Raw genomic sequence first — 113940 nt, 5'->3', positions numbered from 1 at the left:
ATCACCGTACTCGGCGCCGGCACCGGCACGCTGATCATCGTCATCGCCGCGACCTCGTTCCCGAGCTATGCCAGGCTGATCCGGGCTCAGACGCTGGCGCTGAAGAACAGTGACTACATCCTCGCCGAGCGCCTTCTCGATGCCAGCCCAGCGCGCATCATCTTCATCCACCTTCTGCCCAATGTCGTCGGCCCGCTGATCATTCTTCTGTCGATGGACATTCCTGTCGTCATCATGGTCGAGGCCGGTCTCAGCTTCCTCGGCCTCGGTGTGCGGCTGCCGACGCCGTCCTGGGGTTCGATCCTCTATGACGGCTACACCAGCATCCGCTCGGCTCCCTTCATGGTCATCTTCGGGGGGCTGCCGCTGGTGCTCGCGACACTCGGCTTCACCTTCCTTGGCGAAGGCCTGCGCGACTATTTCGACCCGCGCCTGCAGTTGCGGAGGCCGGCATGAGTGGCTCGCTTGCTGCCAGGGATCTCAGCGTCCGCTACGAGACGCCGCATGGCAGCGTGCACGCGTTGCGCCATGTCGACATCGAGGCGCATCCGGGCGAAGTGATCGGCATCGTCGGCGAGAGCGGCTGCGGCAAGTCCACGCTGGTCACCGCCCTGGCAAACCTGCTGCCGGCCAACGCCCGTATCGACGGGTCGATCAGCTACAACGGCGTCGACCTGGCCAAGCTCGACGCGCACCGCCAGCGCCTGCTGCGTGGCGACGAGATCGCGCTGGTCAGCCAGGATCCAATGACCGCCTTCAACCCGGTGCTGACCATCGGCGACCAGCTCGTCGACTTCCAGCACCACCGTAAGGATCTCGGCCGGGCGCAGAAACGCGCGCGCATCGCCGCCATGCTCGGTCGCGTCGGCATCGCGGATGCGGAACGGCGGATGGACTGCTACCCGCACGAACTCTCCGGCGGCATGCGCCAGCGCGTGGCCATCGCGGCGGCATTGTTGACCGATCCCGGCCTGCTCATCGCCGACGAGCCGACGACGGCGCTCGATGTCACCATGGAGGCGCAGATCATCCATCTGCTGCGCGAACTGCGGCGCGAATACAACGGCATCGTCATCGTCGTCTCGCACCATCTCGGCGTCATCGCCGAGCTCTGCGACCGGGTCTATGTCATGTATGCCGGCGAGGTGGTCGAGGACGGCGAGGTCGACGTGATCTTCCACGACGCCAGGCATCCCTACACACAGGCATTGCTCGCCTGCGATCCAGCCCGCTTCCAAGAGCGGCTGGACAGGCTGCCGACCATTCCAGGCTCATTGCCCAATCTGACCCAGCCGCCATCCGGATGCGTCTACGCGCCGCGCTGCGACCGCGCCTTCGCGCCATGCGGCAGCGTCGCACCGCCACGGGTGAAACTGTCCGCCTCGCATATGGCGCGCTGCCACGCGGTGACGCCATGAGCCCGCTGCTCGCCATCGACGATCTGTCGGTGACCTTCGCCCGCAGCGGCTTGCTCAACCGCCTGATCAACCCGTTTCCGTTGCCGAGCTTCAACGTCATCGACGGCGTGACGCTGTCGCTGATGCCGGGCGAGACGCTTGGGCTGGTCGGCGAGTCCGGTTCCGGCAAGACCACGCTTGCCCGCACCATTCTTGGCCTTGTGCGCGCGGCGGCCGGCCGCATCGTCTTCGAGGGCAGGGACGTGCAGACGACGGCCGATTTCCGCGCCATGCGAAGGCGTTCGGCGATGATGTTCCAGGATCCGGTGGCGTCGCTCAGCCCGCGCCTGCGCATCGGCACGCTGCTGACCGAGCCGCAGGTCATCCAAGGGCTGCCGATGTCGGACCGCCGCGCCGCGGCAAAAACGCTGCTGGCGCTGGTCGGGCTGCCGGCCTCCTTCGTCGACCGCTTCCCGCACGAGCTGTCCGGCGGGCAGGCGCGCCGCGTCGGCGTTGCCCGGGCGCTGGCGATGAAGCCGCATCTGCTGCTTGCAGACGAGCCGACCGCCGGCCTCGATGTGTCGGTGCAGGGCGATGTGCTCAACCTGATCGGCGAATTGAAGCGCGAACTCGGTTTCGCCGCCATGATCGTCACCCACAATCTGGCAATGATCCGCCATGTCAGCGATCGGCTGGCCATCATGTATCTCGGCCGGCTGGTCGAGACCGGACCGACGCAGGACGTGTTCTCGGAGCCAATGCATCCCTATACCGCCACGCTGATCCAGTCCGAGCCGATACCCGACCCACGCCGACGTAGCCGAAACCCGGCCGTCACTGGCGAGATACCAAGTGTGTTCCGCCGGCCCTCGGGCTGTGAGTTCCACACGCGCTGCCCGATCGCCCGCGATCGTTGCAAGACCGAGGCACCGACCTATCGGCCGATGGGCGCTGACCGGATGGTGCGCTGCCATTTCCCGCTGGAGACAGGCGGGCAAGAACGGGAAGCCTTCTCACGCGCTTCCGCAAACCAAAGGGGAAACTGACATGACGCAATGGAACATGGACAGACGTGCATTCCTGAAGGCGGCCGGCGCGCTGGGCGTTGGCCTGACGATGAAGCCTGGTTTCGCCTGGTCGGCCGTCGGCGACACACTGCGCATCCGAATGGAGGGCGATCTTCAAACGCTCGATCCCGCCTTCATGATCGGCGGCATCGAGGATGTGATGATGCGCGGCATTTACGTTTCGCTGAACCGGCTTGGCGATCTCAGGGAAGGTTCGCCATGGTCGCTTTGGGGTGCGGAGAAGCTTGAGCTGCAGGATCCGAAAACCATTGCGTTCACGCTGATCGACGGGCTGAAATGGTCGAACGGTTTTGGCCCTGTCACCGCCGAAGACGTGAAATTCTCGTATGAGCGTATTGCCGATCCGAAGCTGTCGTCGCCCTGGGCCTACCAGTTCGAAAAGCTCGACCGCGTCGAGATTGTCGATGGCAGATCCGGCATCATCCATCTCAAGGACCCCTACCAGCCGATCTTCGTCACCAGCCTGCCCTACTATGGTGGCCACATCATCAGCCGCGCCGGCACCGAAAAGGCAGGCGGCAAGTTCACCACGGAGCCGCCGGCGACCTGCGGCCCCTATCTCTTCTCGGACTGGCAGCAGAAGCAGAAGGTGACGCTCACCGCCAATCCTGACTGGCCGGGACCGAAGCCGGATTTCGGCAAGGTCGAGATCTACATCGTCGCCGACGATCAGGCAGCACAACTGGCCTATGAGGCCGACGCCTTCGACTACACCAAGATCGCCATTTCGGCGACCAAGGCGGTCAAGGCCAGCCCGCCCGCCAATACCGAGGTGATCGAAGCGCAGTCGACCCGCTACGTCTGGCTCACCATCAACATGCTGAGCCCCCGGCTCAAGGATTTGAAGGTCCGCCAGGCCGTGCAGTACGGCGTCGATGTCGGGCAGATCTTGACCGGCGTCTATGACGATCTCACCAAGCGCTCCACCGGCGTCGTCCAGCCCGGGACCAAATTCGCGCGGGCCGGCAATCTGATCGCCGCACCGGACTACGCGAAATCCGCCGCGCTGCTGGCGGAGGCCGGCGTCAGCGATCTGTCGTTGACCCTGACGGTGATGAACGATTCCATCCGTGCCGCGACCGCGCAGATCATCCAGGCCAGCCTCGAACAGGCCGGCATCAAGGTCGAGATCCAGCCCTATGACGAGGCCGCGTTCTGGGGCGTCGGCGACAAGACGCAAGGCGACGGCTACAAGAACATCGATCTGGCGCTGATGGATTTCGCCGGCGGCGTCGACCCTTCCGAAAACCTGGTCTGGTTCCGCCCCGACCAGATCGGCGTCTACAACTGGTCCGGCTTCGACAGCGCGGAGTTCGAGACCAGCTACCAGCAGCTGGTGGCGGAAAGCGAGGAGGCCAAGCGCATCGCATTGTCCAACCGCATGGAGGACCTGATGGAACAGTCGGGCGGCTTCGTCTTCATTTGCCACCAGCCGCTGGTCGTCATCCACAAGGCCGGTTTCGAGCCGGTCATCTATCCCGACGGCCACCCCAATCCGGTCTTGTTCAAGAAGAAGGTATGAATCGCTCCGTGGACAGAAAAGCCACGATCGATTAGCTGGAGCCATGACGGAAACAGGACCAGCACCTGAAAAACGCAAGCGCGGCGCCAAGAAATCGCCGCCGCGCTTCAGCCGCGAACAGGCTGACGTGCGCCGCTCCATGCTGATCGAGGCGGCGACGCGCTGCCTGTCGGTCGGCGGCATCGGCGCCTTCACCATCGATCGCATCTGCAAGGAGGCCGGCGTCTCGCGCGGCCTCATCAACCATCACTTCGAAGGCCTCGATGGCTTGCTGGTCGAGGTCTACAAATCCTCGCTTTACGCCAGCGTCAACAACCAGATCGCCGAAGCCAAGCGGCGGCGCGCCGAGACGTCCGATTGGTCGCCACAGGCAGCGCTCGCTGCCCTGGTGCATTCCAATTTTTCGCCCGATTATTTCAGCCGTGACAATCTTCTGATCTGGCTGTCGCTGTGGGGGGAAATTGCCGTCAACCCGCGGCTCAAGGCGGCGCACCGCGAACTCTATGATGCCTACCGGGTGGAACTCGCCGAGGACATCGCCGCAGTCGCCGTGCCGCGCGGCAGGCAAGTCGACGCCCCGACGCTGGCGCGCAATTTCATAGCCCTCGTCGACGGACTCTGGCTCGAATGGTGCCTCGATGAAAGCGTGCTGACGCCGCAGGGGGCCGAGGCTGCGGGTTTTGAGATGCTCGAGGCGCAGGTCGGGCCGCTGCGGGGCGGATAACATTTCAGGTTGGCGCTGCACCCCCCTCTGCCCTGCCGGGCATCTCCCCCTCAAGGGGGGAGATCGGATGTCACCTCGGCCTTCGCCAATCATCAACGCTGAAGCAGAAGCGCCTTCAGCGGAGCTGCTAATCTCCCCCCTTGAGGGGGAGATGTCCGGCAGGACAGAGGGGGGTGTCTTGGCGCTAACCTCAAATTGGCTCGCCCCCTCAATTCAGCGGCGAGCCACCCTCGCGTTTCCGCCTTTCCATATAGTCGCGCAGGGCTTCGTCGATGCCGGGATCGATCGGCGGCTGCTCATACTCGGCGACCATGCGCTTCCAGACGACGTTGGCGCGTTCGCGCGCCGTCACCTGGCCGCGCTCCATCCAGGTATCGTAATTGTCCCAGTTGGACACCAGCGGCGAATAGAACGCCCGCTCATAGCGCTGCATCGTGTGCGCGGCGCCGAAGAAATGCCCAGCCGGGCCGACCTCGCGCACCGCTTCCAGCGCCAACGTATCGATGTCGACCACCGGCGGGTCGAAATAGGCGCACATCATCTGCAGCATCTCGGCATCAATGACCAGTTTCTCGAATGATGCCGTCAGCCCGCCGCCGAGCCAGCCGGCCGCATGCAACACCAGGTTTGCGCCGCCCATCAGGCAGCCCCACAACGACATGGCGCTCTCATAGGCCGCCTGCGCGTCGACCGAATTGGCGGCGGTGACATTGCTGGAGCGAAACGGCACGCCGATCAGCCGGCAGAGCTGACCGGTGATCTGCGCGGCTTGTGTGTATTCGGGCGTACCGAAAGCCGGCGCGCCGGTCTTCATGTCGACATTGGAGGTGAAGCCGCCATACATCACCGGTACGCCGGGACGCACGATCTGCGTCAACACGATGCCGGCCATCGCCTCGGCATGCTGCTGCGACAGCGCGCCGGCCAGCGTCACCGGGCTCATCGCGCCGGCCAGCGTGAACGGCGTGATGACATTGACCTGGCCATGTTCGGCCAGCGCGATCAACCCTTCGGCCATCGGCTCATCGAGCTGCAGCGGCGAGTTGGTGTTGATGATGCCGGTGAATACCGGCATCTCCTGCGCCAGGTTTTCGCGCGTCGTGCCGAGCGATATCGCCACCATTTCCAGCGCGTCGATGGCGCGTCCGCGGCCAAGCGCCTGCGGCTGCCAGTTCTTGTCGAGCAAAGTGATCTCGGCATAGTAGAGGTCGAGATGGCGCGTGTTCTGGTGCAGGTCGAGCGGCTCGAACGGCCCGCCGCCTTCCTGATGCAGCACGTTGAACGACTGGATGAGTTTGAGATAGTCGCACATCTCGGCATAGGTGCCTGGCCTGCGGCCGCGATCGTTGTCCATGACATAGGCCGGCCCGCCGACCGACGACAGGATGCAGTGTTTCCCGCCGACCTTGACGTTCTTCGCCGGATTGCGAGCCCGCAGTTCGAACGAGGACGGCGCCATGGCGACGCGCTCCATGACCATGGCGCGGTCGAAGCGCACCCGCATCTCGCCTTCGTCGACATCGCAGCCTGCAGTGCGATAGAACTGGCGTGCCTGCGACTGCAGCACGCGCATGCCGATCTCCTCGAGGATGGTCAGGCCCATTTCGTGGATTGTCTGCACCTGGTCGGCCGACAGGATCTCGATCGGCGCATAGGGCCGCGTCAGCTGCTTCCACGGCCGCTGTTCGATACCGCCGATCTCGCGCTGCGGGCGGCCGGGTCTGCGACGTGCCGTGATGCGCTCCATGGCCTCTAGAACTCCCTGTTTGACGCAATTCCCTAGGGAAAGCGCTATGAGCTTTTCCCGGGAAAACCGCTTCACGCGTTTTCCTGGAATTGCTCTATTCGGCTGCCGTCCGCATGTCGAAGTCCGCCACTTGATCGACAATCGGCGTGTCGCGGCGGTAAGGCTGCCAGCGGATTTTTGTGCCGATCTCCTGAGCAAGCTTGTGGCCGCTATGCACCGCATGCGCGATGGCGCCCGGGGCCAGCGTGTCGCCGATACGATCGACATTGCGGATGCCGGCAGCCGCCAGCGCGTCCGCCCGTAGCGTCAGCGCCTCGAACAGCTCGCCGCGCGGCAATCTCAGCCCGACGATCAGCACCGAGCGGCAGGCCATTCGGGCCTCCTCACCGGTGAACAGATGCGCCAGCGTTGCCGTCTCGCCGTCGAAGGATTTCAAGAGATGCAGCGTCGTCACCGGCACTTTGCGCCGGGCCAGCGCCCGGTGCACCAGCGGCAATTCGTTGGTCATGATCGTCCAGGCGGAGGCCTGGCCGGCGGGTGTGACATAGCTGACCGGAATGCCTTGTGCGGCCAGATGCTCGGTCAGCACGCCGCCCATGTAATAATTGTCGAAATCGAAGACCAGCGTTGGCCCTTGCGGGAGGCGGCCAGCAGCGATGTCGTCGGGCGTGAACACACCGGGACGGTCGAGCCGGCCGACCGGAATCTCCAGCGAGGAATAGAGCATGTCGGTCCAGCGCGCGCCGGTCGCCAGCACCACGCGGTCCGGCGCCAGCTCGATGATCTCGTCGGCGCCCAAGACACTCTCCGGATAGAGCGAGACGTTGCTCATCTCGTTGAGGCGCCCGAGGCGGTAGTCGACGACGCGGTTCCAGGCCGACAGGCCGGGCAGCGTCTTTTCGAAGGCCAGACGTCCGCCGAAGGTACGGCCGCTGTCGGCGAGCGTCACCTCATGGCCGCGACGGCCGAGCGTCAGCGCGCATTCGAGCCCCGCCGGCCCGCCGCCGACAATCAGGATGCGCTCAGGATTGTCGGCGCGCTCGACACGTTCGGGGTGCCAGCCGCGACGCCATTCCTCGCCGGCGGTCGGGTTCTGGGTGCAGCGCACCGGCACGCCGTCATGCCAGCTCGAAATGCAGATGTTGCAGCCGATGCATTCGCGGATTTCGGCCTCGCGGCCCTCGCGGATCTTGGCCGGCAGGAAGGGGTCGGCGATCGACGGCCGCGCTCCGCCTATGAAGTCGAGCACGCCGCGCTTGATCTGCGACACCATCGTGTCGGGCGAGGTGAAGCGGCCGACGCCGACCACCGGCTTTTTGGTCAGCGATTTGACGAAATCAATCACCGGCTCGTGGCTGCCTTCGCCGGTGAAGCGCGACGCCGAACAGTCGGTCGGGCTGGAATCCATCTTGACGTCGAACAGGTCCGGCAGGTCGGCGAGCAGTCCGACCAGCTCGTGCGCTTCCGAGGGCTGGTTGCGGCCGGGTCTGCCGCGCAGTTCCTCAAGGCTGACGCGCAAGGCGACGCCGCAGTCCTGGCCGACGGCATCCTTGGTGACCTCGATCATCTCGCGCACGAAGCGCACCCGGTTCTCGATCGGTCCGCCATAACAGTCGGTGCGATGATTGTATTCCGGCAGCAGGAACTCGTAGCCGAGATAGCCCATGCCGGCATAGACATAGACGACGTCAAAGCCGGCCGTGCGCGCCTTGCGCGCCGCTTCGGCCTGGCATCTAAGCACCTCGCGGATGTCGGCCTTGTCCATGGTCTTCGGCCGCAAATTGCCCATGAAGCCGACATGGGTGGCCATCCACGGAATTCCCGATGGCGACAGCGGCGGCAGGCGGCTCGTCCTGTTCATGACGGATGCGCCGCCATGCCACAGTTCCACGCCGGCAAGCGAGCCATGCCGATGCACGGCCTCCGTCATCAGCGCATGCGCGCGGATGTCGTTGTCATCCCACAGGGTGGCGAAAGGCAGTGGTGAATCGTCCGAGCTCGGATCGATCGAACAGGCGCCGGTGCAGATCACGCCCCATCCGCCCTCGGCCTTGGCCTCGCGAAAGGCGGCGCGAACGCGCGGCAGCGCGTTGGTCATGCCGCTTGCGTGCGGCACCTGGTAGAAGCGGTTCGGCGCAGTGACCGGCCCGATCCGCATCGGCTCGAACAGGATTTCATAGCTGGGATTACACGGCATCGGGGCTTCGCAAATATGCTTGTTGAACGATCGTACAACAAGCATATTCGTTCGATGGGCAGAACGCAATGGCCGGCGGGAAGCACCTCCTTGTTAAGAGTGGCTGCGAACCATAGGTGAGACGTGCACTCGACAGACCGAAAAAGATTGCACTAGGCCTGGGGTCGAAACTGTTATCAGTGCCAACGTTGGAACAAATTGGCGGGCCTTAAGGTGGGTCTGTGCGTAACAGTTTTCTATCGAACCCCTTGCGACCGCTTCGGGATTTGCCGCAGAATTATTTATTCGGAACTATTTCAGCGCATGCTAATTGAAGCAACCCTCGTTCGACCGATACTTCGCCTTGAGCGAAGGCTGCAATTGGCATCGTGGGGCCGGCTTATTGGAAAAACAGACTTGTGACGCGCCCCTTCCGTCCCATGCGTTCCGCAATCCTGCAGGGGCGATATATTCAGCTAATTTAACCGCGCGGTCGGCCTTTCGGTCCTGGCGAGCTTTCCGCCGGGTGTGCGGACAATCTGGCGGATCGTTGATCTTTCAGCCAAAGGGACTTCTCTTTTATTTCCAGTAGCTCGGCTCGAGCGCCGTCGTCAGTGGTCGCTTGGCTACGCTTCGCAGCAATCACATAGTCGGCTCTATTCGTTCGGTAGTCTCCCTTTTGCACCGCCATCGTTTCCTCCCCAGTCCGTGCGGCGTTTCCCTCCTTTGGCACGGCGGAGATTCACTAACTGCCGGTGCGCCGCGCGAGTCTAGCAATTGGGGATTGTATTAAAATGATACAGGCAGCAGGAGCAATCGCGAGTGGAAGCCGACCTTCGAGAGAGGGCCTAGGGGACTTCAGTCTTAGTTGAGCTATCGCTAATACGCCTGTAGCTTGGGCAGTGCGGGAAACCTGCATACCAAAGTCCATGGTAGCATCGAGCCTGTTCGCAGCATCGTCGGAAGGCTGACCTAAGTGCTCTCAACTGTATTGCGGGAAAAGCTGGTTTGCGATTGCGGTCGCACCGGGTATTTGAAACTACGAGAAGACAATCAGCCCCTCAGCGGCGCATGGGAATCTTACAGTTTGGAGGGTTTCGAGGGCGGCAGCCTGACGATCACTAGTTCGGGAAATATTCCAGGGGACAAGTTGGCCTATCTCCATCCTTTGTGTCCTCAATGCAGTCAGTGGGGCAGGGTAAAGTATGCCAGCCGTGCCTGAGCCCGCAACAGGGAAAAGTTGGTTCCCTCAGCAGCTTGGCCCCGCACTTCAAAGCGGGACAACCTATTGGCGGGCCTTAGGCGGGTCTCAGCGTAACACTTTTCTATCGAATCGATTTTTATCAGTTTTATTGAATAACTGGCGGAGAGAGCGGGATTCGATTTCTTACCAAGAGCCAAGCAAAATAAGGATTTCTTGGCAGTAATGTTACACATCATGTTACGCGCGATCCTTGAGATAATTTACTAGAGGCCGTTCGGCTTTGGACCCCGTAAAGGGCCTCAGGCGGCATGATGTCCGGATTTAGACCCGTAACTGCCATTCGCTCGGTTCCCGAGGGTATGGCGACTCCCCGTCCAATTTGGGATTTGGTCCCACACAGCACCCTTGGTGCTTGGTTGGGAGAAGTACGTGGACATCGCGGACTGGCTAAGTAGCCTGGGACTGGAGCGATACGCTCCGAAGTACCGGGATTCCGGTCGCGTTGTAGCCTATCTTGGTGACGAGGAAGAGTAGCTCTGGCGGCTCGCTGTCGTGCATATATTAGCAACCCCTTGACGAACCGGTTGGCCGCGCCAGAATCCTATGCATGGCGGAGGAGATCAATATCGGTGACAAGGTGGCGATCATCGCGACGGCTGGCAAGCGGATCGAGGATCGTGTCACGCTGCGGGCGGGTAGCCATGCCGATCCGACGGAGGGCGACGGAGGCAGGCATTCTAAAGCCAGCCGAACTGGATTTGTTAGGACGCGTGTTCGAGCAGCTTCGTCTTGCAGGCCAATCACAGGAAGCGCGTGAAGCAATCGCATCCCGGATCATCGCGAACTACATGGCCGGCCCCGAGCAAACTCCGTGATCCGGTTGACCGTGAGCTCGCAGATGGCGCGCGGCATCCTCTCCGAGATGCGGGCGCTGCGCATTGCCCAGCCGCTGGCCTCAATGCGCCTCGCCATCCTGACACGAATGCGCAAACCCTCGTGTTACGCTCTGATGGTTTACGTCACCGAGCTGATAGCCATCAAAGCAAATGGGAGAGTTCGCCACGTCCAGGATCAACCGCCGCGCATTGCTCTTCCACTCCGGCAGCGCAGTCGTCGCATCGACGGCAGCGGCAACAGCACTCGGCGCAGAGCCGCCGGGCAAAGACCCAGAACCGTCCAACACACTGCGAGCGCTGATTGAGGCGCACAGAACAGCTTATGCTGCGTTCGGCAAAGCCCTCCATGACAAAGGCGCGGGCAGCAGCGGCCCCGACGGAGCCAGCCTGGAGGAGGAGAGGGCGCTGCTCGCCATCTGCAGCTACGCTGCGGTTAGGGAAGGAGATCGCCTGGCCAAGGCCCGATATCTTTTGGAGACCGAGGCGCGCGGTGAACTCGACCTCACAGAGCATATGCAGGCCGTTCTCCGATCCACGATGTGGAAGGGATGAGGCGAACCGGTGACGTCAGTAGCTAATCTTCAGTTCCTCCGTGTCGGCGATGCTTGAAGGCAGAGATAGCGATCTAGCCGCGAATGGACACCCGTTCGTCCTCCAGTGCGAGCTAACTCGCTGAAAAGAGCCTGTCAGCGATACGGTCTATTGAAAACACGCCGGCGCCGCGCGTCAGAACGAGCAGCAACAGCGATGCCCACAGCAGGTGTTCGGCCCAGTTCTCCGGGAACACGAAGATCTGGATCACTGAAACAACGCCGAGCAGCATCAGCGCGCCGAGACGCGAGAACAGTCCCAGGAAAAGCAGCACCGCCCCTGTGATCTCTGCCGTTGTCGCCAGCGGCGCCGCGATCGACGGATCGATGAGCGGCAGATTGTATTCGCTGGCGAACAACTGCAGCGTCACCGGCCAGGACGCCAGCTTCGATTGTGCGGACTGCCAGAAGACGTGCGCAATCGCGACTCGAGCTGCGAGCTGGACCAGCGAAAATGGGATACGCTCCGGCAACTTGATCACTCGCCGGTAAAGACCAACAAGGCCGGCAGGGCGAGGCGTGGAATATTCTGGTATTGCAGTCATGATCGTCTCCTTCAGTTTGAGAGAGGGTGCACCGGGACGCGCACGTCGGTGACGAGCCTGTCGCGGAACAGGCGCACGAGCGCTGAAACCAGGTCGAAGGCCGGGTCGAGTGCCAAGGCGCGGCTAGTGGCATGCTCAAGGCCGAAGCCGTGCTTCAGCGAATGCCAGAAGGCGAAGCTCGCGCGGTCGAGTAGAAAAAGCCGCACGTAGTTGCCCGCTCGCCACAGCGCCACCCGTTCGGGGCGCCTTGTCCAGGTGATTTTTTCATCGACCGCCGTCTCCTGTTGATGCCCCATCCATACCGATAGGATCGACCAGTGCGAGACGATCAGTCGCAGTGAGGGCTGGAGCAGGATATTCGGCGACAGCCCAAGGTCGGTGCTGTCGTATTCTGCTAGACCGCGGGCCGGCAGCGAAGCTGTATCGAGCGCTTCGGCAATGGCCCATTCGAGCCGCGCCGTCTCGGCGACGATCGGCATGTCGGACAGGGTGTCGATGGTCTTCAGGAAGCGAGGGAAGCCCGCGCCATAACGCGCCAGGCGTGACTCCGCCGGCGGATGCCGTCGAATGAACTCACTCGCCATAAAGCGGAAGAAACGTTCGTCGACGAGGCGAGCCGTAACGGGGAACACGGCCATCAGCACGGCAGTCAACGAACTGCGCGTGTTGTTCTGGTAGATGCGCAGGCGAGCCATTGGGTCGGCCTTGCCAGCGGTCAGCATTTTCACGTCGATCAGTGGCTCCATGGCCAGCACCGAGCGCGCCACGATGGTCTGCAGATGTTCAAGCGGCAGCATGATATCCTCCCTCGATTGTCGGCAATGCGACGGGCATGGCCGGTCTGGTTCTGGCGGCGGCAAATGCCGCAAGCACAGGCATGCTGGTTCGAATGCTTTCGAAAGTTGGCAGGCTGGACACAGGCAGGACCATAGTCGGGGCGATCTGCCTTGCGGCCTGCTTGCGGCTGAACATGATCGAAGCGGAGAGCATATCGGCCCACATCGCTTCGCCGAGCAGCACGTCGAGAACCGGAACATCGGTATCCCATTCGATCAGCGTAGGGCGCGGCCCGAGATGGCTGATGGCATGGTGATAGAGCCCCCACACAACTGGCGGCACACGAGAGCCGTGATCGTCGATAAGCACAGTGTCGCCGCCGACCTGATTGGTCGCGTGACCGGCAAGGTGGATCTCACCGATGGCATCGGCGGGCAAAGCGTCGATGAAGGTCTTTGCGTCGTATTGCAGATTGTGCGCCGAAACCTGGACATTGTTGACGTCCAGCAGCAGGCCGCAGCCAGTTTGCGCAACGAGCTCGGCCAGGAATTCAGCTTCGTTCATGGAGGAGTCCGCGAACGCGACATAGGCGGACAGGTTCTCGATCAACACACTTCGCTTCAACGTATCCTGGACGGTCGCTACGTTGCGCGCCACGATCGCCAGCGCCTCTTCGTCATAGCGAAGCGGCAACAGGTCGTTGAGATAGGCTCCGTCGGCAACGCTCCAGGCAAGATGCTCCGAAACGAGATCAGGCTGGAACCGCTCGCAGACCTTATGCAGCCTCTCCAGGTGATCGCGGTCCACCCCCTGTGCGCTGCCAAGGGACAGCCCAACACCGTGAACTGACAGTGGATATATCTGGCGCAGCCGTTCAAGCGCCTCGACGGCGGCGCCGTCGCCCATATAGTTCTCGGCATGCACTTCGAGCCATCCGGCGGAGGGTCTGCGGCTCAGCATCTCGCTGATGTGAGGAGAGCGCAGACCGATGCCGGCGGATGCCGGGATCGTGAGGGGCTGAAATGCACGGGACATCGGTCTGCTCCCTTCCAAAGGGGTTGGCTGAAGTTTGGGTCGGTCAGGCTTTCGGCTTGTCGCTGCCGCCGGTGATCTTGGCGCAGCTGCCGGCTGGCACGTAGAGCCAGGAATCCGGCTGGTTGTCGGCGGTCGAGGTGCCCGCGCATGAGTGCGTTGCGGTCTGGCAGTCGTTCTGGCCGGCCTTGACGACGCCATAGCACTTCTCGAACGAGAAGCTGGGCTGAGCGGCCGGGCCGCTATAGGCTGCAGTTGCAGCAAGCGAGGTGGCGGCCGCGAGGGCCGATCCGATGAGGGTCTTGGTGTTGATCACGGTCGTTTCTCCTGGTTGCGTTTCGAGGGAAGACTGACCTGGCGGCCTGTCTGCAAGCAGTGTCGTCGAACGCGCGATGAAGCTGAAATGCTGTCTCGGCATGGATTTGATACGCGGTCACTATGTTGAGGAGGATAACGAGCAAAAGCCCTCCGGCGGGGAACCGGAGGGCTTTGGCGCCTGCACTTCGTGAGCGGAGCGAAGCAGGCGCGGCCAGGCGGAGGGAGGCGCCTAGACGTATCGATTCTTGCTGTCGACGAATGAGCTTTCGCTCAAGCTTGGATGGTCGGCGAGAAGCCAGTCCTCGGCTCGCTGCCGTCCGCGGTCACGCATGTCGGTCAATTCGCCCCAGTCGGTCCAGGGCCTGGTAAACAGCGCAGCGCTTGTTCTGTGACGACTGTCGAAGAGGACAGATGCAGAGTTCACGGCATTTGCGGCGGGCCGGTAAGCCGCACAAGGCGTCATGCAGCCGGAGGGCTTGCCGCTGACAATCAGCCAATGCCCAGCCTCGATTGACTGCACTGCTGGCAAGGCCGAATTATCGCCTTCACCCCAATACATATCGCCATCGATTTCCACGGCCGGGAAGAGGAATGGGACTGTCGCTCCCGCCAGGATCGCGTCGATCGACAACTGGTCGCCGGAGAAAATCGTGACGATGTCGGTGCGGGCATTCGAAGCCAGAATGTTGAGCTTCAACTGGCAGCTCTTTTTGTGCAACTCGGCAATGTCGATCGACTGTTCCAGGATCGATCTCAGCGGGTTGGCCGTAACGGTCGCGAACATCGATGCGTGGCTGACGCGTCGCCAGAAATTGGTGAGCGCCGTCCTTGCCCCACGCCTGCCGCCTAGAGCCAGTCCGTAGGCAAGAACCGCTGCCTCCATGCCTCCGAAACCGGATGCGGTGATGCTGCGGAAGGAAAGGCGAGGTTCATCCAGCAAGCGATCGAGCACGCCCCAGACAAATGCGCCGTGTGCGTCGCTTGCCAGCGCAATGTCGATCAGCTGGCGGCCTTCCCTCGCGGGTCTTGCATCGGCAATGAAGGCCTGGTCGGTTGCGGCCTGGATTTGCATTTTTTGAGTCTCCTCCCGAAGAACGCCAGGCAAGGCGTTTGATGGAGACACTGCCGCATGATCCTTCTTTGGCGAAATGCCAAGGTGGCATGAACTCCATAGGCAGATTGCATTGGCTGCAATCCCTTGCGCGCCGCAAGGTTTGCGAGGCTGGCGAGAATCCCGCGATCTCGCTTTGGAACTGGCGCCACGACGGTCGCCGGCAGGCCTTCAGCAGAAGAAGGAGCGTGTCATGAGAATACGAAGTGTCTGTCTGGGGGCGTTCGCCCTCGGTCTTTTGGCCGGGCCTGCATCCGCCGATGCCTTCAGCGATCTGGTGTCGCTACCGTCATTCTACAGCGATGTGGGCATGAAAACGATGAAGCCGATGGCCGGTTTCAAAAAGGCTTGGCTGGCTGCGCCTCGAAGTGATCGGGACAAGATGATGAAGATGTGCAATGACGCAGCCATGGGCAAGCCGCACGCAGCGTTCTGCGCCAATGTATTGGCGCTTGGCGGCGCCAACTGAGCGGCTCCGACCGTTCCGGGCAACACAGGGATAAAGCCTCGTGGTGAGCGGTCTGCTCGCCATCGCCTCTTGGCGGTGTTCAACTGCTGCGCAACACAAGCTGTTCGTAGCGCGCGCTGTCGCGGCGCCATGACGGACCGCTATCGACTTCATAGCCGCAGTGCATTGGCGCCAAAGCGAGCCTTGCGGCAGTCTCCGAAGCACGAACAGCCTCGTTTGCAATTGGGGACAAATCGGCATGGACATTCACCACATCCGCTACTTCCTGGCCGTGTGCGAGACGCGAAACTTCACGCGCGCAGGCGAAAAGTGCAACGTCACTCAGCCGGCTCTGTCCCGCGCCATTCAGCAACTCGAGGAAGAGGTCGGAGGGCTACTGTTTCGCCGCGAACGAAGCTTGACCCATCTGACTGACCTGGGTGTGCTGCTTCGCCCCCGTTTTCAGCAAATCCTCGACGAACTGACTGGAGTGCGGCAGGAGGCATCGAGGTTTCTGTGCCTGGAAAACGCCAACCTGAAAGTCGGCGTCATGTGCACGATCGGGCCCCGTCGCTTCACCGGCCTGCTGACTGACTTCAAGCGGCGGCAGCAGGGCATCCAGCTGCAACTGGTTGAGGGCGTGCCGGCATCGCTCTCCCAACTTCTAGAGTCCGGCGAGATCGACGTCGCCATCATGGCGTCAAGCGACAGCTTCCCAGACCGCTTCGACGTCACACCGCTCTATCGCGAGCGCTTTGTCCTCGCCTTTCCAAATGGCCACCGGCTGGCTCGCAATGACAATGTAGCGATCTCCGAACTCGATGGCGAAAATTATCTCAGGCGTTTGAATTGCGAGTATCGCGATCACCTCGCCGGCCTGTGCACGGATCGCGGCGTGAAGCTCAGGATCTCCTACGCCAGCGAGCGCGAGGACTGGATCCAGAATATGGTGTCCGGAGGGCTGGGCATCTGCTTCATCCCGGAATTCAGTGCGGTGATCCCGGGCTTGCAGGTTCGTCCCGTCATTGATCCTGAGGTCTGGCGAGAAGTCTCCCTGGTCGTCGTTGCAGGACGCAGGTTCTCGCCCGCGGCATCGGCTTTCGTAAACAGCGTCAAGGCGCATGGCTGGCCTGAGAGCGCAATCGTCCAGGCGATCCAAAAGACGGCTGCCTGAAGCAAGATCGAAGAATTAAAGGATCGGGCGAGGCGGTTTGCTGCGAGTGCCTCACATGCAGTTGTGATGGTCGACGATAGTTTTCAGGTATCGATTTGAGAGCCAGTCAGCATTTCTCTTTTCGGATCGCTCCGGTCACTCTCCCTGTCATGCCCCGCCTCCCGCGTTTGGGCACCGACAAAGGAGAAATACAAGATGGCTACCAAGAAACTCACCCTTGCGTTTGCGGCAGGTCTGCTTTCGGCAACCGCTGCATTTACCTCTGCTCCGGCCTTCGCCGGCGACTGTCCTGCCGGGCAGGCCGCAACGACCGATATCCAGGAACATCCCAGCAAACCGGTTGGCGTTGTCGACACGGTTCTCTCGGCCATCGATCTGAGCAGCAAGGGCGAGGCCTGGAAAGGCAACATGTTGCGTCTTCGCAAGCTCGTCGTTCAGCCCGGCGGCGTCGTGCCATGGCATGAGCACAATCTGCGCCCGGCCAACATCCTCATCGTCGAAGGTTCGATCACCGAATACCGCAGCACCTGTAAAGTGGGCATCGAGCACCCGGCTGGCGATGTCACCGCCGAGTTCGGCCAGCTTGCCCATTGGTGGAAGAACAACGGCAAGGTGCCCGCCGTGCTCTATTCCGCCGACGTCCTCCCGCCCGCGATGCCCGACGACCACATGATGTGATCCGAACATTTCGGCGAACAATCCCACCCTCAGCAACCGAAAGCGCGTCCTCAGGTGATCACCTGGGGACGTCCGGCCACGGAGCCTCGTCATGACAACCAGTGAACAGACAGAAATGACGCGGCTGCATGCGGTGGCTGCAGACAGCTGGCGCTTTGGCCTTGTCGCGCTGATCGCATTTCTTACGCTTGTCGATCTGTTCGCCACCCAGGCAATACTGCCCTCACTGGTGATAAAATTCGGCGTCAGCCGTGCAACCATGGGCTTCGCCGTCAACGCCAGCACATTCGGCATGGCGGTGGCAGGTATCGCCGTTGCCCTGTTCGGGCGCGGGATTGATCGCCGCAACGGCATCTGGATCAGCCTGGCCATATTGGCGATCCCGACAACACTGCTTTCGCAGACCGACAGCATAGTCGTCTTCGCCCTCCTGCGCGTAGCGCAAGGCCTGTGCATGTCGACCGCGTTCACGCTGACGATGGCCTACCTGGCCGAACATTTCTCCGCACGGCAGACGACCAGTGCGCTCGCTGCCTATGTAACGGGCAATGTCGCCAGCAATTTCTTCGGACGACTGATGTCGGCCGCCGTCGCCGACACGTTCGGCATCTCCACCAACTTCCTCACCTTCGCGGCCCTCAATCTGTTTGGCGCGACGCTCGTCTGGTTCACGCTGCAAAAGACTTCCGCAACTATGCGCGCCGAAGGTCAATCTGGCCGAGCGTCCTGGAAGGGTCCGCTGGAAAATGCCGAACTGCGCGCTTGTTTCGCGATCGGCTTCCTGATCCTCTTCGTCTTCATCGGGACCTTCACCTATGTGAATTTCCAGCTTGTCGCCCCGCCGCTGTCGCTGTCGCCGATGGCATTGGGACTGATCTATTTCGTCTTCCTGCCATCGATGTTGACCACGCCACTCGCCGGGCGTGTCACGGCCGGTCTCGGCCCGAGGATCGGCATCGGTGCAACGCTTGCGATGGCAATCGTCGGGCTGCTGCTGTTGCTCACCGCCAGCCTGCCGATCGTCCTTGCAGGGATGGCGCTGGTCGCCATGGGAACCTTCCTGGCGCAAGCGATAGCCACAGGGCATGTCAGCCGGACCGCCTCGCGCGATCGCACCGCCGCGAGCGGCATCTACCTGGCCTCCTACTATGCAGGTGGGCTCGCTGGCAGCTTCGTCATCGGACAGATTTACGACCGGATCGGGTGGACCGCATGCGTGGCCGTGCTCGCCGCCTTCCTTGCCGGCGCAATCGCAGTGGCGCGCGTGCTGCAACCCTCAAAGACGTGACACCCAAAACCGAAAAATGGCTATTCAACAAAGGAGACTGATATGACCAACTACCTGAAGACCATGATTGCCGGAGCCGCCATACTGATAGCGGCCGTCATCCCAGCCGCTGCTTCGGATGGCGTTGTCACGGTGAAGAGCGACTATTCCGTCACTGAAACCGTCGCCCGCATCAAGAAGGATGTCCTCAAGAAGGGCATCAAGTTCTTCGGCGTCATCGACCAGGCAAAGCTTGGCAACAATGCCGGCAACGATGTCAGGCCGTCGCGGCTGGTGATGTTCGGCAACCCGGCGCTCGGCACAACCTTCATCACATCCAATCCCGAAGCCGGTCTCGACTGGCCGGTGCGTGTGCTGGTCTACCAGACCGCTGATGGCGCGGTTTACGCCGCCTATAGCGATTTTGACTGGATCGCCAAGCGTCATGACATCACGGATCGCGCCCCGCAGTTCAAGATGGCAACCGAGGTCATCCAGTCCGTGACCTCGACGATCAGGAAGAACTGAGCGTGGATATGCGCCGGAGATCCGTCGCTCTGGCATGGGAAAAGAACGTGTTTGCGCGCAGAGGCTATTCCGCGGCGGATAACGCCTTTGCACGCTCGCCGAACCACTTCTTCTGCGTGGCCTCGCGCACGAGTGCGCCAACCGCCGGCGAATGCCTGCGGCCGCGCACCGTGACGAGATTGACCTCGCGCCAGAATTCCGGATCGGTGATCGGCAACGGCACCACTCCGGGGTGCTTGGCGGTATGCTCAGGCATGAATCCGAAACCAAGCCCGGCTGCGATCATTGCGAGTGTCCAATCGTCACGATCGCTCCAGTAAACGGGACTGACGGTGACGCCCTGCTCGGCAAGAATGGCATCGGCATAACCGGCAAATTCACAATTGTTGCGGTGGATGTAGGTCTCATTGCTCATATCCGTCACCCGCACGCTGCGCTGGTTGGCCAGGCGATGGTTGAGATGAACGGCCATCACCATCTGTTCCTGAAACAACGGCAAGGAGTGAACCTCCTCATCGGGCACGTTTGACGGCAACGCGTAAATTGCCGCCTCGAGGTCGCCTCCGAGCAGGCGCCGTCGCAAGCTCGGTGCATCGGCATCGCAGAGGTGAAGCTCTACGCCGGGATGGTGCGTGCGCACGGACGAGATGAGTTCGATGATTTCATCCGGAGCAATCGTGCTCATGATGCCGACCCTGAGAGGCGTCTTCTTGAGGTGCACATATTGCTCGGCGATCTGCTTTGCCTGCCGGGAGTTCTCAAAAACGCCTTCGAGATAGGTCTCAACCATGCGACCGAGTTCCGTCAGATGTGTAAAGCGTCGCTCACGGTGAAAAAGCGCGCCGCCGAACTCGTCTTCGAGCAGCTTGATTGCGCGCGACAGTGCCGGCTGCGTAACGTTGCACAGCTCGGCCGCCCTGGTGAAATTCAGTTCCTTGGCGACGGCCAAGAAATACCTGACCTGGCTGATCTCCACTGCGCGCTCCCCAGCGGCTGGCATACGGCACGACCCGCATTGCCGGGTGATCTTACTAGCTGGCCCAACGTCAAACAACCCGATCTGGTGATTGATATCCCAGGCGACAGATTGACGATCTGACCGTGGGCTATCGAATCCATGTCTCAACGGCATTTCCGCTGTCCCGAGCCAGCCGCCATACTTGGCCCAGAAGTCGAGACCCGGGTGCTAAGGCCCGTTGCTCGCAGCCGTTTGCAGGCCATTTCGGCTGCAGCTTCAACCGTAGGAAACAACGATGCTCAGAGGAAAGACGGCACTGATCACAGGCTCGACCAGCGGCATTGGCCAAGGCATTGCCGAGGCCTTCGCTGCGAAGGGCTGCAACATCGTTCTGAACGGTTTCGGCGATCCCGACGAGATCGAGTTGCTGCGGGCAAAGCTTGCCGCGGACCATGGGGTGACTGTTCGCTACGACGGTGCGGACATGAGCAAGGGCAGCGCGATCACTGCGATGATGGACAAGGCAATCGCCGAGTTCGGCGCGGTAGACATCCTCGTCAACAATGCCGGCATCCAGCATGTCGCACCGATCGATGACTTTCCGATCGAAAAATTTGAAGCAGTCGTGGCGATCGACCTGATGTCGTCATTCTACACGATCCGGCGCGCGCTACAGGCCATGAAAGAACGCAAATGGGGTCGCATCATCAACGTTGCGTCCGCCCACGCCCTTGTCGCCTCGCCTTATAAATCCGCCTATGTCGCTGCCAAGCACGGCGTCGCCGGTCTGACCAAGACGGTCGCACTGGAGGTTGCCGAACAGGGTATCACCGTCAATGCGGTTTGCCCCGGATACGTGCTCACCCCGCTGGTCGAAAAGCAGATACCGGATACGGCCAAGGCCCGCGGTATCACCGAGGAGCAGGTCATCAAGGATGTGCTCCTGGCGGCCCAGCCGACCAAGCAGTTCGTGACCGTAGCCCAGGTCGCGGCGCTTTGCCTGTTCCTGGCCTCGACCGATGCGGCCTCGATCACCGGAGCCATCATCCCGATAGAAGGCGGCTGGACCGCACATTGAACCGGCAACGAGGAGCAAAGACCATGAATAAGATTACCCGAAATCCTCCGACCGCTGAACCTTTGCCGGAGGTCGTCCATATGGCCGATGCTGCCGTTCAGCGGCAAACGGTGCTGGTGCTTCAAGGCGGCGGCGCTCTAGGTGCCTATCAGGCCGGTGTCTACCAGGCGCTCGTCGAAGGCGGGATCGAGCCGGATTGGGTCATCGGCACCTCGATCGGCGCCATCAACGCGGCGTTGATTGCCGGGAACGAGCCAACGGTTCGGCTGGCGAGGCTTCAGGAATTCTGGGAAAGCGTCAGCCGTATCAGCCCGCTCGACGAGTTTTTCCGAATGATGGTTCCAAGCAATGTCTTTGCCAATATGGGCACCGTGATGCGCGGCATACCGGGATTCTTCGAACCGAATCCAAGCGCCATGTTCGGAGTAAACCGCGAAGTGGGTGTCGAGAATGCCTCCTACTACACGACTGATCCGCTCAAGAGGACGCTGAATGACCTGATCGACTTCGACTATCTCAACCGGCGCCATACCCGCCTGACGGTCGGCGCCGTCAACGTCAACACCAGTGAACTCAAATACTTCGACACCCGAGAGATGACCTTGTCGGCGGCGCACATCATGGCGTCGGGTGCCTTGCCGCCGGCGTTTCCCGCGGTCTGTATCGACGGCGAGCCTTACTGGGATGGCGGCATCTATTCGAACACGCCCATCGAGGTCGTGCTCGACGCGCGTCCGCGACGCGACGCACTGATCTTCGCCGTCAACATGTGGCAGCCCCGCGCCACCGAGCCGAAATCGATCTGGCAAGTCATGGGCCGGCAAAAGGACCTTCAATTCGCCAGCCGGGGGCGGAGCCATGTTGCTAGGCAGGAGCAACTGCACCGTCTGCGGCACGTCGTGCGTGAAATGGGAAGGCTGGTTCCCGAGGAGCGGCGTGAGGATCCGATGTTCAAGGAACTTGCCTCCTATGGCTGCCCATCGGTCATGCACCTTGTGCGGCTGCTTTCGCCACGCCTCGATGGCGAGGACCACACCAAGGACATCGACTTCACCCGCTCAGGCATCCGCACGCGCTGGCAGGCCGGATACGAGCACGGCCAGCGCGTCCTCTCGGACAAGCCGTGGGAATGCGACGTCGCCATGCTGCAGGGCATCGTCATCCACGAATCGCAAGAGTGATCGGTTCGATCGCGGCGCCGAGAAGAAGACGGAGAATACCGATGCAGATCATCACTCCCGGGATGCGGCTGGTTCCGGAAGCTGTGCTTGCCAACAATGCCGCGCTTTTCCGTGCGATACCGGAGACACCATCTCATGCGGACAGCTCTCTGCATCGCGTGGTCATTGTCGGCGGCGGCGCGGGCGGGCTGGAACTGGCGACGCGCCTCGGGCGCAAGTTCGGCAAGCGGCGGCTTTCGGTGACGCTGGTCGACCGCAATCGCACCCATGTCTGGAAACCTCTTCTGCACGAGGTGGCGTCCGGGACGTTGAACCCGTCGAACGATGCGGTGGAATACATCGCACATGCCAGCAGCCACCACTATCGCTACCGGATCGGCGAAGTCGTCGGCATAGATCGCTCCAAGCGCCAAATCTTTGTTGCGCCGAGCTTCGACGACGATGGCAGACAGATCATTCCGCCACGGGTGCTGGGCTACGACACGCTGGTGCTGGCCGTGGGCAGCGTCAGCAACGATTTCGGCACGCCAGGCGCGGCACGTCATGCCATTGCGCTCGACACGACCGGTCAGGCCTCCCGTTTCAACAAGCGTATGATCGATGCCTGCCTGCGTGCGAACGCGCAATACGAGAAGCTTTCGCCGGGCCAGCTCCATTGCATCATCGTTGGCGCCGGGGCGACCGGCGTTGAACTGGCCGCCGAGTTGCACAAGTCGATGCGAGAAATCGCCTCGCACAATCTCGACAATATCGATTTCGAGAGGCTGATCCGCATCACCATCGTCGAGGCGGGACCGCGCATCCTGCCGGCTTTGCCGGAACACCTTGCGCGATCTTCTGCGCGCCGGCTTGTAGATCTGGGCGTTCAGATCCGATGCGGCATCAAGGTCACCGAAGTGACAGAAGACGGTATCAAGCTTGGCGAGAAGCTGTTCGTGCCGGCCGAACTCGTCGTGTGGTCTGCCGGGATCAAGGCGCCGGATTTTCTGAAGCAACTCGATGGCCTCGATACGGATCCCATCAACCGCCTGGTCGTGGATGAGACGCTGCGGGCCATAGGAGACGAGAACGTGTTTGCGATCGGCGACTGCGCGAGTTGTGTATTGCCCGGCAGCGAAGATCCCTTGCCGCCGCGCGCCCAGACAGCCCATCAGCAAGCCGATCATATGGTCAAGGTGATCGCGGCACGCCTCGAAGGGCAGGCGGCGCCGGCGTTCCGTTACCGCGACTACGGTTCCCTCGTTTCACTGGCCGACTACGGCACTTTCGGTAGCCTGATCGGCGGACTGAAGGTCGAGGGTCTGCTTGCCCGGTTGATGTATCGCTCGCTCTACAAGATGCATCTCAAGGCAGTGCACGGGACCTTCAAGACCATGCGGGATACGATCATCGGAATCCTGTCGCACCGCACCAAACCGCGAGTCAAATTGCATTGAATCTCGGTAGGCCAGGACGGTGGAAAAATATGATGTCGCGATCCTCGGTGGCGGTGGTGCAGGGATGGCTGTGACAGTAGCCACACGCGATGCCTGGCTGCCGCTTTCAGACTTCCGCTTCGGATGTCAGGAAACCTGATGTAACAATTCGAGCGGCAATGCCGAACAGAAGATGAATCCGCATAGCTTCGATGCACGCAGGGCATCGACTCCATGCAAGAAAAGCATGGCCGTGCCCGTGGGGCTTCAATGTTAGGCTGCATGGAAATTGCGAAAGTGCAGAAATGGCCGCCAACGACCAGCCAATGACATTTGAACAGTCCGTCCAGGCTGCCATCGAACTCGATGCACCTCTCAACGAGCGGCTGGCGGTGATTGCGAGTGCAGTTCGCCGACTGAACTCGGACTTCGCTGACGCGGTTGACCGCCTGGTAGCGCGCCTCCGGGAGCAGGGAGCCGGGGCAAGTGCCCCCGCGCCCGGCGATGTCATGCCCGCATTCCTGCTGCCCGATGACGAGGGCAAGCTGGTGAGCCTATCTGAAATCCTTACTCACGGGCCGGCCGTCATAACCTTTCAGCGCGGACATTGGTGTCCTTATTGTCGCCTGAATGCGATCGGCATCGTCGAAGCCCAACAGGAGATCGCTACACTGGGCGGCCAGGTCGTGGTGATCATGCCTGAGCGGCGCAAATTCTCGAAGGCGATGAAGGCATCGGTTGGTGCGCAATTTCCTTTCCTGACTGATATGGACAATGGCTACGCTTTGTCCCTCAACCTAGCGATCTGGGTGGGAGCCGAAATGGAGCGGCTGATGGGGCTTGGCCTCGATCTACCGAACTATCAGGGCAACAACAGCTGGTTCCTGCCGATTCCTGCTACTTTCGTTGTCGGCATTGATGGCATCATCACAGATCGGTTCGTCGATCCCGACTACCGTCGGCGGATGGACATCGACGACTTGATCGCGACGCTCAGGCGGGCTCGCTGACGCCAAATGTCGACCAGTCGGTCGATCGCAGGAGATTGAGGAGCGTCATGGCCACCTGCGAGCGATGTCGGCCGGCGACTGCATAGACGGCGACGATCCGGGAAACATCCAGATCACGCAACTTGAGTCTGCGGACGTTGGGCGAGCGGGGGGCAGTCATTGAGACAAAGCCAACTCCGGCATTGGCTTCCAGCAGCGCCAGCAGATCCTGGTCAGTTTCAACCTCATGAGCGGTGCGAGGGGTAATACCCTTCGCCGAGAGACAGCGCGACAGCTCTTCGCTCGTTTCCCAGTCAATCCGACTGAGCACAGGTTCCGCGGCCAACTGGCTCAGCGCGACGTCCGCTTCGTTTCGGCGGGCAAGAGGGTGATCGGAATTCACGACGAGCTCGATCCCTTCCCGGAAAAGTGGCCATGTGTCGAGCCGATCCCAGGCCTGTCCCAGCGGACCGGCAACCGCTAGTTCGACTTCGCCGTTCTTGAGGGCTTCGATGACAGTTGTCGGCGAACCGCGACTGATCTTGAGATGCACTCCTGGGTAGGCCCGGAAAAGCTCGGTGAATGGTGAAACCAGCAGCGCTATGTTGATGCTGTTGGAAATGGTGACGTTAAGGGGAGCGACGTCGCTGCTTTGCACTGCCTTGGCGAGCGATTTAGCGGAAGTGGCGGCATCGTAACACTGCTGCAGCAAGGGCAGCATGCGTCGTCCAAGTTCGGTCAGATGGGAATGCTGGCGCTCGCGCCGAAGCAGTTCCCCGCCCAATTCGTCTTCAAGGGTCTTGATTGCACGCGTCAGAGCCGGCTGCGTGACATTGCACTCTTCCGCTGCTCTGGTGAAATTAAGCGTGTTGGACAGGGCCAGAAAATAGCGGACCTGCTGCATCTCCATGAATTTTCGCCCCCTCAGCGAAATGGTCTATCAGCGATAGTGCATATTCGAAGATTAACTCAATGGGTCGTTCTCAGCAAAGTGGCCCGCACCATAGGTGCGAATGGCGGCAGCGCCAAGGCAACCATAGCCCAGACTCATGGTGAACTAAGCGATTTGGTCAGCCAATCGGCGAAGCTTCTGGCCCGCTTGCTCGGCTGGGGATCGGCAGGGGAAGCCCGCGACGACCATCGAGATGGATCCCGCGCGTGCGAAGATCGACTGCTGGCCGCAGGAGGCTGAGCGTCCAGTTTTAGGCAGCGTATGGCGGATCGTGGATGATCTATCCGAGTTCGTCAGCGGAATGGCATCTTGGTAGCTATTTGGTTCCAGAGTCGGACAGTCCGCTTCCGGCCCAATTGCGGTCATTCCGGATATGGCTCCAGCGGGCGCTTATGTTCGCAAGGTAGGCATTGGGGCTAACAAGAGTCGGCTGTCAGGTTCCCGAGCCTACGGAACGATACGGGAAGTCTGTGATTTTGGCCCACGAAAAACGCAATAAAATCAGAGCGTTTAAGAGCCCTCAAGGCCCACCAAAACGGTCGCTTAAGTGACTGATTTTTATGCTATTTTTCTGAATGACCCACGACGTGGACTCGAACCCCCTAATTCTGACCAAGCACTTATTGGTCTCAATTCCGCCAGTCCATGGCGAATGCCTCTCGCATCTCCAATTGCGTGCGACCGGCGCGGCGCTTCCTGCGCGCCGGTCACCAGCACCAACGGCCGCGTCAGACGAGACTGACGGTCACGTCGATGCTTTTGCTCAACGCCTTCGAATAGGGGCAGATCTGGTGCGCTTCCTCGACGAGGGCTTGCGCGACATCCCGCTCAACGCCTGGCAGGCTTACGTTGAGGCGAGCGCGAAGGAAAAAGCCCTCGCCGCCATAGTTCAGGTCGACTTCGGCGTCGATTGTTGGGTCCGAGGTGAGAGTCACCCTGCGCTTGCGCGCCACGATGTCGAGCGCACCTTCGAAGCACGCCGACCAGCCGGCCGCCAGCATCTGCTCGGGGTTGGTGCCCGGCCGTCCGGAGCCGGGCGGCGAGAACTTGACTTCGAGCTGGCCGTCGTCGCTGCGGGCGATGCCGTGATCGCGGCCGCCTTGCGTGTGAGCCCTTCCCGTATACAGGAGCTTCTCGCCCTGCGGGGCCGGTGCTGCTTGTGACATGGTCGTTCCTTTCGGTTTCTAGGAATGATCGGGAGAAAATTTCGAAGCCTGCGTTAGGTTGCTGCGGCAACGCGGTAGCGTGCTGCAGGAAGGCGATTTGACAGATTGGGGATGAGTTTTTGACGGGCTGCTTCGTAGGCGTCCCAGTCGGCGGCATCGGGCAGTGCGGGGATGGTGACCAGCTCACCCTGGTCGAAACCGGAAAGAGCAGCATCGACCATGTCCTCGGCGGACATGAGGATTGCGCTTGGAAGGTTTTCGAGGGGCCTGCCGGACAGGTCCCAGAAATCCGTGGCGGTGGCGCCTGGCAGTACGGCCTGGATGCGCACATTGCTGGCGGCCAGCTCCTTGAACAGCGACAGGCTGAGCGCCAGAACGAAGGCTTTCGTGCCGCCATAGACGCCGTTGAGGGATTCGGGCCGGATAGCAACGATCGACGCTACGTTGACGATCGCCCCTCCGCCACGCGCTGCAAAGGATGGCGCCGCGGCATAGGTCAGGCGGGTGAGCGCGGTCACGTTCAGCGAAATCATCCGCTCCATCGCGTCGACATCGGCTTCCAGCAATGGGGCGACAGAACCGATGCCGGCATTGTTGACTAGCATGGTGATGCCCGGCTCGGTTGCGAGCAGCGTCTCGATCCGCTTCAAGTCCGCTCTGTCGTTGAGATCCGCGGCAATGACATTGACAGCGCGGCCAGTGGCGCCGGCAATGCGCCCCGCCACCTCGTCGAGCTTTTTCTGGCTGCGCGCAACCAGAATGAGGTCGTAGCCGCGGCGTGCGAGCCTGTCTGCGTAGATGGCGCCGATCCCTGAAGAGGCGCCTGTGACAACAGCGATCCCTTTGGAAGTAGTAGACATTTTATTCTCCGATCAGGTTTTGCGCCGGCTGCGGCAATAGATTGTGGAGTGCGCGGCCGGGGGGAGGACCCGGCCGCGCGTGCGGCAGTGAGCGGTGGGGGAGGGCCGCCCTGTCGCTTTAGATCTGCTGGCGCAGCGGCCGGAACGCGTTGCGCAGCTCTTCCGAAAAGACCTTCGGCTGTTCCCAGGCAGCGAAGTGACCGCCCTTGGCGAGCTTGTTGTAATGAATAAGCTTGGGGTAGGCCTTCTCAGCCCAGCTCTTCGGCGCGGCGTAGATCTCATCGGGGAAGGCGCTCACGGCGACCGGCAGCTTGACGCCGCGAACGTCGAAGAAGCCTGCGCCATTCGAGATCTGCGTCGTATCCCAATAGAGCCGGGCCGAGGAGACAGCCGTATTCGTCAGCCAGTAAAGCGTGACGTTGTCGAGGATGTCATCGCGCGTCAGGCCCTCGGTCGCGCCGTCGAAGACGCGGGCGATGAGGTCATAGCTGCGGATGTCGTGGTCGAGCATCCATGCCGCTAGACCGACCGGCGAGTCGGCGATGCCGTAGAGGCTCTGCGGCCGGTTCGACATTTCCAGCGCATAGCCCAGCCCCTTTCCGTAGAATTCAACCAGCTGGTCCCAGGCATTGCGTTCTTCAGCGGTGAGGTTGGCGGGAGGCGCCTCGTGAAAGGCCAGCGCCTTCGAGATGTTGGCCGGGACCGTGGCCGCCATGTTGGTGTGGATGCCAAGCAATCCGGCCGGCTGCTGCAGAGCCATGATCTCGGAGACTGCATTGCCCCAGTCACCGCCCTGCGCCACGTATTTCGTGTAGCCAAGGCGCTGCATCAGCGTTGCCCAGGCCTGGCCGATGGTGACAGGGGTCCAGCCGGGCGCCGTCGGTTTGCCGGAGAATCCATGACCAGGCAACGAGGGGATCACGACGTGAAACGCGTCGGCTGCGCTGCCACCATGCGCCGTTGGATCGGCAAGCGGGCCGATGATCTTCAGCTGTTCGATGATGGAGCCCGGCCATCCATGTGTCACGATCAGCGGTAATGCGTTCTCGTGCTTTGAACGCACGTGAATGAAGTGAATGTCCAGTCCATTGATCTCGGTGACGAACTGGGGCAGGGCATTGAGCCGCGCTTCAACCTTGCGCCAGTCGTGATCGGTCGCCCAGTACTGCGCGAGCTTTTGCACCGTCGCCAACTGCACGCCCTGGGAGTGATCCGGGACGGTTTCCTTGTCAGGCCAGCGGGTCGCTGCCACGCGCCTGCGCAGATCGTCGAGCTGTTCCTGGGGGATATTGATCGTGAAGGGACGGATCGCTTCCGCTGCTGCCGCGCCCAGTGCTTTCGGCACCATGCTCATGACGCCGACCGCGGCCGTCGCGGCGAGAAGCTCACGTCTCGTGGGGGAAAGTAGATCTTTTGACATAACGTCCTCCTATGCAAAGAAAAACTCGTTTGACTTATGCATAGTTCTGTCGCCATCGACGCTTAAGCTATTGCACCAAGGTATCGGCAATACTTTAGGATCGGTCCGAAGCCTGATTGCGCAATCTGGAGGTGAAGCCGCGGAGCAATGCGCGCGTGTCGGCGCTGGGCGCGCCGCCCCCCCCCCCCCCCCCGCACTCGGATCAGCAATGTTGCATTGTGGCGTCTATCCAGTGCGACTCCACGTGGAGCCGGCGAGGCCGCCGCTCTGTACTGCTCCAAACGTCATTTGACGGCTTCGACCGCTTCCAGAATGACCGCGGCCACTTGTTTTGGGTGCGACAGCATCGGAACATGGCTGGACGCGATGGCCGTGACATGGGCTTTCATAGCTTTCGCACCGTCCGCGAGCAGCTTGGGATCGATCATCTGGTCATTCTTGGTGACGACCGCCCAGCTTGGCTTCGATTTCCATGCGGCCGTCGTTATCTTCTCGTCGAAGTTCGCGCCGCGCACAGGGCCTTGTGTGACCGCGATCAGGTTGGACTCCGCCTTGGGGACATCCGGGGCAAAGTATTTGGCGATATCGTCGTGTGACAGTGTCAGAAAGCCCGCGGCATCAACCTGCGGGTGCGCCAATCCGGGCGGGGTGGGGTAGTTCTTGATGAGATCGGACGTCGACTGGCCATCGCCAGGGGCGAAAGCGGCGACATAGACCAGCGCCTTGACGTGGTCCTCATTGCCGGCCTGGGTAATGACGGTACCTGCCCAGGAATGGCCGACCAGAACCACCGGGCCTTTCTGCTCGGCAATCGCGCGCTGCGTGGCGGCTACGTCGTCGGCAAGCGAGGTCAGTGGATTTTGGACCGCGACAACGTGCAATCCCTTTTTCTGAAGCAGTGGAATGACCTTCGCCCAGGACGAGCCGTCGGCGAAAGCGCCATGAACGAGAACGACTGTTGTTGCGGCAGTCTGCGCCGATGCCTGTATCGAACCGCCGACGGCGGCGAGGAGCAAGGCTCCTGCAAAGATCGCTCGCCGAATGCCAAATTTTGAGACGGCTATGCTTGTCATGAATTCTCTCCTTCGTGGCTACGTCATTTTGCTTGTGATGCCCAGACAGATGCCCGTTCAACGACGGCAGTGCCATTGCACATTGGTATTGGATTGGCGATACGTTTGGATCGGCTGGAGATCACAGAGACGGACAGGCGTCATCCGGATGAGCCCGGCCACCCTCTAGCGCAGGGCAGATGGCAAACATCTCTTGAGCGCGGTCTACACCAGATAGCCGGACACGCCGTCCCACAATAACTTGAACGCCGTCACGATCAGCAATCCATAACAGGCTCTGTAGAGCTGACGCTGATCGAGCCTTCCATGAAGCCGCCAACCAACCCAGATGCCGGCGGGAATGGCGAGCACACATATGGCCATCACGACCCAGGTGTTGCCTTCCGGCTTCGACAGCACAAGCCATGGCACCGCCTTGGTCATGTTGCCGACAGTGAAGAACAGGCTCGTCGTCCCTGCATAGACCTCCTTGCTGAGGCCGAGCGGCAGCAGATACATGGCAAGCGGCGGTCCGCCCGAATGCGCCACCATAGTAGTGATACCCGACGTAAGCCCCGCGGCGACCGCCTTCGGCGATGAGCGGGGCCTGGTCGTGACGTTTGCTCCTGCGGCGAACCAGAGGCCGACGAAGATCAGGGTTGTCACCGCCATCACGATCGATATGGCGCGGTGATCCAGAACGCGGAATAGGAGATAGCCAAGTCCGATCCCGACCACGAGGCTTGGCAACAGCAGCAAAAGGTCGGGTTTGGACCATGTCGAGGACTTCCAGTAGCGCAGTGCGACCAGGTCCATCGCAACGAAAAGCGGGGCGAGAAGACCACCCGCCGTCACCGGATCCATGACGATCGACAACAGCGGAATGCCAATGATGGCGAATCCACCGCCGAACGCGCCCCTCATGAAGGAGATCAGGAAGACGCCGGCAAAAGCGACAATTATCGTGGCGGCCGTCAGCTCCATGCGGAAACTCCAGCTTCTCGTTGACTATGTATTGGAGATTCAGCCGAGCTGCCGATAGCACGCCCCGAGCAACGGCACCGCTGAGTTGTGCCTAAGGCGGTTGCGTCAATCAGCGAACCTGCGGCGCGCCTCGCGGTTGGCTTCAAAGCGCGACCGGCCGATGTCCTTCAGCAAGTCGTCGCTCAGTTCGAGCAGGGCCCTGCGCGAGCGCCGCTTCTTCACCTGCCGCTCCAGCCAGGCCATCCTGGACGTGACCGAGAAAGCCGAGTCGCAGGTCTGTTCGAGATCGTGATCCCGCCCCTTCGGCATCAGATAGTTTGTCTTGATCGTGGCCATTGTCGTATCCTTTGGCTCCAACTGAACCCTCGTAGAACTGGCCCGTCGCCGCAGAAGAATCGATTGCACGAAGGTGTCGGCAATACTTTTGGACTGTCCGTCGATTGGGACCGACGAAACCGACACCAAGGCATAATAGACGTTTGCCGGACGCTGGCGCAGTTTAGCCGACAGGCTGGAAAGGATAGCGCATGAAGAGTGATCAGGGCGGCGTACTGGATGCGCTGCCGGCCATGGCGTGGACTGCGCTGCCTGACGGAAGCATTGACCTTATCAATCGACGCTGGTGCGACTACTGCGGCCTCCGTCCGGGGGAGGAGGGCTGGCAGTGGCAGGCCGTGGTCCATCCGGACGATCTGGAAGGGCTGCTCGAGGACTGGCGGTCGATCATCGCTTCCGGTCAGTCCGGCGACATCGACGCGCGTATACGCCGCGCGGACGGAGAGTATCGCAGGTTTCTCATTCAATGCAGCCCGGTGCACGGACAGACCGGACGGCTCAGTAAATGGTGCGGAACTGCAACTGACGTCGAGGACGCGCGGCGCGCTGAGGAGACAATTAGGCAGCGCGAGTTCGATTTTCAGGCAATCGTCCAAAGCATTCCGATTCCGGTTGCCGTGACCACTCCAACAGGCGAAGTGGAAGGTCTCAATCAGCCGACCCTCGACTATTTTGGCAAGACGCTCGAGGAGTTGAGAGGCTGGAAGGCGTCCGAAGTCGTCCATCCGGACGACCTCGAGCGGACGATCTCCGAGCAGACTGCCGCGCACCAAAAGGGCAGCTCCTATCACGTCGAGAGTCGGCATCGCCGCGCTGATGGCGTCTACCGCTGGTACAGTGTTTATGGCCTGCCTTTGCGGGATCGGCAGGGCCAAATCGTTCGTTGGCTTCATTTGCTGATTGATATCGACGATAGAAAGCGGGCAGAGGAGGCGTTGCGCCAGAGTGATCGCAAGGCGCGCGCCATCGTCAACGGCATTCCGGGTCTGGTCGCGACCCTCACGGCGGATGGCAAGACAGACGTGGTGAACTATCAGATGGCGGCCTATCACGGCCTGCCGCCCGACGAACTCAAGAAATGGTCGACAAACAAAACAATACATGACGACGATCTTCCGGAAGTGACGGAGATCTTCAACAAGGCGATCGCGTCCGGCGTGCCTTATGAGCTTGAATACCGGCTGCGGCGCTTCGATGGCATGTATCGGTGGTTCTACAGTCGCGGCATTCCGCTTCATGACGCCGCGGGCCGTATCGTCTGCTGGTACGCGTTGCAGACCGACATTGATGACAGGAAAAAGGCAGAAGAATCGCTGCGCGAAAGCGAACGCAATACCCAGACGATCATGGACAGCATCCCGGCCGGGATCGGCGTACTAGGGCCAAGCGGTGAAGTCGAGGCTGTCAACAAGCATATGGTCGACTATTTCGGCAAGTCGGAGGAGGAGCTCAAGAATTGGACTTCCGCCGACATCGTTCATCCTGACGATCTACAGCGCGTCGTCGCGACAAGGCAGCACGCACTGACGACTGGCAAGTCCTATTCCACCGAGCAAAGACTTCGTGGCGCCGACGGTATCTATCGCTGGTTCCGGGTGGAAGGACGTCCGCTATACGATGGCGATGGCAATATCCTGCGCTGGTATGTCGTATACGCTGAAATTGACGAAAAGAAGCGCGCTGAGGACGCGCTCGCAGCGAGCGAACGCAACCTCCAACTTATCATTGACACCATCCCGGCACTGGCCTGGTCGGGACGTCCCGATGGTAGCGATGAATTCCTGAGCAAGCATTATGTAGACTATGTTGGTCTCTCCCCTGAACAGATGCCGGGCTGGGACTACAAGACCGCGCTGCATCCCGATGACTGGGAACGCCTTGACGCGACTTGGAAAAGCGCGGTCGCTCGCGGTGTATCTGTAGAGGCCGAAGGGCGGCTTCGCCGCCACGACGGCGTCTATCGGTGGTTCCTGTTCCGTGCCAACCCGCTGCGCGATGACAAGGGAAATGTCATCAAGTGGTACGGTGTAAGCACCGACATCGACGACATGAAACGGGCGCAGGAAGCGCTGGCAGCCAGCGAACGGAATCTCCAGGCAACCCTCGACAGCATTCCGGCAAGGGTCGGGGTTTTCAGCGACGATGGCACCCACGTGTCCGTCAACAAACGTACGGTCGAGCTCAGCGGCATTCCCAGTTTTGCCGATTGGCGGCTGGGTTTCCATCCCGACGACCTGCCGCTCGCGGAAAGCCTATGGCAGCACTGCCTGGCCACGGGAGAGCCGTTCGAATGCGAATATCGCGCCCGCATGGCTGACGGCACATATCGCTGGCATCTTGGGCGTCGCGTGCCGCTGCGCGACGACACAGGAAAGGTGATCAGGTGGTACGGCATCGCGCACGACATCGAGGATCGCAAGCGCGCGGAACAGGCGTTGCAGGAGAGCGAACGCCAATCTCGCCTGATCGTCGACACCATTCCCGCCAGGGTCGGCGTCTACGATACGTCGGGCAATCGCATTTCCGCCAACAAGCGGGCACTCGAACTGAGCGGCTACTCCATTGGCTCGGATTGGAGAGAGGTTTTCCATCCAGACAATCGCGAACGCGCCGAAGAACTCTGGCGTGCATCTTTGGCCAGCGGTGAGCCGTTCGAATGCGAGTATCGCGCGCGGATGGCCGACGGCACATATCGCTGGCATCTGGGGCGCCGCGTGGCGATGCGCGACGAGGCAGGAAAGGTGATCCGCTGGTATGGCGTCAGCTCCGACATCGAGGATCGAAAGCGTGCCGAGCAGGCGCTGGCGGCGAGCGAGCGCGAATTACGCCTGATCCTGGACTCTATCCCTGCAAGGGTCAGCGTACACGACACCAATGGCATCCGTGTTTCCGCCAACAGGCAGGCAATCGAGCTCAGTGGTCTGCCGGGGGATGCCGATTGGAGGGAGCTGTTCCATCCGGATGATGTTGAGCTCGCGGAGAAGCTATGGCGCGAGAGTCTGGCCAAGGAAGAGCCCTTCGAGGCTGAGTATCGCGCGCGGATGGCGGACGGCACATATCGTTGGCATCTGGGGCGCCGTGTGCCGATGCGTGACGAGACAGGAAAGGTGGTCCGCTGGTACGGTATCAGCTCCGACATTGAGGATCGGAAACGTGCCGAGCAGGCTCTTGCGGCGAGCGAGCGCAATCTGCAGGCGACCATCGACAGCATTCCGGTACGGGTTGGTATCTACAACGCGGAAGGCACAAATGTGTACGTCAACAAGCGTACGCTCGAGCTGAGTGGCCGGCCCAGCGGCGTCGATTTTCGCAGCCTTTTCCATCCCGACGATCTGCCGCTCGTCGACAGTCGATGGCAAGAGTGTCTTGCCACCGAGGAGCCATTCGAATGCGAATATCGCGCCATCATGGCCGACGGGACGTATCGCTGGCACATAGGCCGACGCAGGCCGATGCGCGACGAGACCGGCAAGGTCATCCGTTGGTACGGCGTCACCTCCGACATCGAGGATCTAAAGCGCGCCGAGCAGGCGCTGACGGCGAGCGAGCGCGAATCTCGGCTCATTCTCGATAGCATTCCAGCGCGGGTAGGCGTGTACGACGCCAAGGGCAATCGCCTTTACGTCAACAAGTCAGCGATTGAGCGAGGCGGAGAGGAGATTGACTGGAGGCACGTCTATCATCCGGATGACCTCGGGCCTGCCGAGAACCAATGGCGTCTTTGTCTGGAACGCGAAGAGCCGTTCGAGCTCGAGTACCGCGCGCGCGATGCCGATGGCATTTACCGCTGGCGTTCAACGCGTCGGGTGCCAATGCGCGACGACGAAGGAAAAGTCGTCCGCTGGTATGGCGCCAGCCACGACATCGAGGACCGCAAGCGCGCCGAGCAGGCGGTGGCGGCAAGCGAGCGCAATCTGCAGCTTACCATCGATACGATCCCAACGCTCGCCTGGGCGGCGCGCCTGGATGGCACCGCCCAGTTCCTCAACAAGCATTATCTCGACTATATCGGCCTTACCGCCGAAGAGGCGCAGGATTGGGGCTGGGCGGCCGCGGTCCATCCCGAGGATAGGATCGGTTTGGCCGATACATGGAAAACCATCATGGCTTCGGGAAAACCGGGAGAGACCGAAGCGCGGCTGCGGCGCCACGACGGCGAATACCGGTGGTTCCTGATCCGTGCCAATCCACTGCGCGACGAATACGGCAACATCGTCAGATGGTATGGCGTCAACACCGACATCGAAGAACGCAAGCGCAGCGAAGAGAGTTTCCGCGCTATCGTGGAAACGACGCCCGAATGCGTGAAAGTCGTGGCCCGCGACGGCACGGTTCTGCGCACAAATGCGGCCGGCGCGGTAATGGCCGGTGTGCCATCCATCGATAATGTCATCGGGCAGCGGTTTTTCGACTTCGTAGCTCCCGAGCACCAAGAAAAATATCACCAGTTCCACGAGAAGATCTGCGACGGACAAAAAGGCTATCTGGAGTTCGACCTTATCAATGCGCAAGGCGTTCGCCGGCACATGGAGACGCACGCCGCTCCGCTGCGCAACAGCGATGGTTCAGTCGCACAGCTTGGTATCACGCGCGACATGACAGCGCGCAAGCAAGCGGAAGACGCCCTCAGGCGCAGCGAGGCATTCCTGGCGGAAGGCCAGCATCTTGCCCGTATGGGCAATCTTTCCTGGCACGTCACCAGCGGTGAGATCATCTGGTCTGAGCAACTCTACCGCATCTTCGAGTTTGAGCCGGACACGGTCATTACGCTCGATCGGATGACCAGCCGCGTCCACCCCGAAGACATGCCGATGATTGTCAATACGGTCGAGCGGGCGCAACGCGGCGATCGCGAGTTCGAATGCCAGCCCCGGATCGTGCTGCCCGATCAGTCGGTCAAATATCTGCACCTGATCGCGCACCGGGCTGGATGCCACGGCGATGGCCAGATCGAATATATCGGCGCCGTTCTCGACATAACGCAACGCCGGCTTTCGGAAGAGGCGCTCGAGAAACTCAGATCGGAGCTTGCGCAGGTCACCCGCATCATGAGCCTCGGTGCCTTGACGGCCTCGATCGCCCACGAGGTCAACCAACCGCTGGCGGGCATCATCACCAATGCCAGCACGTGCCTTCGCATGCTGGCCAGCGACCCGCCCAATGTCGATGGAGCGCAGGAAACAGCGCGGCGCACCATACGCGACGGCAAGCGGGCGGCGGACGTGATTGCGCGATTGCGCGCCTTGTTCACCAAGCGCGCGGTGACCTCCGAGCCGGTCGATCTCAACGACGCAGCGCAGGAGGTCGTCGCACTGCTATCGGCGGATCTGCAACGCAACCGCGTGACGCTGCGCATAGAGCTGGCTGACGAACTGCCGATGGTTGCCGGCGATCGCGTCCAGCTCCAGCAGGTAATCATGAACCTCTTGCGCAACGCGGCGGATGCAATGAGCGACATCAAAGACCGGCCGCGGCTTTTGCAGGTTCGGACCACAGGTGACGAAGATGGACAGGTTCGCCTTACCGTGCGCGATGCGGGCATCGGTTTTAGCCCCGAAGGGGCTGAACGGCTGTTCGAGGCGTTCTACACGACAAAGAGCGATGGAATGGGTATTGGCCTCTCCGTCAGCCGCTCGATCATAGAAAGACACAATGGACGTCTTTGGGCGCAAGCCAATGATGGCCCCGGAGCGACATTCGCGTTTTCGATCCCGCATTGTTCGACGGATGCAACGTCTGTCGACGATGTTGCCATGACCAAGCTGGAGCGTGGCACTACCCAAATCCCATCGGAGTTTTCATGAAATTTGCGCATCCCCTCGTGTCGATCGTTGACGATGACGAATCCGTACGCGAGTCTCTCCCCGATCTGCTCAAGGAGCTCGGTTTCAGCGCCAAGGCGTTTTCCTCGGCTGAAGAGTTCCTGCCATCTGACTACGTCGGCCAAACCAGATGCCTGATCCTCGACGTCGCTATGCCTGGGATGACCGGCCCGGAATTGCATCTTGAGCTGCTGCGCCGCGGGCAGAGAATTCCAACCATTTTCATCACGGCTCTCAAGGATGACACTGTGCGGCCGCGTCTGATCGAGCAAGGGGCTGTAGACTGCCTGTTCAAACCGTTCACAGAGGACGCTCTGCAGGAGGCTTTGAATTCGGCGCTACGACCGGACTGACGCGCGCAACTTGAAAGGCATGTGGCAAGGGGGGTAATAGTAGCTGTGCATACGAACTTGGCGAATGCACCCGTGGACTTAGGGAGCTGACTCCTATGCCGCAGGAAATCCCGCTCGTCTTCGTTGTCGACGACGACATTTCGGTCCGTGAATCGCTCGAACTGCTGATACGATCGGCAGGCTGGCAACCCGAAATGTTCGAGTCGGCGCAGCAATTCCTGTCCCGCCCGAGGGCGCTGGTTCCGAACTGCCTTATCCTCGACGTCAACCTTCCCGATTTGAACGGCCTGGATCTGCAGAAGCTGGTTTCTGTGGAACGGACGGAGATGCCTATCATCTTCGTCACCGGCTACGGCGACGTGCCCATGACGGTAAAGGCAATGAAGGCGGGTGCCGTCGAGTTCCTGACCAAGCCCTTTAGTGAAGAATCGATGCTGGCGGCCTTGGAACAGGCCCTCGTTCGGAGTGGGGCAGCGCTTGCCCTCGAAATCGAGATGCAGGTGCTGCGCGACCGCCACGCATTGCTCAGCCGCCGCGAGCAGGAAGTGATGGCCCTAGTCATTACCGGACTGCTGAACAAGCAGGTGGCGTATGAGCTAGGCATCAGCGAGATCACCGTCAAGGCACACCGAGGCAGGGTGATGGAGAAGATGCAGGCTGCGTCATTCGCCGATCTCGTCAACATGGCCGGCAGGCTACGCATAGGCCATTAGGGGTTGCGCCGGCCACGGTCGGTTTCTTCCACACCGACACCAACCAAATTCGGCGCTTGCGGCCCGGAGCCGGTACTACTTCGCATCAGGTGACCAACCGACAGGGCAAACCTGTCGACGATACCAATAGCACCCAAGGAGGGGCAAAAAATCGAGTCTAAAGTATTGCTGATACCAACGTGCAATAGACCTCCCAACCATTCAGATAAATATGAATTCGGACACAGGAGCACCAGACACCCGCGTTCGGCTCGATCCTACCGGAACCCTGATGGCTTCACCGCCTGAATGACGGTCCGACTGGCGGGAGGAGCGGAACCGCCGAGGGAACCGGGATCAATGCCGAGTTATGGCGACGTCGCTCAGCTAGCCGCTGACCCTATTGTGCAGACGGGTACGCTCGCTGCCCTAGGCACGGTGTCTACGCGGCTGGCGCTTCGCAAGCGATCCGAACGCCAGCTGGTCGGCCAACTGGCTCTGTTTGCCGCGCTCACTGCCCTGCTGATATCCCAAGGCATCGTTCCGTACGCGCCAGGGCCTCAGGACGCCTCCGGTCTGCTGCGCTTTTTCGTAGGACTCGCCAAGATCGCGTGGTGGACCAGCGCAGCCTGGTCGCTGATCAGCCTCGTGCGCGTCTTCGTGATTTTCGAGGGACGCGCTCGCGAAGGTCGTTTCCTGCAGGATCTCGTTGTCGGCGTTATCTACGTCGGGGCAGCGCTGTCAGTTGTCACCTACGTCTTCAATGCTCCGGTCGGTACCCTCATTGCCACCTCCGGAGCCATCGCCGTGATCCTTGGCCTGGCCTTGCAAAGCACATTGAGCGACGTGTTCTCTGGGATCGCGCTCAATCTGGCCAGGCCCTACGGGATCGGGGACTGGCTCGTCCTCGGCAACGCGATGGAAGGCAAGGTTGTCGAGACCAATTGGCGCGCAACGCACCTGCTGACCAGCGCTAATGATCTGGTCATTGTTCCCAACAGTGATCTCGCTAAAGCGCGACTCACAAATCTGAGCACTCCCGAGCCCAGCCACGGCGTGACACTCACGATACGTTTGCGGCCGACGACAGCACCGTCCGCCATGATCGAGTTGATGCATTCCGTCCTGCTCAGCAGCACGTCCATCTTGAGAACCCCAGAGCCCAGTGTTCACGTAACCTCGCTCGATGCGAACGCAGTCGAACTGGAGGTAATTTTCAGAGTTGCCGACGTGTCGCTGGTGGGCGTTGCAAAAACCGAGATATTTGACCTGACGTATCGCCACGCGAAGGCCGCAGGGCTGGCTCTCGCCCAACCTCCCGATGGCGGCGTCGCCGTTGCCGCATCGGCTTCGGGCGCTTTGTCCGCCGGGCTTCGCGCGACGCAGATGCGGCTGCTCGACGCGGTTCCGCTGTTTGCACATCTCACCGAGGATGAAAAGGAAGCTCTTGCTTCGACGATGACACGCCGCACCTTCCGCAAAGGCGACGTATTCGTTGAGCAGGGAAGCGTGTTGAAATGCCTTATGATCCTTCGCAGCGGCGTAGCTGTCGTCACGCGACGGCGCGAGGGTGTCACCGACGAGACGGCCGAACTGGCCAGGCTGGCGCCGGGCGATTTCTTTGGAGAGGGCGGTCTGCTGACCGGTGCGGGCGAACCCGGTTCCATCACGGCGCTGACCCCTGTCGTGGTTTATGAGATCACCCAGGAAGGGCTGGCGCCGCTCATGCGGGATCGGCCGACCATTGCGGATGAGCTCGGTTCGCTCCTGTCCAAGCGGACCGCTGCTGAGCAGTCCAGGCTTGATGAGCGTGGCGGCTCTGTACTGCCGAAATTAGATCCCCGTCTGACCGCCCGTATCCGGCATCTGTTCCATCTTTAATTGAATTCTGATCCCAATACCAAAGTATCGGCGATACAATCGTACTATTTATTCGAGCGAATTATCTTTGCATATTGCTCATAATTCAACGCACCGACTTTCCCGGCAAAGATTTACTGCTGTGGCGGCGGTGCATCGATGGAGAGATCGATATGCCTTCTGCAACTGCCTTGAAGCAGGCTCGTGAGCCAAAGCCGCTGCCGGCGCCCAACGCCGATTTCTATCAGATCGAGGACACGTTGAGTGCCGAGGAACGTGCAATCCTCACCAAGGTGCACGATTTCATGGAGACCAGGGTCGCGCCGATCATCAACGATTACTGGGTCAGAGATGCTTTCCCGTTCGAGCTGATCGAACCGCTGAAGGCACTCAATATTGGCGGCCTTAACGTTGGCGACTACAGCTCGAAGCTGAAGGGCATGGTGGCGATGGAGATGTCGCGCGTCGACCCGTCGTTCACGACCTTCTTTGGCGTTCACACCGGCCTTGCCATGGGGACGATCGCTCTGCTGGGTTCCGAGGAACAGAGACAGCAATGGCTGCCGCCCATGGCGCGGCTGGAGATTATCGGCTGCTTCGGTCTGACCGAGCCGTTGGTCGGCTCCGGGACGGGCGGCGGACTTCTCACGACCGCGAAACGCGAAGGCGATACCTGGATCCTCAACGGTGAAAAAAAGTGGATTGGCAACGCACCCTGGTGCGACGTGTCAATTATCTGGGCGCGCGACCTGGACGATAACCAGGTCAAGGGGTTCATCGTCGAGAACAAAGCAACGCCCGGTTTCAGCGTGCAGAAGATCGAGAACAAGATGGCGCTCAAGGTGGTCCAGAACGGCCTTATCACCATGAAGGACTGCCGCGTTCCGGAAGCCAACCGCCTGCAGAACGCCAATTCGTTCCGCGATACGGCCCACGTGCTGCGCGAGACCCGGTCCGGCGTCGGCTGGATGTCGACCGGTGTGCAGATGGGCGCCTACGAAGCCGCGGTGAAATACACCCAGCAGCGCATTCAGTTCGGCAAGCCGATCGCCTCGTTCCAGATGATCCAGGATCTCATCGCCAAAATGCTCGCCAATGTAACGGCGTGCCAGGCGCTGATGTTTCGCCTCGAGGAACTCCACGGCGAGGGCAAGCTTCTCGACCAGCATGCGTCGCTCGCAAAGGCATTCACGACGCAGCGGATGCGCGAGACGGTCGCCTGGGCGCGTGAGGTGCATGGCGCCAACGGCATCATCGTCGACAACAATGTCGGACGCCTGTTCGCAGACGCCGAGGCGCTCTACTCCTATGAGGGCACCTTCCAGATGCAGAACCTTATCGTCGCCAAGGCCGCAACCGGCTTCAGCGCCTTCGTTTGAGGCGCTGACTGCCGGAGCGGTCAAACATCCCATCATTCACTTCGAAACTCAGGAGACGATCCATGAGCTCGCCCGCTGTTGCACAGACCCTGGAGCACGCCATGAGCTTGCCGGTCAGCGAAATGTACGCCGCCAACGTCCTCTACGAGAAGAGGGGCGCCATCGCCTATGTGACGATCAATCGTCCGAAGGTGCTGAACGCGCTCAATCGGGCGACCTGGCTGGATCTCCGCGCGGCGTTCGAGGACGCGCGTGACGATGCCGCGGTGCGCGGCGTCATTCTTACCGGCTCCGGCGACAAGGCGTTTGTCGCCGGCGCCGACATCAGCGAACTGGCGCATGTAAGCGCGGTCGAGGCGGAGGCATCGAGCCGTCTTGGACAGGCAGTGCTCGATCTGGTGGAAAATCTTGGCAAGCCAGTCATTGCTGCAATCAACGGCTTTGCGCTGGGCGGCGGCTGCGAGACGGCAATGGCCTGCACCCTCCGCATCGCCGTCCCCCAGGCCAAATTCGGCCAGCCTGAAGTGAAGCTGGGATTGCTTCCCGGCGGCGGCGGTACCCAAAGGTTGCCGCGGCTGATCGGCAAGGGCCGCGCGCTTCAGCTCATTTTGACCGGCGGCCTGATCGACGCCGAGGAGGCTTATCGCATCGGCCTTGTCAACGAGATCGTGCCGGCGGCCGAACTGCTGGCGCGCGCGGAAGCGATCCTCCACCAGATCGCCGCCAACGGACCGATAGCCGTGCGCTATGCGCTCGAAGCCACGCATAAGGGCATGGACACGAGCCAGAGCGAAGGCCTGTCTCTCGAAGCCGCCTATTTCGGCCTTTGCGCCGGAACAGAAGACAAGAAGGAGGGCACGTCCGCCTTCCTCGAGAAACGTGCGCCCCAATTCCACGGGCACTGAACCGCAAGATTTCAGGAGAACGAAAATGACGACCGACAACATCTTTTCCGGGCTGAAGGTGGTGGACTTCTCAAGCTTCGTCGCCGGTCCCAGTGCCGCCGTGATCCTGTCGGACTTCGGCGCCGACGTCATCAAGGTCGAGCCGCCGACAGGCGACCCCTGGAGACACGGGCACCAGGTCGCACCGCAGCCGCTGGCAGAGGATCCCTATCAATGGCATCTCGCCAACCGCAACAAGCGCAGCATCGCGCTCGATCTGAAATCGCCCAGCGCGCAGCTGGTGCTGCAGAAGCTCGTCACCTGGGCCGACGTCTTCGTCGTCAACACGCCGCACCACGCCCGCGCCAAGCTCAAGCTTGAATACAGCGATGTCGTGGAATGGAATCCGAGGCTGATCTACGCCGACCTAACGGGTTTCGGCGAAAACGGGCCGGACGCGAACCTGCCCGGCTTCGACATCACCTCCTATTGGGCCCGCAGCGGGCTGCTGTCGATGACGCGCGATGCCGGTGCGCCGCCAACCTGGCCGGTAGGCGGCAGCGGCGACAACGCCACGGCCATGGGGCTTTATTCGGCGATCGTTACCGCGCTTTATCGGCGTGAGCGCACGGGCAAGGGCGCCTACGTTACGACCTCGCTGCTTGCCGAGGGCGTCTGGTCGGCAAGCGTCTCGATCCAGGGCGCGTTGGCCGGCGCCAAGTTTGCCGCCCCGCACGATCGCGAGAACCCCGCCAATGCGGGGCTTAACATCTACAAAGCCTCCGACGGAACCTGGTTCGCCCTGATCATTACACCCGACAAAGTCGCGGATGTGGCAAAGGCGATCGGGCGGGAAGACCTCCTCGCAGACCCACGCTTTTCCGACCACGCAAAGCTCGCGGCAAACCGACCGCAACTGACGGCTATCCTCGACCAGGTCTTTGGCGCGCAGCCAATGGCGCATTGGTACGAGGTCTTCAACGGTGTCCACGTCACGTTCGGTGCCATTCGCGGCCCGCAAGAGGTGATCCAGGATCCGCAGCTGCGGCTGAACGACATCGTCGTTCCACTCGAAGGCGCGGGGAGCAAGCTCACCGAGACGATCAGCAGCCCAATTCAGGTGCACGGCGTAACCAAGGTTCCTGCCAAGGGTGCTCCCGGTCTTGGTGAACATACCGAGGAGATCCTGCGGGCGGTCGGATTCGATGCCAAGGGCATCGACAGCCTGCGGGCCAGCGGCGCCGTGCCGAAGGCACAGGAACGCGCTGCATAGCGGATCGCAAACGACAGTACGGAGACAAGCAATGACTGACATCCTCACCGAACGTTCCGGCGGCATCCTGCGGGTCGAGCTCAATCGCCCGGAGAAGAAGAATGCGATGACCGGCGCCATGTACACGCAGTTGGCGAACATCTTGATCGATGCCGCGGAGGACGGAGAAACCCGTGTCATCCTCTGGCATGGCGCAGGAGATGACTTCTGCGCCGGCAACGATGCAGGCGAGTTCCTCAAAGCGCCGCCTGGGCCGGGGGAATCTCCGCAGACGCAGCTGATGCGCGCCTTTGTAGGGTTCGAAAAGCCAATCGTCGCGGCGGTACAAGGCGCGGCGGTCGGCGGCGGAACCACGATGCTGACCCATTGTGACGTGGTCTACGCCGGCGAAGGTGCGCGGTTTCAACTGCCCTTCATCAATCTGGCGCTGACGCCGGAGTTTGGATCGAGCTACTCGCTGCCGGCGCGCATTGGGCATCTCCGCGCCGCGGAACTGTTCCTGCTGGGAGAGCGGTTCAGCGCTGCGCGGGCAGCGGAGCTGGGTCTGGTGACCCGCGTGGTGCCTGACGATGGCTTGTTCGCGACGGCGATGGAGACGGCACAGAAGCTTGCAGCCAAACCAGGTGGCGCATTGCAGGCCAGCAAGCGGCTCCTCAAACGGGGTTTCATCGACCAGATCAAGGCGGCCATCGACGCGGAAGGACAGGAGTTCAGCGAGCGACTGCGCTCAGCCGAAGCCAAGGAAGCGCTGTCTGCCTTCCTTGAGAAGCGCCCACCGAATTTCACGAAGACATCGGCGATGGCGGCCGAATAGGCGTTGCCGTCATCCGCGACATGAAAGGGAACAGGTCATGAGCATATTAGAGGCTACCAAGGCAAAGACCATTTCGGGCGCGGCCCGCATGGGCCGGCTGTTCGTGCTGGAACTCAGTGGCGGCCGCATCCACGCCATGAATTCGGACGGCTCCGACCAAAGCGTCATCGTCACCGGCTGCCGGTTTCCCGACGGCATCGTGGTCGATGCTGAAGCCGGCCATATCTACTGGACCAACATGGGGACGCTCAACCTCAATGACGGCTCCATCGAGCGTGCCGATCTCGACGGAAGCAATCGTCAAATCATCATACCGAACGGCATCACCCATACGCCAAAACAGCTTCAACTCGAGCAGCGCAGCGGCAAGCTCTACTGGGCCGACCGCGAGGGGATGCGGGTGATGCGTGCCAACCTCGACGGCACCGACGTCGAGACACTGGTTCAGACCGGCCAGGGCGAAGACGATCGAAGCGACGCGACAAGATGGTCCGTCGGCATTGCCGTGGACCCGATCCGGCGCCACGTCTACTGGACACAAAAGGGTCCGGATAATGCGGGCCTCGGCAGAATTTTCCGGGCAGGCCTGGATTTTCCGAAAGGTGAGGACGGATTTAACCGCTCGGACATCCAGGTGCTGTTCGACGATCTGCCTGAGCCAATCGACCTCGAACTCGATCTCGAAAACGGCTTCCTTTATTGGACCGATCGTGGCGATCCTCCCTTCGGCAACACGGTCAATCGCGCGCCGATCGAGCCGCCGGCTGGTCGCGGTCGCGCGACAGAGATCCTGTTCGCTGGGCTGATGGAGGGCATCGGCATCGCCCTCGATGTTGCCGGCGACCGCATGTTCATCACCGACCTTGGCGGATCGGTCTATTCCGCCAGGCTCGACGGCACTGAGAGGCGGACGCTTCGCTATGCCCAGGGCAACCTCAGCGGCATTGCCTACGTCTGACTATTCCCAAGGAGATCAAACCATGTCCGACATCAAATCCATTCGTCAGGTCGCAGTCATCGGAACAGGCGTTATCGGCGCGAGCTGGACGGCGCTATTCTTGGCCAAAGGTCTCGACGTCGTCACAACCGACGTCGCACCCAATGCTGAAGCCGCTTTGAGACGGTTTGTCGACGCTGCGTGGCCAGCGCTAGAGAGGCTGGGGCTCGCTCCCGGCGCCTCGCCTCTGCGGCTCGCCTTTACCGCCGATCTGGCAGAAGCAGTAAAAGGCGTCGACCTCGTGCAGGAGAACGGGCCTGAGCGGCTCGATTTCAAGCAAAAACTCTACGGCCAACTCGACGAATTGCTACCGCCAGACGTCATCATTGCCTCGAGCTCGTCGGGACTGCCGATGAGTCAGATCCAGTTGGGCGCTGCGGCACATCCCGAGCGCTGCGTCATCGGCCATCCGTTCAATCCGCCGCACCTGATGCCACTGGTCGAAATCGTCGGCGGGGCAAAGACCGCGGAAGAGACGATCCGGCGCGCAGAAGCATTCTACACCTCGATCGGCAAGAAGACCGTGCGCATCAACAAGGAACTGCCGGGGCACGTCGCCAACCGTCTCCAGGGTGCGTTGGCGCGCGAGGTCTATTACCTTGTTGCCGAAGGCGTGTTGAGCGCAGCCGACGTCGATACGGCCCTGTCCTATGGGCCAGGTCTGCGCTGGGGCATCATGGGCAACATGATGCTCAACCATCTCGGCGGTGGCCAGGGCGGCATCGACCACTTCTTCGAGCAGTTCGCCGGCCCAATGACCGCTTCGTGGAAGTCTCTCGGCGCGCCGGTGCTGACGAAGGAGGTGCAGAAGAAGCTGATCGACAGCGTCCATGCCGAGATCGGATCGCGCACAGTCGCGGAGCTGGAGGCGGAACGCGACGAGTTGCTGCTCGGCTTGCTCGAATTGCGGACCAACGCCGCGGGAGCATCACCGATCGCGGCCGCTCCTGCAATTTGCTTTCCTAAACTACAGAGGAAGCCGCCATGACGGGCAGGCTCATAGCAGGCGCCAACTCCGCATATCAGTATCCGCTGCTCATAAAGCAGCTGTGGCATACGCCGCTCGTGCAGGCGCCGGATCAGGAGATCGTCTATCGCGACGTGAGGCGCTTCACGTATCGCCAGTTGCGTGAACGCATCGGGCGGCTCGCGTCCAGCCTCGCCGGGTTGGGTGTTGCAGCCGGCGACACTGTCGGCGTGCTCGACTGGGACAGCAATCGGTTTCTGGAAGCCTATTTTGCGGTTCCAATGATGGGGGCTGTCCTGCAAACCGTGAATGTGCGGCTGTCGCCGGAGCAGATCGCCTACACGATCGATCATGCGGGCTCGTCGGTGCTTCTCGTCAACGATGATTTCGTGCCGGTCCTGGAAGGGATCATCCAGCAACTGCCCAAGGTGAAGACGCTGATCCTGATGTCCGACCGGGCGGCGCCCCAGACTGGCGGCCTCTCCTTTGCAGGCGAATATGAGCACCTGCTGGCCGGTGCCGCGGGCGATTACGACTTCCCGGACTTCGACGAAAACACCCTCGCCACGACCTTTTATACATCAGGGACGACRGGCAAGCCAAAAGGCGTCTATTTCAGCCATCGACAGCTGGTGCTCCACACGCTCGCTCAAATGGCCTTCCTGGGCACTGCCACGAAACAGGGCCGCTTCTGCCGCGACGACGTCTATATGCCGATGACCCCGATGTTTCATGCGCACGCGTGGGGATTGCCATGGATGGCGACGCTCAGCGGGGTCAAGCAAGTCTATCCGGGTCGGTACGATCCCCATTTACTTCTCAAGCTGATCAAGACTGAAGGCGTTACGGTCACGCACGGCGTGCCGACGATCCTGCAAATGCTTCTCGGCGCCGCCACGGCGGCAAACACCGACCTTGCCGGATTGAAGATGGCAGTCGGGGGTTCGGAGCTGCCGAAGGCGCTTGCCAGGCAAGCGCTTTCGCTCGGCGTTGACGTCTATGCCGGCTATGGCATGTCCGAAACTGCTCCGCTGCTTGCTCTTGCCCAGGTCAGAACCAAAGACCTGACCGCCGATGCGGACAAACAGCTGGATATCCGAACCATGGCCGGCATCTCGGCACCGCTTGTCGACCTGCGCCTGGTCGACAGGAACCGGGATGAGGTGGCGCGCGACGGCAAAACCACCGGCGAAATCGTGGTGCGCGCACCGTGGCTCACGCAGGGCTACGCCGACGATCCGCAAGCGTCCGAGCAATTATGGTCCGGTGGCTATCTTCATACCGGCGACATCGGCGTCATCGACGCCGGCGGCTATCTCCGTGTCGTCGACCGGATCAAGGACGTCATCAAGTCCGGCGGAGAATGGGTCTCATCGCTGCAGATTGAGGACCTCATTTCTCAGTGCGAGGGTGTGTCCGAAGCTGTGGTGATCGGCATCAAGGACGAGAAATGGGGCGAGCGACCCCTGGCTCTGGTCATCAGGAATGCCAAGACCGGCAGCGAACTCAGCGACACGCGGATAAAGGCGCATCTGAAATCGTTTGCCGATTCAGGTGTGATCTCGAAGGTAGGCATTCCCGACATGATACTGTTTGTGGACACACTTCCCCGGACCAGCGTCGGAAAGTTCGACAAGAAGCAGCTCAGAGCGACCTATGGCAACATGGCGGTCGTTGAATAAAAGGGAGGAACTGCATCATGAGTGACCGGATCCCAGCAGGCCGTCTCCATTTGGACGATCTCTACGTCGGACAGCGCTTTGTCAGCGCCAGTCATACGATCGATGAACCGCAGATCAAGGCTTTCGCCGCGCAATTTGATCCGCAGCCGTTTCATATGGATGCGGATGCCGCCGCGGACACCCTGTTCAAGGGGTTGGCGGCAAGCGGCTGGCACACCGCCGCCATCACCATGCGGCTGAATGTCGAAGGCGGCCTGCCGCTGGCCGGAGGAATCATAGGGGCAGGGGGAGAGATAAACTGGCCGGCGCCGACACGCCCCGGCGATGTCCTGCACGTGGAGAGCGAAGTCGTCGAGATCGCGCCGTCCCGGTCAAAACCAGATCGCGGCATTGCTACCATCGTCAGTCGGACGATCAATCAAAACGCCGATGTCGTTCAAGTACTCATGGCAAGACTCGTCGTCCCGCGCAGAGTTGCAAGCTAAGCACCAGATCCCGGCATGACTCATCCCGGGCCGGGCGATTAAGTCCAACCGCTTCCGGTCGTTGGATGTTGGCAACGTTTGCACTTAGACGACGTTTTGCTGACTTGTCTGAAAGTATTTCCGATACCATCGTGCAATTGATCTTACATCTTACTTCAGACGATAATACAAATTCAATCAGGGATATGTGTCATGGACGATCGCAGACTTGCCAACTCGCGCGTCGCAAACCCATTTTCCAACAAGGAGGCCTGCATGAAGTCGGAAGGCGACGCGGTCATCTCGAGGCGAACCGCCCTGGCGCTGGGCGCAGCGGCCGCTTCGGTGCTGTCCATTCCCCCCTTCACGGCCATCGCGAGGTCTACCGTGAGTTCCTCCCCTCGAAATCAAGGAGCCGAAGCCATGACGTTCGTAAAAATCAAGGACGGAACAGAGATATTCTACAAGGATTGGGGACCGAAGGACGCTCAGCCTCTCGTGTTTCATCACGGCTGGCCTCTCAGCTCGGATGACTGGGACGCGCAGATGCTATTTTTCCTGGCCCAGGGTTACCGCGTCGTGGCCCACGACCGCCGTGGGCACGGCCGCTCGACGCAAGCCAGCGATGGTCATGACATGGACCACTACGCGGCAGATGCTTCGGCTGTGGCCGAGCATCTCAATCTGAAGAACGCCGTCCATATCGGCCATTCGACCGGCGGCGGCGAAGTCGCGCGCTACGTTGCAAAGTATGGTCAGCCTCAGGGCCGTGTCGCCAAGGCCGTCCTGGTCAGCGCCGTACCACCGCTCATGGTCAAGACCGAGAGCAATCCCGGCGGCACACCGATCGAAGTCTTCGACGGTTTCCGAACGGCACTTGCCGCTAACCGATCGCAGTTCTTTCTCGATCTGGCCTCAGGACCGTTCTACGGTTTCAACCGGCCGGGCGCGAAGACATCGCAGGGCATCATCCAGAACTGGTGGCGCCAAGGCATGATGGGCGGTGCGAGGGCCCACTATGAAGGCATCAAGGCTTTCTCGGAGACCGACCAGACGGAGGATCTGAAAGCGATCACGGTGCCGACGCTTGTCCTGCAAGGCGACGACGACCAGGTTGTGCCGTACAAGGATGCATCACTACTCCAGGCCAAGCTGCTCAAGAATAGCACGCTCAAGGTCTATCCCGGCTTTTCGCACGGCATGTGTACGGTGAATGCGGACGTAATCAATTCCGATCTGCTCGCCTTCATACGCGCCTGAATCGCTGCCCGCTTTGAAGCAGCAATCGAGCGCGTTGCTGCCGTCGCAGTTGGGGTGCTGTCGATCACTCTCGTGAACGACCTGTTGTTGGCTCCCGATCGTCATCCGCAGCTTGGCGCGCAGCTCTTCACCAGCGCTGAGCTATGCGCGGGCGGTCATTCGCCGCGAGGCCACCGCTGCCGTGGTGGCTGCAGCCCATAGCGCCGGCTGACAGACCAATCCAAAAGTATTGCCGACACCATCGTGCAATGGATTTGCGGCCGCCGTCAGTCGATCTCTAACACATCCAATTGAGGAGATGTGTCATGAGCGATCCCCGGCTTAGCAATTTACGCGTCGCTGCAATCATCAGGACGAAGAACGACATCAGCGTCACCCAGGCGCGATGGATACTCATTCCGTTGTTCGGATTGTGGATCCTGGTTTCCGCCGCAAGCGTGATCCTCCAGTGAGGAAATGGACCCGGCTGTGAGCACAACCACGACACAATTGCCCTTCGCTATCGCGGGATTTCCTCTCAGGTCGTGGGCTTTCGCCATCCGTATCTGGATGGCCTCGGTCGTTGCCCTGCTGGCGAGCTTCTGGCTTCAACTTGAGGCGCCGGCCTCAGCCATGCTCACCGTCATGATATTGGCGGAACCAACGCGGGGGCAGGCGCTGGAGAAGGCCGGGTTTCGCCTGATTGCTACCCTCGTGGGCGTGGCTGCCTCGATTGCAATCGTGGGCGCGCTGTCGCAGACGAGAGATCTGCTCCTGGTGGCCTTCGCGCTGTGGATGGGCCTTTGCATCTATGCATGTGGCCTGCTCGACGGTTACCGCGCCTATGCCGCGGTGCTGTCGGGATATACAGTCGCGTTCATCGCCATTCAGCAGATCGACAACCCGCAAAATCTCTTTGAAGCAGCAACGGAGCGCGGTGCCGCCATTGCGGTTGGGGTGCTGTCGATCACCCTTGTGAACGATCTGCTGCTGGCTCCTGATCGTCATACGCAGCTTGGGGCGCAGCTCGCAGCTCTTCATCAGCGCGTGCGACGCTATGCGCAGGCGGTCATTCGCGGCGAGGCCACCGATACGGTGGCGGTCGCAGCCCTGATCAGAGAGATCGTTACGCTCCGCCCGGACATATCGAGCCTTGCAGCCGAATCGAGCAGCGGTCCAGTGAGAAGCGCCGCGGCCCGCAGCGCGATGGTGACGCTCGTGGCGGAATTGCAGGCGGCACGCGCCTTGGCCGCCCTTCCGGCAACCGCGGATACGGCACTGCGCGAACGTTGGGCCTCGATGCTTGATTTGAGCTCGGAAGAGCTTTCGAAAATATCATCTCGTGATCACGATGCCGGCTCGCTCGACGCCGATCAAACGTCACTTCGCTGGGCGCTTGGCGAACTCGCGCGGCGGGACGCGGAGGTTCGCCTTCATCTTATGGCGTTGAAGTCCGTTGTGCGCCCGCATCGGTCGTGGCGAGCGCCACTCTACCGGTCACAGCGGGTTGCGATAGAAAATGGAGTCCGGGCGGCAGCGTGCGTTGCGGCAGCTTCCCTGTTTTTCGTGTTGGCCGGCTGGCCGAGCGCGAGTTCATCGCTTTCTCTGGTTGCAGTCGCAATGGGACTGGGTGCGACGACACCGGCGCCACGAACCTTCACGACGCTCGGTTTTTTCGGCGCGCCGATCGCGGTCGCGCTGACCGGGATCCTGGAGTTCTTTGTCCTCAACGGCGTTTCCGACTTTCCACTGCTGGCGATTGGCCTGGCTCCATTCCTGATCGGAGCCGCGCTCATGGCGACCTCGACCAACCCGGTTTGGGCGGGTCTTGGAAAGGTGAACCTGATTTTCATTTCGGCGATATTCGCCCCGAGCAATCCGCAAACCTACAATCCACAGTCATTCCTGTTCACCTCGCTGTTCACCTGTGCGGCGATGAGCGTGCTGCTCGCAACTCAGTATCTCATTCCTCCCGTATCGAACTCTCAGCGCCGGCGCTGGCTGCTCGCGTCGGCATGGCATGATCTTCAGCGGCTGCTGGATCGTCCCGATCGACGCTACGCGCCCGAGGAGGAGGCATTCAGAGATGCCGTGCGGGTCGGGCAGATCGCTTCGGCCGGTCCGAACGAGGCGGAGTACCGGACGTCCGTCGAGCATGCGCTCGCATATTTCGACCAGGCCGCGGCAATCCGCTGCGGTGCAGCCCGGCTCGCCCGACTGACGGATAGCTCCGTGGGGGCTCTGGTCGTAAACGCGCGAGCAGCTTTGGCCGCGCGAGATCCGCAGCTAATGCGAGCAGCCGCCGATAGTCTGCGTGCCCACGCCGAGACCGATCATGCCGCCGCCGCGCGTGCAGCGCTCGTTGTTGCGAGTGCAATTGTCGAACAGGCGCCCGTCGCCGCCATTCATGCTCAGGGAGCCAGGTCATGACGAACGATTTTCATGAGCTTGTGATCGGCGGGGTCTTTTTCGCGCCATTCATCACTTACGCGGTCGCCGCGCTCGTCATCATTCTGGGGCTTCGGCCGATCCTGCACCTCGTCGGCTTTGCAAGCATCTTCAGCCACGTGTCGATCGCCGAACTCAGCCTTTATGTGGCCGTGCTTGGCGGCCTTGTGCTTCTCGCTTGATGGAGACTGTCATGGACGCGCAACTCAAGGAAGAATTTGTTCAGGAAGCGGCGCTGGCCCCGGAGACGGAGCCTCCCGAGCTGACGCTTACGCAAATTGACAACGAGGCATTGCAGGCGGCGAACCTCAATCTTGTTGTACCGGCTGCCCCACGGGAGGGCACCCAGACAAGTCTCATTCTCGAAGGCAAGTTGGCCCGGCAGGGGAGCGCCATCCGGCTGGCGCTGGCAGCAGTAACGAAGCGACTGGCCACGCTGGCGCTGGCGCTCGTCGCCGTGCTCATTTCCGTCGTCGCCTGGGACCACTATTTGACCGCCCCATGGACTCGCGACGGGCGTATCCGTGTTCAGGTGGCAAGCGTAGCTCCAGAGGTTACCGGCCGGATCAAGGAATTGCGCGTTGCCGACAACCAGTTCGTGCGCAAGGGCGATGTCCTTTATGTGCTCGATCCGTTCGATTTCGATGTGGCCCTGCAGACGAGCAAAGCTGCGCTGCAGCAAAGGGCGGCGGATGTGCAGGTAAAGCAGCGGCAATCCGAACGACAGGGGAAATTGTCGAGCCTGGCGACCACCCCCGAACAGCAGCAGGTCTATGCCGGCAATGCGATCCAGGCTGAGGCCGCATTCGAAGCCGCGCAGTCACAGGTTGCCCTGGCTGAAGTGAACCTGAAACGCACCGAGGTCCGCAGCCCAGTAAATGGATATGTGACGAACCTGCTGCTGCGCGCCGGCGACTATGCCCGCCAGGGTGTCGCCAACGTTTCGATAATCGATACCGACAGTTTCTGGATCGACGGATATTTCGAAGAGACCAAGATGGCGCGCGTCTGCACCGGCGCCCAGGTCGAAGCGAAGCTAATGGGCTACTCGGCGCCGATCATCGGGCACGTCAGCACTATCACACGTGGCCTCAGCGTTTCCAACGCAGCCGCTGGCGCCCAGGGACTACCGAATGTGGATCCGATCTATACCTGGGTGCGGCTGGCCCAACGCGTTCCGGTCCGCATCGCGATAGACGAAGTGCCGCCCGGCGTACCCCTTGTCTCCGGCATGACGGCAACCGTCACGGTCCGTGACCACTCAGCCGCCGATCATTCTACCTGGCTCGCCAGCGCACGTGCGAGTCTATCGAACGTGCTCGACGGCCCCTCAGCCCGCCCCGACTGTATCCCAACGGTGACGGCCGACGGTGAGCTGGCGCAATCGGTCCCGGAATGGGAAGCACAGGCGACGCCTGAGCCGGAGCAAATCAATCCCGGCCTGGCTTCCAGCATACAGGCGCCACCTCGCCAAGATTGACCTGATCGCCGTCTGGTTATGTGCGATTTCGGGAACCGGCAGACGCTATTTGCACGGCCGGTACTCCGACGTCCGGTTCGCCTGCCAACGGCCATGTCAAACTGACTTCGCTAATACCAAGGTATCGTCGACACCATCGGACAATCGACCCAGCGTGCGCTCGGCTGCATTCTCCTAGCCGCCGAGGCGATCCGGTCTCGCGAGCAGGCAGCGTCATTGCCCATCGAAGGAATCGTCCACATGCACGCAATTCGAAAACTTCGTGAGTCAGGCCACGCCACCATAGCTGATTATGAAAAGCTTCTCGCTGCAGATGTGGTTTTTCACAGTCCGGTGTTGATACGGACCGCTGAAGGTCGCTCGGTGGTTGCAAAGATCTTCGCGGCGTCGACCACACTACGAGACGGTGCCTATACGGGTGAGTGGAAACTGGACGACCGAAGAACCCTGTTGAGGTGGAAGGGAACAATTCAGGGGCACGAGCTGGAAAGCTTCGATATTATCGAAGAAAATGACGAGGGGCTCATCGTCGATCGCACGGTAGCTTTTCGTCCAATGCCCGCAGCGAAACTTTTTCGGGATGCCATGCGGGCTGCAATCGGAACCTCTGTTCCAGACGATTTTTGGGAATATCCAAATTAAAACTTCAGTGCACCTGCGGCGCCTTCCGCAGCGATGTCGGCCGGTTTGGGAAGCGGAATTCCGCATCATACGACCTTACGTTTCGCTATTGGCCGCACATCGCGACAGTTCGCGGCGACCAGATTTCGCGCCTGATACCAAAGTATCGTCGACACCATCGTCCAATCGATTCAGCGCGTGCTCCCGCTCTACCCTTCATTCCGCCCAAGCGATCACTCTCGCGAGGATACGGTGAAGGAGGGAGCCATGCCATTCACGATCAAAATCAACGATGAGACGCATGACGTCGATATTGATGGTGACACGCCACTCCTTTGGGTGTTGCGCGATGTGCTCGGAATGACAGGCACGAAATTCGGATGCGGAATGGCACTCTGCGGTGCCTGCACCGTGCATGTCGACGGCGAGCCAGTCCGCTCGTGCATCACCTCGATCGACAGCATCGGTGAATCTTCGATCACGACGATCGAGGCGATCGGCATGACCAAGGTGGGCGCCAAGGTACAGCAGGCTTGGCTCGACCTCGAAGTGCCACAGTGCGGTTATTGCCAATCGGGCCAGATCATGTCCGCGGCGGCGCTGCTCGCGAGCAATCCACACCCGACGGACGCCGACATCAACGACACGATGTCAGGAAACATCTGCCGTTGCGGGACCTATGTCCGCATCCGCGATGCAATCAAGCAGGCTGCTGCAAGCTAAACGGAGGGGTGTCATGATAAATCACGGTGGATCCCAAGACTCGTGCCACAATCGACAGGGCGGGGCAGATAGCATCTCGCGGCGCAGCTTTCTGCAAGTTGCGACGGCTTTAGGCGGAGGCCTGGTTCTAAGTCTCACCCTCCCAGCGGCAAACGCCACAGCGGCGGCCGATGCCGGGAAGTTCACCCCCAACGCCTTCATCAGCATCGGTGGCGACGGAAAGATCGTGCTGACGATGCCCTATGTCGAGATGGGGCAGGGGACCTACACCTCCATTCCGATGCTGATCGCCGAAGAGCTCGAGGTCGATCTGAACCAGGTGAGCCTGGAGCATGCACCGCCCAATGAGAAGCTCTATGCCAACCCGCTGATTGGTGTGCAGGCGACGGGTAACTCGAATGCGATCCGCGGAGCCTGGCAGCCGCTTCGCCAGGCCGGAGCGACGGCGCGTGAAATGCTTGTCTCGGCGGCGGCAACGCGCTGGAATGTCGATCGCGCGACTTGCCATGCCGAGCGTGGTGAGGTGGTCCATGCGGCGACAGGGCGACGTCTCGGCTATGGCGAACTCGCCGCGGAGGCGGCGCGATTGCCGGTTCCAGAAAACGTTGCGCTGAAACAGCGGGGCGATTTCAAGCTCATCGGCACATCGGCCAAGCGTCTCGATCTCCCGTCCAAGGTGAACGGCACTGCCGTATACGGCATCGACGCCCGCCCACCGGGCGTGAAGATCGCGACGCTTTCGCAGTCGCCCGTATTCGGCGGCCGCGTGAAGAGCGTGGACGACACCGCGGCAAAGGCGGTCAAGGGCGTGCGACAGATCGTTAGGCTTGAGGACGCTGTCGCCGTTGTGGCGGATCACATGGGTGCCGCGAAAAAAGGTCTCGATGCGCTGGTGATCGAGTGGGATGATGGACCCAACGCCGCCCTGACTACGGGGGCAATCGCCGATATGCTCGAGCAAGCGACCCTAAATCCCGGTGCTGTTGCAGAAACGGTCGGTGACATCGATGCGGCGATGGCAAGCGCCCTTGTCAAGGTCGAAGCGACCTACCACGTGCCATTCCTCGCGCATGCAACGATGGAGCCGATGAATTGCACTGTCCACCTGCGCAAGGATGGCTGCGAAATCTGGGTAGGCAGCCAGGTCCTCGGACGAACTCAGTCCGTCGCCGCGAAGGCAGCAGGCCTGTCGTTAGACCAAGTTGTCGTCCACAATCACCTGATCGGAGGCGGGTTCGGTCGGAGGCTCGAAGTTGATGGTGTCGCTCGAGCTGTCGAGATTGCCAAACATGTCGACGGTCCGGTCAAGATCGTATGGACACGCGAGGAAGATATTCAACACGACATGTATCGTCCAATGTTCTTCGACCGTCTGTCTGCCGGGCTCGACAAGGCAGGAATGCCGATCGCCTGGAGTAACCGTTTTGCGGGTTCTTCAGTGATCGCGAGATGGGCGCCTCCTGCGTTCAAGGACGGGCTCGATCCCGATACCACCGAAGGCGCGATCAATCTTGTCTATGATCTGCCCAATTTGCATGTCGAGTACGTTCGGGTGGAGCCGCCAGGCGTTCCGACCGCCTTTTGGCGCAGCGTCGGACCTTCCCATAATGTCTTCGTGACCGAGAGCTTCATGGATGAGCTTGCCGCGGTTGCCAAGCAGGATCCGGTGGCTTACCGGCTGTCCATTCTCGACAAAACGCCTCGCGCGAAGGCCGTGCTGCAGCTGGCTGCCGAAAAAGCCGGCTGGGGAGAGAAACTACCCGAGCGTGTCGGTCGCGGGGCATCGGTCCAGTATGCATTTGGGAGCTATCTCGCACAGATTGCCGAAGTCGAAGTCTCGAAGGACGGCAAGGTTCGCGTTAGACGAGTAGTATGCGCTGTCGACTGCGGAATACCAGTCAATCCCAACACCATCGAGGCACAGATACAGAGCGCTGTAATGTTCGGCATCACCGCAGCGCTTCATGGCGAGATCACAGTCAAAAACGGAAGAGTGGAACAGTCCAACTTCGATACATATGAAATTCTTCGTATCGACGAAGCTCCCACTGTCGAGGTCTACATAATTCCCAGTACCGAAGCGCCAGGCGGGATGGGCGAGGCAGGAACTTCGGCGATCGTCCCAGCCGTGGCCAACGCAATCTTTGCTGCCACCGGAAAACGCATCCGCAAGATGCCGATTGACAGCAGTGCTCTTAGCCTCCCGGGATAAACTGCGGGGCAGGAAATTTGATCTCAACAAGCGCGGGGCGGTCCACTGTAGCCAATCCCGCATCCGAGCTTTTCTAAGGGGACAAACAATGGCGGGCCTTAAGGTGGGTCTCCGCTCCCAAATTTTCTATCCAATTGGTTTTTATCAGTTTTATTGAATAGCTGGCGGAGAGAGCGGGATTCGAACCCGCGTTACGGTCTCCCGTAAACACACTTTCCAGGCGTGCGCCTTCAACCACTCGGCCACCTCTCCGTCCTTGCATTTCGCGCCGGCCGGTTTTGCCGCGCGGGTTGGGGAGATGCATCCCTTTGGGAAGTGCGGGGGAGACCCGCGTCAGGGGCGCCGCCAACCAGCGGATGCCCTTCCCGGCGCCCGTCAATCAAACAGGCGCGGGGCTCATCTAGTCGATCCGGCGCCGAATGCCAAGCCATAACGGCAGTCTATTCGTTTTGCCGGCCATGCATCGTTTCGTCGGGCCGCCAATGCCTCCGCTTCAAGGGCGCTTCGGTTCCGAATGGTGTGCACAGGCAAGGCGGCGGGGCCGGCCGCGCTTGACTTCGCCCCGGGCCAGTTGTCGAGTGAAGCAGAGGCTTTGCGGGGGGCATCGTCCGACATGACATTGAGTGGCGAAAATCCCGGCAGCGGAACGCCGACCGGAGGTGTGCTAGGCAGCGAGTTGACGCCATCCGGGCGTCCTGACAGCGGGCTGTCCTTCGTGCCTGTGGTCTGGCTTCTCTTCGTCATGGCGTGGTCGGTCTACGGACTGGTCTCGGTGCAGTGGCTGTTCGGCAGTTCTGGCATCCCTGACAGCGTCTTCAATTTCCTACTTGCCGGGCTGGCCTTCGACATCGTCACCATCGTGTGGGGGCTTTATCTGCTCGGCCTCGCCTTCAGCCGATCCGCGCGCTTTCCGCGCCATTTCACCATCTGGCAGATCGCCATCATCGCCTGGGTGCTGGCCCGGCAGGTCCTTGCGCTGACCTTGGCCGGCTTCATCTTTTCCGGCAGGGCGCTTGCCATCTCCGCCGCCGAAATCGCCATCGGCCTGTTTTGCATTTACCTGCTGCGCCGCCGCGACGAGGCCAAGGCCTTCTATGCAAGGCCGGAAGCGCAAGCGCCGTCGGTCTTTGTTTCGATCGTCGCCGCGCTCGTCGGCATCATCCTCGGGGCGGTCATCGGCGCCGTCGCCGGCTTCGCGCTCGGCGCTGGCATCGCCGAAGTCACCGACATCAGCTGTTTCGAGGGCGGCTGCGGCTACTTTGCTGTGTTCATCGGCCTTGCCGGGCTGGTGGTCGGCGCCATCGGCGGCGGCATCCTCGGTGTCTGGCTTGTCCATCGGCGCAGCCGAAAGGCGGCGATATAGGCGGACGGGGGGCTTCAAATTTGCGTATGCCGATTGCGCGCCGGGCGTACGCATTCTATTCCTTGTCCTGACGCCGGAAGGTCCTCGGGAGGAGCTTGAGGACCGGGAGATCTCGATGTTGCGTTTTCTGTTTCGCCTCGCGGCCATGGTCGCACTTTCGGTCGCCGTCATCATGGCGGTGCTCGACGCGACACGCTCGGTGGCGGCTTCCGCGCTGGTCCTGACGCCGCTCAATTCGAGCTGGCTCGCGGTTTCGCCCGACACCCGCGCGGCCTTCGAGACCTTCGTGCGCGCCAAGGCGAGCCCGATGATATGGGATGGCGGCATCGCCTGGGTGCTTGCCCAGCCAGGCTTTGCGGTGTTTTCGGTTGCTGCCTTGCTCCTCTACGCGATCGGCTACCGGCGCCGGCGGCGCGGCGGAGAATTCGCCCCGGGCTGACGGGCTGTCCCGGCGGGCAGGCGACGACAACGCGGCAACCGTCCACGGTTGTCACCGCCCAAGCCTGCTTTTCCAACGGGGGCATGCTTTTCCAAAAGGTCAAAATTCCGCGTGAATTTTGTTTCGGGCCGTGCCAGATTGCCTGGAGCGGGAGGGGAGTACACTCCTGGCTGATGTCGCATGCCTGCCGGAGAACCGGGCAGGCGGGCGGCGCGTAACGGAAAAAAATAACCGACAGGGTGTGGATCACATGAAACGTATCGTTCTCGGCCTCCTGGCCGCAACCGCAATGGTTCTTCCGGCTTTCGCCGCGGATGTCCAGCCGGCCATCCTCTACGATCTCGGCGGCAAATTCGACAAATCCTTCAACGAGGCTGCCTATCATGGCGCCGAAAAGTTCAAGACCGAGACCGGCACCGCTTATGTCGAGTTCGAAGTGTCCAACGCTTCGCAGCGCGAGCAGGCGCTGCGCCGCTTCGCCGAAGACGGCCGCAACCCCATCGTCATGGCCGGCTTTGCCTGGGAAGACGCGCTGAAGGTGGTCGCGAAGGAATATCCCGACCTCAACTTCGCCATCATCGACGACGCCGTCGACCTGCCCAATGTCCGCTCGCTTGTCTTCAAGGAAAACGAAGGCTCCTATCTCGTCGGCATCATGGCGGCGATGGCCTCGAAGTCCAAGAAGGTCTCCTTCATTGGCGGCATGGACATTCCGCTGATCCGCAAGTTCGAATGCGGCTATGTCGGCGGCGCCAAGGCGGCCGGTGCGACTGACGTCATCCAGAACATGACCGGTGATACGCCGGCGGCGTGGAACGATCCGGCCAAGGGCGGCGAGATCGCCAAGACGCAGATCGACCAGGGCTCCGACGTGGTCTATGCCGCGGCCGGTGGCACCGGCGTCGGTGTGCTGCAGGCGGCGGCGGATGCCGGCAAGCTCGGCATCGGCGTCGATTCCAACCAGAACGGCCTGCAGCCCGGCAAGGTGCTGACCTCGATGCTGAAGCGCGTCGACGTCGCCGTCTACACCGCCTTCATGGACGGCAAGAACGGCACCTTCAAAGGCGGCCTGCAAAATCTCGGCCTCAAGGAAGGTGGCGTCGACTACGCCATGGACGACAACAACAAGGCGCTGGTGACCGACGAAATGAAAGCCGCCGTCGAAAAGGCCAAGGCCGACATCATCGCCGGAACGATCCAGGTGCACGACTACACCGCCGACAACGCCTGCCCGTATTGATCGGCAAGCGTTGAGGTTTGGAACCGCCGGGTGAAAGCCCGGCGGTTTTGTTTTGGGGGTGTAGCCGTGATGTCGACGACAATCGAAGCGATGGCGGAGCGCGACGTCGAGCCGATCGCAAGGCCGCGGCTCGCCGCGTTCTTCGCTGGCATCGGACGAACATTGGCAGAAGACGCGGCCGGACTTCGCGAATTGCTCGGTGGCGATGGGTTCGAGGCGGCATTCGTTGCGCGAGACCAGGGCCTGCCGATCGGCAGTTGCCTGCTGGTCCGCGACGAGATCGATCCGGCGCATGATTTGACGCCATGGCTTGCCGGGCTGATCGTCGACCAGGACCATCGAGGGCGCGGTATCGGCACCGCGCTGGTCAGAGCGGTCGAAGCTCATGCGGCATCGGCTGGTGTACGCAGGCTCTACCTTTACACCTGGCAAGCGCGCCGCTTCTACGAAGCGCTCGGTTGGGTGGAGGTGCAGACCTTCACGCAGGATGGCGAACCGATGGCTCTGATGTCGCGCGCGCTATAAAGTGCCCACGAGATAGCCAAGCGCAAACGCCACGATCAGCGCAATGGCGATGGCGAAGCCGCGCCGGCCGCCGAGGGAATGCACGCCGACGCCATAGGGACGGCGCTCCAGCCTGCTGATTACTGGCGTCGGTTTAGCTTCGTCGTGGCCGACCACGCGCATCTGCGGCATTTCGGCAATGCGTTGCGAGATCAGCTGCCAGCGATCGCTGCCGCCCGACGGCCGGCCCGTGCGATCGAAGACATGCATGCGCTCGGCCAGCCGCATCACCGTGTCGCGGAAGGCGGGGTCGATCTCGAGGTCGCGCTCGGCGCGCGCCCGGTCGCGATCGTTCATCAGACCAAGCACATAGTCGCCGGCACGCGCTACGCGATCACTCTCACTGGCCATCAGCTTCTCCTTGCTACCAGTGCGGCGGTTTGGTTATCGGCACATCGGGCGCCGACTGTTCCTCCAGCGCCATGAAGCGCTCGGTCAGGGCATTGAGCTTGCGCTGCATGCGTTCGATCACCGTCCACTGCTCGGCGATCTGGCCCGACAGTTCCTCGATGGTCTTTTCCTGCTCGGCGGCGCGGATTTCCAGCGTCGTCAGCCGGTCGGCAGGCATGATCATTTAAAAAAATCCTTCGGTCCTGGCGCACGCAGTCGCAGAATGATGCGACTATTGAGCCTTGTATATTAGTGAATGTGAAGGTCCCGGGCCACGTTCGAAATTGACAATCGCACCGGGATTTGTCGAGAGTGATGGTTGCGCCGCCAATTGGCACAGACGGGGCATCATGCTAGGCGTTTTGACCAAGCGATAAAAAAATAAGAGTGGGACAGGCTGCATGGCGCAAGCCGCAATCGAACTGATCGGCATCAACAAGAGTTTTGGCGCCGTTCGCGCCAATCGCGACATCAACCTGGAGATCGCGCGCGGCACCATCCACGGCATTGTCGGCGAGAACGGCGCCGGCAAGTCGACGCTGATGTCGATCCTCTACGGCTTCTACCAGGCTGACAGCGGCGAGATCCGCGTCGGCGGCAAGCCGGCATCGATCAAGACGCCCAATGACGCCATCGCGCTCGGCATCGGCATGGTGCATCAGCACTTCATGCTGGTCGACAATTTCACCGTGCTGGAAAACATCATCCTCGGCGCCGAAAGCGATGCGCTGCTGAAAAAGAGCATCGCCAAGGCGCGCTCCGAACTGGAGCGCCTCGAACGCGAATACGGGCTGGAGGTCGATCCCGACGCCATCATCGAGGAATTGCCGGTCGGCCTGCAGCAGCGCGTCGAAATCCTCAAAGCCCTCTATCGCGGTGCCGAGATCCTGATCCTCGACGAGCCGACGGGCGTGCTGACGCCGGCCGAGGCCGACCATCTGTTCCGCATCCTCAAGCAGTTGAAGGATCAGGGAAAAACCGTGGTGCTGATCACCCACAAGCTGCGCGAGATCATGGCTATCACCGACAATGTCTCGGTCATGCGCCAGGGCACGATGGTGGCGACGCGCGAGACCAGCAAAACGACGGTGGGCGAACTGGCCGAGCTGATGGTCGGGCGGCGGGTGCTGCTGCGGGTCGAAAAGGGCGAGGCGGAAGCCGGCGGCGTCAAGCTCGCGGTCAAGAACCTGACGGTGAAGGATTCTCGCGGCGTCACCATGGTCGACGATATCTCCTTCGATATCAAAGCCGGCGAGATCGTCGGCATTGCCGGTGTGGCCGGCAACGGACAATCCGAACTGCTGGAGGCGATATCCGGCATCAGGCACGCCGTCTCCGGCTCGGTTATGCTCGACGGCAAGCCGATCGACCTTACCGGCAAGGCAGATCCGGGTGAACTGCGCGACCGCGGCCTCGCCCACGTACCGGAGGACCGCCATCATGTCGGGCTGGTGCTGGCCTTCGAGGAGAACGAAAATTCGATCCTCGGCTATCACGATGATCCGCGCTACCTCAAAGGACCGTTCCTCAACATTGATGCGATCATGGCCGACGCCAAGGACAAGATCGAAAAATACGATATCCGTCCCGGCAATCCGCGCCTGAAGACGGCGAATTTCTCCGGCGGCAACCAGCAGAAGATCGTGCTGGCGCGGGAGATGGAGCAAGACCCCGGGGTTCTCATCGTCGGCCAGCCGACGCGCGGGGTCGATGTCGGCGCCATCGAATTCATCCACAAGCGGCTGATCGCCATGCGCGACCAGGGCAAGGCGGTGCTGGTGGTGTCGGTTGAGCTCGACGAAATCCGCTCGCTGTCCGACCGTATCCTGGTGATGTTTGCCGGCCGCATCGTCGGTGAGCGCGGCCCGGAGGCGACCGAAGGCGAACTTGGCCTGCTGATGGCCGGTGTCGAGCGCCAGGAGGCGGCAGAATGAGCACGCCTTACGCCAAATTGCCGGCCTGGGCCGATTATGGGCTGATCCCGCTGATCAACCTGTCGGTGGCCTTCATCGTTGCTGGTTTCGTCGTCATGCTGGTGGGCGAGAACCCGTTCCGCGCCGCCGTCATCCTGGTCGAAGGCGCGTTCGGCAAGGGAACCGGTATTGCCTTCACGCTGTTCTACGCCACCACCTTCATCTTCACCGGTCTGTCGGTGGCGGTGGCCGCGCATTGCGGCCTGTTCAACATCGGTACCGAGGGCCAGGCCTATATTGCCGGCGTGGGCGTGGGCGTGGTCTGCCTCGCCTTCGACAGTGTGCTGCCATGGTGGCTGACCTTCCCGCTGGCGATCGCCGCCGGGGCCGCGGTCGGCGCGCTATGGGCACTGATCCCGGCCTATCTGCAGGCCAAGCGCGGTTCGCACATCGTCATCACCACCATCATGTTCAACTTCATCGCGGCGTCGATCATGGTCTATCTCCTGGTCGGGCCGTTGAAGCCGGCGGCGTCGCAAGCGCCGCAGACGCGCAACTTCCTGGCCGGGGCCGAACTGCCCAAGCTCAACTGGATCATCGAACTGTTCGGCGCCAAGATCCGCTCGGCACCCTTCAACATCTGCTTCCTGCTGGCGCTGGTCATGGCCTTCCTGGTCTGGCTGCTGATCTGGCGCACCAAGCTCGGCTACGAGATGCGCACCTACGGCCACAGCCCGAAGGCGGCGCGCTATGCCGGCATTTCGGAGACCCGCATCATCATTATTGCCATGATGATCTCCGGCGCACTGGCCGGCATGATGACGCTGAACCCGGTGATGGGCGACCAGCACAATGTGGCGATCGATTTCGTCTCCGGCGCCGGTTTCGTCGGCATCGCCGTGGCGCTGATGGGCCGCTTGCATCCGGTCGGTATCGTGCTGGCGGCGATCCTGTTCGGCATGCTCTACCAGGGCGGCGCCGAGCTTGCCTTCGAGATGCCGGCGATTTCCCGCGACATGATCGTCATCATCCAGGGTCTCGTCATCCTGTTCGCCGGTGCGCTGGAGCACATGTTCCGACCCTATGTCCAGGCGTTGTTCGCCTCGTTCAGTCCAAGGTCGGTCGGCATCGAAGCGGTCAAAGGGAAGGGCGCCTGAGATGGATGTGTTCATCGCCATCGTGCAGATACTCGACTCGACCATACGCTTGTCGGTGCCGTTGCTGCTTGCCTGCCTCGCCGGCCTCTATTCCGAACGCGCAGGTGTTTTTGACATCGGGCTGGAAGGCAAGATGCTGGTCGGCGCCTTCGCCGGTGCGGCCGCCGCTTCGGTCTTCCATTCGGCCTTCCTCGGTCTCGGCATGGCGATCGTGATGTCGGTCGCCTTTGCCCTGGTGCACGGCTTCGCCTCGATCACCCACCGCGGCAACCAGATCGTCTCCGGTGTGGCGATCAACTTCGTCGCAGCCGGCTCGACCATCATTCTGGGCCAGGCCTGGTTTCAGCAGGGCGGGCGCACGCCGGCGCTGCAGCCGGGCGAGCGCTTCGAGGCCATCACTCTGCCAGGTGCTGCCGCCATCCACGACGTGCCAATTATAGGGCCGATCTATTCCGAGCTTCTGTCCGGGCACTCGATCCTGGTCTATCTCGCTTTCGCCATGGTGCCGTTCACCTGGTGGGTGCTGTTTCGCACCCGCTTTGGCCTCAGGCTGCGCGCCGTCGGCGAGAACCCGGCCGCCGTCGACACCGCCGGTATCTCGGTCGCCTGGCTGCGCTACCGGGCGCTGATCTGCACCGGCGTGCTGACCGGCATTGCCGGCGCCTATCTGTCGATGGTGCAGAATGGCGGCTTCGTGAAGGATATGACCGCCGGCAAGGGCTACATCGCGCTGGCTGCGCTGATCTTCGCCAAATGGCGGCCGGTCAACGCCATGTTCGCCTGTCTTCTGTTCGGCTTCCTCGACGCGGCGGCGATCCGCCTGCAGGGCTCGCCTCTGCCGCTCATCGGCAAGGTGCCGGTGCAGTTCATGCAGGCGCTGCCCTATGTGCTGACTGTCATTCTGCTTGCCGGCTTCATCGGCAAGGCGATCCCGCCACGCGCCGGCGGCGTGCCCTATGTCAAGGAACGGTGATCCGGGCACGCTAGTCTGAGACCGCTGAGCCGCATGCGGCTCAGCGTTTGAAAGGCGCCAGGAAAACGCAAAGCGCCGGGTTTTGACCATGATCGTCGGAGAGAACGTTTGAATGTCGCATGATCTGTTCGAGGCCGCGCAGGAGGCCATGGCCAAGGCCTACGCGCCCTATTCGAAGTTTCCAGTGGGGGCGGCGTTGCGGACCGAGGACGGACGCGTCTTCACCGGCGCCAACATCGAGGTCGCATCCTATCCGGAAGGCTGGTGCGCCGAGACCACGGCGCTCGGTCATTACATCATGGGCGGCGGCGGCAAGATCGTGGAGATCGCCGTCATTGCCTCGCGCATGGCCAAGTGTTCGCCCTGCGGCGGCTGCCGGCAGAGGCTGGCGGAATTCTGCCGGCCGGACACGAAACTCTATCTCTGCGACAACACCGGCGTGGTCGAGACCGTGACCATGGGCGACATGCTGCCCTACGGATTCCGCGGCGACATTTTGAAATGAAGATTGGCTGACATGAAAGAAGCTTTGGACCATCTCGTTGAACGGCTGGACGGGTTGGCGCCGACCACCGCCATGGTGCTGGGGTCGGGCCTGGGCGGGCTTGTCGACCAGGTCGAAAATGCCGTGCGCGTTTCCTATGCCGACCTGCCGGGTTTCCCCCGCAGCGGCGTTACCGGCCATGCCGGCGAGGTGGTGGCGGGGCTGTTTGCCGGCACGCCGGTGCTGATGCTGTCCGGCCGCGCCCACTATTACGAACACGGCGTTGCCGCTGCAATGCGCCCGGCGCTGGAAGTGCTTGCCGGCATCGGCATCACCAAGCTGATCCTCACCAATGCCGCCGGTTCGGTCGATCCCGATATGCCGCCCGGTTCGGTGATGCTGCTCACCGACCACATCAATTTCTCCGGCACCAACCCTCTGATCGGCGAGCCGAGCGACCGCCGCTTCGTCGGCCTCACCGAAGCCTATGATGCCGGCCTGCGCGCGGCCATCGAACGCGCGGCGAAGGCCACCGGAACCGCACTGTACCAGGGCGTCTATATGTGGTTTTCCGGCCCGTGCTTCGAGACGCCGGCGGAAATCCGCATGGCGCGCATCATGGGCGCCAATGCGGTGGGCATGTCGACTGTGCCGGAGGTCATTCTCGCCCGCTTCCTTGGGCTTCGCGTTGCCGCCTGTTCGGTGATCACCAACCTTGCCGCAGGGATGACCGGGGCGGAGCTGTCGCACCAGGAGACCAAGGACATGGCGCCGATCGGCGGTGCGCGGCTGGCGACGATCCTTGCGCATGTGTTCCAGGATGGGTTGCCGGAGCCAAAGGGCGACGCCTGATGCTTCCGCAGGAAATCATCCGCCGCAAGCGCGACGGCCAGAAACTGTCGGCGCAGGAGATTGCGGCCTTCGTCGCCGGCGTGACCTCGGGCAGTGTGTCGGACGGTCAGGTCGGCGCCTTTGCCATGGCAGTGTTCTTCAACGGCATGAGCCGCGACGAGGCGGTGGCGCTGACAGTGGCGATGCGCGATTCCGGCGACGTGCTCGACTGGTCGGACCTGCCGGGTCCGGTCACCGACAAGCATTCGACCGGTGGCGTCGGCGACAATGTCTCGCTGATGCTGGCGCCGATCGTCGCCGCCTGCGGCGCCTATGTGCCGATGATCTCCGGCCGCGGCCTCGGCCATACCGGCGGCACGCTGGACAAGATGGATGCCATCCCCGGCTATATCAGCCAGCCGGATGTGGCGCGCTTCCGCAAGACCGTGCTCGAGACCGGCTGCGCCATCATCGGCCAGACGGCAGACCTCGCGCCCGCCGACCGCCGCCTCTATGCAATCCGCGATGTGACCGGAACAGTGGAATCGGTGCCGTTGATCACCGCCTCGATCCTGTCGAAGAAACTGGCGGCCGGCCTGCAGTCGCTGGTGCTTGACGTCAAGGTCGGCAACGGCGCTTTCATGGAGAAGTCGCGCGACGCAACCGCACTGGCCAACAGCCTGGTCGAGGTCGCCAATGGGGCCGGCCTGAAGGCCTCGGCGCTGGTCACCGGCATGAACGAGCCGCTGGCGTCGGCGGCCGGCAATGCGGTGGAGGTGCGCAACGCCGTCGACTTCCTCACCGGTCGGTTCCGTGACAAGCGGCTGGAGGATGTGACGCTGGCGCTGGCCGCCGAGATGCTGCAATCGGCAGGTCTGGTGTCGTCCAACCAGGACGGCCTCAGGCGCGCGACCGAGACGCTGGCCGGCGGCCGCGCGGCGGCCGCTTTCGCACGCATGGTGGCAGCCCTTGGCGGCCCGGCCGATTTCGTCGAGAAGCCGGAGAAATATCTGCCGAAGGCGGCGGTGGAGTTTGTCGTCAAGGCGACCGGAAATGGCTTTGTTACCGGAATTGCCACACGCGACATCGGCCTCGCCGTGGTCGGGCTCGGTGGCGGACGCACACAGCCCGAGGACCGGATCGACCATGCAGTCGGCATCACCCGGCTGCTGCCGCTCGGCGCCGAGGTGCGGGCGGGCGATGCGCTGGCGTTGGTCCATGCCCGCACGGATGCGGATGCCGAGGCGGCCGCGGCCGCAATAGTTTCGGCCTATACGGTTGGGGCTTCGAAGCCGGCCGCCGACAAGACCGTCATCCGGCGGGTGCTGGCGCGCGGTTAGCGGAAGGCACTACTGCACCAGCAGCAAGGTGTCGTTTTCGACCTGGTATTTTGCCAGCCGCTGCAAAAAGCTCATGCCGATCAGGTTGGTTTGCAGCGCCCGGTCGTCGAGCACCACCGCCTGGATGTTGTCGACGCTGATCTTGCCGATCTGCAGGCGATCGATGTTGACCACGGCGGCCCTGATCGCGCCGTTGGCGGTGTTGACCTGATGGCTGAAATCCGACGGATTGAGCGAGATGCCGATGCGGCGCGCCGTCGAGGTGTTGATCGCCACCAGCGTGGCGCCGGTGTCGATCATGCCGTCGACCTGGCGGCCGTTGAGCTTGAAGGCGGAGGTGAAATGGCCGCGCTCGTCTGCCGCCACCAATACCTTGCGGCCGGTGGGCAGCGGTGCTGCCGGCTTGTCGGGAACCGAGGCGAGGTTCAGCTCGGGCTGCGGTTGCGCGGCCGGCTTGCTGGCGACGGTCGACTTCAGCAGGCCATCGAGGATCTGCGGGTTCGACTGATAGACGATCGGGATCGACGCCGATGTGCCGGCGAAAACGCCCAGAATGAGAAGCTTGCGCAGCATGGATGGACCTTCGTGAAGGGCCATTCTCATGCGAACATGGTGTTTGCCGCTTTAACGCCGGCCGAAACCGCGGCTTTGCGTAAACGGGCGGTAAACGAGGCAGTGTCAGCGGATGCCTTGCGTCGCCTTTATTTGGTTCCGTACATGCGGTCGCCGGCATCGCCGAGGCCGGGCATGATGTAGCCCTTCTCGTTGAGTTGGCGGTCGATGGAGGCGGTGAAAACGGGGACATCGGGATGCGCCTTGGTGAAGCGCTCTATGCCCTCGGGCGCCGCCAGCAGGCACAGGAAGCGGATGTTGGTGGCGCCGCGGCCTTTCAGTTTGTCGATGGCCGCGATCGCCGAATTGGCGGTCGCCAGCATCGGGTCGACGACGATCACCAGCCGGTCGGCGAGATCGCTCGGCGCCTTGAAGAAATACTCCACCGCCTCGAGCGTTTCGTGGTCGCGGTAAAGCCCGATATGGGCGACGCGTGCCGCCGGCACCAGGTCGAGCAGGCCTTCGAGCAGGCCGTTGCCGGCGCGCAGCACCGAGGCGAAGACCAGCTTCTTGCCCTCCAGCGTCGGCGCTTCCATGGTTTCCATCGGCGTTTCGATGGTGGTGGTCGTCAGGTCGAGGTTGCGGGTGACCTCGTAACCGAGCAGCAGCGAGATCTCGCGCAGCAGCCGCCGGAAGCCGGCTGTCGACGTCTCCTTCTTGCGCATGATGGTCAGCTTGTGCTGGACAAGCGGGTGGTCGACGACGGTGACGCCCTGCATGGGTTGCTCCTGAATTTTCTGTGCTTGAAGCAACCCTAGAGCATGATGCCGAAAAGTGTGAAGCGGTTTTCGGGCGACATCATGCTCTATCCCTTTGATTTAGAGCCGGATTCAGATTTTCAGGTCGATAGACCTGAAAATCATCCGGCTCTGCCGACAATGCGCCGGCCAAGGAACCGCTTGGGCGTGACCGGCCACAGTTTTGTCACGGGAAATTACCGCACGGCGGCGTTCAGCCGTGCGAGAAGCGCTGCCTTGGTCTTCCTGTCGATGAAAGCGGCCTCGATCGCCGTGCGGGTTACGGCGGTCAGCGCCTTTTCGGTCATGGCGAAATGCTCGGCGGCAATGTCGTATTCGCGCTTCAGCGAGGTCCAGAAATAGGGCGGGTCGTCGGAGTTGAGCGTCACCTTGCAGCCGGCCGCCTGCAAAGCGGGGAAGGGATGGTCGGCGAAACTATCGAAGACTTTGAGCGCGATGTTGGAGCCGGGGCAGCATTCAAGCACCACGCCTTCGTCGGCGATGCGCCTGACAAGGTCGGGGTTTTCGATGGCGCGCACGCCATGGCCGATGCGCGAGGGGCGGATGTGGTCGAGCGCGGCCTGCACGGTCTCCCACCCCGTTAACTCGCCGGCATGGATGGTGATGCCGAGGCCGGCTTCGCGGGCGATCTCGAAAGCACGGACATAATCCTCCATCTCGCCCATGCGCTCGTCGCCGGCGACGCCGAAGCCGGTGACCAGCGGATTGCCGCAGCGTGCCGCAAAGCGCGCCGCCTGTTCGATGGATTCGACGCCGACATGGCGCACGCCGGTGACGATCATGCGGCCCTCAATGCCGGTCTTGGCTTTGGCGCGGAGCATGCCTTCGCCGAGCGCGTCGGTGTAGGCCTTGGGCGAAAGGCCGGCCCTGACGGCATGGTCGGGCGAGGTGAAGACCTCGGAATAGATGGCGCCGTCGCGGGCAAGGCTGGTCAGATAGTGGTCGGCGAGGCGAGCATAATCCTCCTCGGTGCGGAACAGATCGGCGGAAAAATCGTAAGCGGCGAGGAAGGAGGTGAAGTCGTGCCAGACGAACGAGCCGTTCTGGATATAGGGCGAGCTGTCCTTGCCATATTTCTGCGCCTGGCGAATGACGAGTTCGGGCGCCGCTGCCCCTTCAATATGGCAGTGCAGTTCTGCTTTCAAAGGCATTCAAACATCCCGTCGGTAAGTCCAGGTCTTGAAAACCCGCCACCTGGAAGCGCGGCTGAACACCGCGCCTTAAACAATAGCGCCCGCACCATCGATCGGCTATGGTCCCGCCGGTTTTATGACGGATCAAAATAATGTCAGTTGAGAGAACCACGGCCGCGGGCGGCATGGAAACCTCCTATGGTTTCAAGAAGGTAGGGCCAGGCGACAAGCAGCCTCTGGTCAACGACGTTTTCCACAAGGTGGCGAACCGCTACGACCTGATGAACGACCTAATGTCGGCCGGACTGCATCGGCTGTGGAAGGATGCCATGGTGACATGGCTGAACCCCCCGAAAAGAGTGGGTTGGAAGGTGCTCGACGTTGCCGGCGGCACCGGCGACATCGCCTTCCGCATTGTCGACGCCAGCCATGGCAACGCGCATGCCACGGTCCTCGATATCAATGGTTCGATGCTCAGTGTCGGCCGCGACCGGGCCGAAAAGAAGGGCCTGTCCGCTAACACCGATTTCGTCGAGGCCAATGCCGAAGAACTGCCTTTTGCGGACAGCACGTTCGACGCCTACACGATCGCTTTCGGCATCCGCAACGTGCCGCGCATCGATGTGGCGCTGACGGAAGCCTTTCGCGTGCTGAAGCCGGGCGGGCGGTTCCTGTGCCTCGAATTTTCCGAGGTCGAGATGCCGCTGCTCGACAAGGTCTACGAAGCCTGGTCGTTCAACGCCATCCCGCAGATCGGCAAGATGGTCACCGGCGACGGCGAACCCTATTCCTACCTGGTCGAATCGATCCGCAAATTTCCCAACCAGCAGAACTTTGCCGCCATGATTTCTCGTGCCGGTTTCGAACGCGTTTCGTTCCGCAACTATTCCGGCGGCATTGCAGCGCTTCATTCGGGCTGGAAGCTTTGAGGCAAGACAGTTTGCAGCGAGCCCCCTTGAAGCAGGGTAGGCGATGAGCAGCGTCGGCGCCGCCTTTCGGCTCGCACGGGCCGGCTGGGTGCTGGTCCGCGAGGGCGTCATTGCCGCGCTGCCGGGCGATGAGCTCACCGGCCTGCCGAAATTCGGCTGGCGCATGGCGCGGCTGTTCACCCGCCGCCGCGCGCTTGCCTATGAGCGCAGCGACCGGCTGGCCAAGGCGGTGGTCCGGCTCGGGCCTTCCTATGTCAAGCTCGGCCAGTTCCTGGCGACGCGGCCCGATGTCGTGGGCAACGACATGGCGCTTGACCTCGCCATGCTGCAGGACAAGATGCATACGTTCCCGCAGGCGGAAGCGGTGGCGGCGATCGAAGGCTCGCTCGGGCGCAAGATCGGCGAGCTCTATACCGAGTTCGGCGATCCCGTGGCGGCGGCTTCCATCGCCCAGGTTCATCCCGCGCAAGCCTTGCATAACGGTATTGATACCAAGGTGGCGGTTAAGGTGATCCGGCCGGGCGTGCGCCGCCGCTTCTTTCAGGATCTCGAAAGCTATTTCCTCGCCGCCCGGCTGCAGGAGAAATACATCCCGTCGTCGCGCCGGCTGCGGCCGGTCGAGGTGACCGAGACGCTGGCGCAGACCACCAAGGTAGAGATGGATCTTCGGCTCGAGGCGGCAGCGCTGTCGGAGCTCGGCGAGAATACGAAGGACGATCCGGGCTTCCGCGTGCCGTCGGTCGACTGGGAGCGCACCGGCCGCGACGTGCTGACCATGGAATGGGTCGATGGCGTCAAGATGAATGACATCGCCGGTCTTGCGGCAGCGGGTCACGATCTCAAGGCGATCGCCACCAACCTGATCCAGTCGTTCCTTCGCCACACGCTGCGCGACGGCTTCTTCCATGCCGACATGCATCCGGGCAATCTCTTCGTCGAGGCCAATGGCGATATCGTTGCCGTCGATCTCGGCATTGCCGGGCGGCTCGGCAAGAAGGAGCGCCGGTTCCTCGCCGAAATCCTCTACGGCTTCATCACCCGCGACTATCTGCGCGTCGCCGAGGTGCATTTCGAGGCCGGCTATGTGCCGCGCCAGCACAATGTCGCCGCCTTCGCGCAGGCGATCCGCGCCATTGGCGAGCCGATCCATGGCCAGCCGGCCGAGACGATCTCGATGGCCAAGCTGTTGACGCTGCTGTTCGAGGTTACCGAACTGTTCGACATGGCGACGCGGCCGGAACTGATCCTGCTGCAGAAGACCATGGTGGTGGTCGAAGGCGTGGCGCGCACGCTCGATCCGGCCTTCAACATGTGGAAGACGTCCGAGCCGGTGGTCGGCCAATGGATCGCCGGCAATCTCGGCCCGAGCGGCTTGCTCATGGACGCGCGCGACGGCGCCAAGGCGCTGCTGGCGCTCGCCCGCCAGGCGCCGGACTTTGTCGCCCGCACCGAGCGGCTGTCGCGCGAGATCGATTTTATGGCAGAGCACGGCCTGCGCTTCGACGAAGCGACATCGCGCGCCATCGGCAAGGCCGAAGCCCGCTACACCCGCTCCGGCCGCCTTGCGCTGTGGGTGATCGCGCTGACGCTGGTTTATATCGCCTGGAAGATCCTCTAGCGGCCTGCCAAGAACGGCTTGTCCTGAAATGATTGCATTGCTATCATTGCTTCCAGCGATGTCGAGTAGAGTGCAATCATATGGCCAGCATCACCATTCGCAACCTCGACGACGAGGTCAAGGACCTGCTGCGGCAGCTTGCGGCGGAGAACGACCGCTCGATGGAAGAGCAGGCGCGGGTGATGATCCGTGCCGCGGTCGAGGGACAGCTCGGCCCTTCCGGTCGCATCGACCAGATCGAACAGACGCTGCGCGAACTGGCTGTTGCACGCAGCCCGATAGCGCCGACTGCCGCGGCGAGCAAGGTCGTGTCGCGGGGCAGTCTCTCCGGCAAGCGCATCCTGCTCATCATCGGCGGCGGCATTGCCGCCTACAAGGCGCTCGACCTGATCCGCCGGTTGCGCGAACGGGGTGCTGCGGTGCGCGTGGTGATGACGTCGGCAGCGCAGGAATTCGTCACCACGCTGTCGGTCGGCGCGCTGTCGGCCGACCATGTCTTTACCGAATTGTTCGACCGCAATGACGAGCACGATGTCGGCCATATCAGGCTGTCGCGCGAGGCAGACCTATTGGTGGTGGCGCCGGCCACTGCCGACCTGATGGCCAAGCTCGCCAACGGCCATGCCACCGACCTGGCGTCGACCGTGCTTCTTGCCACCGACAAGAGGGTTTTGCTAGCGCCGGCGATGAACCCGAAAATGTGGTCGCATGCCGCGACCCGTCGCAACCGCGCGACGTTGGCCAAGGACGGCATCGCCTTTGTCGGCCCGGCCAAAGGCGAGATGGCCGAAAGCAACGAGGCCGGCGAAGGCCGCATGGCCGAACCGCTGGAGATTGTCGCGGCGATCGAGGCGCTGCTCGACACCAGGCCGAAGCCGCTGGCCGGCCGCCGGATCATCGTCACCTCGGGGCCGACGCATGAGCCGATCGATCCGGTGCGCTACATCGCCAACCGCTCGTCCGGCAAGCAGGGCCATGCGATCGCGGCAGCACTGGCGAGACTGGGCGCCGATGTGCGCCTGGTCTCCGGTCCGGTCAGCATTGCCGATCCGGCCGGCGTCGCCACGGTGCATGTCGAAACGGCGGCGCAGATGAAAGACGCGGTCGAGCAGCTTTTGCCGGCGGACGCCGCGGTGTTCGTCGCGGCGGTGGCCGACTGGCGCACCGCCGGTACGGCCGGCGAAAAGATCAAGAAGGTGGCGGGCGAGGGGCCGCCGGCGCTGCAGATGGTTGAAAACCCCGACATTCTGGCCGGCGTAGGTCATCACCAGAAGCGGCCGGGGCTGGTCGTCGGCTTCGCCGCCGAGACGCAGGACCTGATTGCCAATGCCGAGGCCAAGCTGAAGAAGAAAGGCGCCGACTTCATCGTCGCCAACGATGTCTCGCATGAAAGCGGCGTCGGCCCCACCGGCGTCATGGGCGGCGATCGCAACAAGGTGCGCATCGTCTCGAAGTCAGGCGTCGAGGAATGGCCGGAAATGACCAAGGATGAAGTGGCGGCGCGGCTCGCCGCGCTCATCGCCGAGCGGCTGAAGACCATCGTGGTCTGAGCCGCTGCAGCGCCCGGCCGTAGGTCCTCACTCCGCGGCGATGCCGGGTGCGCTGGCTGCAAGTCCGGCCTCGATCGATTCCGCAATGATCCGCAGGCCGAGGTCCAGCTCCTGCTCGGAGATGGTCAGCGGCGGGGCGATGCGGAAGACTCCGCCCATGCCGGGCAGCTTGACGATGTTCATGCTCAGGCCACGCCGGAACGCCTCCGCGGCAATCGTAGCGCCGAGCTTGTGGTCGGGCTGCTTGCCGTCCTTGACGATCTCGACGCCAAGCAGCAGGCCGCGCCCACGCACGTCGCCGACACAGTCGTAACGCTGCTTCAGCCGCGACAGGCCGTCGAACAATCGCGCTCCCATATGCCGGGCGCGGTCGACCAGTTTTTCTTCTTCCACCACATCGAGCACCGCCAAGCCCACCGCTGCCGGCAGCGGGTCGGAGACATGCGTGGTGTAGAACAGGAAGCCTTTCTCGTGTGCCGCCTCTTCGATTTCGGCGGTCGTCATGACGGCCGATAGCGGCAGGCCGGCGCCGATGGTTTTCGACAGCGTCAGGATATCCGGGGTGACGCCGTCCCTCTGGAAGGCGAACATATCGCCGGTGCGGCCGATACCGGTTTGTGCCTCGTCGAGGATGAGCAGCATGCCGCGCTCGCGGCACTTCTGCTTGAGCGCCGCCAGATAGCCCAGCGGCAGTTCCAATATGCCGCCGCTGGACAGGATAGGCTCGGCGACAAAAGCCGCCAGGCTTCCCGTCGACTGGCTGTCGATGAGATCGAAGGCGTCGTCGAGTTCGGTCAGCCAGTCCAGTGAGCCGTCGGCATGCCTGAAGCGTGGCCGGAAACTGTTGGGGGCGGGGATGGCGAGCGATCCGGCCGTGGCGGGTCCATAGCCCTTGCGGCCGGCGCTGTAGGTCGCCGACGCCGCAGCACCCGTCATGCCGTGCCAGCTCTTCGAGAAGGCAACGACCTCGTGCTTGCCTGTCACCAGCTTGGCCATGCGGATCGCGGCTTCATTGGACTCGGCGCCGGTCGAAAGCAGCATCACCCTGTCCAGCCCTGGCGCCAATGCCGCGAGCCGTTCGGCAAGTTCGACCACCGGACGCGACAGCATGCCGCTGAAGAGATGCGCGACCTTTTCGACCTGGCGACTGACGGTCGAAACAATCCTGGGGTGAGAATGGCCGAGCAGTGCGCTCATCTGCCCGGAGGTGAAGTCGAGGATGGGCCTGTCGTCGGCATCATAGACGAAGGAGCCGGCAGCGCGCTCGATGATAGCGGGTTCGAAGCTGCCGCCATAGCGGATCAAATGCTTCTGCGCCGACGCCCAGAATTCGCGATCGGAGTTTTTCGACATGCCGCAGCTCCATCAACCGTTGAGGAGAGAAAAATAGCCGATGGCGAGAATGCAGTAAAATTGATAGTAATCGGATTCCGATATCAATGGAATTGATATGCAGGCTCCGCTCGATCTCAAGCTGCTGGCGACCTTCGTGCGTGCGGCGCATTCGGGAACGCTGAGCGCGGTGGCCATACAGGTCGGGCGCACGCAGTCGGCCGTGACCATGCAGATACAGCGGCTCGAGGAGGCGCTGGGCCAGAACCTGTTTCATCGCAGCGGCAGCGGCGTGCGGCTGACCGGCAGCGGCGAGCGTTTTCTTGCCTATGCCGAGCGCATTCTCAAAATCCATGACGAGGCGATCTCGGCGCTGTCCGAGAAGGGCCTGCACGGCTCGATCATTTTCGGCAGCCCGGAAGATTATCTGAGCGCCTTCTTTCCCGCGCTCTTGAAGAGTTTCGGGACGATGTATCCCGATGTCGAGATCAAGGTCGTGTCGGCGCCGACGGTCGAATTGCGGACATTGCTCAACGCGCGCCAAATCGACCTGGCGCTGGTCTCAAATGCGGACGATGCAGAAGGCGTCGTGCGCACGGAAAGGCTGGTCTGGGTCGGCAGCAAGCCGGCGCTCGATCTCTACGAGTTCGGCGACACGGTGCCGCTGGCGCTGTCGGCGTCGAACGCCGTGGACCACAAGGCGGCTTGCGAGGCCATGACCCGCGCCGGACTGCGCTACAAGATAGCCTATGCCAGCAACAGCCTTGCGGGTTTGATCGCGGTGGCGCGGTCGGGTCTGGCGATAAGCGTGATGGCGCAGGAGGCGGTGCCAGCCGACCTGCACATTCTGGGCGCGCCGCTGCCTCAGCTGCCGCGCCTTGGCATTCTCATCGCCTTTGCCGACGCCGAGCGATCTCCGGCGGTCGAGGCGTTTGCCAATCACATCCGCAGCGTGCTTCCGTCTCTTTGAGGCCCCCAGCGGCCGATCAGGCGCGGCCAATGTCGAGCTGTGGCGTCAGCCTGCCGCCACCTGCGGCCGGCCTGCTGCCAAGGCCATCTTCAACGCCGCCAGGCAACCGACAATGCCGAGCGGCACGAAGGCAAGGTACAGCCAGCCAGCGACGTGCGCGGCTGCCTCGCGGTTCAACCCTTCGGAGAAGCCGCTGGCGTTGGCAATGATGCCGGCCATGGCGGCGCCGACGGCGTAGCCGATGCGCTGCAGGGTCGGCACGGCTGCCGACGCGATGGTCTGTTCGCCGTCGCGGGCCGAGGCGACGATGATGCGGGTGAGGAAGGGCCAGGACACGCCGAAGCCGCCGCCTTGCAACAAAGCGCAGAGCAGGATCAGCGGGATCGATCCCTCGGGAATGGCGTAGGCAAAACCGGCGAGGCCGGCCGCGATCATCAGGGCGCCGATGACCAGGATCTGCCTCTCGCGCTCCAGCGGCGCATTGGCGATGGCGATCGACAGGATCGACCAGGCGATCGATTCGGCGGCGATGATGTAGCCGGTGGTCAGGATCGGAATGCCGTGCAGCGTGGTGAGCAGCAGCGGCCCGTAGATCGAAAAAGAGACGGTCGCCGTCGAGAAGGCGGCCACCATGGTCATGCCGCTGCCGACCGGCGAGCGCCATGAGAACAGGCCCGATGGGAACAGCCGTGACCGTGGCTTCATGGCGTCGACGAACACAAACAGCGCGAGGCCGGCGAGGCCGAGAACAAGCAGCAGCGACGAACGCAGCAGGGTGACATCGACGCCGGCGGTGGCGATGAGCACGACGGCCATGGTGAGACAGCCAAGCGCGGCATAGGGGAAGGGCGGCGAGGTGTCGGCGGCGGCTTGCGGTTTCGTCGCTTCCGGTGTGTTGAGCACGATGAAACTGGCCGATGCCATGGCGATGCCGCCAAGCACGAAGACGCCGAAGGCCCAGCGCCAGGACAACAGCTCGACCATGATGGCGCCGAGCATCGGGCCGCTGAAAGCGGCAACGCCCCAGATCGCCGACATGATGCCGAACAGTTGCGGCCAGATGTTGCGGTCGAACAGCCGCTCGACCGAGACGAAGGCCAGCGACACCAGCGCGCCGCCGCCGAGCCCCTCGACCAGACGGCCGGCAAGAAACACCGGCATGGAGGGCGCGGTGGCGCAGATCAGCGCGCCGGCGGCATAGAGCAGAGCGGCGACCGTCACGTTGGAGCGCAGTGCGACATAGCTTACCAGCCGCCCGGCGGCAGCGCCGGCGACGATGGCGCCGAGCTCATAGACCGCCAGCGACCAGCCGACGAACTGCACGCCGGCAAGGTCTCCGACCATGGCCGGCATCACCGTCGCCACCATCGTCTCGTTGGTGGCGTGCAGCAGTATGCCAAGGCTGATGAAGCAGAAGCGCGCGAGATCGCCGCTTGCCCATAATGCCCGCCAGTCGACTTTGTTGCTGGTGATTTCAGTCATCATTCCTACCCTGCCTTGCATATCTCTATGTCGGCGCATGGCACCAGAAGCCAGCGAGGGTTTCCGGAGGGGCCATGGGCGCCGTTTCAGTCAGGGCAGGCTTGTAAAACCTCAACCGTGGTTGAGTTCAAGCGGCTTTTTCGAAATGCCAAAGCCTCGCAGCTTCGTCATCCACGGGCGGAGCAGCCGCGAAGCGGCGTCGCGAAGACCCGAGGATCCATGCCGCGGCCTCAGAGCGCTGCCACGGTGCAGAATTCTGATCTGCTGTACCCTTCGCGGAGATCACGGCATGGATCCTCGGGTCTGCGCCGCGTCGCTTCGCTCCTTGCTCCGCCCGTGGATGACGAAGCGATGGGTGCCGCCTTCATCGTGCCAAATCAGTTCTCGGTGCTGCGCAGCTGGAACTGGCTGACGCCGATGGCGATGTTGATGCCGGTCTGTGTCTGCAGGCTGAGCGGCTGCAGCGTGAAGGCCTGCGAGGAGCCGCCGACCAGGAGATTGGCGCCGGCGCCGACCGCCGCCGTCACTTCGGCGCTGGCGCCGATATAGTCACCGGCCAGCGCACCCGGCGCATAGATGTTCTTCAGCGGCGTCAGCACCAGCCACTGCATGACCGTCTGCTTGGTGGTGCCGATATCGAGCCCGTATTTGTTGACGGCGCCGAAATAGGCTTCCGGCGAAAAGCTCTTGTCGGCCGGCGTGAAGGTGCAGCTCAGATCCTTGCTCGAGCCGAAGATGAAGCCGGTGCCGCCACCGATGGCGCAATCGAGAACGCCGAGTTCGATGCCCTGGTCCTGCGCCCGGGCCTGGCCAGCAAAGGCGGCGATGATGGCGGTGGCGACGATGGTCTTGAGCACGGTGGTTCCCCCAAAAAGCATGCGGCGCGAAACAGTAGCCTGTTCCGCGCCGCGCGTAGAGGGATCAGTCGGTGCTTATTTGCCGATGCCTACTTGAACGAGTGGATCAGTTCCAGCGAGGTCACGGCGACCGCCACGTTGACGCCGGTCTGTGCCTGGACGCTGAGCGGCTCCAGCATGAAGGCGCTGTCGAGGCCGCCGACCAGAAGGTTGGCACCGCCACCGGTCACCACGCTAGCCTCTGCATTGACGCCGTAATAGTGGCCGGCAAGGTCGCCCTCGTCATGGCTGCGGGTGGCGGCCAGAACCGCCCACGCCAACTGACCTTGATGGGTCTGGCCGACATCCACGCCCAGCTTGGAGATCATCCCCGTGTACTGCTCGGCCGGCCCATGATGATAGGGGCGGAATGTGCAGGCGACGCCCTTGTTCGACGTGACAATGTAGCCGACGCCGCCATCTATGGTGCAATCGAGGGTGCCCAGCCGGAGCGTGCCGGCGTTGACGGGAGTGGCAAGAGCGGTGGCGGCGAGTGCCGCGGCACAGATGATTTTCTTGATCATGGGTCAGTCCTTTTCGAAAATTGCCTTCAACAACGGTTGAATGGCCCGGAGCGTTCCGCTGAAAACTTGGCGCGATCAAGGCGAGGGTTAACGCTTTGCCCTCGGTGGTTAAGATTGGGGGATGGCGTGTCGGCCAGAGTTCAGTGGCGCCACAGGCGAGAAAGCGTCGACCAGGCCTTGTCCAGGGGGCCTGGGTCCGGCAGGTCGACCAGCACCGTGCCATGGAAATCCTCGGGATAGCGCCGGTAGAAGTCGATGTCGTTGACGATCCGCCGGCCGCGAAGGGCGCGGCGCATATCCGGATGCGGTTTCAGCGGCGAATTGGCCAGCTGAGCGGCTTTCTCGACCAGCTCGTCAAAATCCTGCTCGACGAGATCATCCACGGCGTAGGCGATTTGAGACCTGACATAGCCATTGGCATTGATGCGCTGGGCAATGAACTTCAGCATCTCCCAGACCGGCTCCTGGGAACCATCCGTTCCGCCGTTCTCCGCGGCCAGGATGAGATAATAGGCCGGCTGCCCGAGCCAGAACATGGTCAACGCCGTGGCCTTGTCGCATTGCGGCTGGCGCGCGATCCAGAACAGCGGGTCGATGTCCCAATCCCAGTTGAAGTCGAGCACCGCCCGGTGCCAATCGTCGGGAGAGGCTGTTTCGAGCCAGGTGATGTGTTGCTGGACCTGGAGTTCGTTCTCGTCCATCGCGCTGCGGTTCCGATGATGCCGACCTTGTCGATTCTCGGCTTCCATCCTGGCACGCAAAGATTGCGATTTTGCTGCGCGGGCCGCTTTGCGGCGGCCTGCACAGGGAAGGGAATACTGTCGGATAAAACGTTGCCGGCGACGACTCGCGCGGCCAACCGGCTAGAATCAGCCGGCGGTGGCGCTCGACGTGCGCGACAAGCCATCCTTGGCCGGCTGGTAGGTCGGGTCGAGATGGACGGCTTCGCGGTAGGCTTTCGACGCCTTTACCTTGTCGCCGCGGCGCTCGTAGATCAGCGCCTGATTGGCCCAGGCTTCGGCGTTCTTGCCGTCGAGCTTGATGGCCATGTTGAAGTCGGCGAAAGCGTTGTCCTCGTCGTTCATGGCGAGATAGGAGAGGCCGCGGCCGTTATACGGTTCGGCGGCATCAGGCGCCAGCGAGATGGCGGTCGAGAAATCCTCGATGGCAAACTTGTGCTGGCCCTGGCTCTGATAGATCAGGCCGCGATTGTGGTAGGCGCGGGCATCGGTCGTGTCGAGCTGGATCGCCTTCTGGAAATCGTTGAAGGCCTGCTGGGTCTGGCCGGCCTTGCGATAGAGGTTGCCGCGGCCGATATAGGCGGCGTCGTAGTTCGAATTGATCTGGATCGAGCGGTTGTAGTCGGCAAGGGCGGCCGCCTGGTTGCCGAGGAAGCGCTGGATCAGCGCCCGGTTCGAATAGGCCTGGTAGAAATTCGGATTGAGCTGGATGGCGGTGTCGAAATCCTTCAGCGCCGCCTGGTACTGGCCGCCACGGCCATAGGCGGAGCCGCGCACATTGTAGCCTTCCGGATCCTGCGGATTGCGCTGGATCACCGCCGACAGCGAGGAGATGTTCTCGGTCGAGCCTTGCGCCTTGTCGATGTTGTTGAATTCACCGGTCGGGACGCTCTGGCAGCTGGCAAGCAACAGGCCGGAGATCAGGGCTGCCGTCAGGGCCAAACCGCGCATTGGGGTTCTGCGCTCTACGCTGATTGCGTTCATGTCTGCCCTGTCCTCACTTCAGCCGCGTCGCTCGGTCCAGGTCCCCCTCCGGGCCGGGTCACAGATTGTCGTAACAAAATCTAGAGCGTCGTTTGCGCGTTCAAGGGAACGCCTTCTAACAAAAAGGCGGCGCTCTAAACAAAAAGGTGGCGGCGATTCCGCATCGCGCCACCTCAGAGTATCCTTTGAAAAGGACGAAAAATTGGCGTCAGAACCGCGGCGGGCGCGGAGCACCACCAGGACCACCGGCGGCGCCAGCAGCGACCGGGCGCGGGGTCATCGGCAGCAGGCCTTCGCGCTGGGCGCGCTTGCGGGCCAGCTTGCGGGCGCGGCGAACGGCTTCGGCCTTTTCACGGGCGCGCTTCTCGGAAGGCTTCTCGTAATGGCCGCGCATCTTCATTTCGCGGAAAATGCCTTCGCGCTGCATCTTCTTCTTGAGAGCGCGAAGCGCCTGATCAACGTTATTGTCGCGGACGAGTACCTGCACGGGCAATCCTGTCTTTCGGGTTTGATATCAACAGGCAAGCGGCCATAGCCACATGCCTCCGCAGCGATTTACACCACGAATTGTGGCGGCTGATAGCAGAATCAGGCCGCGCTGTCCACACTCGAAATGAAGGACAACCGCCAATTTGCCATGGTCGCCCCGAGATAGGGCGCCAACTAGGCGCTGGCCAGATGAAGCCGGGCGAAATCCTCGAAGAATTCGCCGTAGTCGCAGGTGATTTCCTCGCCGGCTGATATGTCGCGGGTGGCGGTGGCGCCGCCATATTGCGAAAAATCGGTGTTCGGACGCTCGGCATGGTTCATGAAGCGGCCATTGTCGACCTCATAGACCATGAAACCGGGGCGGTCCGGGCTTGGATAGGCGTAACGGTCGAGCAGTTCCCTGAGATGCGGGGGTGCCGCCTCGTATTTGTCCATCGGGATCAGCCGGTCGAAATCCAGGTCGAGCCGCCAGATCGGGGCGCCTTTCCTGATAGGCTCGGCGGCGAACACGCCGACGCCTTCGATTGCGCTCTGGGCGACATAGGTTCTGATCAGCAGCATGTCCGTCCTCGAACAGGAGTCTCACTCGAAACCGAATCGCCAAATCGTGTGGAAAAAGCAAGTCCGGTTTCGAGCTCTATGACTGATCGGCGCGGGCAATGACCGCGAAATGCTTCACGTCCGGGTGATCGAGACGCCGCCATCGGCAAACAGCGCCGATCCGGTGGTGAAGCTCGACGCATCCGAAGCCAGAAAGAGCGCCGCGCGGGCGATTTCTTGCGGTTGCGCCATGCGCTTCAGCGCGTGCAGGCCTTCGACGAAAGCCAGCACCTCGGGACCGGCACCCGGTGCGTTGGTGATGCTTGCCGGCGTGTCGGTGCCGCCCGGTATCAGCGCGTTGACCCGCACGCCCCTTGCGCCATATTCGGCGGCCAGCACCTTCGTCAGGCCGATCAGCCCGGCCTTGCTGGCGCCATAGCCAGTCATGCCGGGCATGCCGACGGTGTGGCCGACGAAGGTCGAGGTGAAGATCAGCGAGCCGCCGCCACGCTCGACCATGGCCGGCAGCTGATATTTGGCGCCGAGGAAGGCGCCGGTCAAATTGGCGTCGAGCGTCTCGCGCCATCCCTCCAGCGACAGTTCCGAGACCGGACCCGTCTGGCCGACCGAGCCGGCATTGTTGAAGGCGATGTCGAGCCCGCCGAATTTTCCGACCGCCAGTTCGACAAGGGCCTTGGCATAAGCCTCGTCGCGGACATCGCCGGCAAGCGCGACAGCCGTGCCGTCGGCGTCCTCGATTTCGGCCACCAGCGCCTCGAGCTCGGCCTGACGGCGGGCGGCGACGACGACCCTGGCGCCTTCCTCGGCAAAGAGCTTTGCGGTGGCGCGGCCGATACCGGAACTTGCGCCGGTGACGATGGCGACCTTGTTGGTGAGTGCGAACATTTTCTGCATCCTTTTCTTCGCTGCGCCAGCCTTGCCGGCGTTCGGATGCTTGGTCGCAAATCGAGGCGGCATGAGCCACCCGATACGTGCGCATTGTTCGGCTTGCCGAATTGGATGATGGCGGTACAGACCGCCCGGACTATTGCTTCAACAACCAGCCGAGGCGGTCGAGCGAAAATGCGTAGCTGATGGCGATGAGCAGCGTCATGACGACGCCCGTGGCCGTGTGACCGGCGGCATAGAATCCGGCTGCACCGCCAAACAGGATCACCAGTTCAAGCACCAGCCGCATTGCGCCCGGCACAGGCACCGGCGCGCGTCCGGACCGGCTTGGGTCGTCGCGCACCGCGAAGGTTCCCCACAGCACAGCTGCAATGAACGGCAAGGCCAGAGCGAGGAGCCAGCGCCACCATCCGCCGGAGAGGCTCCAGCCGGCAATGCCCAGGCCAAGCAAAGCGGCAAGTTCCAGCAGGAAGCGCAACGTCAGATTCCACCAGGCGTTGCCCATATCCGTCCTCCAGAGTCGCGCGATCGCCAGTGTGGCCGAACGCAGCCATGGCTGCCAGCCCGGACAGGTCTTTTTCGCCACGGCGCAAAACGGCAAGCGCCGTCGCAAACAGCGCAAGGGTGGAAGCGCGGTTTCGCTAGTGATACACCTCGCGCGCCGGGGCCGAGTGAACGCCCTGCCGCCATTTGCGAGGCTGGAACGTTGAAAAAATATTCGGTATTCGCCATCGCCCGCGAGGCCATGCGCGGCCACAAGGGCTGGGAGGAACAATGGTCCTCGCCGGAGCCGAAGAAGGAATACGACGTCATCATCGTCGGCGCCGGCGGCCATGGCCTGGCCACCGCGTACTATCTCGCCACGGTGCACGGCATCACCAATGTCGCGGTGCTGGAAAAGGGCTGGCTCGGCGGCGGCAACACCGGCCGCAACACCACCATCATCCGTTCCAACTACCTCTATGACGAGAGCGCTGGCATTTACGACCATGCGCTGAAGCTGTGGGATGGGCTCAGCCAGGAGCTCAACTACAACGTCATGTATTCGGCGCGCGGCGTCATGATGCTGGCGCACAATGTGCACGACATCCAGGTGCTGAAGCGCCATGTCCATGCCAATCGTCTCAACGGCATCGACAATGAATGGCTGACGCCTGAACAGGCGAAGGAATTCTGCCCGCCGCTCAACATTTCCAAGCAGGCGCGCTATCCAGTGGTCGGTGCTGCCTTGCAGCGGCGCGGCGGCACGGCGCGCCATGACGCGGTGGCCTGGGGCTATGCGCGCGGCGCTTCGGCGCGCGGTGTCCACATCATCCAGAATTGCGAGGTCACCGGCGTCAAGCGCGCGGCCAATGGCGCGGTCATGGGCGTCGACACGACACGCGGCTTCATCGGCGCCAAGAAGGTCGGCGTGGTTGCCGCCGGCCATTCCTCCGTCATCATGAACATGGCCGGCGTGCGGATGCCACTGGAAAGCTATCCGCTGCAGGCACTGGTGTCGGAACCAGTCAAGCCGGTGGTGCCCTGCGTGGTGATGTCGAACACGGTGCACGCCTACATCTCGCAGTCCGACAAGGGCGAACTGGTAATCGGCGCCGGCACCGACCAGTATGTCTCCTATTCGCAGACCGGCGGCCTGCACATCTTGCAGCATACGCTCGACGCGATCTGTGAGATGTTCCCGATTTTCACCCGCATGAAGATGCTGCGTTCCTGGGGCGGCATTGTCGACGTGACGCCCGACCGCTCGCCGATCCTGGCCAAGACGCCGGTATCAGGCCTTTACATCAATTGCGGCTGGGGCACGGGCGGCTTCAAGGCGACGCCCGGCTCGGGCCATGTCTTTGCCCACACCATTGCCAAGGACGATCCGCACCCGATCAACGCGCCCTTCACCATCGAGCGCTTCCGCACCGGCCGCCTCATCGACGAGGCAGCTGCGGCGGCGGTGGCGCACTAGGCTGTGGTCGACATGACCCGAAAGCAAAATGGTTTCTTTCTCAAGGCGGGGGCGGCCGGGGTCGCGACATTTTTTGCGGCAGCTGGAATCAATGGCCTGATTTCCTTTTCTGGCCATGACAATTCGGCTTTTCAAAGCGTTCTGCAGGCAGCAATGCCATTTATAGTGTTTCCGACTTTTATCTCGCTAGTGTGGTTCGGCATAATGCCAAGGGCGGGAACAATGATGTATCTGGCGGGAATGTTTGATAGTCCCAGATACAGATACATGTACACTTGGGATTTATATCGCTTTGTGTTTCTTATCATCGACAATCCAAAGGTTATACTGAAGGAACGGGGCGGAAATTGATTTGTAAGCCAAACTCCGTATCAGCCGGGCAACTGGGTCATCCCGGTGTCGATCGGCCTTGTCGAATGCTTGTCAGCAGCTGCTGCGGTGGTCCGTTGAAGGGAAAAACATGCTGTTGATCCGCTGCCCCTATTGCGAGGAAGAGCGTCCGGAGCTCGAATTCCGCAACGCCGGCGAGGCGCATATTGCGCGTTCGGCCAACATGGCCGGCGAGAGCGACGACGACTTCGAAAAGTTCTTCTTCATCCGCTCGAACCCCAAGGGCATCATTTATGAGCGCTGGCGCCACATTCATGGCTGCGCGCGTTTCTTCAACGCGGTGCGCGACACCGTCACCGACAAGTTCGTCATGACCTACAAAGCCGGCGAGCCGAAGCCGTCCAAGCTGCCGGGAGTTGTGAAATGAGCGGCGCGTTCCGTATTCCCCGCGCCGGCCGGCTGAGCCAGGCCAAGACCGCGCGGTTCTCCTTCGACGGTCAATCCTATACCGGCATCGAGGGCGACACGCTGGCTTCGGCGCTGCTGGCCAATGGCGTCCATCTCGTCGGCCGCTCGTTCAAATACCACCGTCCGCGCGGCTTCCTGTCGGCAGGCGCCGAAGAGCCCAATGCGCTGGTGGAGATCAAGCGTGACGATGCGCGCAAGGCGCCGAACATCCGCGCCACCGTGCAGGAGCTCTATGACGGGCTCGTCGCCAGCTCGCAGAACCGCTGGCCCTCGCTTGCCTTCGACGTCGGCGCGGTCAACGACATTGCATCGCCGCTATTCTCCGCCGGCTTCTACTACAAGACCTTCATGTGGCCAAAAGCGGCGTGGAAGAGCCTGTACGAGCCGAAGATCCGCGCCGCGGCGGGTCTTGGCGTTTCGCCTGACAAGCCCGATCCCGACCACTATTCGTCACGCTATGCGCATTGCGACGTGCTGGTGCTGGGCGGCGGTGCGGCCGGCATTGCGGCAGCCTTGGCTGCGGCTGAAACCGGCGCGCGTGTCATCCTCGCCGACGAGCAAGCGGATTTCGGCGGCAGCCTGCGCTTCGAGACCGGCGCGAAGATCGATGGCCAGGACGGTTATGCCTGGGCGCAGGACGCGATCGTGAAGCTCAAGGCCATGGACAATGTCCGTGTGCTCTCCCGCACCACGGCCTTCGGCTATTACGCGCAGAATTTCGTCGGCCTGGTCGAGCGCGTCAGCGACCATCTGCAAAGCCCCGGCCACGATCTGCCGCGCGAGCGGCTGTGGCAGGTCCGCGCCAAGCGTGTGGTGCTGGCGACAGGCTCGATCGAGCGCCACATGGTGTTTGCCGACAATGACCGTCCCGGCATCATGCTGGCCTCGGCGGCGCGCATCTATCTCAATCACTATGGCGTTGCTGTCGGCAAAAATGTCGGTGTCTACACCGCCAATGACTCGGCTTATGCGGCGGCGATCGACCTGAAGAAGGCGGGTGTCAATATCGCGGCGATCGTCGATCTGCGCGACCATCCGACCGGACCGGTGATCGACGAGGCGAGGGCGCTCGACATCGAGGTCAATTTCGGCCGCGCGGTAATCCGCGCCGGCGGCAAGCTGCGCGTGACGTCGATGACCGTGCAGCCGAAGAATGGCGGCGGCGAGCGCACCATTCCGGTCGACGCGATCCTGATGTCGGCCGGCTGGACGCCGTCGGTGCATCTGTTCTCGCAGTCGCGCGGCAAGGTCGCCTTCAACGACGAGACCAAGCGCTTCGTGCCCGGAATTTATGCGCAGGACTGCGTCTCGGTCGGCGCCTGCAACGGCACGGACGGGCTGGCGGCGTCGATCGACGAGGCCTATGCGGCCGGCGCCCAGGCGGCGAAGGATGCCGGCGCCAAGGCAGCCAAGGGCACGAAGCCCAAGGTCGATGCATCGGAAAGCTGGTCGCGCGGCATGCTGGGCGCGGCGCCTGGCGCGGGACCGGACAAGACGGTCAAGGCCTTCGTCGATTTCCAGAACGACGTCACCGCCAAGGACATCCGCCAGGCGGTGCATGAGGGCATGCGCTCCATCGAGCACGTCAAGCGCTTCACCACCAACGGCATGGCGACCGACCAGGGCAAGACGTCCAACATGCACGGCCTGGCGATTGCCGCCGAGACGCTTGGCAAACCGATCCCCGAAGTCGGCCTGACCACCTTCCGCGCGCCCTATACGCCGGTCACCTTCGGCGCGATCGTCAGCCATTCGCGCGGACCGTTGTTCGATCCGACACGAAAGACGGCAATCCATCCCTGGGCCGAAGCGCAGGGCGCGGTGTTCGAGGATGTCGGCCAGTGGAAGCGTGCCTGGTATTTCCCCAAGACGGGCGAGGATATGCATAAAGCGGTCGACCGCGAATGCGTCGCGGTGCGCAGCAATGCCGGCCTGTTCGACGCCTCGACGCTGGGCAAGATCGAAGTGGTCGGGCCGGACGCGGCCAAGTTCATGGAGCTGCTCTACACCAATCCGTGGGAGAAGCTGGAACCCGGCCGCTGCCGCTATGGCATCATGCTGCGCGAGGACGGTTTTATCTATGATGACGGCGTCGTCGGCCGGCTGGCGCCCGATCGCTTCCATGTGACGACGACGACAGGTGGTGCGCCGCGCGTCATGAACCACATGGAGGATTATCTCCAGACCGAGTTCCCGCATCTCAATGTCTGGCTGACCTCGATCACCGAACAGTGGGCGGTGATCGCGGTGCAGGGGCCGAAGTCGCGCGACATCATCGCGCCCTTGGTCGAAGGCATCGATATGTCGGACGAGGCGCTGCCGCATATGTCGGTGCGCGAAGGCAAGATCTGCGGTGTGCCGACAAGGCTGTTCCGCATGTCGTTCACCGGCGAGCGCGGCTTCGAGGTCAACGTGCCGGCCGACTACGGCCAGGCCGTCTGGGAAGCGCTGTGGGCCGAAGGCCAGAAGCATGGTGCTGCCGCCTACGGTACCGAGGCCATGCACGTGCTGCGCGCCGAGAAGGGCTACATCATCGTCGGCCAGGACACGGACGGCACAGTGACGCCCAACGATGCCGGGCTCGAATGGGCGGTCGGCAAGAAGAAGGCCGACTTCGTTGGCATCCGTGGCCTGACGCGGCCTGACCTTGTCGCCAAGGGCCGCAAGCAGCTGGTCGGCCTCAAGACCAAGGACCCGAAAGTGGTTCTGGAGGAAGGCGCGCAGATCGTCGCCGATCCGAAGCAGGCGATCCCGATGAAGATGATCGGTCACGTGACGTCGAGCTACTGGTCGGAGAATTGCGGCCGCTCGATCGCGCTGGGGCTGGTCGCTGGCGGGCGCGACAGGATGGGCGAGACGCTCTATGTGCCGATGCCGAACGGGGTGATCGAAGTGGAGGTTACCGGCATGGTGTTCTTCGACGAGACAGGAGGGCGTCTCAATGGCTAAGGCTGCTGTGAAAACCAGTGCATCGTCGGCCGAGCGCCGCCCGGCACAGGCCGGCCGCAGCGTGTCGGCGAAGAACGTCAAGGTCGAGGTGCTGCCGCCAGCGGAGCGCATGTCGCTGCGCGCGCCGGAGGCTTCGGTTGCCGCGCTGTCGAAGGCGCTCGGGCTGGCCTTGCCGAAGAGTCCGAAGACGTCGGCGTCGAAGGCTGGCCGCACGGCGTTGTGGCTCGGGCCGGATGAATGGTTTGTGATCGACGAGGCTGGCAAGGATCTTTTGGCCGACTGCGCCAAGGTGACCGCGCTGCATTCGGCAGTCGGCATCTCGCACCGCAACGTCGCTTTCGCCGTCACCGGCCCGGCGGCCGCTGCCGCGATCAATGCCGGCTGCCCGCAGGACCTATCGCTCGAGGCGTTTCCGGTTGGGGCGGCGTCGCGCACCATTCTCGGCAAATGCGAGATCGTGCTGCTGCGCACGGCCGACGACGCCTTTCGGGTCGAGTGCTGGCGTTCCTTCTCCGACTATGTCTTTACTTTCCTGTCGGAAGCAGCCAGCGACGCGGCGGCGTAGGAACGTTTGACGCGCAGGCTCGTTCTGCTTCTCTCATCAGGGAGAAAATACGATGCCGTCGAAAGCGCCGCCGAAGTCAGCTGGCAAGACGTCCGCCGTGCGCTCGCTCGAACATGAGCAGCGTCACGCGGCGAGTGCCGAAGAGGAGCTCGAGGAAGGTCTCGAGGACACGTTCCCGGCCAGCGACCCGGTGTCGATCACCGCAACGTCCATTTCCGGTGCGCCGGCAAGACCGGGCAAGGCCAAGACGGTGCCGGGACGCAAACCGCGGAAGAAATAGCCTCTTCGCTACGCCCAGGCTTGAACTCAGGAAAGCCGGCCTGCGCTGAGGGAAAAACGGGCGGCCGGGATTATCCTGCCGCCCTCAATTGTTGTGCTGTTCGGTAGTCGAGCTTAATCAACTTAGAACGTGCTCGGCACGATCCACGGGTCGATCTCGATGCCGAGGCGCGGGCCCTTGGCCTTGACGTCGGACTTTTCGACCGAGCCGGTCACGCCGCAATCGAGCTTGGCATGGGTCTTGGTGTCGACGCAGGTGGCAGCCGGGGCCTGCTTGGCCGAATGGTTGTCGCCAGCGGCGAAAGCCGAACCGGAAAGCACCAGCACGGCGGCGAGGGCGAGAAGGGTCTTGCTCATGTCAGTCTCCGTCGGTTAAATTGCTTTCGTACATGTACGATACAACGTACAGATACGTCCGAGGAAACGGGTTTTCAAGTCAGAAAACGTACATGTACGACTTTTTTTTGAACATCGAAAATTGCGGCGTGCTGACACAGCCGAAGCTGTCAGGCCGAACGTTCAATTGGAGCGGCGGGGGAGACCCAGGGGGTCAGCAGTTGACCGGGAACTTGGTCAGCGGTGGCACGTCCTGCGTGGTGAGCGAGGCAAGGGTGGAATCGCACATCCGCCTCACGAAAGCCTCCGGATCGCCAAAGGGGTAGAACGGAAAGGTAATGAGCAACGAGATGGTGCCGTGGCCGACCGCCCACAACATGGTGGCGATGGCACGCGCATCGCCGTGCAATTTGCCTGCGGCGACGCAGGCCTCGACCCTAGAGATCAGCGCTTTCATCGCCGGGTTGCCCTCTTCCATGTCCTCATAGCTTCTGCCCTCCGGCAGCTTGGTCTTCTCGGTCATGAAGACGGTGCGGTATTCGTTGGGGTTGCCGAGGCCGAAGGCGGCATATTCGGTCATCACTGCCTTCAGCGCCTCGATCGGGTCGTCGGAGGGGTGCGCCTCGATGTTGCGGGCAAGTGTTTCGAACGCATCCTCGGCCAGCGCAAACAAAATGTCCTGCTTGTCGGCGAAGTAGGAATAGACCGACATCGGGGCATAGCCGACCCGGTTGGCCAGCTTGCGGATGGTCAGGCCTTCATAGCCCTCTTCCTTGACGAGCTTGTGGGCTGCGTCGAGCAGCTCGGAACGCAGTTCGGCCTTTTGTTTTTCGCGGCGTTTCTGGACGCTCAGCGGCACGTGAGTCTGCCTTCATGTGGTGGGTGTTGGCTAAATTATATACGCTGTACGGAAACGGACAAGGGCGCCGTAGGTTCCCCACCGGCATGGTTACCAAATCGGGGGGTTACCAAATCGGGGCTATCAAATCGCGCCGACGCCGCCATCCACGGCCAGTGTATGGCCGGTCATGAAGGAATTGGCGGGGTCAGCGGCAAACAGGATGGCTGTCACGACCTCGTCAACTTCGGCCACCCGTTTCATCGGCACGCCGCGCGTCAGCTCAGCCAGCGCCTCGGCCTCCGGCGCGCCGAACATGCGCACGAAGCCGTCGACCATGGCTGTGCGGGTGTGCGCCGGGCAGACGGCATTGATGCGAATGCCCTTGGTGGCGTATTCGGCCGCCGCCGATTTGGTCAGCCCGACGACACCATGCTTGGCGGCGGCATAGACCGACAGTTTCGGCGCGCCGACCAGCCCGGCAACGGAGGCGATGTTGACGATGGCGCCGCCCCTGGCCGTAGCCTTGAACTGCCGCTCCATCTGCGGGATCTGGTGCTTCATGGCATAGAAGACGCCGAGCAGGTCGATTTCCAGCACGCGGCGCGCCTCGTCGGAGGCCACTTGCGGCAGGCGCACGAAACTCTGGACGATGCCGGCATTGTTGATGGCGATATCCAGCCGGCCGAATTTGTCCGCCGCCAGTTTCACCAGATCCTCGGACAGTTTCTCGTCCACGATGTTACCGGCGAGGATAGCGGTCTCGGAATGTAGCGAGCCGGCAAGCTCGGCCAGCGCCTTTTCATCGATATCGGACAACACCAGGCGGGCGCCTTCGGCGGCAAAACCTTTCGCGGCACTGCGGCCGAGGCCGCCGGCGGCACCTGATATCAGCACGGTCGCTCCGTCAAAACGGCCCATCGTGTCTCCTTGTCGATTCAGGTTCGGTCGATCAGTTTTCCGGCAAGATGCGACAGCAGCTTCACCGCCTCGCCATAGGTCTTGGCCTTTTCGGGATTGGAGGCGTTGCCGTCGAGCGCGCGTTTGTAGACACCCTGGCAGATGGCCGCCAAACGGAAGAAGGAGAAGGCGAGGAAGAAGCTCCAGATATCGATGCCTTCCAGCCCGCGCCGCCGGCAATACGCCGCGACATAGGCTTCCTCCGAGGGCAGGCCGAGCGCGGCGCGGTCGATGCCGCCAAGGCCGCGAAAGCCCGAAGCGTGCGGCAGGCGCCATTGCATGCACTGATAGGCGATGTCGGCGAAGGGGTGGCCAAGTGTCGATAGTTCCCAGTCGAGCACCGCGATCACCTTTGGCTCACCGGGCGCGAAAATCATATTGTCCAGCCGGTAGTCGCCATGCACGAGGGATATCCGGCCGTCATCGGCCGGCATATGCGTCTCCAGCCAGGCGATCAGCCGGTCCATGTCGGCCACAGTGCCGGTCTCCGAGGCGCGATACTGGCTGGTCCAGCGGGCCAGTTGGCGTTCGAAGTAATTGCCGGGCCGGCCGAAATCGCCGAGCCCGACGGGCTCGACATCGACATCGTGGAGTGCTGCCAGCGTGGCGTTCATGGCGTCGTAGAGGGCGGCGCGCTCGTCATTGCCACTGGCTTCCGGCACAGCCGGATCCCAGAAGATGCGGCCGTCGAGGAAGTCCATGACATAGAACATGCGGCCGATCGGCGAGTCCTCGCCCGACAGATGCAGCATCCTGGGCACCGGCACAGCGGTGCCGGCAAGCGCCTTCATGACGGTGAATTCGCGGTCGACCTGGTGTGCCGATTTCAGCAACTGGCCCGGCGGCTTGGCGCGCAGAACGTAACGGCCGCTGGTAGCTGTCAGCAAATAGGTCGGGTTCGACTGGCCGGATTTGAATTTTTCGATTGCGGAAAGCCCGGCAAAACCCGGGATGTGCGCCTCGAGATAGGGCGCAAGTGCTGCCTGATCGATCGCGTTGGCGTCGCCGCTCATGCGGTCTCCGGCTCACGCTCGATCAGCGTCAGCGTCAGCCAGCGCGCGGTCAGCGCCGGCTTTTTCGAGCCTTCGATCTCGATGGTCACGTCATGCGCCGTCTGCACCCAACCCGACGGCCGGACCTTGACGTCGGCCAGCACGAAACGGGTGCGGATGCGCGCGCCGGTCTTCACAGGGGCAAGGAAGCGCAGCGAATCGAAACCGTGATTGACGCCCATCTTGCTCTTTTCCAGCGGCGGCATGGTCTCGAAGGTCATTGCCGAGAGCAGCGACAGCGACAGGAAGCCATGCGCGATGGTGCCGCCGAACGGCGTCTCCAGCCTGGCACGCTCGGGATCGCAATGGATGAACTGATGGTCGTCGGTGGCGTCGGCGAACTGGTCGATCATGGTCTGCGTGACCACGCGCCAGGGTGAGACGCCGACTTCCTTGCCGACGCTGGCCAAAAGCACATCGAGACTGATCGGTTCCACTGCGATGTTCTCCCCTTGCCGCCGGCCGCGGCTCATTCCTTGAACAATGTCAGCCCATGCTGCACCGACTGCCCGCCGTCGATCGGCAGGATGGCGCCGGTGACATAGGAACCGGCACGGCTGCACAAATAGAGCGTTGCGCCGCCAATGTCATCCGCCACGCCGATACGGCCGATGGGGACATGGCTGCCGACATGTTTGGCCTTTTCCTCGGTGCCGGTGGCAAAGGCGGTCATGCGGCTCTGGAAGGGGCCGGGGGCGAAGGCGTTGACGGTGATGAGCCGCGCCGCGAGCTCGATCGCCAGCGTGCGCGTCAGATGGTGAACGGCGCCCTTGGACGCGGTGTAGGAATAGGCATCGTCGGCCAGCGGCTGCGTGCCCATCACCGAGCCCAGATTGATGACGCGGGCCGGATCGGCATCGCTGGCGGCGGCTTCCAGCAGCGGCAGCAATTCGCGCGTCAGATGGAAGACGGCGGTGACGTTGACGGCGAACACCTTGGCCCAGCCGTTGTAGGGGAAATCCTCCAGCGAGGCGCCCCAGGATATGCCGGCATTGTTGACCAGTATGTGCAGCCGCTCGGTCCGCGCCTTGACCTCGGCGACCAGGGCGGCAATGCCTGCTTCGCTCGACACGTCACCAGCGAAACCTGCGGCATGGCCGGAGGCGCCGAGTTCGTTCAACTCCTCGGCGACCTTGATGCAATCCTCGCCTTTGCGCGAGGCGATCATCACGGTGGCGCCAGCCCGGACCAAAGCCGTCGCAACCATGCGGCCGATGCCGGTTGCGGCTCCGGTCACCAGCGCGGTCTTGCCGGCAACTGAGAACAGCTCGTCGAGATAGCTCATCGATCCTCCCCGCGGTACTTCGCCTCTTTGGGCGGTTGCCGCATTGACAACATACCCGGTAGTATGTTCAACTTTTGGCCAGTCGTAAAGGCCTCAATTCCCGCATAGCATTGCGGAAAGCAGGCGGAAGGCGAAATCCGATGCTCGGCGTCGAAATTCCACTGCTCGATCGCCCGCGCGCGGACATATTGCGCGCCGCCGCCATCTGTTTCATGCAGCGCGGATATACGGCGAGTTCCATCGACGATGTCGCGCGCAGCCTTGGCTCGACCAAGGGCCGCATCTACCACCATTACCCTTCCAAGGCCGATCTGTTCGCCGACGTGTTCCGCGCCGGCATGGACATGAATTTCGCCGCAATAGAGCAGGTGCGCGCGCAGCCTGGCCCGGCGATTGGACGCTGGCGCAAGATGGCGGCCATCCATTGCGGCCAGATGATCCGCACCAAGCCGTTCCAGCGCGTCGTCTGGGAAGGCGTCGAGCTTTATCTGCGCGGCGCGACCACGCCGGAACAGCGCGAGGAATTCACCCGGCTGATGCAGTCGCGCGACGCTTACGGCCGCATTTTCCGCGAGGCGATTGCAGCTGCGCGCGACGAAGGCGACATGCGCTTCGATACGATCGGCATTGCCGAACAGTTGATGTTCCTGACGCTGAACTCGCCGCTGTTCTGGTACACGCCGCGTCCGACAGAGACGGACGGCGATATCGAGGCAATTGTCGGCGAGGTCGTCGCATTCGCGGCGCGTGGTCTGGGTGCGGCTGAGGAGAACACACGATGAGCGACATGAATCTCGGCATGACCGAGCGGCTGAAGCCGATCCACGCCCGCGTCGCCGCCATGGTGCGCGACGAAATCATGCCGCTCGACCATGAGTTTCTGGGCGAGGTCGGCAAAGGCGGCGACCGCTGGGTCTATACGCCACGGCAGACCGAGATCCTCGAAGGGCTGAAGAATAAGGCCCAAGAGCGCGGCCTGTGGAATTTCTGGCTGACCGGCTCGGAGCGCGGCTATGGGCTCTCGACGGTCGAATATGCCTATCTAGCCGAGGAGATGGGCAAGGCGCATCTCGGCGCCGAGACCTTCAACTGCTCGGCGCCCGACACCGGCAATATGGAGGTGCTGGAGCGCTACGGCTCGGACGATCACAAGAAGGCATGGCTGGAGCCGCTGCTCGAAGGAAAAATCCGCTCGGCCTATCTGATGACCGAGCCGGATGTCGCCTCGTCCGACGCCACCAACATCGCCATGCGCTGCGAGCGGCGAGGCGACGACTATGTGCTCAACGGCGAGAAATGGTGGGCGTCGGGCGCCGGCGATCCGCGCTGCGCCATCTATGTCGTCATGGTTCGCACAGGCGGCGAAAGCGAGCCGCAGCACCGCCGTCATTCGATGATCCTGGTGCCGTCCGACACCAAGGGGGTGACCAAGCTTCGGCCGATGCAGGTCTATGGCGACGATGACGCGCCGCATGGCCATATGCATCTCCGCTTCGACAATGTGACGGTGCCGGCGGGAAACCTGATCCTGGGCGAGGGCAGGGGCTTCGAGATCGCGCAAGGCAGGCTCGGCCCCGGCCGCATCCATCACTGCATGCGCGCCATCGGCCAGGCCGAAATGGCGCTGGAGCTGCTCTGCCAGCGCTCCGTCCGCCGCGAAGCCTTCGGCCAGCCTTTGGCAAAACTCGGCGCCAATTTCGACATCATCGCCGAATGCCGGATGGAGATCGAGATGGCGCGGCTGCTCTGCCTCAAGGCGGCGTGGATGATCGACCAGGGCGATGCGCGCGCCGCCGCCCCCTGGATCAGCCAGATCAAGGTCATCGCACCGCGCGTCGCGCTCAAGGTCACCGACGAAGCCGTGCAGATGTTCGGCGCGCAAGGCATCAGCCAGGACACGCCGCTGGCGCGCTCGTGGACGCATCTCAGAACCCTGCGCCTTGCCGACGGGCCGGACGCCGTGCACCGCCGGCAAGTGGCGCGCACCGAGCTCAGGAAGTACACGCAGGAAAAGGTCTGAGCGCATGAAAGCCATCATCGCCCGCGATTTCGCGCCGCTCGACCAGCTCGTCTATGGCGATTGGCCGGAGCCGGAGGCCAAGGGCAACACGGTCGTTATCGAGGCCGAGGCGATCGGCGTGAATTATCCCGACGGCCTGCTCGTCCAGGGCCTCTATCAGATGAAGCCGCCGCTGCCTTTCGTGCCCGGCATGGAGGTCGCGGGACGGGTGATCGCGATCGGGCCGGGGGTTAAATCGGTCAAGATCGGTGACCGCGTTGCCGCGCTCTCGACCCATGGCAGCTATGCCGAGCGGGTGGCTGCCGCCGAACCGTTGGTCATGCCGCTGCCGCCCGATATGCCCGCCGCTGACGCCTGCGCGCTGCTGGCCGGTTACGGCACCTCGCATTATGCGCTGAAGCAGCGCGGCGTGTTGAAAGAAGGCGAGACGCTCTGCGTGCTCGGCGCGGCCGGCGCCACCGGCATCGCCGCAATCCAGATCGGCAAGGCGCTTGGCGCGCGCGTCATCGGCGTCGCCTCGTCGGAGGAAAAACGCCGCATTGCCGCCGAAGCCGGCGCCGACATCGCGCTCGGCTACGACAATCTCAAAGAGGCGCTGAAAGAGGTCACCGGCGGCAAGGGCGTCGATGTCGGCTTCGATCCGGTCGGCGGCGCAACCTTCGACGTGCTCGCCCGCTCGATGGCGTGGAACGGCCGGCTGCTGGTCATCGGCTTTGCCTCCGGCACCATCCCGCAATTCCCCGTCAATCTGGCGCTGGTCAAGGGCTTTTCGGTGGTCGGCGTGTTCTGGGGCGCGTTCACCGCCAAGGAGCCGCGCGTCTATGCCGACAACATGAAGGAGCTTGTCGGCTGGTATCTCTCCGGCAAGGTGCGGCCAGTGATCGAAGGCACGTATCCGCTGGCCGACGCCGCCGCCGTGCTGAAGCGCGTGCTCGGCCGCGGTGCCTCAGGCAAGCTCATCCTCAAACCGTAAGGAGCCCGCCATGGCTATCCCCTCCGAAATGAAAGCGCTGCTGCTCACCGGCGACGGCTACACCAGGACGCCTTCCGGCAGCGTGTTGGAAGCGATGGAGCCGTATCTGCGGCCAGGCAGCATCGGCGTGCCGACGCCCGGCCCGAGCCAGGTGCTGATCAAGGTCAGCCTCGCCTCGATCAATCCGTCCGATGTCGCCTTCATCAAAGGCCAATATGGGCAGCCACGCGTAAAGGGCCAGCCAGCCGGCTTCGAGGGCGTCGGTACCATTGTCGCCACCGGTGACGAGCCCTATCCCAAGAGCCTTGCAGGCAAGCGCGTCGCCTTTGCCACCGGTGTGACAAACTGGGGCTCCTGGGCCGAATACGCGGTGGCGGAAGCCGCGGGCTGCATCCCGCTGCTCGACACCGTCCGCGACGAGGACGGTGCGGCGTTGATCGTCAATCCGCTGACGGCACTCGCCATGTTCGATATCGTCAAGGAGGCAGGCGAGAAAGCCTTCATCATGACCGCCGGCGCCAGCCAGCTGTGCAAGCTGATCGCGGGCCTCGCCAAGGAGGCAGGGTATCGGCCGATCGTCACCGTGCGCCGCGACGAACAGATCCCGCACTTGAAGGAGATCGGCGCCGTCCATGTGCTCAACGAGAAGGCGCCGGATTTCAAGGCCGCGCTGCGCGAGGTGGTCAAGACCGAACAGCCGCGCATTTTCCTCGACGCGGTGACCGGGCCGCTGGCGTCGACGATCTTCGACGCCATGCCGAAGCGCTCGCGCTGGATCATCTATGGCCGGCTCGACCCCGACACCACCGTCATCCGTGAGCCCGGCCAGCTGATCTTCCAGCACAAGCACATTGAAGGCTTCTGGTTGGTCGAATGGATGCGCGAGTTCCGCGACAAGCGCGGCCCGGCGATCATGGAAGCGCAGAAGCGCTTTTCCGACGGCCGCTGGTCGACGAATGTGACGGCGGTGCTGCCGCTGGATGAAGCGATGGCGAAGGTGCCGGTGGAATTGGCCAAGCCGAATGGCAAGGTGTTTATCAGGCCGTGACCTCCTTCACCCTCCCCCTTGTGGGAAAGAGCAGAACTGCTCTTTCGTCGGGGTGGGGGTCTGGCTCCCACCTCTGCGATTGGCGTGAACGCTGTGCTCACCTCGGTCTGCGCCGCACCCCACCCCGGACCTGCGGTCCGACCCTCCCCACAAAGGGGGAGGGTAAGGGGAGCTACTCCGCCGGCTCGACATTGGTGTACGCCGCTTCTTCCAGTTCGCGCTTCAGCCTGGCTTCCTCATGCGTCTTCGGCGTGACGAAGCGGCCGAGCAGGAGGTAGGCGACCGGGGTCAGGAACAGCGTCGAGACGGTGGCGAGGCCCAGCCCGCCGACAATCACCCAGCCGAGCGCGATGCGCGCCTCGGCGCCGGCGCCGGCGGCCAGCACCAGCGGCACGCCTCCGAGGATGGTGCAGATCATCGTCATCATCACCGGACGCAGGCGGATGATCGAGGCCTGCTCGATCGCTTCGCGTACGCCGAGCCCACGGTCGCGCAACTGGTTTGCGAATTCGACGATGAGGATGCCGTTCTTGGCCATGACGCCGACCAGCAACACCAGGCCGATCTGGCTGTAGGCGTTGAGGCTGGTGCCTGACAAAAGCAGCGCAAAGATCGCACAGGCAAGGCCGAGCGGCACCGTCGCCATGATGATGACAGCGCTGACAAAGCTCTCGAACTGGGCGGCAAGCACCAGCAGAATGATGACCAGCGCGAAGCCGAAAATGGTGACCATGGCGCTGTTGGTCTCGCCCAGTGTGGCGGCTTCGGCCAGCGGCAGGATGCGGCTGCCTGGCGGCAGCAGCGGCGTGGCGATTTGCTCGGCGACGCCGAGCGCATCGCCGAGCGCGAAATTGCCGTTCAGATTGGAGGTGATCGCCACTGATGGCTGCTGCTGTTCGCGCGTCAGCGACGGCGGCACGGCGCGCTCGGTCAGCGTGGCGATGGTCGACATCGGCACGAAGCGGCCGTCGGCGGTCTTGAGGAAAATGTTTTCGAGATCGGTCGGATCATTGATCGGGTTGGTGGTCGAAACCAGCTTCACACCGTAGCTGCGGTCGGCGATGTAGACGTCGACGACATCGTTGCCGTCGAGCATCGCCTGCAGCGTGTTGGCAAGCCCTGATATGTCGATGCCAAGATCGGACGCGCGCTCGCGGTCGATGGCCACCGCCAGCTGCGGCTGCGTCGGGTCGACGGACAGCCGCGGCGTCTGGAAACGCGGGTCGGCCTGCATCTGGGCGATGATTTTGACCGCCGCGTCGCCGAGCGCCTTGCGGTCGTTACCGACCAGCGCGAATTGCAGGCCGTTGCCGGCGCCACGGATGCCGAGGCTGTTGGCCTGCACCGGGAAGATGCGCACGGATGGCACCTGCCTTGTCAGCTGGCTGATCTCAGCCATGATCTCCTGCTGGCTGCGCGCGCGCTCGTCCCATGGCGCCAGCGTCATCACCATGAAGCCGGAGTTGTAGGCGCCGTTCTGGCCGGCGTTTTCAAAGGTCGAGACGATCTCGCCGGAATCGCGCAGCGGCTGGATCAGCCGCTCGATCCTCTGCATCTGCTGTGTAGTGTAGTCGAGGCTGACGCCTTGCGGCGCGTTGATGCGCAACAGCACGACCGCGCGGTCCTCGCTCGGTGTCAATTCCTGGCGGATGGTGCCGAACAGAGTGAAGGCGGTGGCGGCAAACAGCACCGCGACCAGCAGCACGATCCACGGCGCGCCGAGGCAGGCATGCAGGCCACGCTTGTAGGCGGAATTCAGTGCGCCGCCGATGCGCGCGCCAATGCCATGGCCGCCTTCGTGGTGAAGCGATGCGCCGGTCAGCATGCGCGAGGCCAGCATCGGACACAGCGTCAGCGCGACCACGCAGGAGAGCAGCACCGACATGGCGAGCACGAAGCCGAATTCGCGAAACAGACCGCCAGTCTGCCCGGGCAGGAAGGAGATCGGCACGAAGACGGCGACCAGCGTCAGCGTCGTGGCGATGACGGCGAAGAACACTTCCTGGGCGCCAAGCACGGCGGCCGCACGCGGTCCCATGCCTTCATTGCGCCGTCGCACGATGTTTTCCAGAACGACGATGGCGTCGTCGACGACCAGGCCGGTGGCCAGCACCAGCGCCAGCAAGGTCAGGATGTTGATCGAGAAGCCGGCGAGATAGATGGCGGCGATGGTGCCGATCATGGCCACCGGCATCGACAGGCCTGGGATCAGCGTCGCGCGCCAGTCGAGCAGGAAGATGTAGATGACGATCAGCACCATGGAGATCGACAGGCCGAGCGCGATCTCGACCTCGTGCACGGCGCCGTTGACGAAGACCGCGTCGTCGCTGGTGATCTTGATCGACATGCCCTTGGGCAGGTTTTCTTGAAGTTTGGCGACGGCGGCCTTCACGCCGGTCGAAATGTCCAGCGTGTTCGATTCGGCCTGGCGGATGATGCCGAGGCCAATGCCGGTCTTGCCGTCGGAGCGCAATGAGGTCTGGCCGATGTCGGGGCCGAGCGTGACGGTGGCAACGTCGCGGATGCGCGTCGTGCCGCCGATGATGATGTTTTCGAATTCTTCCGGCGTCGTCACGTCAGCCGTGGTGCGGACGATGAGATCCTGGTTTGTGGTGGTGATCGAGCCGGCCGGCGAATCGAAGGCAACCGAGGCAAGCGCTGCCCTGAGATCAGCGACGGTGAAGCCGAGGCTGGCGAGCTTGTTCTGGTCGACATCGATGCGGAAGATCTTGTCGCGGTCGCCGTAGACCTGGACGTCGGCGACGCCGGGCACGGCGGCCAGTTCGTCCTCGATCTGGTCCTGGACGATCACCGTCATATCCTGCACCGACATGCTATCCGAGGTGACGGCCAGCCGCATCACCGGATCGGAATTGGCGTCGGCCTTGACGATGCGCGGCGGATCGGCGGTGTCGGGCATCTGGTTGGCGACGCGGCCGACGGCATCGCGCACATCGGAGGCGGCGACGTTCAAATCGACGCCGTCGTTGAACTCGATGGTGACGCGGCTCTGGCCGAAGGAGGAGGTCGACGAGATCGACTTGACGCCGGAGACACGCGCGACCGCGCCCTCGATCGTGTCAGTCAGTTCACGGTCGACGGTTTCGGCGGCTGCACCCTCGAACGTCGTCGACACCGTGACGACGGCGCGGTCGACATCGGGCAGTTCGCGGATCTCGACGCCGTAGAAGGCGGCAAGGCCGGCCACCGCGATCAGCGTGTTGAGCACGAAGGCCATGACCGGCCTGCGGATGAAGAGCGCGGTGAAGCCTGTCTCGCTGGCGGTCTTGGTGGCTGCGGTCATGAGCCTTCGGCGGCGTTGGCGGCGCGCTGGTCGTGGCCGGCGATGCGGACCTCGCCGCCTTCGCTGACGCTCTGTGTGCCTTCAGTCACCACCATGTCGCCGTCCTCGATGTTAGCGTCGATCAGCACGGTCTCGGTGTTGCGCTGGATGATGCGCACGGGAACGCGCCTGGCCTTGCCGTCCTCGACCTGCCAGACATAGGCGCCGTCCGAACCCCACAGGATCGCCAGCGGACTGACGGCAGGATAAGTGTCGCCGGGGAAGCGCATGGTGATGCCGAACGACATGCCGGCGCGCAACGAATCCGCCGGATTGGCGATCGCCGCCTTGACCAGAAGCGTACGGCTCTTTTCGTCGATGTGGTTGTCGATGGCCGACACCGTGCCGGTATAGGCCTTGCTCGGATTGGCGATCGGCGTCGCCGACAGCTGCGCGCCGACCTTGACGGCGGCGGCGAAGCGCTCGGGCACCAGGAACTCGACCAGGATGGAAGAGCGGTCGTCGAGCGTGGCGATCGCCGACTGGCTGGTCACGTAATTGCCGGCCGATATCGGCAGGATGCCGACGGTGCCGGCGATTGGCGCCACGATCGAGCGGCGCTGCAGGGCAAGTTCGGCATCGCGGAGTACCAGTTTGGCGACCGCCAGCACCACTTCGGCATCGGCGACGGCGACCGGTGTCGCGGCGTTGGAAGCCCGTAGCGATATCACTCGGTCGAGCTTGTTCTGCGAGTCCTGCAAGACGAGCTTGGCACGATCCTGCGCGATCACCTCGGTCTCGGAATCGAGAACGGCGATGATTTGCCCCTTGTCGACACGGGTGCCGGACTGGACGAGGAATTCAACAAGACGGCCGGAGCTGTATGGGTTGACCGTCACCGAGGCGTAGGCGCGGCCGGTGCCGATCGCCTGGAGGCGATCGTTGATGGTCGCGGTGCCCGCGGGCAAGGCGACGACGTTTGCCGGGCGGCCGGCAGCGTTACGGCCGCCTACTTGTTTCGTGGTGTCGACCGCGCCGGTGGTGGCGGGCGCCGAAGCATAGGCCCAGTCGATGCCCCAGCGTGCCAGAACCTCCGGCGCACCCGGAAAGAAGCGCGCCCAGGCGAGGACAGCCGCGACCAGGATCACAAGCGCAAAAACGATCTGTTTCCAGGCGGCCATCGGCACTCCGGTTGGCAAAAAATCTACCCGGTTTCCCCAAGCAAAAAACGCGCAGCGACGCACCCGGTATGTGCGAAGCCACGGCAATATCATGGCTTTATGGCAATTCTGCCGCAGCCATGCACATTAAATCTGCGTAAGGTTGGATAGACGCGCGCCCGCTAGGAACCGGTCCTGAGCATGTTGATCACGGCTCGCAGACCAGCGGAAAGATAGCGCCGGCTAGGGTAGTAGAGACACAGGCCGTCGTCCGGAGCACACCAGTCATCCAGGCAGCGGATTAGCGCGCCGCTTGCCAAGTGACGCATCACGCGGTTGTCCCAGACGTAAGCGAGGCCACAGCCTTGTAACGCGGCCTCAACCATCAGTTCCTGGTCGTCGAGGGTGATGGGGCCGTTGACTTCAACATCGATAGCCTCGCCATTCTTCTCGAACTGCCAGTTGTAGATAATGCCGCTGGGATAGCGGTAGCGAATACAGGCGTGTTCGCGCAAATCGGCGGGCATGACGGGCGTCTTGCGCCCGGCGAGGTAGGCGGGAGAGCCGACGACCGAGAAGCGCAGGGTCGGCTTGATGCGAACGGCGATCATGTCTTGCATCAGCCGCTCGCCAAAGCGGATACCAGCGTCGAAGCCCTGCTCGACAATGTCGACCAGCCTGTCCGTGGCCACGATGTCGAGGTGAAGGCCCGGATTCTGTCTGAGCAATGGCCCCATCACGTCATGCAGCACAAAGGGCGCGATAGAGGTTGGAACGTTGATCCGGACCGTGCCGAACGGTGTGCCCCTGAAGGAATTGAGGCTGTCGAGTGCCTTTTCGATTTGCTCAAAAGCGGGATGCAGCTCGGAATGAAATCGTGCGCCCGCTTCGGTCAGCGATACGCTTCGCGTGGTGCGGTGGAACAGCCGCACGCCCACACGTTCCTCCAGGCTGCGGATCGTGTGGCTGATCGCCGAAGCCGCCACGCCCCGCTCGACCGCAGCCTGTCTGAAGCTCCTGTAGCGGGCGACAGCCAGGAAAGTCGACAACTCGGCAAGCTCGGTTCCGTGCATGATGCTGTGCGTCCCAATTGGTATTCCATATTCACTACTGTAGTCAGAATTCATCGACTAATCATCATTATTCGGACCGTCTAGATAATGGGCACCGGCAGATTGGCCCATCAGTTGGCGCCTGGCCGGGCATTCAACAGATGGAGGTTCATCATGACCAAGACGCCATTCCGCACGCTTGACGGTAAAGTTGCGCTCGTCACGGGAGCGAGCTCCGGTATTGGCCGGGCTACCGCGCTTGAACTTGCGCGCCGTGGGGCAAAGGTAATTGCCAGCGCTCGACGTGCTGCCGAGATCGAAACTTTCGTCGCCGACATCAGGAACGAAGGCTTTGAGGCAACCGCTGTGGTTGGCGACGTCAATGTCGAGCAGAGCGTGATCGACCTGGTCGCGAAAACGGTCTCGACCTACGGGCGGATCGATATCGCCTTCAACAATGCCGGCACCGAGGGTGCGTTCTCGCCATTCGTCGACCAAACCAACCAAACCTACGACACCATTTTCAACGCCAACGTTCGCGGTGTCTTCTGGTCGATGAAGCACGAGGCAAAGGCGATGCTGGCCCAGGGCGGCGGCACCATCATCAACAACGCCTCCATGGGGGGCGTGATCGGCTTTGCCAATGCAGGCCTCTACATTGCCAGCAAGCACGCCGTTCTCGGCCTGACGAAGACAGCGTCAATCGAGCTGTTCAAGCAAGGCATCCGCGTCAACGCCATCAACCCCGGCATCATCGACACGCCGTTTCAGGATCGCATCTGGCCGAGCACCGAGGCCAAGGATGCCTTTGCGGCATCGACCGTACCGGGCCGGGCCGGGTCGCCCGAGGAGATGGCGACGGTCGTGGCCTTCCTCGCCTCGGACGATGCTGCATTCGTCTCCGGCCATGGCCTGCTTGCCGATGGCGGCTATTCGATCGCTTGATCGTGTCCAGCACTGATCCGCAGGCGCGCGATCTGGTGCCGCTGAACGAAGGCCTATCGTAGTCCTTCCAGGTCGCGAATGCGCTTGGCGCTGTCGGCCTCGAGTTGCCTGGTGACGGCGCCGATCAGCGTCTCGGCGACGACGAACAATGCCGCCGAGGAATCCCAGGCCGAAGGCACCGCGGTGCGTCCGGCGATGACATGGCGGGCAAAGCGTGCGATCGGCGACAGCCACTGGTCGGTGAACAGCACGATCTGCACGCCGCGCTGGTGCGCTGTTTCGGCAAAGCGCACCAGGCTGTCCTGGTAGCGCCTGATGTCGAAGATCACCAGCACGTCGCGCTTGCCCATGTCGATCAGCCGGTCGCGCCAGACACTCTCCTGGCCGGCGAGGTGATAGACATCGGGCTGGATGATGGCGAGGTGGGCTGCCATGTAGCGCGCCAGCGGGTCGGTGAAGCGGCCGCCGATCAGGAAGGTCTTGCCGCGCCGCTCGGCAAGCCTGGCTGCGATGTCGGCAAGCTGCCTGTCGGAGAGATGCCTGAAGGTCTCGCGCATGTTGTCCAACGTCGCTTCCAGCATCGGCGATACCGCACCGCTTGGGGAGGCCGGGTTGAGCGTGCGCGATGCCGGCGACTGCAATTGCGCCGCCAGTTCGTCCTGCAGCGCCGACTGGAATTCGGGATAGTTCTGGAAGCCCAGCCTGGAGACAAAGCGCAGGATGGTCGGCGACGACACGCCGGCAGCGGCCGAGAACTCGGCGACCGTCTTCAGCCCGATCAGCGGATAGTTGGCAATCAGCGTTTGTGCGGCACGCCGCTCACCAGCCGGCATTGTGCCGATACGGTCCGAAATCAGTTCGGCAATGCTGGAAATCATGGTTATCCCCCACCCTTGGCCTAGTCTGCAGCACTTCCCCGAAATCGCATTTGACAAAGCCTGACAAACTGTATGAAATCATCCACAGGGACGCAATGAGGCAAAATACGTAACATAAGATACAGCGCTCCCCAGGGGACGGCAGTATGGAGAGAGCACGGCCCGCCAGCCTTGCATCGTCTGATACCGTAGGGGTGACGAATCCCGGCGGATCCAGCCCTTTCGTGCTGACCTGCGACCACGCTTCCAATTTCCTGCCGGCTGAATTCGGCACGCTCGGCCTGACCGCCGATGATCTCTCCCGCCACATCGCCTGGGACCCCGGCGCGCTGCCGGTGGCCCGCCGCATGGCCGCCGCGCTCGATGCGACGCTCATCGAAACCCGCATCTCGCGCCTGATCATCGACTGCAACCGTCCGCTCGACGCGCCCGACCTAGTGCCGCCGGTCAGCGAGACGACGATCATTCCCGGCAATGCCGGCCTGTCGGACGCGCAGCGCGCCGAGCGCATCGCCCTGTCGTGGCGTCCGTTCCACGACACGATCGCCAACGTCATCGACGACCGGCAGGCGCGCGGGCAGGAGACATGGCTGGTGTCGGTCCACTCCTTCACCCCGGTCTACAAGGGCAAGAACCGGCCCTGGCATATCGGCATCATCCATGATGATGACCGCCGGCTGGCGTCGCCGCTGATGGCGGCGCTGCAGCGTCTCTCCGGCGTTACCGTCGGCATCAACGAGCCCTATTCGCCGGCAGACCGCGTCTATTTCACCCTCGAGCGCCATGCGCGCTCGCGCGGCCTTGCCTGCGCAATGATCGAAATCCGCAACGACGAAATATCCGGCGAGACCGGGCAGCGGAAATGGGCGGATCTGCTCACCGGCATCTTTTTGAATCTGGAACCCGAGGAGGCCAAGGGTTCCCGACGACACGCAATGGGAAAGTCAGTTCAATCGGCCAGCTAAGAAACAAGAGGGGAACGAAAATGGCAGGACCGGATACATCAGACCACGAGAGGTCGGAGGACGTAAAAACGCTTCATAGCATGGGCTATGCCCAGGAATTGGCTCGCCGCATGAGCGGCTTCTCGAACTTCGCGATTTCCTTTTCGATCATTTGCATTCTGGCGGGCGGCATCACGTCCTTCCCGCTGGCCATGGCAACCGGCAGCGGCTTCGAGGCGACTGTCGGCTGGATCATCGGCGGCGTCTTTGCGCTTGTCGTGGCTGCATCCCTTGGCCAAATTGGCTCGGCCTATCCAACGGCCGGCGGCCTCTACCACTGGTCGTCAATTCTTGGTGGGCGCGGCTGGGGTTGGGCCACGGCCTGGATCAACCTGCTTGGCCTAGTCTTCGTCGTCGCCTCGGTCAATGTCGGTGTCTATGCACTGTTCAAGGACCTTGTCTGGTCCGGCGTGTTCGGTCACGACGTATCTGCCTGGGGGTATCAGGAGCAGGTGATCGGCGTTGTGATCATCACGGTGGCCCAGGCGCTGATCAACCATTTCGGCATCAAGCTCACCACCATGCTGACGGATTTCTCGGGCTACCTCATTCTGGTCGTCGCCGTCGTGTTGACCGCGATGTTCCTGATCTGGGGCGCGAGCTGGGATTTCTCGCGGCTCACAACTTTCGTCAACAACACGGGCGATGCCGGCGCCGGTTATGTTCCGACCGCACGGACGGCACTGGTCGCCTTCCTGATCGGCCTGCTCTACCCGCTCTACACGATCACCGGCTTCGACGCTTCGGCCCACACGTCCGAGGAGACCCACAATGCCCGCGTGGCAGTACCGCGCGGCATGATCCATTCGGTCCTGTGGTCGCTGGTCTTCGGCCTCGTCATGGCCGTCTCGTTCGTGCTGGCCAGCCCCGATCTGGCGGCGACGGCGAAGGACGGCGCCAATGCCTGGTTCAATCTCTTCAACAACCTACCGGCACCATTCCTACTGAAGAGCATCATTGCCATCGCGATCGTGCTGGCGAACTTCATCTGCGCGCTCGCCGGACTGACGTCGACCTCGCGCATGATCTTTGCCTTCGCGCGTGACGGCGGCCTGCCCGGTTCGTCGGTGTGGAAGACCGTCAGTCCGACATGGCGTACCCCGGTGCCGGCAATCTGGCTCGGGGCGGTGCTCGCGGTCGCAGCGACACTGTACTCGCCGGCTTTTGCCGCACTGGCCGCCGGCTGCGCATTGTTCCTCTATGTGTCCTACGCGATGCCGGTGGCGGCTGGCCTGCTTGCGGAGGGCAAGAGCTGGACCGAGTTCGGTCCGTTCCGCCTCGGCATCTGGTCCAAGCCGTTCGCCGTCATCACGGTGCTTGGCGTTCTGGTCCTGATGTATGCCGGCATCCAGCCGCCATTCGACATCCTGATCAACTATGCCATTGGCCTGATCGTTCTGTTGGTGGTTCTGTGGTTCGGCATCGAGTCGCGCCGCTTCAAGGGCCCGCCGATCGGCGCCGACATTGCTCGCCGCGCGGTGGAGATCGCGGCTGCGGAAAAAGCCGTTGGCCAGACGGCCGGCTAACAGCAAGACCAGATGCTCCGGCCGGCGCAAGCCGTCCGGGGCAGGGTCGGCCAGCTAAGAACGTAAAAAGGGGACTTCAAATGGCAGCACCGGGTTATACAGAAGTTGATAAGGCGGAGGACGTAAAGCACCTCCACAGCATGGGCTACGCCCAGGAACTGGAGCGGCGGCTCAGCCGCTTTTCGAACTTCGCGGTTTCCTTCTCCATCATTTGCATCCTGTCGGGCGGCATCAATTCGCTGGCGCAGGCAACGTCGGGCGCCGGCGGCATCGGCATCGGCATTGGCTGGCTGGTCGGCTGCTTCGTCTCGCTGACCTTCGCGGTTGCCATGTCGCAGATCAGCTCGGCCTATCCGACGGCAGGCGGCCTCTATCACTGGGGTTCGATCCTCGGCAACCGCGGCACCGGCTGGGTGACGGCCTGGCTCAACCTGCTCGGCCTGATCACCGTGCTCGGCGCCATCAATGTCGGCACCTGGACGTTCTTCATCGGCGCCTTCGGACCGACGCTCGGCATCGAGGGCACGCTCACCAACCAGATGATTTTTCTGATTATCATCACCGGCGCCCAGGCGCTGATCAACCATCTCGGCATCAAGCTGACAGCGAAGCTGACCGACTTTTCGGGCTATCTGATCTTCTTCGGTTCGATCCTGATCGCGGTCGTCTGCCTGTTCTCCGCCGAGACCTGGGATTTCAGCCGGCTCTTCACCTTCCACAACTACTCGGGTGACGCCGGCGCCAGCGTCTGGCCGTCGGTCTCCAACGCCTGGGTGTTCGCTCTTGGCCTGCTGCTGCCGATCTACACGATTACCGGCTACGATGCTTCGGCGCACACTTCGGAAGAAACCATCAAGGCGGCATCCTCCGTGCCGCGCGCCATGGTCATGTCGGTGATCTGGTCGGCACTGTTCGGCTATCTCTTCCTGGCCGCTTTCGTGCTGATGATCCCGAACATGGACGACGCCGCCAAGCAGGGCTGGAATGTGTTCTTCTGGGCCTTCGACCAGCGTGTCGGCACGGGGCTCAAGGAATTCGTCTACCTCGTCGTATTCCTGGCCCAGTTGCTGTGTGGCCTCGCAACCGTCACCTCGGCATCGCGCATGATCTTCGCCTTCTCGCGGGACGGCGGCCTGCCGGGCTCTTCGGCGCTTGCCAAGGTCAGCCCGACCTACCGCACGCCGGTGGCGGCGATCTGGACGGCATCGATCCTGTCGGTGCTGTTCGTCTGGGGCTCGACACTGGTTTCGGTCGCCGGTACCTCGGCCTACACCATCGTGGTGTCCTGCACCGTCATCTTCCTGTTCCTCTCCTTCATCGTGCCGATCGTGCTTGGCATGCTGGCCTGGGGCACACCGAAGTGGGACAAGATGGGGCCGTGGAACATGGGCCGCGGCATCTTCATGCTGTTCGGCGTTCTCTCGATCGTGTCGATGATCCTGATCTTCGTCATCGGCATCCAGCCGCCGAACGACTGGGCGCTCTATATCACCGTCGGCTTCTTCATCCTGACGGCGATTGTCTGGTTCGCATTCGAGCGCAATCGCTTCCAGGGCCCACCGCTCGGCGACATCATCGCCGCGCGCCAGGCGGCGATCAAGGCAGCCGAACAGGCGGTCGGCGAAACCGGCCACTGACATCAACAATCATGGCCATGGCCGTCGTCCCGCCGGCCATGGTTTGTCCTCAATCGACCAGCACTGGAGAGCCAAAGGAATGGCCGGAAATTTCTCGTTCGATCAGTTGAAGAAAGCGGTCTCCAATGGCGAGATCGACACGGTGCTGGCCTGCATCGTCGACATGCAGGGGCGGCTCGCCGGAAAACGCTTCCTGGCGCAGTACTTCGTCGATTCCGCCCATGACGAGACGCATGGCTGCAACTATCTGCTCGCCGCAGACATCGATATGGAGCCGGTGCCGGGGTACAAGGCGGCAAGCTGGTCGAAGGGCTATGGCGACTTCGTCATGAAGCCGGACCTCGCGACGCTGCGGCGCATTCCGTGGCTTGAAAAGACGGCGCTGGTGATCTGCGACGTGCTCGACCACCATACCCATGACGACCTGCCGCATTCGCCGCGCGCCATCCTGAAGAAGCAGGTCAAGCGGCTCACCGAGCGTGGCTATATCGGCTACTTCGCTTCCGAGCTCGAATTCTACCTGTTCAACGAGACCTATGATTCCGCCCGCAAGAAGCACTGGCAGGGTCTCGACACCGCGTCGCCTTACATCGGCGACTACCAGATCGGCATCACCACCAAGGAAGAAGGCGTCATGCGCCGGCTTCGCAACGAGATGGAAGCGGCCGGCATCCCGATCGAGAATTCCAAGGGCGAATGGGGCCCGGGCCAGGAAGAGATCAATGTGCGCTATGCCGAGGCGCTCGACATGGCCGACCGCCACGTCATCCTGAAGAACGGCGCCAAGGAAATTGCCGAGTCCGAAGGCAAGGCGATTTCCTTCATGTCCAAGTACAATTACGGGCTCGCCGGCAATTCCAGCCACATCCACAATTCGCTGTGGAGCGCCGATGGCAAGACGCCTTTGTTCTTCGACAAGAAGGCCGATTGGACTTTGTCGACGCTCGGCCAGCAATGGGCGGCGGGACAGCTGAAATACGCCAAGGAATTCACCTGGTTCCTGGCGCCCTACATCAACTCCTACAAGCGCTTCCAGGCCGGCACCTTCGCGCCGACCAAGATCATGTGGAGCGAGGACAATCGGACCGCCGGCTTCCGCCTGTGCGGAGAGGGCACCAAGGGCATTCGCATGGAATGCCGCATCGGCGGCGCCGACCTGAACCCCTATCTCGCCTTCGCGGCCCTGATCGCGGCCGGCCTTGCCGGCATCGATGAAAAGCTGGAACTGCAGAAGCCCTTCGTCGGCGATGCCTACCAGGCCTCGCGCCTGCCGGAGATCCCGAAGACGCTGCGCGACGCCACCGAGACGCTGGCCAAGTCAAAGATGCTGAAACAGGCACTCGGCGACGACGTGCTCGAGCATTATGTCCACACCGCAAAGTGGGAGCAGTTCGAATACGACCGCCGGATTACGGATTGGGAACTGCACAGGGGGTTCGAGCGGTACTAGGGTAGCAGCTGACGTCGGGCCGCCTCCACTCTTTCCCCGTTGAGAATGGGGAAAGAGTGCGCCAGCGTTGGAACGGGGTCAGCGCCAATCCATGTCATTCTTGATTGTTGTAAAAGTGCGAGGACTTAAACGATGACCGAAACGGTCAAACTCAAATCCCCCATCGATGGTTCGATCTATGCCGAGCGGCCGATCGCGACCGACCAGGCGATCAATGCCGCGGTCGAGCGCGCCAAGGCGGCGCAGGAGAAGTGGGCGCTGACGCCGATCGTCGAGCGCGGCAAGTATATGCTGGCGATGCTCGAAGCGCTGGTCGCGATGACCGACGAGATCGTGCCGGAGATCGCCTGGCAGATGGGGCGCCCGGTGCGCTATGGCGGCGAGTTCGGCGGCGTCAAGGAACGTACGCACTATATGGTCGAGATCGCTGAAGCTGCGCTGAAATCCGTGCCGGCTTCCAATCCGAAGGACGGCTTCCGCCGCTATGTGAAGAAGGATCCGCTCGGCGTCGTCATGGTGATCGCGCCGTGGAACTATCCTTATCTGACCGCGGTCAACACCATCGTGCCGGCGCTGATGGCCGGCAACACCGTTATCCTGAAACATGCGGCGCAGACGCTGCTGGTCGGCGAACGCTTCCAGCAGGCATTCGACAAAATTGGCCTGCCCAAGGGCGTGTTCCAGAATGTCGTGCTCAACCACGCCCAAACCGAAAAGCTGCTCGGCTCCGGCAAGATCGACCATGTCAACTTCACCGGTTCGGTCGGCGGCGGTCGTGCCATCGAGAAGGCGGCGGCCGGCACCTTCATGACGCTCGGCCTCGAGCTCGGCGGCAAGGACCCGGCCTATGTGCTGCCGGATGCAAAGCTCGACCATGCGGTGGCCAATCTGGTGGACGGCGCCTTCTACAATTCCGGCCAGTGCTGCTGCGGCATCGAGCGCGTCTATGTGCATGAGAAGGTCTATGACCAGTTCGTAGAAGGCTTCATCGCCGAGACGAAGAACTATGTCGTCGGCAATCCGCTGGAGCAGGCGACGACAATGGGGCCGATGGCGCAAGCGCGTTTTGCCGACCTGATCCGTGAGCAGAAGGCCGAGGCGCTGCGCAAGGGCGCGGTGGCCCATATCAATATGAAGGTGGCTAACGACAAAGCCGGCTCGCCCTATCTGGCGCCGGAAGTGCTGACCCAAGTCGACCACCAGATGAGCGTCATGCGCGAGGAAAGCTTTGGTCCGATCGTCGGCATCATGAAGGTGCGCAATGACGAGGAGGCGATCGCGCTGATAAATGACAGCCCCTACGGCCTGACGGCCTCGATCTGGACCGGCGACATCGAGCATGCGGTGGCGATCGGCGACCGCGTCGAGACCGGCACGGTGTTCATGAACCGCTGCGACTATCTCGATCCGGCGCTGGTGTGGACCGGCGTCAAGGATACCGGCAAGGGTGTTGCCCTGTCGGCGCTCGGTTATGACAATCTGACCAGGCCGAAATCCTTCCATCTGCGCGAAGCCATCTGATTTTTGAAAGACAAGACATGTCCAAGCTGATCTCCAAATGGAACTACCCAACCACCGTCCGCTTCGGCGCCGGGCGCATCAAGGAACTGCCCGACGTGCTTGCGGCCACCGGCATCAAGCGGCCGCTCTTCGTCACCGATCCGGGCCTGGCCAAGCTGCCGGTTGTCGCTTCGACCCTAAAGATCCTCGACGACGCCAAGGTGTCCTATGGCGTGTTTTCCGAAGTGAAGCCGAACCCGGTGGACTCCAATCTCACCGCCGGCATCGCTGTGTTCAAGAAGGGCAAGCATGATGGCGTCATCGCCTTTGGCGGCGGCTCGGCGCTCGATCTCGGCAAGCTGATCGCCTTCCAGGCCGGCCAGACAAGGCCCATCTGGGACTTCGAGGATGTCGGTGACTGGTGGACGCGCGCCGATTCCGACGCCATTGCGCCGATCATCGCGGTGCCGACCACCGCCGGCACCGGTTCGGAAGTCGGCCGTGCCGGCGTCATCACCAATGAAGCGACGCACACCAAGAAGGTGATCTTCCATCCGAAACTTTTGCCGGCAATCGTCATTGCCGATCCTGAACTGTCGGTCGGTATGCCCGGCTTTATCACCGCCGGCACCGGCATGGACGCGCTGGCGCACTGCCTCGAAGCCTATTGCGCGCCGGGCTATCACCCGATGGCTGACGGCATTGCGGTGGAAGGCGTGCGCCTGGTGTTCGAGAACCTGCCCAAGGCCTATGCCAACG

General features: G+C 62.3%; 106 protein-coding genes and 1 tRNA gene (2 of these 107 cut by a window edge). 66 read left to right on the top strand and 41 right to left on the bottom strand.

The annotated features are described in order from the left end of the window. The 5 genes in view from AC1DYO_RS06185 to AC1DYO_RS06165 are tightly spaced (at most 43 nt apart) and all read left to right on the top strand, a layout consistent with a single transcriptional unit that may run on beyond the window. Positions 1–456, top strand: the 3' portion of a protein-coding gene (locus AC1DYO_RS06185; RefSeq protein WP_477261304.1) for an ABC transporter permease. Its footprint begins 432 nt before the window's first position; 456 of the gene's 888 nt are visible here — the last part of the coding sequence; its start codon lies off the left edge, out of view; its stop codon occupies positions 454–456. Then, on the top strand, positions 453–1418 hold the full coding sequence (locus AC1DYO_RS06180) for an ABC transporter ATP-binding protein (protein WP_477261302.1): 966 nt from the start codon (positions 453–455) through the stop codon (positions 1416–1418). Before AC1DYO_RS06185 ends, AC1DYO_RS06180 begins: the two co-directional genes overlap by 4 nt. After that, positions 1415–2443 carry an oligopeptide/dipeptide ABC transporter ATP-binding protein gene (locus AC1DYO_RS06175; RefSeq protein WP_477261300.1) on the top strand — a complete coding sequence of 343 codons (1029 nt, stop codon included), beginning with the start codon at positions 1415–1417 and terminating at the stop codon, positions 2441–2443. The genes AC1DYO_RS06180 and AC1DYO_RS06175 overlap by 4 nt, the downstream gene beginning before the upstream one ends. Position 2444: 1 nt before the next feature. After that, on the top strand, positions 2445–4007 hold the full coding sequence (locus AC1DYO_RS06170; RefSeq protein WP_477261298.1) for an ABC transporter substrate-binding protein: 1563 nt from the start codon (positions 2445–2447) through the stop codon (positions 4005–4007). 43 nt (positions 4008–4050) lie between these two features. Next, the gene (locus tag AC1DYO_RS06165) at positions 4051–4731 is read left to right on the top strand and encodes a TetR/AcrR family transcriptional regulator (protein ID WP_477261296.1); all 681 of its coding nucleotides are present in this window, start codon (positions 4051–4053) and stop codon (positions 4729–4731) included. A gap of 208 nt (positions 4732–4939) precedes the next feature. On the opposite strand, the gene AC1DYO_RS06160 is transcribed toward AC1DYO_RS06165, so the two are convergent. Beyond that, on the bottom strand, positions 4940–6478 hold the full coding sequence (locus tag AC1DYO_RS06160) for a trimethylamine methyltransferase family protein (protein WP_477261294.1): 1539 nt from the start codon (positions 6476–6478) through the stop codon (positions 4940–4942). Positions 6479–6572: 94 nt separating this feature from the next. Beyond that, a complete protein-coding gene (locus tag AC1DYO_RS06155; RefSeq protein WP_477261292.1) occupies positions 6573–8675 on the bottom strand; it encodes an oxidoreductase in 2103 nt (700 codons plus the stop codon). A gap of 2229 nt (positions 8676–10904) precedes the next feature. Between AC1DYO_RS06155 and AC1DYO_RS06150 the strand changes: the two genes are divergently transcribed. Next, on the top strand, positions 10905–11306 hold the full coding sequence (locus AC1DYO_RS06150) for a hypothetical protein (RefSeq protein ID WP_477261290.1): 402 nt from the start codon (positions 10905–10907) through the stop codon (positions 11304–11306). Between the two features lie 112 nt (positions 11307–11418). Here the strand turns inward: AC1DYO_RS06150 and AC1DYO_RS06145 are convergent, their stop codons facing one another. From AC1DYO_RS06145 to AC1DYO_RS06125, 5 genes are all read right to left on the bottom strand, one after another. Next, entirely contained in the window at positions 11419–11889 is a 471-nt protein-coding gene (locus AC1DYO_RS06145) for a DoxX family protein (RefSeq protein ID WP_477261288.1), read from the bottom strand. 11 nt (positions 11890–11900) lie between these two features. Next, the gene (locus tag AC1DYO_RS06140) at positions 11901–12686 is read right to left on the bottom strand and encodes an HvfC/BufC family peptide modification chaperone (RefSeq protein ID WP_477261286.1); all 786 of its coding nucleotides are present in this window, start codon (positions 12684–12686) and stop codon (positions 11901–11903) included. Next, on the bottom strand, positions 12673–13701 hold the full coding sequence (gene bufB, locus AC1DYO_RS06135) for an MNIO family bufferin maturase (protein ID WP_477261284.1): 1029 nt from the start codon (positions 13699–13701) through the stop codon (positions 12673–12675). The genes AC1DYO_RS06140 and bufB overlap by 14 nt, the downstream gene beginning before the upstream one ends. A gap of 43 nt (positions 13702–13744) precedes the next feature. Beyond that, positions 13745–14014 carry a BufA1 family periplasmic bufferin-type metallophore gene (locus AC1DYO_RS06130; RefSeq protein WP_056594632.1) on the bottom strand — a complete coding sequence of 90 codons (270 nt, stop codon included), beginning with the start codon at positions 14012–14014 and terminating at the stop codon, positions 13745–13747. A 231-nt stretch (positions 14015–14245) separates the two neighbouring features. After that, a complete protein-coding gene (locus tag AC1DYO_RS06125) occupies positions 14246–15088 on the bottom strand; it encodes a patatin-like phospholipase family protein (RefSeq protein ID WP_477261282.1) in 843 nt (280 codons plus the stop codon). Between the two features lie 112 nt (positions 15089–15200). Here AC1DYO_RS06125 and AC1DYO_RS06120 point away from each other — a divergent pair, with 112 nt between their 5' ends. The 5 genes from AC1DYO_RS06120 (at position 15201) to AC1DYO_RS06100 (ending at position 19222) form a co-directional block, all read left to right on the top strand. Continuing rightward, entirely contained in the window at positions 15201–15596 is a 396-nt protein-coding gene (locus AC1DYO_RS06120) for a hypothetical protein (protein WP_477261280.1), read from the top strand. 238 nt (positions 15597–15834) lie between these two features. Next, positions 15835–16749, top strand: a complete 915-nt coding sequence (locus AC1DYO_RS06115) for a LysR family transcriptional regulator (RefSeq protein WP_477261278.1) — start codon at positions 15835–15837, stop codon at positions 16747–16749. A 195-nt stretch (positions 16750–16944) separates the two neighbouring features. Next, positions 16945–17427 (top strand): cupin domain-containing protein, encoded by a 483-nt coding sequence (locus tag AC1DYO_RS06110; RefSeq protein WP_477261276.1) that lies wholly within the window; start codon positions 16945–16947, stop codon positions 17425–17427. Positions 17428–17518: 91 nt separating this feature from the next. Beyond that, positions 17519–18715 carry an MFS transporter gene (locus tag AC1DYO_RS06105; protein ID WP_477261274.1) on the top strand — a complete coding sequence of 399 codons (1197 nt, stop codon included), beginning with the start codon at positions 17519–17521 and terminating at the stop codon, positions 18713–18715. Positions 18716–18757: 42 nt separating this feature from the next. Beyond that, positions 18758–19222 (top strand): DUF302 domain-containing protein, encoded by a 465-nt coding sequence (locus tag AC1DYO_RS06100; protein ID WP_477261273.1) that lies wholly within the window; start codon positions 18758–18760, stop codon positions 19220–19222. A gap of 64 nt (positions 19223–19286) precedes the next feature. Here the strand turns inward: AC1DYO_RS06100 and AC1DYO_RS06095 are convergent, their stop codons facing one another. Next, complete coding sequence (locus AC1DYO_RS06095; RefSeq protein ID WP_477261271.1) at positions 19287–20354, bottom strand: LysR family transcriptional regulator; 1068 nt, start codon at positions 20352–20354, stop codon at positions 19287–19289. A 121-nt stretch (positions 20355–20475) separates the two neighbouring features. On the opposite strand from AC1DYO_RS06095, the gene AC1DYO_RS06090 reads away from it, so the two are divergent. The 4 genes from AC1DYO_RS06090 (at position 20476) to AC1DYO_RS06075 (ending at position 24864) form a co-directional block, all read left to right on the top strand. Continuing rightward, entirely contained in the window at positions 20476–21258 is a 783-nt protein-coding gene (locus AC1DYO_RS06090) for a 3-hydroxybutyrate dehydrogenase (RefSeq protein WP_477261269.1), read from the top strand. A gap of 23 nt (positions 21259–21281) precedes the next feature. Continuing rightward, entirely contained in the window at positions 21282–22439 is a 1158-nt protein-coding gene (locus tag AC1DYO_RS06085) for a patatin-like phospholipase family protein (RefSeq protein WP_477261267.1), read from the top strand. Next, complete coding sequence (locus AC1DYO_RS06080; RefSeq protein WP_477261265.1) at positions 22436–23875, top strand: NAD(P)/FAD-dependent oxidoreductase; 1440 nt, start codon at positions 22436–22438, stop codon at positions 23873–23875. The genes AC1DYO_RS06085 and AC1DYO_RS06080 overlap by 4 nt, the downstream gene beginning before the upstream one ends. A gap of 284 nt (positions 23876–24159) precedes the next feature. Further along, positions 24160–24864, top strand: coding sequence for a peroxiredoxin-like family protein (locus AC1DYO_RS06075; RefSeq protein ID WP_477261263.1), 705 nt, complete (start codon positions 24160–24162; stop codon positions 24862–24864). Here the strand turns inward: AC1DYO_RS06075 and AC1DYO_RS06070 are convergent. From AC1DYO_RS06070 to AC1DYO_RS06040, 7 genes are all read right to left on the bottom strand, one after another. Further along, positions 24848–25753, bottom strand: a complete 906-nt coding sequence (locus AC1DYO_RS06070; protein WP_477261261.1) for a LysR family transcriptional regulator — start codon at positions 25751–25753, stop codon at positions 24848–24850. The genes AC1DYO_RS06075 and AC1DYO_RS06070 overlap by 17 nt on opposite strands. Before the next feature lie 770 nt (positions 25754–26523). Then, positions 26524–26961 (bottom strand): organic hydroperoxide resistance protein, encoded by a 438-nt coding sequence (locus AC1DYO_RS06065; protein ID WP_477261259.1) that lies wholly within the window; start codon positions 26959–26961, stop codon positions 26524–26526. A gap of 53 nt (positions 26962–27014) precedes the next feature. Then, a complete protein-coding gene (locus AC1DYO_RS06060; protein ID WP_477261257.1) occupies positions 27015–27821 on the bottom strand; it encodes an SDR family NAD(P)-dependent oxidoreductase in 807 nt (268 codons plus the stop codon). A 118-nt stretch (positions 27822–27939) separates the two neighbouring features. Further along, positions 27940–29241 carry an epoxide hydrolase family protein gene (locus AC1DYO_RS06055; protein WP_477261255.1) on the bottom strand — a complete coding sequence of 434 codons (1302 nt, stop codon included), beginning with the start codon at positions 29239–29241 and terminating at the stop codon, positions 27940–27942. Between the two features lie 284 nt (positions 29242–29525). Next, positions 29526–30314 carry an alpha/beta fold hydrolase gene (locus AC1DYO_RS06050; RefSeq protein WP_477261253.1) on the bottom strand — a complete coding sequence of 263 codons (789 nt, stop codon included), beginning with the start codon at positions 30312–30314 and terminating at the stop codon, positions 29526–29528. 204 nt (positions 30315–30518) lie between these two features. Then, positions 30519–31277, bottom strand: coding sequence for a sulfite exporter TauE/SafE family protein (locus tag AC1DYO_RS06045; RefSeq protein ID WP_477261251.1), 759 nt, complete (start codon positions 31275–31277; stop codon positions 30519–30521). A gap of 105 nt (positions 31278–31382) precedes the next feature. Beyond that, positions 31383–31613 carry a DUF1127 domain-containing protein gene (locus AC1DYO_RS06040; RefSeq protein ID WP_477261249.1) on the bottom strand — a complete coding sequence of 77 codons (231 nt, stop codon included), beginning with the start codon at positions 31611–31613 and terminating at the stop codon, positions 31383–31385. A gap of 191 nt (positions 31614–31804) precedes the next feature. Between AC1DYO_RS06040 and AC1DYO_RS06035 the strand changes: the two genes are divergently transcribed. From AC1DYO_RS06035 to AC1DYO_RS05940, 20 genes are all read left to right on the top strand, one after another. Further along, positions 31805–37417 (top strand): PAS domain-containing protein, encoded by a 5613-nt coding sequence (locus tag AC1DYO_RS06035; protein WP_477261247.1) that lies wholly within the window; start codon positions 31805–31807, stop codon positions 37415–37417. Beyond that, complete coding sequence (locus AC1DYO_RS06030) at positions 37414–37788, top strand: response regulator (RefSeq protein ID WP_477261245.1); 375 nt, start codon at positions 37414–37416, stop codon at positions 37786–37788. Before AC1DYO_RS06035 ends, AC1DYO_RS06030 begins: the two co-directional genes overlap by 4 nt. A gap of 95 nt (positions 37789–37883) precedes the next feature. Next, the gene (locus AC1DYO_RS06025; protein ID WP_477261243.1) at positions 37884–38501 is read left to right on the top strand and encodes a response regulator transcription factor; all 618 of its coding nucleotides are present in this window, start codon (positions 37884–37886) and stop codon (positions 38499–38501) included. 339 nt (positions 38502–38840) lie between these two features. Continuing rightward, positions 38841–40361, top strand: coding sequence for a cyclic nucleotide-binding domain-containing protein (locus tag AC1DYO_RS06020; RefSeq protein ID WP_477261241.1), 1521 nt, complete (start codon positions 38841–38843; stop codon positions 40359–40361). A gap of 152 nt (positions 40362–40513) precedes the next feature. Next, entirely contained in the window at positions 40514–41719 is a 1206-nt protein-coding gene (locus tag AC1DYO_RS06015; protein ID WP_477261239.1) for an acyl-CoA dehydrogenase family protein, read from the top strand. 62 nt (positions 41720–41781) lie between these two features. Beyond that, complete coding sequence (locus AC1DYO_RS06010; protein WP_477261237.1) at positions 41782–42624, top strand: enoyl-CoA hydratase-related protein; 843 nt, start codon at positions 41782–41784, stop codon at positions 42622–42624. Positions 42625–42649: 25 nt separating this feature from the next. Further along, a complete protein-coding gene (locus tag AC1DYO_RS06005) occupies positions 42650–43876 on the top strand; it encodes a CaiB/BaiF CoA transferase family protein (RefSeq protein ID WP_477261235.1) in 1227 nt (408 codons plus the stop codon). 31 nt (positions 43877–43907) lie between these two features. Then, positions 43908–44690: an enoyl-CoA hydratase gene (locus tag AC1DYO_RS06000; RefSeq protein ID WP_477261233.1), complete on the top strand. Its 783-nt coding sequence runs from the start codon at positions 43908–43910 to the stop codon at positions 44688–44690. A gap of 37 nt (positions 44691–44727) precedes the next feature. Then, positions 44728–45648 (top strand): SMP-30/gluconolactonase/LRE family protein, encoded by a 921-nt coding sequence (locus tag AC1DYO_RS05995; protein ID WP_477261231.1) that lies wholly within the window; start codon positions 44728–44730, stop codon positions 45646–45648. 22 nt (positions 45649–45670) lie between these two features. Further along, positions 45671–46675: a 3-hydroxyacyl-CoA dehydrogenase NAD-binding domain-containing protein gene (locus AC1DYO_RS05990; protein WP_477261229.1), complete on the top strand. Its 1005-nt coding sequence runs from the start codon at positions 45671–45673 to the stop codon at positions 46673–46675. Continuing rightward, positions 46672–48336, top strand: coding sequence for a fatty acid--CoA ligase (locus AC1DYO_RS05985; RefSeq protein ID WP_477261227.1), 1665 nt, complete (start codon positions 46672–46674; stop codon positions 48334–48336). The genes AC1DYO_RS05990 and AC1DYO_RS05985 overlap by 4 nt, the downstream gene beginning before the upstream one ends. A 17-nt stretch (positions 48337–48353) precedes the next feature. After that, entirely contained in the window at positions 48354–48821 is a 468-nt protein-coding gene (locus AC1DYO_RS05980; RefSeq protein WP_477261225.1) for a MaoC family dehydratase, read from the top strand. A gap of 402 nt (positions 48822–49223) precedes the next feature. Beyond that, positions 49224–50060, top strand: coding sequence for an alpha/beta fold hydrolase (locus AC1DYO_RS05975; RefSeq protein ID WP_477261475.1), 837 nt, complete (start codon positions 49224–49226; stop codon positions 50058–50060). Between the two features lie 305 nt (positions 50061–50365). Further along, positions 50366–50512: a hypothetical protein gene (locus tag AC1DYO_RS05970; RefSeq protein ID WP_477261223.1), complete on the top strand. Its 147-nt coding sequence runs from the start codon at positions 50366–50368 to the stop codon at positions 50510–50512. A gap of 16 nt (positions 50513–50528) precedes the next feature. Next, on the top strand, positions 50529–52469 hold the full coding sequence (locus tag AC1DYO_RS05965; protein WP_477261221.1) for an FUSC family protein: 1941 nt from the start codon (positions 50529–50531) through the stop codon (positions 52467–52469). Then, on the top strand, positions 52466–52669 hold the full coding sequence (locus AC1DYO_RS05960; RefSeq protein ID WP_477261219.1) for a DUF1656 domain-containing protein: 204 nt from the start codon (positions 52466–52468) through the stop codon (positions 52667–52669). The genes AC1DYO_RS05965 and AC1DYO_RS05960 overlap by 4 nt, the downstream gene beginning before the upstream one ends. Positions 52670–52680: 11 nt before the next feature. Continuing rightward, positions 52681–53967 carry an HlyD family secretion protein gene (locus AC1DYO_RS05955; protein ID WP_477261217.1) on the top strand — a complete coding sequence of 429 codons (1287 nt, stop codon included), beginning with the start codon at positions 52681–52683 and terminating at the stop codon, positions 53965–53967. 240 nt (positions 53968–54207) lie between these two features. Continuing rightward, positions 54208–54609: a hypothetical protein gene (locus AC1DYO_RS05950; protein WP_477261215.1), complete on the top strand. Its 402-nt coding sequence runs from the start codon at positions 54208–54210 to the stop codon at positions 54607–54609. Positions 54610–54855: 246 nt separating this feature from the next. Beyond that, positions 54856–55311, top strand: a complete 456-nt coding sequence (locus AC1DYO_RS05945) for a (2Fe-2S)-binding protein (RefSeq protein ID WP_477261213.1) — start codon at positions 54856–54858, stop codon at positions 55309–55311. A gap of 13 nt (positions 55312–55324) precedes the next feature. Then, entirely contained in the window at positions 55325–57523 is a 2199-nt protein-coding gene (locus tag AC1DYO_RS05940; RefSeq protein ID WP_477261211.1) for a xanthine dehydrogenase family protein molybdopterin-binding subunit, read from the top strand. Positions 57524–57685: 162 nt separating this feature from the next. Here the strand turns inward: AC1DYO_RS05940 and AC1DYO_RS05935 are convergent. Beyond that, positions 57686–57775 (bottom strand) — tRNA-Ser (locus AC1DYO_RS05935). 361 nt (positions 57776–58136) lie between these two features. Between AC1DYO_RS05935 and AC1DYO_RS05930 the strand changes: the two genes are divergently transcribed. The 4 genes from AC1DYO_RS05930 (at position 58137) to AC1DYO_RS05915 (ending at position 61090) form a co-directional block, all read left to right on the top strand. Then, the gene (locus AC1DYO_RS05930; RefSeq protein WP_477261209.1) at positions 58137–58886 is read left to right on the top strand and encodes a hypothetical protein; all 750 of its coding nucleotides are present in this window, start codon (positions 58137–58139) and stop codon (positions 58884–58886) included. A gap of 115 nt (positions 58887–59001) precedes the next feature. Next, positions 59002–59325 carry a hypothetical protein gene (locus tag AC1DYO_RS05925; protein ID WP_477261207.1) on the top strand — a complete coding sequence of 108 codons (324 nt, stop codon included), beginning with the start codon at positions 59002–59004 and terminating at the stop codon, positions 59323–59325. A gap of 250 nt (positions 59326–59575) precedes the next feature. Then, entirely contained in the window at positions 59576–60565 is a 990-nt protein-coding gene (locus tag AC1DYO_RS05920; protein WP_477261205.1) for a BMP family lipoprotein, read from the top strand. 69 nt (positions 60566–60634) lie between these two features. Continuing rightward, positions 60635–61090: a GNAT family N-acetyltransferase gene (locus AC1DYO_RS05915; protein ID WP_477261203.1), complete on the top strand. Its 456-nt coding sequence runs from the start codon at positions 60635–60637 to the stop codon at positions 61088–61090. On the opposite strand, the gene AC1DYO_RS05910 is transcribed toward AC1DYO_RS05915, so the two are convergent. Continuing rightward, positions 61085–61480, bottom strand: coding sequence for a hypothetical protein (locus AC1DYO_RS05910; protein WP_477261201.1), 396 nt, complete (start codon positions 61478–61480; stop codon positions 61085–61087). The two genes, AC1DYO_RS05915 and AC1DYO_RS05910, sit on opposite strands and share 6 nt — an antisense overlap. A gap of 13 nt (positions 61481–61493) precedes the next feature. After that, a complete protein-coding gene (locus AC1DYO_RS05905) occupies positions 61494–61700 on the bottom strand; it encodes a SlyX family protein (protein WP_477261473.1) in 207 nt (68 codons plus the stop codon). 220 nt (positions 61701–61920) lie between these two features. Here AC1DYO_RS05905 and AC1DYO_RS05900 point away from each other — a divergent pair, with 220 nt between their 5' ends. From AC1DYO_RS05900 to deoA, 6 genes are all read left to right on the top strand, one after another. Continuing rightward, positions 61921–63453, top strand: a complete 1533-nt coding sequence (locus tag AC1DYO_RS05900) for an ABC transporter ATP-binding protein (RefSeq protein ID WP_477261199.1) — start codon at positions 61921–61923, stop codon at positions 63451–63453. Further along, complete coding sequence (locus AC1DYO_RS05895) at positions 63450–64589, top strand: ABC transporter permease (RefSeq protein WP_477261197.1); 1140 nt, start codon at positions 63450–63452, stop codon at positions 64587–64589. The genes AC1DYO_RS05900 and AC1DYO_RS05895 overlap by 4 nt, the downstream gene beginning before the upstream one ends. A gap of 1 nt (position 64590) precedes the next feature. Then, positions 64591–65562, top strand: coding sequence for an ABC transporter permease (locus AC1DYO_RS05890; RefSeq protein WP_023683182.1), 972 nt, complete (start codon positions 64591–64593; stop codon positions 65560–65562). Between the two features lie 112 nt (positions 65563–65674). Beyond that, entirely contained in the window at positions 65675–66067 is a 393-nt protein-coding gene (cdd, locus tag AC1DYO_RS05885) for a cytidine deaminase (RefSeq protein WP_023683183.1), read from the top strand. Positions 66068–66079: 12 nt separating this feature from the next. Further along, positions 66080–66898 carry a purine-nucleoside phosphorylase gene (locus AC1DYO_RS05880; protein WP_477261194.1) on the top strand — a complete coding sequence of 273 codons (819 nt, stop codon included), beginning with the start codon at positions 66080–66082 and terminating at the stop codon, positions 66896–66898. Then, positions 66898–68217 carry a thymidine phosphorylase gene (deoA, locus tag AC1DYO_RS05875; protein WP_477261192.1) on the top strand — a complete coding sequence of 440 codons (1320 nt, stop codon included), beginning with the start codon at positions 66898–66900 and terminating at the stop codon, positions 68215–68217. The genes AC1DYO_RS05880 and deoA overlap by 1 nt, the downstream gene beginning before the upstream one ends. Positions 68218–68226: 9 nt before the next feature. On the opposite strand, the gene AC1DYO_RS05870 is transcribed toward deoA, so the two are convergent. The 3 genes from AC1DYO_RS05870 to AC1DYO_RS05860 form a co-directional block, all read right to left on the bottom strand. After that, complete coding sequence (locus AC1DYO_RS05870; RefSeq protein ID WP_477261190.1) at positions 68227–68790, bottom strand: TIGR02281 family clan AA aspartic protease; 564 nt, start codon at positions 68788–68790, stop codon at positions 68227–68229. 128 nt (positions 68791–68918) lie between these two features. Beyond that, the gene (upp, locus tag AC1DYO_RS05865) at positions 68919–69548 is read right to left on the bottom strand and encodes a uracil phosphoribosyltransferase (RefSeq protein WP_181057379.1); all 630 of its coding nucleotides are present in this window, start codon (positions 69546–69548) and stop codon (positions 68919–68921) included. 215 nt (positions 69549–69763) lie between these two features. Further along, on the bottom strand, positions 69764–70738 hold the full coding sequence (locus tag AC1DYO_RS05860) for an adenosine deaminase (RefSeq protein ID WP_477261188.1): 975 nt from the start codon (positions 70736–70738) through the stop codon (positions 69764–69766). Between the two features lie 134 nt (positions 70739–70872). On the opposite strand from AC1DYO_RS05860, the gene ubiE reads away from it, so the two are divergent. From ubiE to coaBC, 3 genes are all read left to right on the top strand, one after another. Further along, positions 70873–71649: a bifunctional demethylmenaquinone methyltransferase/2-methoxy-6-polyprenyl-1,4-benzoquinol methylase UbiE gene (gene ubiE, locus AC1DYO_RS05855; protein WP_477261186.1), complete on the top strand. Its 777-nt coding sequence runs from the start codon at positions 70873–70875 to the stop codon at positions 71647–71649. Positions 71650–71692: 43 nt separating this feature from the next. Further along, entirely contained in the window at positions 71693–73267 is a 1575-nt protein-coding gene (gene ubiB / locus AC1DYO_RS05850; RefSeq protein ID WP_477261184.1) for a 2-polyprenylphenol 6-hydroxylase, read from the top strand. A gap of 80 nt (positions 73268–73347) precedes the next feature. After that, positions 73348–74817, top strand: a complete 1470-nt coding sequence (gene coaBC / locus AC1DYO_RS05845) for a bifunctional phosphopantothenoylcysteine decarboxylase/phosphopantothenate--cysteine ligase CoaBC (RefSeq protein WP_477261182.1) — start codon at positions 73348–73350, stop codon at positions 74815–74817. Between the two features lie 27 nt (positions 74818–74844). Here coaBC and AC1DYO_RS05840 read toward each other — a convergent pair whose 3' ends face one another. Continuing rightward, the gene (locus AC1DYO_RS05840) at positions 74845–76170 is read right to left on the bottom strand and encodes an aspartate aminotransferase family protein (protein WP_477261180.1); all 1326 of its coding nucleotides are present in this window, start codon (positions 76168–76170) and stop codon (positions 74845–74847) included. 97 nt (positions 76171–76267) lie between these two features. Here AC1DYO_RS05840 and AC1DYO_RS05835 point away from each other — a divergent pair, with 97 nt between their 5' ends. Then, positions 76268–77119, top strand: a complete 852-nt coding sequence (locus AC1DYO_RS05835) for a LysR family transcriptional regulator (RefSeq protein ID WP_477261178.1) — start codon at positions 76268–76270, stop codon at positions 77117–77119. A gap of 45 nt (positions 77120–77164) precedes the next feature. Here AC1DYO_RS05835 and AC1DYO_RS05830 read toward each other — a convergent pair whose 3' ends face one another. The 9 genes from AC1DYO_RS05830 to AC1DYO_RS05790 all read right to left on the bottom strand — a co-directional run bounded on the left by AC1DYO_RS05830 (position 77165) and on the right by AC1DYO_RS05790 (position 84188). Then, on the bottom strand, positions 77165–78601 hold the full coding sequence (locus AC1DYO_RS05830) for an MFS transporter (protein WP_477261176.1): 1437 nt from the start codon (positions 78599–78601) through the stop codon (positions 77165–77167). Positions 78602–78978: 377 nt separating this feature from the next. Next, positions 78979–79458 carry a DUF992 domain-containing protein gene (locus AC1DYO_RS05825; RefSeq protein ID WP_477261174.1) on the bottom strand — a complete coding sequence of 160 codons (480 nt, stop codon included), beginning with the start codon at positions 79456–79458 and terminating at the stop codon, positions 78979–78981. Between the two features lie 89 nt (positions 79459–79547). Then, positions 79548–80021, bottom strand: a complete 474-nt coding sequence (locus tag AC1DYO_RS05820) for a DUF992 domain-containing protein (protein WP_181057387.1) — start codon at positions 80019–80021, stop codon at positions 79548–79550. A gap of 140 nt (positions 80022–80161) precedes the next feature. Then, complete coding sequence (locus AC1DYO_RS05815) at positions 80162–80722, bottom strand: DUF4274 domain-containing protein (RefSeq protein ID WP_477261171.1); 561 nt, start codon at positions 80720–80722, stop codon at positions 80162–80164. Positions 80723–80890: 168 nt separating this feature from the next. Next, positions 80891–81745 (bottom strand): tetratricopeptide repeat protein, encoded by an 855-nt coding sequence (locus tag AC1DYO_RS05810; RefSeq protein WP_477261169.1) that lies wholly within the window; start codon positions 81743–81745, stop codon positions 80891–80893. 208 nt (positions 81746–81953) lie between these two features. Further along, positions 81954–82232, bottom strand: coding sequence for a 30S ribosomal protein S21 (gene rpsU / locus AC1DYO_RS05805; RefSeq protein WP_023671138.1), 279 nt, complete (start codon positions 82230–82232; stop codon positions 81954–81956). Positions 82233–82408: 176 nt separating this feature from the next. Next, the gene (locus tag AC1DYO_RS05800) at positions 82409–82795 is read right to left on the bottom strand and encodes an SET domain-containing protein (protein WP_477261167.1); all 387 of its coding nucleotides are present in this window, start codon (positions 82793–82795) and stop codon (positions 82409–82411) included. A 114-nt stretch (positions 82796–82909) separates the two neighbouring features. After that, positions 82910–83680 (bottom strand): SDR family oxidoreductase, encoded by a 771-nt coding sequence (locus tag AC1DYO_RS05795; RefSeq protein WP_477261165.1) that lies wholly within the window; start codon positions 83678–83680, stop codon positions 82910–82912. A gap of 139 nt (positions 83681–83819) precedes the next feature. Further along, positions 83820–84188, bottom strand: a complete 369-nt coding sequence (locus AC1DYO_RS05790) for a YrdB family protein (RefSeq protein WP_477261163.1) — start codon at positions 84186–84188, stop codon at positions 83820–83822. A 201-nt stretch (positions 84189–84389) separates the two neighbouring features. Here AC1DYO_RS05790 and AC1DYO_RS05785 point away from each other — a divergent pair, with 201 nt between their 5' ends. The 6 genes from AC1DYO_RS05785 to AC1DYO_RS05760 all read left to right on the top strand — a co-directional run bounded on the left by AC1DYO_RS05785 (position 84390) and on the right by AC1DYO_RS05760 (position 90235). Beyond that, positions 84390–85643: a sarcosine oxidase subunit beta gene (locus AC1DYO_RS05785; RefSeq protein ID WP_477261161.1), complete on the top strand. Its 1254-nt coding sequence runs from the start codon at positions 84390–84392 to the stop codon at positions 85641–85643. A 12-nt stretch (positions 85644–85655) separates the two neighbouring features. Further along, entirely contained in the window at positions 85656–85994 is a 339-nt protein-coding gene (locus AC1DYO_RS05780; RefSeq protein ID WP_477261159.1) for a hypothetical protein, read from the top strand. Positions 85995–86103: 109 nt separating this feature from the next. Continuing rightward, on the top strand, positions 86104–86400 hold the full coding sequence (locus AC1DYO_RS05775) for a sarcosine oxidase subunit delta (RefSeq protein WP_477261157.1): 297 nt from the start codon (positions 86104–86106) through the stop codon (positions 86398–86400). Further along, positions 86397–89390: a sarcosine oxidase subunit alpha gene (locus AC1DYO_RS05770; RefSeq protein WP_477261155.1), complete on the top strand. Its 2994-nt coding sequence runs from the start codon at positions 86397–86399 to the stop codon at positions 89388–89390. The genes AC1DYO_RS05775 and AC1DYO_RS05770 overlap by 4 nt, the downstream gene beginning before the upstream one ends. Next, positions 89383–89955 (top strand): sarcosine oxidase subunit gamma, encoded by a 573-nt coding sequence (locus tag AC1DYO_RS05765; RefSeq protein WP_477261153.1) that lies wholly within the window; start codon positions 89383–89385, stop codon positions 89953–89955. The genes AC1DYO_RS05770 and AC1DYO_RS05765 overlap by 8 nt, the downstream gene beginning before the upstream one ends. A gap of 52 nt (positions 89956–90007) precedes the next feature. Beyond that, positions 90008–90235 carry a hypothetical protein gene (locus AC1DYO_RS05760; protein ID WP_477261151.1) on the top strand — a complete coding sequence of 76 codons (228 nt, stop codon included), beginning with the start codon at positions 90008–90010 and terminating at the stop codon, positions 90233–90235. Between the two features lie 122 nt (positions 90236–90357). Here AC1DYO_RS05760 and AC1DYO_RS05755 read toward each other — a convergent pair whose 3' ends face one another. The 6 genes from AC1DYO_RS05755 to AC1DYO_RS05730 form a co-directional block, all read right to left on the bottom strand. Next, positions 90358–90591 (bottom strand): DUF680 domain-containing protein, encoded by a 234-nt coding sequence (locus AC1DYO_RS05755; protein ID WP_477261149.1) that lies wholly within the window; start codon positions 90589–90591, stop codon positions 90358–90360. A 193-nt stretch (positions 90592–90784) separates the two neighbouring features. Continuing rightward, the gene (locus AC1DYO_RS05750; RefSeq protein ID WP_477261147.1) at positions 90785–91429 is read right to left on the bottom strand and encodes a TetR/AcrR family transcriptional regulator; all 645 of its coding nucleotides are present in this window, start codon (positions 91427–91429) and stop codon (positions 90785–90787) included. Between the two features lie 123 nt (positions 91430–91552). Next, complete coding sequence (locus AC1DYO_RS05745; RefSeq protein ID WP_477261145.1) at positions 91553–92329, bottom strand: SDR family NAD(P)-dependent oxidoreductase; 777 nt, start codon at positions 92327–92329, stop codon at positions 91553–91555. Positions 92330–92346: 17 nt separating this feature from the next. Then, on the bottom strand, positions 92347–93381 hold the full coding sequence (locus tag AC1DYO_RS05740; protein WP_477261143.1) for a phosphotransferase family protein: 1035 nt from the start codon (positions 93379–93381) through the stop codon (positions 92347–92349). Continuing rightward, positions 93378–93893 (bottom strand): MaoC family dehydratase, encoded by a 516-nt coding sequence (locus AC1DYO_RS05735; RefSeq protein WP_477261141.1) that lies wholly within the window; start codon positions 93891–93893, stop codon positions 93378–93380. The genes AC1DYO_RS05740 and AC1DYO_RS05735 overlap by 4 nt, the downstream gene beginning before the upstream one ends. Further along, positions 93890–94705 carry an SDR family oxidoreductase gene (locus AC1DYO_RS05730; protein WP_477261139.1) on the bottom strand — a complete coding sequence of 272 codons (816 nt, stop codon included), beginning with the start codon at positions 94703–94705 and terminating at the stop codon, positions 93890–93892. The genes AC1DYO_RS05735 and AC1DYO_RS05730 overlap by 4 nt, the downstream gene beginning before the upstream one ends. Positions 94706–94845: 140 nt before the next feature. Here AC1DYO_RS05730 and AC1DYO_RS05725 point away from each other — a divergent pair, with 140 nt between their 5' ends. From AC1DYO_RS05725 to AC1DYO_RS05710, 4 genes are read left to right on the top strand one after another with little or no spacing between them, the layout of a single operon-like run. Continuing rightward, a complete protein-coding gene (locus AC1DYO_RS05725; RefSeq protein WP_477261137.1) occupies positions 94846–95487 on the top strand; it encodes a TetR/AcrR family transcriptional regulator in 642 nt (213 codons plus the stop codon). Beyond that, a complete protein-coding gene (locus AC1DYO_RS05720) occupies positions 95484–96725 on the top strand; it encodes an acyl-CoA dehydrogenase family protein (protein ID WP_477261135.1) in 1242 nt (413 codons plus the stop codon). Before AC1DYO_RS05725 ends, AC1DYO_RS05720 begins: the two co-directional genes overlap by 4 nt. Before the next feature lie 4 nt (positions 96726–96729). Then, positions 96730–97698, top strand: a complete 969-nt coding sequence (locus AC1DYO_RS05715; RefSeq protein WP_477261133.1) for an NADPH:quinone oxidoreductase family protein — start codon at positions 96730–96732, stop codon at positions 97696–97698. Positions 97699–97708: 10 nt separating this feature from the next. Continuing rightward, entirely contained in the window at positions 97709–98746 is a 1038-nt protein-coding gene (locus AC1DYO_RS05710) for a zinc-binding dehydrogenase (protein ID WP_477261131.1), read from the top strand. A 172-nt stretch (positions 98747–98918) separates the two neighbouring features. On the opposite strand, the gene AC1DYO_RS05705 is transcribed toward AC1DYO_RS05710, so the two are convergent. From AC1DYO_RS05705 to AC1DYO_RS05695, 3 genes are all read right to left on the bottom strand, one after another. Next, positions 98919–102050 (bottom strand): efflux RND transporter permease subunit, encoded by a 3132-nt coding sequence (locus tag AC1DYO_RS05705; protein ID WP_477261129.1) that lies wholly within the window; start codon positions 102048–102050, stop codon positions 98919–98921. Beyond that, entirely contained in the window at positions 102047–103210 is a 1164-nt protein-coding gene (locus AC1DYO_RS05700) for an efflux RND transporter periplasmic adaptor subunit (protein WP_477261127.1), read from the bottom strand. The genes AC1DYO_RS05705 and AC1DYO_RS05700 overlap by 4 nt, the downstream gene beginning before the upstream one ends. 161 nt (positions 103211–103371) lie before the next feature. After that, positions 103372–104262, bottom strand: coding sequence for a LysR family transcriptional regulator (locus tag AC1DYO_RS05695; RefSeq protein ID WP_477261125.1), 891 nt, complete (start codon positions 104260–104262; stop codon positions 103372–103374). Positions 104263–104415: 153 nt separating this feature from the next. Between AC1DYO_RS05695 and AC1DYO_RS05690 the strand changes: the two genes are divergently transcribed. After that, positions 104416–105186: an SDR family NAD(P)-dependent oxidoreductase gene (locus AC1DYO_RS05690; protein ID WP_477261123.1), complete on the top strand. Its 771-nt coding sequence runs from the start codon at positions 104416–104418 to the stop codon at positions 105184–105186. 53 nt (positions 105187–105239) lie between these two features. Here the strand turns inward: AC1DYO_RS05690 and AC1DYO_RS05685 are convergent, their stop codons facing one another. Further along, positions 105240–106064 (bottom strand): MurR/RpiR family transcriptional regulator, encoded by an 825-nt coding sequence (locus AC1DYO_RS05685; protein ID WP_477261121.1) that lies wholly within the window; start codon positions 106062–106064, stop codon positions 105240–105242. Positions 106065–106210: 146 nt separating this feature from the next. Between AC1DYO_RS05685 and AC1DYO_RS05680 the strand changes: the two genes are divergently transcribed. The 6 genes from AC1DYO_RS05680 to AC1DYO_RS05655 all read left to right on the top strand — a co-directional run. Continuing rightward, on the top strand, positions 106211–107029 hold the full coding sequence (locus AC1DYO_RS05680; protein ID WP_477261119.1) for an N-formylglutamate amidohydrolase: 819 nt from the start codon (positions 106211–106213) through the stop codon (positions 107027–107029). 20 nt (positions 107030–107049) lie between these two features. Then, complete coding sequence (locus AC1DYO_RS05675) at positions 107050–108594, top strand: amino acid permease (RefSeq protein ID WP_477261117.1); 1545 nt, start codon at positions 107050–107052, stop codon at positions 108592–108594. 80 nt (positions 108595–108674) lie between these two features. After that, positions 108675–110231 (top strand): amino acid permease, encoded by a 1557-nt coding sequence (locus AC1DYO_RS05670; RefSeq protein WP_477261115.1) that lies wholly within the window; start codon positions 108675–108677, stop codon positions 110229–110231. A gap of 79 nt (positions 110232–110310) precedes the next feature. Continuing rightward, the gene (locus tag AC1DYO_RS05665; protein WP_477261113.1) at positions 110311–111681 is read left to right on the top strand and encodes a glutamine synthetase family protein; all 1371 of its coding nucleotides are present in this window, start codon (positions 110311–110313) and stop codon (positions 111679–111681) included. 132 nt (positions 111682–111813) lie between these two features. Then, the gene (locus AC1DYO_RS05660) at positions 111814–113202 is read left to right on the top strand and encodes an aldehyde dehydrogenase family protein (protein WP_477261111.1); all 1389 of its coding nucleotides are present in this window, start codon (positions 111814–111816) and stop codon (positions 113200–113202) included. A 17-nt stretch (positions 113203–113219) separates the two neighbouring features. Beyond that, a protein-coding gene (locus tag AC1DYO_RS05655; protein WP_477261109.1) for an iron-containing alcohol dehydrogenase crosses the window boundary here: on the top strand, positions 113220–113940 show its 5' portion. 452 nt of this gene lie beyond the right edge of the window; the window shows 721 of its 1173 coding nt (coding positions 1–721); the start codon lies at positions 113220–113222; its stop codon lies off the right edge, out of view.

This window comes from Mesorhizobium sp. P2_F5 (assembly GCF_056403715.1).
The sequence above is the reverse complement of the archived record's forward strand: the minus strand, read 5'-3'. Positions and strand labels throughout refer to the sequence as shown.

Bases quoted from the DNA above. Each gene is read 5' to 3' on its own strand.
- AC1DYO_RS06180 (WP_477261302.1), top strand. From the start codon at position 453: ATGAGTGGCTCGCTTGCTGCCAGGGATCTCAGCGTCCGCTACGAGACG.
- AC1DYO_RS06175 (WP_477261300.1), top strand. From the start codon at position 1,415: ATGAGCCCGCTGCTCGCCATCGACGATCTGTCGGTGACCTTCGCCCGC.
- AC1DYO_RS06170 (WP_477261298.1), top strand. From the start codon at position 2,445: ATGACGCAATGGAACATGGACAGACGTGCATTCCTGAAGGCGGCCGGC.
- AC1DYO_RS06165 (WP_477261296.1), top strand. From the start codon at position 4,051: ATGACGGAAACAGGACCAGCACCTGAAAAACGCAAGCGCGGCGCCAAG.
- AC1DYO_RS06160 (WP_477261294.1), bottom strand. From the start codon at position 6,478: ATGGAGCGCATCACGGCACGTCGCAGACCCGGCCGCCCGCAGCGCGAG.
- AC1DYO_RS06155 (WP_477261292.1), bottom strand. From the start codon at position 8,675: ATGCCGTGTAATCCCAGCTATGAAATCCTGTTCGAGCCGATGCGGATC.
- AC1DYO_RS06150 (WP_477261290.1), top strand. From the start codon at position 10,905: ATGGGAGAGTTCGCCACGTCCAGGATCAACCGCCGCGCATTGCTCTTC.
- AC1DYO_RS06145 (WP_477261288.1), bottom strand. From the start codon at position 11,889: ATGACTGCAATACCAGAATATTCCACGCCTCGCCCTGCCGGCCTTGTT.
- AC1DYO_RS06140 (WP_477261286.1), bottom strand. From the start codon at position 12,686: ATGCTGCCGCTTGAACATCTGCAGACCATCGTGGCGCGCTCGGTGCTG.
- bufB (WP_477261284.1), bottom strand. From the start codon at position 13,701: ATGTCCCGTGCATTTCAGCCCCTCACGATCCCGGCATCCGCCGGCATC.
- AC1DYO_RS06125 (WP_477261282.1), bottom strand. From the start codon at position 15,088: ATGCAAATCCAGGCCGCAACCGACCAGGCCTTCATTGCCGATGCAAGA.
- AC1DYO_RS06115 (WP_477261278.1), top strand. From the start codon at position 15,835: ATGGACATTCACCACATCCGCTACTTCCTGGCCGTGTGCGAGACGCGA.
- AC1DYO_RS06110 (WP_477261276.1), top strand. From the start codon at position 16,945: ATGGCTACCAAGAAACTCACCCTTGCGTTTGCGGCAGGTCTGCTTTCG.
- AC1DYO_RS06105 (WP_477261274.1), top strand. From the start codon at position 17,519: ATGACAACCAGTGAACAGACAGAAATGACGCGGCTGCATGCGGTGGCT.
- AC1DYO_RS06100 (WP_477261273.1), top strand. From the start codon at position 18,758: ATGACCAACTACCTGAAGACCATGATTGCCGGAGCCGCCATACTGATA.
- AC1DYO_RS06095 (WP_477261271.1), bottom strand. From the start codon at position 20,354: ATGCCGTTGAGACATGGATTCGATAGCCCACGGTCAGATCGTCAATCT.
- AC1DYO_RS06090 (WP_477261269.1), top strand. From the start codon at position 20,476: ATGCTCAGAGGAAAGACGGCACTGATCACAGGCTCGACCAGCGGCATT.
- AC1DYO_RS06085 (WP_477261267.1), top strand. From the start codon at position 21,282: ATGAATAAGATTACCCGAAATCCTCCGACCGCTGAACCTTTGCCGGAG.
- AC1DYO_RS06075 (WP_477261263.1), top strand. From the start codon at position 24,160: ATGGCCGCCAACGACCAGCCAATGACATTTGAACAGTCCGTCCAGGCT.
- AC1DYO_RS06070 (WP_477261261.1), bottom strand. From the start codon at position 25,753: ATGGAGATGCAGCAGGTCCGCTATTTTCTGGCCCTGTCCAACACGCTT.
- AC1DYO_RS06065 (WP_477261259.1), bottom strand. From the start codon at position 26,961: ATGTCACAAGCAGCACCGGCCCCGCAGGGCGAGAAGCTCCTGTATACG.
- AC1DYO_RS06060 (WP_477261257.1), bottom strand. From the start codon at position 27,821: ATGTCTACTACTTCCAAAGGGATCGCTGTTGTCACAGGCGCCTCTTCA.
- AC1DYO_RS06055 (WP_477261255.1), bottom strand. From the start codon at position 29,241: ATGTCAAAAGATCTACTTTCCCCCACGAGACGTGAGCTTCTCGCCGCG.
- AC1DYO_RS06050 (WP_477261253.1), bottom strand. From the start codon at position 30,314: ATGACAAGCATAGCCGTCTCAAAATTTGGCATTCGGCGAGCGATCTTT.
- AC1DYO_RS06045 (WP_477261251.1), bottom strand. From the start codon at position 31,277: ATGGAGCTGACGGCCGCCACGATAATTGTCGCTTTTGCCGGCGTCTTC.
- AC1DYO_RS06040 (WP_477261249.1), bottom strand. From the start codon at position 31,613: ATGGCCACGATCAAGACAAACTATCTGATGCCGAAGGGGCGGGATCAC.
- AC1DYO_RS06035 (WP_477261247.1), top strand. From the start codon at position 31,805: ATGAAGAGTGATCAGGGCGGCGTACTGGATGCGCTGCCGGCCATGGCG.
- AC1DYO_RS06030 (WP_477261245.1), top strand. From the start codon at position 37,414: ATGAAATTTGCGCATCCCCTCGTGTCGATCGTTGACGATGACGAATCC.
- AC1DYO_RS06025 (WP_477261243.1), top strand. From the start codon at position 37,884: ATGCCGCAGGAAATCCCGCTCGTCTTCGTTGTCGACGACGACATTTCG.
- AC1DYO_RS06020 (WP_477261241.1), top strand. From the start codon at position 38,841: ATGCCGAGTTATGGCGACGTCGCTCAGCTAGCCGCTGACCCTATTGTG.
- AC1DYO_RS06015 (WP_477261239.1), top strand. From the start codon at position 40,514: ATGCCTTCTGCAACTGCCTTGAAGCAGGCTCGTGAGCCAAAGCCGCTG.
- AC1DYO_RS06010 (WP_477261237.1), top strand. From the start codon at position 41,782: ATGAGCTCGCCCGCTGTTGCACAGACCCTGGAGCACGCCATGAGCTTG.
- AC1DYO_RS06005 (WP_477261235.1), top strand. From the start codon at position 42,650: ATGACGACCGACAACATCTTTTCCGGGCTGAAGGTGGTGGACTTCTCA.
- AC1DYO_RS06000 (WP_477261233.1), top strand. From the start codon at position 43,908: ATGACTGACATCCTCACCGAACGTTCCGGCGGCATCCTGCGGGTCGAG.
- AC1DYO_RS05995 (WP_477261231.1), top strand. From the start codon at position 44,728: ATGAGCATATTAGAGGCTACCAAGGCAAAGACCATTTCGGGCGCGGCC.
- AC1DYO_RS05990 (WP_477261229.1), top strand. From the start codon at position 45,671: ATGTCCGACATCAAATCCATTCGTCAGGTCGCAGTCATCGGAACAGGC.
- AC1DYO_RS05980 (WP_477261225.1), top strand. From the start codon at position 48,354: ATGAGTGACCGGATCCCAGCAGGCCGTCTCCATTTGGACGATCTCTAC.
- AC1DYO_RS05975 (WP_477261475.1), top strand. From the start codon at position 49,224: ATGACGTTCGTAAAAATCAAGGACGGAACAGAGATATTCTACAAGGAT.
- AC1DYO_RS05970 (WP_477261223.1), top strand. From the start codon at position 50,366: ATGAGCGATCCCCGGCTTAGCAATTTACGCGTCGCTGCAATCATCAGG.
- AC1DYO_RS05960 (WP_477261219.1), top strand. From the start codon at position 52,466: ATGACGAACGATTTTCATGAGCTTGTGATCGGCGGGGTCTTTTTCGCG.
- AC1DYO_RS05955 (WP_477261217.1), top strand. From the start codon at position 52,681: ATGGACGCGCAACTCAAGGAAGAATTTGTTCAGGAAGCGGCGCTGGCC.
- AC1DYO_RS05950 (WP_477261215.1), top strand. From the start codon at position 54,208: ATGCACGCAATTCGAAAACTTCGTGAGTCAGGCCACGCCACCATAGCT.
- AC1DYO_RS05945 (WP_477261213.1), top strand. From the start codon at position 54,856: ATGCCATTCACGATCAAAATCAACGATGAGACGCATGACGTCGATATT.
- AC1DYO_RS05940 (WP_477261211.1), top strand. From the start codon at position 55,325: ATGATAAATCACGGTGGATCCCAAGACTCGTGCCACAATCGACAGGGC.
- AC1DYO_RS05930 (WP_477261209.1), top strand. From the start codon at position 58,137: ATGACATTGAGTGGCGAAAATCCCGGCAGCGGAACGCCGACCGGAGGT.
- AC1DYO_RS05925 (WP_477261207.1), top strand. From the start codon at position 59,002: ATGTTGCGTTTTCTGTTTCGCCTCGCGGCCATGGTCGCACTTTCGGTC.
- AC1DYO_RS05920 (WP_477261205.1), top strand. From the start codon at position 59,576: ATGAAACGTATCGTTCTCGGCCTCCTGGCCGCAACCGCAATGGTTCTT.
- AC1DYO_RS05915 (WP_477261203.1), top strand. From the start codon at position 60,635: ATGTCGACGACAATCGAAGCGATGGCGGAGCGCGACGTCGAGCCGATC.
- AC1DYO_RS05910 (WP_477261201.1), bottom strand. From the start codon at position 61,480: ATGGCCAGTGAGAGTGATCGCGTAGCGCGTGCCGGCGACTATGTGCTT.
- AC1DYO_RS05900 (WP_477261199.1), top strand. From the start codon at position 61,921: ATGGCGCAAGCCGCAATCGAACTGATCGGCATCAACAAGAGTTTTGGC.
- AC1DYO_RS05895 (WP_477261197.1), top strand. From the start codon at position 63,450: ATGAGCACGCCTTACGCCAAATTGCCGGCCTGGGCCGATTATGGGCTG.
- AC1DYO_RS05890 (WP_023683182.1), top strand. From the start codon at position 64,591: ATGGATGTGTTCATCGCCATCGTGCAGATACTCGACTCGACCATACGC.
- cdd (WP_023683183.1), top strand. From the start codon at position 65,675: ATGTCGCATGATCTGTTCGAGGCCGCGCAGGAGGCCATGGCCAAGGCC.
- AC1DYO_RS05880 (WP_477261194.1), top strand. From the start codon at position 66,080: ATGAAAGAAGCTTTGGACCATCTCGTTGAACGGCTGGACGGGTTGGCG.
- deoA (WP_477261192.1), top strand. From the start codon at position 66,898: ATGCTTCCGCAGGAAATCATCCGCCGCAAGCGCGACGGCCAGAAACTG.
- AC1DYO_RS05870 (WP_477261190.1), bottom strand. From the start codon at position 68,790: ATGCTGCGCAAGCTTCTCATTCTGGGCGTTTTCGCCGGCACATCGGCG.
- upp (WP_181057379.1), bottom strand. From the start codon at position 69,548: ATGCAGGGCGTCACCGTCGTCGACCACCCGCTTGTCCAGCACAAGCTG.
- AC1DYO_RS05860 (WP_477261188.1), bottom strand. From the start codon at position 70,738: ATGCCTTTGAAAGCAGAACTGCACTGCCATATTGAAGGGGCAGCGGCG.
- ubiE (WP_477261186.1), top strand. From the start codon at position 70,873: ATGTCAGTTGAGAGAACCACGGCCGCGGGCGGCATGGAAACCTCCTAT.
- ubiB (WP_477261184.1), top strand. From the start codon at position 71,693: ATGAGCAGCGTCGGCGCCGCCTTTCGGCTCGCACGGGCCGGCTGGGTG.
- coaBC (WP_477261182.1), top strand. From the start codon at position 73,348: ATGGCCAGCATCACCATTCGCAACCTCGACGACGAGGTCAAGGACCTG.
- AC1DYO_RS05840 (WP_477261180.1), bottom strand. From the start codon at position 76,170: ATGTCGAAAAACTCCGATCGCGAATTCTGGGCGTCGGCGCAGAAGCAT.
- AC1DYO_RS05835 (WP_477261178.1), top strand. From the start codon at position 76,268: ATGCAGGCTCCGCTCGATCTCAAGCTGCTGGCGACCTTCGTGCGTGCG.
- AC1DYO_RS05830 (WP_477261176.1), bottom strand. From the start codon at position 78,601: ATGACTGAAATCACCAGCAACAAAGTCGACTGGCGGGCATTATGGGCA.
- AC1DYO_RS05820 (WP_181057387.1), bottom strand. From the start codon at position 80,021: ATGATCAAGAAAATCATCTGTGCCGCGGCACTCGCCGCCACCGCTCTT.
- AC1DYO_RS05815 (WP_477261171.1), bottom strand. From the start codon at position 80,722: ATGGACGAGAACGAACTCCAGGTCCAGCAACACATCACCTGGCTCGAA.
- AC1DYO_RS05810 (WP_477261169.1), bottom strand. From the start codon at position 81,745: ATGAACGCAATCAGCGTAGAGCGCAGAACCCCAATGCGCGGTTTGGCC.
- AC1DYO_RS05800 (WP_477261167.1), bottom strand. From the start codon at position 82,795: ATGCTGCTGATCAGAACCTATGTCGCCCAGAGCGCAATCGAAGGCGTC.
- AC1DYO_RS05795 (WP_477261165.1), bottom strand. From the start codon at position 83,680: ATGTTCGCACTCACCAACAAGGTCGCCATCGTCACCGGCGCAAGTTCC.
- AC1DYO_RS05790 (WP_477261163.1), bottom strand. From the start codon at position 84,188: ATGGGCAACGCCTGGTGGAATCTGACGTTGCGCTTCCTGCTGGAACTT.
- AC1DYO_RS05780 (WP_477261159.1), top strand. From the start codon at position 85,656: ATGACCCGAAAGCAAAATGGTTTCTTTCTCAAGGCGGGGGCGGCCGGG.
- AC1DYO_RS05775 (WP_477261157.1), top strand. From the start codon at position 86,104: ATGCTGTTGATCCGCTGCCCCTATTGCGAGGAAGAGCGTCCGGAGCTC.
- AC1DYO_RS05770 (WP_477261155.1), top strand. From the start codon at position 86,397: ATGAGCGGCGCGTTCCGTATTCCCCGCGCCGGCCGGCTGAGCCAGGCC.
- AC1DYO_RS05765 (WP_477261153.1), top strand. From the start codon at position 89,383: ATGGCTAAGGCTGCTGTGAAAACCAGTGCATCGTCGGCCGAGCGCCGC.
- AC1DYO_RS05760 (WP_477261151.1), top strand. From the start codon at position 90,008: ATGCCGTCGAAAGCGCCGCCGAAGTCAGCTGGCAAGACGTCCGCCGTG.
- AC1DYO_RS05755 (WP_477261149.1), bottom strand. From the start codon at position 90,591: ATGAGCAAGACCCTTCTCGCCCTCGCCGCCGTGCTGGTGCTTTCCGGT.
- AC1DYO_RS05745 (WP_477261145.1), bottom strand. From the start codon at position 92,329: ATGGGCCGTTTTGACGGAGCGACCGTGCTGATATCAGGTGCCGCCGGC.
- AC1DYO_RS05740 (WP_477261143.1), bottom strand. From the start codon at position 93,381: ATGAGCGGCGACGCCAACGCGATCGATCAGGCAGCACTTGCGCCCTAT.
- AC1DYO_RS05735 (WP_477261141.1), bottom strand. From the start codon at position 93,893: ATGAGCCGCGGCCGGCGGCAAGGGGAGAACATCGCAGTGGAACCGATC.
- AC1DYO_RS05730 (WP_477261139.1), bottom strand. From the start codon at position 94,705: ATGAGCTATCTCGACGAGCTGTTCTCAGTTGCCGGCAAGACCGCGCTG.
- AC1DYO_RS05725 (WP_477261137.1), top strand. From the start codon at position 94,846: ATGCTCGGCGTCGAAATTCCACTGCTCGATCGCCCGCGCGCGGACATA.
- AC1DYO_RS05720 (WP_477261135.1), top strand. From the start codon at position 95,484: ATGAGCGACATGAATCTCGGCATGACCGAGCGGCTGAAGCCGATCCAC.
- AC1DYO_RS05715 (WP_477261133.1), top strand. From the start codon at position 96,730: ATGAAAGCCATCATCGCCCGCGATTTCGCGCCGCTCGACCAGCTCGTC.
- AC1DYO_RS05710 (WP_477261131.1), top strand. From the start codon at position 97,709: ATGGCTATCCCCTCCGAAATGAAAGCGCTGCTGCTCACCGGCGACGGC.
- AC1DYO_RS05705 (WP_477261129.1), bottom strand. From the start codon at position 102,050: ATGACCGCAGCCACCAAGACCGCCAGCGAGACAGGCTTCACCGCGCTC.
- AC1DYO_RS05700 (WP_477261127.1), bottom strand. From the start codon at position 103,210: ATGGCCGCCTGGAAACAGATCGTTTTTGCGCTTGTGATCCTGGTCGCG.
- AC1DYO_RS05695 (WP_477261125.1), bottom strand. From the start codon at position 104,262: ATGCACGGAACCGAGCTTGCCGAGTTGTCGACTTTCCTGGCTGTCGCC.
- AC1DYO_RS05690 (WP_477261123.1), top strand. From the start codon at position 104,416: ATGACCAAGACGCCATTCCGCACGCTTGACGGTAAAGTTGCGCTCGTC.
- AC1DYO_RS05685 (WP_477261121.1), bottom strand. From the start codon at position 106,064: ATGATTTCCAGCATTGCCGAACTGATTTCGGACCGTATCGGCACAATG.
- AC1DYO_RS05680 (WP_477261119.1), top strand. From the start codon at position 106,211: ATGGAGAGAGCACGGCCCGCCAGCCTTGCATCGTCTGATACCGTAGGG.
- AC1DYO_RS05675 (WP_477261117.1), top strand. From the start codon at position 107,050: ATGGCAGGACCGGATACATCAGACCACGAGAGGTCGGAGGACGTAAAA.
- AC1DYO_RS05670 (WP_477261115.1), top strand. From the start codon at position 108,675: ATGGCAGCACCGGGTTATACAGAAGTTGATAAGGCGGAGGACGTAAAG.
- AC1DYO_RS05665 (WP_477261113.1), top strand. From the start codon at position 110,311: ATGGCCGGAAATTTCTCGTTCGATCAGTTGAAGAAAGCGGTCTCCAAT.
- AC1DYO_RS05660 (WP_477261111.1), top strand. From the start codon at position 111,814: ATGACCGAAACGGTCAAACTCAAATCCCCCATCGATGGTTCGATCTAT.